Raw genomic sequence first — 115343 nt, forward strand, 5'->3', positions numbered from 1 at the left:
TCGGTCGCGAGGGCCGGGGATGCGGCCTCGCGGTCGAGATCCGCGAGACGCTGCGCGCTCGAGAGAGCCGTGCGCGCCGACTGCACCGCCGCCGGAGCGACCGCCACGACCTCGAAGACGGCCAGCGGCACCAGCGCGAGCACCCCCAGGGCGGGACCCCCGGAGCGACTCCACCGAGGGGATGCCGAGCGCCAGCGACGCCCAGACCGCGCCGCCGGAGCAGAGCGCCAGGATCGCCACGGCGAGTCCCGTCGACATCGCGCGGCGCCGGGCCGCGCGGGTGAGGGCCGCCTCCGCCTCGGCGACGTCGGCCAGCGCTCCCTCCGCCGCGTCGAAGGCGATCAGGACGTCGAGACGGGTGATCAGCAGGTTCAGCCGCTCCGCGAGCTCTCCGCGCAACGGCGCCAGCTCGCGGTCGGCGCGGGCCGAGACGAGCCCGGAGCCCAGCGCCCCCGCGACGAAGGCCACGAGCAGGAGCGCGAGCAGCACCGCTCCCGCGGCGGGGAGCAGGAGCCAGACGCCCACGACGGCGAGCGTCGACACGGTCAGCGCCACCACCAGCGGCTGCACGATCCGCAGCGGCACGTCCTGCTGAGCGTCGACGTCGGCGACCACGCGCGAGACGAGGTCGCCGCGGCGCACCCGGCCGAGCCCGTCGGGCGCCACCGGGACGAGCCGGTCGTAGACGCCGGCCCGAAGGTCCGCGAGAGCCCGGAAGGCGGCGTCGTGACCGCTCAGCCGCTCGAGGTAGCGGAAGAAGGCCCGGGCGAGGGCGAAGGCGCGGACCCCGACGACGGCCATCGAGAGGAAGAGGATCGGCGGCTGCTCCGCCGCGCGGACGATCAGCCACGCCGAGCAGGCCAGCAGGGCGACGACGGAAGCGGAGGAGAGCAGGCCGAAGGAGAGGCCGGGCAGGAAGCGCCGCGCGGGCGGCATCGCCGCGCGCAGGACGTCGGCGCGCCTCATCGGAGAACCGCCTCGGCCGGAGACAGCGCGAGGACGGCATCGGCGGCGGCGATCGTCGCCGGCCGGTGCGTCGCGACGATCACGATCGCGCCGTCATCGGCCAGGGAGCGCAGTCCGGCGAGCAGCCGGCGCTCCGACTCGTCGTCGAGCGCCGCGGTCGGCTCGTCGAGCGCCAGCACGGCGCCGTCCCGCTCGAGCAGGCGGTGCACGGCGCGCGCGACGGCCACCCTGGCGCTCTGCCCGCCCGAGAGGCCCGTCCCCTCCGCGTCCACGCGGCGCGACGGATCGACGTCCACCGCCGCGAGCCGCAGGGCCTGCTCGACGCGGTCAGCGTCCACCGACCTCGCGCCGAGGGCGGTGTTCGAGGCGACCGTGCCGGGCAGCAGATCGGCGCGCTGCCCCGCCCAGGCCAGCCAGTCGCGGCCGGACCGCGTCGCGACCGGCTCCCCGCCGAGGAGGACGGCTCCGAGGAGGGCACGAAGCCCGCGAGGACGCCGAGCAGGGTGGACTTGCCGGATCCGCTCGCTCCGACCAGCGCCGTGATCGTGCCCGGGGCGAACGTCGCGTCGACGGGAGCGAGCACGCGTCCCGCTCCGTCGTCGACCGCGACCCCCGCAGCTCGAGGGCGCCGCGCGCGCGGGGAGCAGGGGACGCCGCGGGCAGGAGCGCCGCGCGCTCGATCACCGAGAAGGCCGCGTCGGCGGCCTGCACACCGTCGGCCGCCGCGTGGAACTCGGCGCCGACCTGCCGGACGGGCAGGAACACGTCCGGCGCCAGCACGAGGACGAACAGGCCCACCGCCAGCGCGAGCGACCCGTCGACCAGCCGCAGGCCGATCGAGACCGCGACGAGCGCGACCGACAGCGACCCTGCGAGCTCCAGCACGAATCCGCTCACGAACGTCACGCGCAGCACCTTCATGGTGTGCACGCGGTACTCCTCGGTCAGAGCGCGGATCCTGGCGCTCTGGCGCTCCGCCCGCCCGAAGATCTTGAGCGTCGCGAGCCCGCCGACCGTGTCGACGAAGCCGGAGGCGAGCGCCTGCAGCCGGTCCCACTGCCGCTTCTGCACGGCCTGCGTCGCCCAGCCGATCAGGATCATGAAGACCGGGATCAGCGGGAGCGTCACGACCAGGAAGAGCGCACTGAGCGGATCGGCGAGCAGGACCACGCCGACGAGGATCGGAGTCGTCACCGCCGTCGCGATCAGCTGCGGCAGGTAGCGGGCGAAGTAGCCGTCGAGCGCGTCGAGCCCGCCGCCCAGCAGCGCGACGTCGCCCCCGGAACCGATTCCGGAGCGCCCGGACGGACCGAGCGCGACGACGGCCTCGAGGACCGCGGCGCGCAGCTGCGCCTTCGCCCCCACTCCTCCCCGGACCGCGGTGACCTCGGTCGCCCAGGCCAGCGCCGAGCGCACCGCCACCACCCCGAGCAGCCCGCCCAGCAGCGGACCGAGCGCCGATGCCGATCGGCCGTCGACCGCTCCGGCGACGAGCTGCGCGACCAGCCAGGCGAACGCGATCGCTCCCAGGGTGCGGGCGAGCGCGGAGCGCCGCCGAGCACGAGGAACGCACGCGCCGCCCGGGCGTAGCGGAGCAGACGGGGATCGAGGGGCTTCACGTCAGAGGGGCTTCCGGTCGCGGGCGTCACGTCAGTGGGCGTCCACCGGGATCTGCGTGCGGGTGATGCGCTTGCGGAAGATCCAGTAGGTCCAGGCCTGGTACCCCACGATCAGCGGGACGAACACCAGCGCCGTCCAGCTCATGACCGTCAGCGTATAGGGCGTGCTCGAGGCGTTCTCGATCGTGAGGCTGTTCGCCGCGTCGTTCGACGCGGGCATCACCGCGGGGAACAGCGTCGTGAACAGCGCGAGGACCGCGAGGGCGATCGTGCCGGCGAGGAGGCCGAAGGCGCGGCCCTCCTGACCTCGGAGGTTCGCCACCCAGGCCAGGATCAGTGCCCCGGCAGCGGCGAGCGAGAGCAGCCACGAGGGGCCGGTGCCCGACTGCAGGTTCGTCCAGGCCAGGAACACCGCCGCGACCACGATCGTGAGCAGCCCCGCCTTCGTCGCCAGCCGGCGCGCCCTCTCACGGATCTCCCCGTCCGTCTTGAGCGACACGAAGACCACTCCGTGCGTGAAGAACAGCAGGAGGGTCGTCAGACCACCCAGGAGCGCATAGGGGTTCAGCAGGTCGAAGACGGTGCCGGTGTAGCTGTGGTCGGCGTCCAGCGGCACGCCCTGCACGATGTTCGCGAAGGCGACGCCCCAGAGGAACGCCGGCAGCGCCGAGCCCACCACGATCATGCGGTCGAACCGGGTCTTCCAGGCCGCCTCCGGGCGCTGGTGGCGGTACTCGAACGAGACGCCGCGCGCGATCAGCGCGAGCAGGATCAGCAGCAGCGGCAGGTAGAAGCCGCTGAAGAGCGTCGCGTACCACTCGGGGAACGCCGCGAACATCGCCGCCCCCGCCACGATGACCCAGGTCTCGTTGAGGTCCCACACCGGGCCGATGGTGTTGATGAGGACCCGGCGGTCGGTGTCGTCGCGACCGAGGAACGGGAGCGACATGCCGACGCCGAAGTCGAAGCCGTCGAGGACGAAGTAGCCGATGAAGAACGCGGCGACGATCCAGAACCAGAGGGTGGGCAGATCCATGGTGGTGCCTCCTAGTAGACGGTGCCGACGAGCTGCGGGCGACCGCTCTCCTCGTCGATCTCGGGGGCGTCGTCCGGTCCGGCCTGGGCCGCCCGCTTGATGAGCCGGAACTCGACGACCGCGAGGGTGCCGTAGATCGCGGTGAACGCGAGGAGCGAGATCAGCACCTCGACTCCGCTGACGCCGGGAGAGACGCCGTCGGCGGTCTTCAGCAGGCCGAAGACCAGCCACGGCTGGCGGCCCATCTCGGTGAAGATCCAGCCCACGATCATCGCGAGCAGGGGCAGCGGAGCGGCCCAGATCGCGATCCGCCACATCCACTGCTTCGGCTCGCGGCCCTTGCGGGTGAACCAGAGGCCGGCGGCGGCGACGCCGATGGCGAGGACGCCGAGCGCCATCATCCAGCGGAACGACCAGTAGGTGACCCAGATGATCGGCGTGTAGTCGCCGGGGCCGTAGACCTGCTCGTACTGCGCCTGCAGGTCGTTGATGCCCTCGACCGTGCCGGTGAACGTGTGCGTCGAGAGGAACGACAGCAGGTAGGGGATGCGGATCGAGAACAGCTCGCTCGAGCCGTCGGGCGTGCCCCACGTGAAGACCGAGAACGAGGCGTCCACGCCGGTCGAGGTGCGGTACAGCGCCTCGGCCGCCGCCATCTTCATCGGCTGGGTGTCCACCATCGCGAGGCCGAGCTGGTCGCCGGTCAGAAGGGTGAGACCGCCGCTGATGATCATCATCCAGGCGCCGAACTTGAGCGCCGGGCGCATGGTCTCGAGGTGCTGGCTGCGCGAGAGGTGGTACGCGGCGACGCTGATGATGACCGCGGCCGAGACCATGAAGCAGGCGAAGACCGTGTGCGGGAACGCCGCGAGCGCCACCTTGTTGGTGAGCAGGGCCCAGATGTCGGTGAGCTCGGCCCGGCCCTTCGCCTCGTTGATCCGGAAGCCGACCGGGTTCTGCATGAAGGCGTTCGCGGCGATGATGAAGTACGCCGAGAGCGTCGTGCCCAGCGAGGTCAGCCAGATGGTGGCGAGGTGCAGCTTCTCGGGGAGCTTGTCCCAGCCGAAGATCCAGAGGCCGATGAAGGTCGCCTCGAGGAAGAAGGCGAGGAGCCCCTCGAACGCGAGCGGCGCGCCGAAGACGTCGCCGACGAATCGGAGTAGTCGCTCCAGTTCATGCCGAACTGGAACTCCTGGACGATGCCGGTGACGACGCCCATCGCGAAGTTGATCAGGAAGAGCTTCCCGAAGAACTTCGTGAGCTGCAGGTAGTGGATCTTCGAAGTCCGCACCCAGGCGGTCTGGAAGATCGCGACAGTCAGGGCCATGCCGATCGTCAGCGGCACGAAGAGGAAGTGGTAGATCGTCGTCAGACCGAACTGCCACCTCGACAGCAGGAGCGGATCCAGGAGTTCGTTCACGGCCCCGAGCCTAGGTCCGCGTCCGGTCGCCGATCGCCTCCGATCCCAGTACTGGGGCGGATGTGCGCCCCTTCCGACTCCTCCTGCGACACCCTTTCACGGGCCGCTCTCGACCGCCTCCGGAGGGCCGCGCGCAGAAGGTCTGTCGACGTCAAGGGGGAGTGTCTCGACGTCGAGGAACACCTCCGCCTGAGGACGGTCGAGAAGGACTCGGGATCGGCAGACGCGCTGCCGCGGACGTCTCGAGGACGAGCGATTCCCGCAGCGCGCAGAAGCTGAGGATCCGACGCCCCGGTTCCCGGCTTCCTCTCAGGATGAACGGATCGCACCGGCGTGTTGAACGTCCGTTCAGCGCGGGTGACCGCGGGTGACCGCGCATGCACCGCACGCCCGGCCGCGCCCCGTACGATCGATCCATGCCGAGCAAGGGGAGCTACGCCAAGGGTGTCGCCAAGCGCGAGGAGATCCTGCAGACCGCGCTCGAGGTGTTCTCGCGCCAGGGGTACCGCAAGGCCTCACTGCGCGAGATCTCGGAGGCGGTCGGACTGACGCAGGCGGGCCTGCTGCACTACTTCGATTCGAAGGAGGAGCTTCGCCGAGGTCCTCCGCAAGCGCGACGACCTCGACCGGACGGCCTACGACCTCGACCAGTCGGGCGACGCCGCGATCGAGGAGCTCGTGCGCCTCATCCGGCACAACAGCGACGTGCCCGGGCTCGTTCACCTCTACGCCACGCTGTCCGCCGACGGGACCGACCGGTCGCATCCCGCGCACCCGTTCTTCGTCGAGCGCTACGGCATGGTCATCGAGCTCCTGGCGTCCCGGGTCCGCGAGGACCAGCGCGAGGGGCTCATCGCGGCGGACGTCGATCCCGAGATCGCGGCGCGCATGATCACGGCTCTCTCCGACGGCCTGCAGATCCAGTGGCTCCTCGACGACGAGGTCGACATGGGCTCGATCGTCGAGACCTTCTGGGCGCTGCTCAAGCGCGTGCACTGAGGCGACGGTTCCGACGTGAACGACGCTCTCACCGCGATCCTGGACGTCGTCGTCTCCGTGCCGCCCGTCTGGCGCACCCTGCTCGCCGGGCTCGCGATCTTCCTCGAGACGACGATCCTCGCCGGACTGATCGTGCCGGGCGACACGGTGGTGATCGTCAGCGCGACGGGGGTCACCACTCCCTGCAGTTCTTCGCCCTCGCCCTCACGGTGATCGTGGGAGCGCTCGGCGGCGAGTCCGTCGGATTCGCACTGGGCCGCTTCTTCGGGCCCCGGATCCGCGGCTCGCGCCTCGGGCGCCGGCTCGGCGAGAAGAACTGGCTCCGCGCCGAGCGCTATCTCGCGCGCCGCGGTGGGATCGCCGTCTTCCTCTCGCGCTTCCTCCCCGTGCTCCACTCGCTCATCCCCCTCACGGTCGGGATGAGCGGGATGGGCTACCGCACGTTCATGGCGTGGACGACGCCCGCCTGCGTCATCTGGTCCTTCGCCTACGTCGGAGTCGGCACGGCGGTCGCGGGCGGCTACCGGGAGCTCTCGGACACCCTGCACGGGGCGGGGTACCTCTTCGTCGGGGTCATCGTGCTGTTCGTGCTGCTCGTGCTCGGCGGCAAGAAGCTGCTCTCACGAGCAGAGGCGCGTCACCTCGACGAGTGACGCGCCCCTGCGCAGTGCGGTCGGCCGGAGCCGACCCGGTCAGCCGATCAGGCCGGCCGAGGTGAGCCACTCGGTCGCGATGGCCGCGGCCGACTTCTGCTCGTTGACGCTCTCGGAGTTGAGCGAGACGAGGTCCTCGGCGCTCAGCTCGGCGCTGACCGCGTTCAGCACGTCCGCGGCCTCCTCGTCGACCTTCTCGGAGACGATCGGCACCACGTTGTCCGCGACGAACAGGCCGTCGGGGTCCTCGAGGGGCAGCAGCGAGTTCGACTCGATGTTGGGGTCGGCGGTGTAGATGTTCGCCAGCTGGATCTGGTCGCTGGTCAGCGCGTCGACGGTCGTCGATCCGCCGCTGTCCTCGATCGCCTGGAACGTGGTGGCGACGCCGTACTTCTCCTGCAGCGCGTCCGGCCCGTAGGGGCGGGTCTGCAGCTCGGAGTTGCCGCCGAGCACGATCGGGTCGGTGACCTTCGAGAGCGAGGCGATGTCGGTGAGGCCCCACTGGTCCGCGAAGGCCTGGGTGACCGTGTACGAGTTCTGGTCGCTGGCGTCCGCCGCGTCCAGGGCGCGCAGGCCCTCGGGCAGCGCCTCGGTCAGCGCCGAGTACACGTCGTCGGCGGAGGTCGCGGTGGTGTCGGGCTCGAGAGCCTGGAGGAGGCTTCCGCCGTACTCGGGGAAGACGTCGATCGAGCCGCTCTCGATCTCGGGGAGGTAGATCTCGCGCTGTCCGATGCGGAAGTCGCGCTGCACGGTGAAACCGCCGTCCTCCAGCGCCTGCGCGTAGATCTCGGCGATGATCTCGTTCGAGTAGTAGTCCTGGGAGCCGACGACGATCGTGTCGCCGCCCTCGGCGGCACCCGATCCCTCGTCCAGCGGATCGCTCGAGGAACACCCCGCCAGTGCCACGACGGCACCGACCGCGAGTGCGCCCAGCGCGACACGGCCCTTCGTGAAGTGTGCTGTGAACATTGCTATTTCCTCTCTTCGGTGGGGATCCCCACCACCGCGCGTCGTCGGGGCGACGAGGCGCGGATGTTCGAACGGCCGGCGGCGCTGCCGGCGAGACCGAGGACCACTCCGCGCGGGACGGCGACCCGCTGGAGGACGGCGTAGACCACCTCGCTGATCAGAGTGAGCACGATGACGATGATGGACCCGGCGAGCATCTGCGGGTAATCCCCCGCCTTCACGCCCTGGAAGATGTAGCGGCCGAGCCCCCCGGCGCCGATGAAGTCGGCGAGCGTGGCGGTGGCGATGATCTGGAGCGTCGCCGAGCGGAGGCCGCCCATCAGCAGCGGGAGCCCGAGCGGGATCTCGACCTTGGTCAGGATCTGCCACTCCGTCATGCCGACCGAGCGCGCGGCGTCGACGGTGCGACGGTCGACGGCCTCGAGACCGGAGTAGGCGCCGGCGAGGATCGAGGGGACGGCGAGGATCACCAGCGCGATGAGCGGTGCGCCCAGGCCCAGGCCCAGGCTCATGGCGGCGAGCACCAGCACGCCGAGCGTGGGGAGCGCGCGCAGACCGCCGGCGACGGGCACCGCGACGCCCTTGCCCTTGCCGGTGTGCCCGATCGCGTAGCCGATCGGGATCGCGATCGCCGCGGCGATCACGAGGACGAGGAGGCTGATGCCCAGGTGCTGGGCGACCCGGGTGGGGATGCCGTAGATCCCGGTCCAGTGCTCCGCATCGCCGATCCAGGCGAAGGCCTCGAGGATGAGGTTCACGACGTGACCGCCTTCCGGGGCGCGGAGGCTCTGCGGTCGGAGCGGACGCGGTCCGCCGCGGTCCACGGCATCAGCAGGCGTCCGAGCAGGACCAGCAGGCCGTCCAGGGCGAGGGCCAGTGCGATCGTGAGCACGATGCCGGTGACGATCTCGCCGGTGATCCCGCGCTGGAAGCCGTCGGTGAAGAGCAGGCCGAGGCTCTGGATGCCGAGCACGGCGCCGACGGTGACCAGGCTGACGGTGCTGACCGTGACCACCCGGAGGCCCGAGAGCAGGACGGGCCCGGCGAGGGGGAACTCGACCCTCCAGAAGCGCGCCCAGGCGGAGTAGCCCATCGCCGTCGCGGACTGGATGACGTCGTCCGACACCGCCGACAGCGCGTCGGCCGTCGTGCGCACCATGAGCGCGATGCCGTACAGCGTCAGGCCGATGACGACGTTGGCGGTCGAGCGCAGCGGGATGCCGAGCACGGCCGGGAGCAGGATGAACATCGCCAGCGAGGGGATCGCGTAGAGCACCCCGAGGGCGGTGAGCAGCGTGCCGCGACTCCAGCGGTACCGGTTGGCGAACCAGCCGAACGGCACCGAGAGCACGAACGAGAGCAGGATCGGCGGCACCGAGAGGGCGAGGTGCGCGAGCAGGTTCGCGACGATCGAGTCGACGTTGTTGACGACCCAGTTCACGAATCGACGCCGTCCCGGCCGCGGAGCACTCCCGTGGGGCGCCCGTCGCCGTCGATCACCAGGCGCACCCCGTCGCGCTCCTCGATGCTGAGCGTGCGCTTGCCCCGGTCGGCGCCGATGAAGCCGGCGACGAAGTCGCTGGCGGGGGCCGCGAGGATCTCGGCCGGCGAGCCCTTCTGCGCGATCCGCCCGCCCTTCTCCGAGGATCACGACCTGGTCGCCGAGCAGGAAGGCCTCGTCGATGTCGTGGGTGACGAAGACCACGGTCTTGTCGAGCTCGCGCTGCAGCCGCAGGGTCTCGCGCTGCAGATCGGCGCGCACGAGCGGGTCGACGGCGCCGAAGGGCTCGTCCATCAGCAGGATGTTGGGGTCGACGGCCAGGCCGCGCGCCACTCCGACGCGCTGCTGCTGCCCGCCCGACAGCTGGCTCGGGTACCGGGTGGCGAGGGAGCGGTCGAGGCCGACCGTGTCCATCAGCTCGAGCGCGCGCTCGTGAGCGGCCTTCTTCGCGACTCCGTTCAGCCGCGGCACCGTGGCGATGTTGTCCACGACCCTGCGCGATGCGGCAGCAGGCCCGAGTTCTGCATGACGTAGCCGATGCGGCGGCGCAGCGCCACGGCCGGGAGCGTCGAGATGTCCTCGCCGTCGATCTCGATCGTGCCGCCCGTGGGCTCGATCATGCGGTTGATCATCCGCAGGATCGTCGTCTTGCCGCAACCGGAGGAGCCGACGAAGACGGTGGTGCGCCGCGACGGCAGCACGAGCGAGAAGTCGTCGACGGCACGGGTGCCGTCCGGGTACCGCTTGCTCACTCCACGGAATTCGATCACGCCTGTGCCTGCTCTCGCTCCGCCGTACCGGGCCTGTCCCGGGTCGGGAACCTCGCGAACCCGGCTGTCAGCAAAACATCATTCGGAGACGCCCGCCAACCGGATGGCGGAGTGTTGCGCGCGGCGGCCAGGACGACTAGGACCTGCTGAACAAGATCTCGCGTGCTCCGCTCGTCCTGGTCGCACGATCTGCGGCGTCGGGATCCCTCGGTCGATGCCCGCATCGACCTTCGGCTCCCTCCTTGCAGCTCGCACGACCAGGCCGTGCTCGCGACGGCGATCTCTTGTTCAACAGGCCCTAGGCGCTGTCCCCCACCGGGCCGTAGTGCATCGAGAGGTAGTTGCGCAGCAGCGCCCGGCTCTCGTCGATGAAGCGCTGGTCGCCGTTCGGGTCGATCAGGAACGCGCGGGTGAGCAGCGAGTCGGCGACCTCGACGACGACCTCCAGGCGGAAGGACAGCTGCGCGCCGCCCGGCAGGCCGTACTCGGACGAGAGGATCTCGGCGAACCGGCGGGCGAAGAAGCCGGCCTCGAACGCCTCGCCCGCGACCTCGGGGGCGTGGACCGTGTCGACGAAGCGGATCGAGCGGAAGCCCGCCTCGGTGCGGTGCATGTCGCAGAACGCGTCCACCGCGCAGTCGACGGCACCCCACCACGTCGCGGGCTTCGTGTCCCGGATCTCGGAGATGACCTTCTTGCGGAAGCGCTCGAGCGCCCGCTCGCGCAGCGCTTGGAGCACGGCGATGCGGTCGGGGAAGTAGCGGTACACGGTGCCGATGGCGGCACCCGCGCGCTCGGCGACCATGGCGGTGGTGAGGCGGTCGAATCCGACCTCGTCGACGACGGCGGCCGCGGCGTCCAGCAGCGAGGCGAGTCGCGCGGCACTGCGCACCTGCACGGGCTCGTTGCGGACCTGAGGGGATTCGCCGAAGGGTCGATCCACGAGATTTCCTAGAGGCACGGCGGGCTCCTTCGCTGACGGTTCCTACAATCGTACGCACGCGCACACGCCGTCCGCGTCACTTCGCCGAATGTCCCTCGTGTTCCACGCCCCCCGATGGGCGACGGCCGCAGGACGAACCGCCCTCATCAGGAGGGACCCCATGTGCGGACGCTTCGTCCTCTCGCAGACCACGGCCGACCTCGTCGCCCTCTTCGACATCGACGACGTCGGCGCGGATCTGCCCGAGCCGTCCTGGAACATCGCGCCGACGCAGCGCGTGCCGATCGTCGCCGAGTCGATGAAGGGGGTCGAGGAGGGCAGCCCGCCCCGCCGCCGTCTCGCGGGTGCCCGCTGGGGCCTCGTGCCCCGCTCCGCCGCCGACCCCTCGGCCGGTGCGCCGCTGATCAACGCGCGGATCGAGACCGTCGCCGAGAAGCCCTCGTTCCGGGAGGCGTACGCCGCCCGCCGCGCGATCCTGCCCGCCTCCGGCTGGTACGAGTGGCGCACGGGCGCCGACGGCGCGAAGTCGCCCTCTTCGTCTCGCCGGGCGGGGACTCCGTCGTGCTGTTCGCGGGCCTGTACGAGTGGTGGCGGTCCGCGGAGCCGGGCGCGCCCTGGCTGCTCTCGGCGACGATCCTCACCCGCCCGTCGGCCGGGGTGCTCGCGGACGTGCACGAGCGGATGCCGGTGCTCCTGCAGCCCGAGCTGATCGAGGACTGGCTCGACCCGCTCGCGGAGCCGGACGGCTCGCTCCTGCGCGCGGCGTCGGACGGTGCCGCGGAGCTCGCCGAGGAGCTCGAGGTCCAGCGGGTCGGCGACGCCGTGGGCTCGGTCTCCAGCAGCGGGCCGGAGCTGATCCGACCGGTCTAGAGGGCTCTGCGGCCCGGGGCGCCGTCTGCCACACTGGGCGGATGCCGCTGACGCCCGCAAGCAAGCCCATGAGCGCCGGGGCGGCGGAGGTCATGCACCGCGCCGCACGCCTCGAGGACGCGATCCACCGGTTCCGGATGAGGCGGGTGAAGCGCCGGGCTACGTCGCCCGGGTGATCCCGTACACCGGCTACGGCTCCACCGGACAGCTCCGGGTCCTGGCGCGCGTGCTCTACACCCGCCCCACTCCGCCCGGCGCCGCGGAGGAGTCGCCCGTCGAGGGCGTGCGCGGCTGGCGCAGCTTCACGAGCGTGTTCGTGAGCGGAGCGGTGGTCTCCGTCGAGGTGGACGGGCAGCGGCACGACATCGTCGCCGACCGCGGCGGGGTCGTCGACTCCGACATCCCGATCACGCTGGAGCCGGGATGGCACACGATCACCTTCACCACGGCCGACGCCGCACCGGTCGAGGCCCCGGTCTTCATCGTGGACCCCGAGGCCCGGATCGGCATGGTCTCCGACATCGACGACACGGTCATGGTGACGGCGCTCCCCCGGCCCTTCATCGCCGCGTGGAACACGTTCGTGCTGAACGAGCACGCGCGGATGCCCACTCCCGGCATGGCGGTCTTCCTCGACCGCTTCGCCCGCCGGAACGAGGGCTCCCCGTCATCTACCTCTCGACCGGAGCCTGGAACGTCGCGCCGGCGCTCACGCGCTTCCTCTCGCGCCACCTCTACCCCTCCGGCGCCCTGCTGCTCACCGACTGGGGCCCCACGCACGACCGCTGGTTCCGCAGCGGCAAGCAGCACAAGGAGCAGAACCTGCGCCGCCTGGTCGCCGAGTTCCCCGACATGCGCTGGCTGCTCGTCGGCGACGACGGACAGCACGACGAGGAGATCTACTCGGACTTCGCCCACGAGCACCCCGACAGGGTCGCCGCGATCGCCATCCGGCAGCTCTCGACCGGAGAGGCGGTGCTGGCGGGTGGGCGCTCGAAAGCCGCCGACCGCTCCGAGACCAGTGGGACGCCGTGGGTCTACGCGCCCGACGGTGCGGGCATCTCGGAGCAGCTCACCGAGCTCGGCCTGCTCTAGAGGCCGCCGGAACGCGAGAGGCCGCCGTCCCCGAGGGGGCGGCGGCCTCTCGCATTCTCAGACGATCACGCCTGGTGAGCGGCCTGCAGGTCGAGCGTGATGGTGACCTTCTCGCCGATGAGGACGCCGCCGGTCTCGAGCGCGGCGTTGTAGGTGAGACCGAAGTCGGTGCGGTCGATGGTGGTCTTCGCGGTCAGTCCGGCCTTGTAGTTGCCGTACGGGTCGGTGCCGAAGCCGCCGAACTCGACCTCGAAGGTGACGGGCTTGGTGACGCCCTTGATGGTGAGGTTCCCGTCGACGAGGAAGTCGTCGCCGTTCGCGCGCACGCCGGTCGACGCGAAGTGGATCTCGGGGTACGTCTCGGCCTCGAAGAAGTCGCCGGTGCGGAGGTGGCCGTCGCGGTTGGGCTCGTTGGTGTTGATGGAGGCGACCTCGGCGGTGGCCTCGACGGTCGAGTCGAGCGGGTTCTCACCGGTGGTGAACGTCGCGGTGAAGCGCTCGAACTTGCCCTTGACCTTGCTGATCATCAGGTGGCGGACGCTGAAGGCGACCTCGCTGTGGGTGGGGTCGATGACCCAGGAGCCGGCCTTGTAACCGGGGATGGAAAGCGTGTCGGTCATGATTACTCCTCGAGAGAACGGTCGTCGCGGGGAGCACCTCCCCGTCCGATACATGCAAGCGTATCGAGGATCCGACTATTCCATGTAGCTACAACTATTTCTGGCGTGTCGCGGTCCTGGAGTCGGTCGCCGGGTTCCGGATCCCGACCAGCGAGACGAGACCGCCGAGGATCAGCAGGACGGCGGTCGCGAGCGCCGCTCGCGAGAAGCCGCCGTCGTCCAGCGTGCCGCCGACCACCAGCGTCGTGGCCGCGATGGCGACCAGGCCCGCGATGCGGGACACCGCGTTGTTCACGGCGGAGCCGACTCCGCTGTGCTCGCTCCCCACGGCGCCCAGGATCGTCGAGGTCAGCGGGGCGACCGTCAGGGCGAGCCCCAGTCCGAACAGCAGGATCCCCGGGAGCAGCTGCGTCAGGTAGTCGGCCGGCTCGCGCACGCCCACCAGGAGGAGGAAGCCGCCTCCGGCGAGGATCGGCCCGAATCCCATGAACAACCGCGGACCGAACCGGGCCGAGAGAAGCCGGCGTACTGCGAGACGAGCAGAAGCAGGATCGTCGGAGGCAGGGTCGCGAGCCCCGCGAGCGTCGCCGAGAAGCCCAGGCTCTGCTGCAGGAAGAGCCCCAGCGCGAAGAAGCCGAACGACAGGGCGCCGTAGACGAAAGCGGTCGCGATGTTCCCGACCGTGAAGTTGCGCGACGCGAAGAGCGAGAGCGGCAGCATCGGATGCGGCGCCCGCCGCTCCCAGACGACGAAGGCCACCAGCGCCGCCACCCCCACGATCAGCGCCGTCAGTACGAGGGGATGAGCGATGCCCAGCCGCTCCTGCTCGATCAGCGCGAAGACCGGGCCGCCGAGTCCGACGACGCCGAGCACGGCTCCGACGCCGTCGATCGGCACGCGCGTGCCCGCGTCCACGTGGCCGAGGCGGCGCAGCAGCACGATCGTGACGAGGATCGGCAGCACGTTCAGCGCGAAGACGTAGCGCCAGGAGCCCGCGTCCACGAGCAGCCCGCCGAGCACCGGTCCGGCGATGGTCGCGGTGCCCGTCCACGCGGTCCACGCGCCGATCGTCCTCGCCTGCGCCGCTCCGCGCACCGTCGACACGATGAGGGCGAGCGAGCTCGGCACGAGGATCGCTCCCGCGGCGCCCTGCAGCATGCGCGCGACGATGAGCACCTCGGCCGTGGGGGCGACGGCGCAGAGCAGCGAGGTGACGCCGAAGCCGACGAGGCCGATCATCATGCTGCGCGCGCGTCCGATGCGGTCGGCGAACGACCCCGCGACGAGGATCAGCGCCCCGAGGGTGATCAGGTAGCCGTCCACCACCCACTGCTGAACCGCCAGGCCGCCGCCGAGCTCGTCGGTGATCGCGGGCAGCGCGACGTTGACGACGGTGCCGTCGAGGAAGGCGACGAAGGAGGCGAGGATCGCGACGACCAGGACCGCCCGGCGACGCCGCTCCCCCTCGTCGACGGTGGGATCGGAGGCGCTCACATTCGGTTCCGGCTCATCCGCTCACGGTACTCCCGGCTCCGCCGGTGCGCGCTTGTCGGACGCGTCGCCTACTCTCGTAGCCATGTCTGCGCAAGGAACCGCCCGCGGCGGCGTGCTCGCCCGCGTTCTGGGGATCGTCGGGGCGAGTGTCGCCGGGGTCTGCTGATCACGGTCGGCGTCACCCCCGCTCTCGCCGTCACCGGCCTCGCCTCGAACAACCCGATCGGGCTGTTCGAGACCGTCCCCGAATACCTCGAGCTCGGGCAGCTGGCCCAGAAGACCGAGATCTACGCGAAGAACGCCGACGGCACCGACGGCCTGCTCGCCTCCTTCTACGCGCAGAACCGCGAGGAGGTGACGTTCGACCAGGTGGCCCAGTCGGTCAAGGACGCCACCCTCGCGACCGAGGACCCGCGGTTCTACGAGCACGGCGGAGTGGACCTGCAGGGCACCATCCGCGCCGTGGTGAGCAACGTGATCGGCGGCGACCTGCAGGGCGGCTCTCGATCACGCAGCAGTACGTCAAGAACGTGCTCATCCAGCAGGCCGAGGCGCTGAGCGATCCCGCCGCCTCGCAGGCCGCGTACGACGAGGCCACCGCCACCACTCCGGCGCGCAAGCTCAAGGAGATGAAGCTCGCCGTCGACCTCGAGAAGAAGTACAGCAAGGACGACATCCTGCTGGGCTATCTCAACATCGCCGGCTTCGGCGGGCAGGTCTACGGCATCCAGGCCGCGGCCGAGTACTACTTCTCGACCACCGCCTCCGCCCTGACGCTCGCTCAGGCCGCCAGCCTGATCGCCACCGTCAACAACCCCAACGGGCTCCGCATCGACCTGCCCGAGAACGTCGCCGCGAACAAGGAGCGCCGCGACTACGTCCTGGGCCGCATGCTCGAGGAGGGGAAGATCTCGCAGGCCGACCGCGACGCCGCCGTCGCCGAGGAGGTCGTGCCGGCCATCACGCAGACCCCGACCGGCTGCCAGACCGCTCAGGACGCCGCCTTCTTCTGCGACTACGTCACGCGCGTCGTGCAGAACGACCCCGCGTTCGGCGCCGACGAGGCCACTCGCCTCGCGAACTTCCAGCGCGGCGGCTACAAGATCTACACCACGCTGGACCGCGACCTTCAGGCCGTCGCCACGGCCGCCACGAACCAGTGGGTGCCCAAGACCCCCATCGAGGAGGTCAACATCGGCAGCTCTGACCGTCTCGATGGAGGTCGGCACCGGCCGGATCCTCGCGATGGTGCAGAACAAGGACTACGACGCCGCCGGCTCGGTCAACGGCGAGAACTTCGGCCATCAACTTCAACACCGACACCGCGTACGGCGGATCCAACGGCTTCCAGGTCGGATCGACCTACAAGGTCTTCACCCTGGCGCAGTGGATCGCCAACGGGCACACCATCTACGAGACGGTGAACGGCCGCGAGCGCACCTTCGAGGACTTCCCGGCCTCCTGCGCACCGGACGGCGAGTGGTTCGGCGACTTCCCCGTCGGCAACGACGACGACGAGACCGGCACCTTCAGCGTGCTCCAGGGCACGATGCGCTCGATCAACACCGTCTACGTCGCCATGGCCCAGCAGCTCGACCTCTGCGCGATCCGCGACCAGGCGGCCGCGTTCGGCGTGAAGACCGCGTCCGGCGCCGAGCTCCAGTACCTCCCCTCGGCGATCCTCGGCTCGGCCGACCAGATCGCGCCGCTGTCGATGGCGACCGCCTTCGCCGGCTTCGCCAACAACGGCACCGCGTGCAGCGCGATCGCGATCGACTCCATCACGGACGCCGCCGGGAACCCGGTGCAGCCGCCCGTGTCGACCTGCAACCAGGCCCTGTCCCCCGAGCTGACCGCCGTGGCGACCGACGCGCTGCAGGACGTCGTCACCGGCGGCACCGCCGCCGCCTCCGACCCGGACGACGGCATCGAGCACATCGGCAAGACCGGCACCACCGACGACGCGGTGCACACCTGGATGGACGGGGCCTCGACCGAGGTCGCGACCGTCGTCTGGGTGGGCAACATCACCGGGGACGCGTCCATGCGCAACGTCCGGGTGCGCAACGCCGAGACGGGGACGCGGGCCTACGCCTCGAACGTCCGCCACTACATCTGGAACGCGGTGATGACCCGCGCCGACGAGAAGTACGGCGGAGAGGACTTCGCCGACCCCAGCGCCGCCCTGCTGAACGGCCGCCAGGTCACGATCCCGAACGTGACCGGCCGCTCGGTCGACTCACGCGACGGACGTGCTCGAGGACCTCGGGTTCGACGTCGAGGAGGGGGCACCGTCGACTCCGCCGCCCCCGCGGGCACCGTGGCGGGAACCGATCCCGGCGCCGGCACGGCCATCGCGCGCTACTCGAGCATCACGCTGCTGATCAGCAACGGCTCCCAGGTGCCCGCCGCGGCTCCCGAGACCCAGGCTCCTGCGCCGGCCCCGACCGAGACGGCGCCCGCTCCGGCTCCCACCGAGCCGGTCGAGCCCGCGGCGCCGACCGCGACTCCCACCGCCGCTCCCACGGCCACGCCCACCGCGGACGTGACGGAGTGAGCACCGGGTTCGACCCCGCCTTCCTGGGCGCAGCGCTGATCGCGCCGGCGCCGCAGGCCGACCGGGTCGTGCGGCGACTCCCCTACACGCACTTCGAGGTGCTGCTGGATCCCCGGCGCCGGCTCGCGCTGTCGACCGCGGTGAACATCGACGGGGCATCGCTCCTGGACCTCGGTCGCGGCGACGACTGGCACCTGGACGACCGGGCGCCCGCCTCCGAGCAGACCGGTCCCGAGGTGTACTCCCGCAACGACCTCGACCGCGGCCATCTCGTGCGCCGTCGCGACCCGGTGTGGGGCGAGCCGGCCGAGGCGCGCGCGGCCAACCACGACAGCTTCTGCTACACCAACGCGGCTCCGCAGGCGAGCGGCTTCAACCAATCGAAGGAGCTGTGGCTGGGCCTGGAGGACCTCGTCCTCCAGTACGCGCAGACCTGGCGCACGCGCCTGAGCGTCTTCACCGGCCCCGTTCTGGCCGAGGGCGATCCGGTCTACCGCGGGGTCGGCGTGCCCCGCCGCTTCTGGAAGATCGCGGCGTGGAGCCCGGACGGCGAGACCCTCGCCGCCAGCGCGTACCTCCTCGACCAGTCCGACCTCGTCGAGCCGATCCGCGAGACCGCCGCCCCCGGCCTGGGCGCCTTCCGCACCTTCCAGGTGCCGGTCGCCGAGATCGGCGAGGTCACCGGCCTCGACGTCTCCTCGCTCGCCGCGGCCGACGTGCTCGTCGCGGCCGGAGCGCGCCCCGGACCCTGCGGCGCGAGCTCGCCGACGCCGACGACGTCCGCGCGGGACTCGCCGAGCACTGACGGCCCGCCCGGTCCAGGATGGGGTCATGTCCTCCCCGTCCTCGTCGAGATCGACGCCTCCGCCACGCCCGTTCTGCGTGATCCCTCGGCCGGACTCGTCGCGGTCGACGAACCCGGCTACCTCCGCGGCGACGGCGTCTTCGAGACGCTCGCGGTGATCCGCGGCCGCGCGCACGGTCTCGACGAGCACCTCGCCCGGCCCGAGGCCTCCGCTGCGGCCGTCGACCTCGTCCTTCCCGCACGATCCGCCTGGGAGGCGGCGGTCGCCCTCGCCGTGGCCGAGCACGACGACGTCCACGATCTGTCCGTGCGGCTGGTCGCGAGTCACGCGGAGCCGGCGGCCCGGTGCACCGTGCGCGCGGAGCCCACGGCCGACGCGAGCGCCCTGCGGCGCGACGGCGTCGCCGTCGTCGTGCTCGACCGGGGCTACGCACGCGGGGCGCAGGAGGCGGCCCCTGGCTCCTCGGCGGCGTCAAGTCGACCTCGGGCGCGGTCACCCGCGCGGCCCTGCGGGAGGCGCGTCGCCGCGGAGCGGACGACGTGGTCTGGCGCACGAGCGAAGGGCAGCTGCTCGAGGGCGCCACCTCCAGCCTGGTCCTGCTCCGGAAGGCGCGCTGCTGACGCCGTCCGCCGTCGGCAACGGGATCCTCGACGGCACGACCGTCGCCCGCGTGCTGGAGCTGGCCGCGCAGCAGGGACTCGCGACCGATCGGCGGGAGCTGGCGGTCGAGGCGCTGAGCGGCGCGGACGCGGCGTGGCTCGTCCCGAGCACGCGGCGCGCCGTTCCGGTCCGCTCGGTCGACGGCGCCCCGCTCCGTGTGGATCGCGAGCTCACCGACGCCTTCGAGCAGGGGCTGCTCGCGGGCTGACCCTCAGGCCGCCTCCGCGAGCCCCTGGCGGTGCAGGGCCGACTCCGCCGCCTCGGCGTCGCGCAGGTCGTCCACGGTGTCCACGTCCAGGCGCAGCGTCGAGTCGCGCGGCACGTCGAGCACGCGGCAGCCCGCGTCGCGGTGGCGGCGGAGCGAGTCGGGGCCGAACGCGGGCGCGACGCGCGCGGCCGCCGCGACGAGGAGGGCTGTGGTGCCCGTCCCCGCTCGGTCGGCGACGACGGCCGGGAGCGCCGTCGCGAGGGTCAGTGCGCCGTCGAGATCGGCCGCGGCGAGTGCGGGCAGGTCGCCGGTCAGGGCGATCACGGGAGCAGCGGGGGCGAGGCGGAGCGCCGCGTCGACGCCCGCGGTCACGGCGGAGTTCAGGAGATCCCGGGTCCTCCACGAGCACGAGGGCGGGATGCCGCCCGACGGCTCGCGCGGCGGCGGCCGCGTCGGACGTCACCAGCACGAGCAGGTCGACACCGGTCGCCGCTCCCACCGCCGCGAGCGTGTCGAGCAGGAACGCCTCGGCGAGGGCGGACCGGCCCTCGTGCTCGAGGCGGTCTTCGACGCACCCCGGCCCTTGAAGACGACGACCGCGCTCCAGCGAGTGCTCACTCCGACGCCTCGCCCCGGGCCGCGACGGCCGCCGCCCAGCCCTCCGCGTACGCCTCGTCGGCGCCGAGCCGGAACATGTCCTCGGGTCCGGTGCGCGTCAGGGTGCGCGCGCCCGGGGCGTCGAGGCCGGTCACGAACCGTCCGAGCCCGCGGACGACGGCGACAGGGCGCCCGCTCGACTTGCCCTTGACCAGGTCGCCCAGCGCCGCGATCTCGTCGGCCACGGCCGGCATGGTGACACCGAGGGTGCGCCCCAGCGCGTCGACGGCTCCGCGCAGGTCGTCGACGACGTGCAGCCCCGCCGCTCCGATGGCGGCGTCCGTCTGACCGACCCGCCACGCGCGGCCGAGGGTGTCGCTCACCACCACGCCGACCCGGGCGCCGAGGCGCTCGCGGAGACCGGCGCAGAGGGCGCGGGCGGACGCGTCGGGATCGTCGGGGAGCAGGAGCACGGTGCCCTCGGCCACGTTGCTCGCGTCGACTCCCGCGGCCGCCTGGACGATGCCGAGGCGGTTCTCGACGATGCGGGTGACGCCGTGGGCGTGGGCGCGGGTCGCGACGACCCGCACGGTCTCGGCGGTGATCGCGTCCTCGCGGTCGACCGCCGCGACGACGCGGCCCTCGGCCTTCGAGACGATCTTGCTCGTGACGACCAGCACGTCCCCGTCGACGGGGCGGTCCTCGTCGGCGGCCCCCGCGACGGCCGCGAGGATCAGCTCGAGCAGGTCGTCCCCGGGCGAGACCTCGGGGATCCCGTCGAGGGCCCAGGCCTGGACGCGTGTCGCACTCACCCGTCCATTCTCCCCTCGGCGCGCCGCCCGGCCGACGCGGCGGTGTTCAGGCAGTGAGGTACGCGGCGACCGCCGGCGGCACGTAGGGCGCCACGTCGCCGCCGAGGCTCGAGGACCTGACGCACGAGCGACGACGAGACGTGCGCGTGCGCGGGTCGGGGAGCAGGAAGACCGTCTCGACGTGGGCGAGGTTGCGGTTCACGATGGCCATCGGGGTCTCGTACGCCACGTCGACCTGCGAGCGGATGCCCTTCACCAGGATGGTCGCGCCCACGTCGACGCAGTAGTCGACCAGCAGGCCCATGCTCCAGGACGCGACGACGATCGAGCCCTCGATGCCCGCTTCCGCGATCGACTGCTCGATCAGGGCGACCCGCTGCGAGATCGGCAGAAGCGCCGTCTTCGCGGGGTTGTGCACGACCACCACGTGCAGCTCGTCGACGAGGCGCGCGGCACGCTCGATGACGTCGAGGTGACCGAGGGTGACGGGGTCGAACGAGCCGGGGACGACGGCGATGCGGGCCATGCCGACAGCGTACCGGCCGGTCCCCCGCCCCTCCGGGCGTCGGCGTCACCCGTCAGGGGCGATCAGCTCTTCGCGAGGAACTCCCGGTCGCGGTCCTGCACTCGGCGCTCGAGGGCCGCGCGGAGCCGGTCGTGGGCGGCGAGGGAGGGATCCTCCTCGAGCAGGCGCTCGGCCAGCGCGCGCGCCTCGACGATGAGGTGGGCGTCCTGCACGACCCGCAGCAGGCGCAGGGAGGAGCGTCCGCCCGACTGGGAATCGCCGAGCACGTCGCCCTCGCGGCGCAGCTCGAGGTCGACCTCCGCAAGTGCGAAGCCGTCGAGCGTCGCGGCCACGGCCTCCACCCGCTCGCGCGCGATGGTGCCCGCCTCCGCAGCCGTGACGAAGAGGCAGACCCCGGGCACGCCGCCGCGGCCGATCCGGCCCCGCAGCTGGTGCAGCTGCGAGACGCCGAAGCGCTCGGCGTCCAGGACGATCATCATCGAGGCGTTGGGGACGTCCACGCCGACCTCGATCACCGTCGTCGACACGAGGACGTCGATCTCCCCGCGGCGAAGGAGCGCATGACGGCGTCCTTCTCCGTCGTCATGCGGCCGTGCAGTGCGGCCGAGCGGCGGTGCTTGAGAAGCGCGTGCGAGCGGACGCCCTCGAGCGTCTGCGCCACGGTCGACAGCGGCGTGGCCGCCTCCTCCGGCGCGGTCGCCGCCGCCCTCTCCGCCGCCTCGCCGGGCTCGATGGCCGGGCAGACGAGGTAGATCTGGTGGCCCTTGCGGATCTCCTCCTCCGCCCGCTCCCACGCCCTCGCGATCAGGCCGGGGGTGTCGGTGAGGGACACGACGTGGCTCGTGATGCCGGGACGACCGGCGGGCAGCTCGCGGATCGTGGACGTGTCGAGGTCGCCGAACACCGTCATCGCGACCGTGCGCGGGATCGGCGTCGCGGTGAGCACGAGCACGTGCGGCGGCACGGCGCCCTTGCGCCGGAGCGCGTCGCGCTGGTCGACCCCGAACCGGTGCTGCTCGTCGATGACGACGAGTGCCAGGTCGTAGAAGGTCACCTTGTCGCCGAGCAGCGCGTGCGTGCCGACGACGATCTTGGCCGTGCCCGAGACGATGCGCAGCAGCGCCGCGCGCCGCTCGGCCGCTCCCAGCCCGCCCGTGAGGAGCGTCGGGACGAGGGCCGTCGACAGCTCCGGACCGAGGGTCCTCACGATGGAGCGCAGATGCTGGCCCGCGAGCACCTCGGTCGGCGCGAGCAGAGCGGCCTGGCCGCCGCTCTCGGCCGCGGCCAGCATGGCGCGCAGCGCGACGAGCGTCTTGCCCGACCCCACCTCGCCCTGCACCAGGCGAGACATCGGACTCTCCCCCGCGAGGTCGTCCGCGATCTCGGCGCCGACGGAGCGCTGATCGCCCGTCAGGGCGAACGGGAGAGCGGCGTCGAAGCGCTCGAGCCAGCCGCCGGGGGCCGGCACCCGGGGGTCGCAGGAGTCGCCCGGGCGGCGGCACGGCGCTCGAGCAGCGCGAGCTGCAGGAGGAACGCCTCGTGAAAGCGCAGCGTCTCGCGCGCCTGCGACTCCTCGCCCTCGCGCGCCGGCCGGTGGATCAGCTCGAGCGCCCGGCCCAGCGGCATCAACGAGCGGCCGGCGCGGACCGACTCCGGCATCGGATCGGGGACGTCGCGCAGGCCGTCGAGGATCACGCCGATGGCGGCCTGCAACTGCCAGCTCGAGATCGCGCTCGTCGCGGGGTAGATCGGGATCGGGCGCTCGGCCCAGTCCTTCGCGAGCGCGGAGCCCTTGTCGGCCTCGGCCGTCGCGGCCTCCTCGTCCTCGAAGAGCCGGTAATCGGGGTGCGTGAGCTGCACGGTCTCGCGGAACATCGACACGGTCCCGGCGAAGATCCCCCGTATTCCCCTCCGCAGCTTCGCCGCCCGCCACGGCTGCCCGAAGAAGGTCAGGGACAGCGTGCCGGTGCCGTCCGAGATGATGACCTCGAGCAGTGAGCCGCGGCGGTTCCGCATCGGCCGCTCCCGGACCTCGCGCACCTCCGCCACGATCGTCACGCTCTCGCCGACGGGGAGCCGGGAGAGCTCCGTCAGCTCGCCGCGCTGGGCGTACCGACGGGGGTAGTGGCCCAGCAGCTCGCCGACCGTGCGGTATCCGAAGGCCTTCTCGACGGCCGCGGCGGTGCGCGGGCCGACGACCGGCGCGAGCGAGGCGTCGAGGGGGTCCGGGATCACCTAGCGATCATAGGTCGACCCTCGGACGTCCGACGCGGGAGAACGCGCCGAGCGCCGAGCGCGGGAGCACCGCGGCGAAGGTGCGGCGCGGGGTGCCCGCCGCGGCGCGCAGCGCTCGCACCACCCGTGCGCCCGCGGTCCAGCCCGCGGCCTCGGCCGCGGGCACCGGGGCGTACCGCGCGCGCTCGACGGTGTCGCGGAGTCCGCCCAGCGCCCGACGAGCGTCGGAGTCGTCGCCGAGCGAGCCCCCGATCAGAGCCTCCTGAGCACGGGGCGAGTCGGTCTCCTCCACCGGCACGCCGAGATCCCGGGCACTCGCGAGCACCTCCGCCCAGGCCGCCTCCGCGGAGCCCGCCCCCGCAGCGCGTCGCCGCAGCGAGCGCTGCATTACGCGCAAAAGCCAGGGCACGAGCAGCAGGAGCAGGAGGAGGACCCAGGCGGTGACCGCCGGAGCCGAGGGGCCGACGACGGTTCCGGCGGCTCCCGGAGTCGCGGTGGCCGTCGACGCGGTGGGAGTCGGGGTCGCCTCCGCCTCGCTCTCCTCCTCCGGCGCCGCGCTCGACGAGGCGCCCGGGGTCGAACCGGTCGACGACGTCGCGCTCGGCAGGGTGTACGAGGCGGGGGCGCCGCGGCTGGGCGTGGGCTCGAAGGGCAGCCAGCCGACACCCTCGAAGTAGAGCTCCGGCCACGCGTGCAGGTCGGAGGACAGGAGCCGGTAGCTCGTCAGGTCGCTGTCGGCCGACGGCACCACGGATCCGGGCTGGTAGCCGATGGCGAGCCGCGAGGGGATCCCGAGCTCGCGGGCCATGACGGCCATCGCGGAGGCGAAGTGGACGCAGTAGCCCTCGCGCACCTCGAGGAACGACTCGAGGACACCGACGCCGTCGCCGTCGTAGCCCTCCTCGGCGGGAGTGTCCTCCGAGTAGGTGAAGGCGGAGGAGCGGAAGAAGGACTGCAGCTCCTCGCCTGGTCGTAGGCGCTGCCGGCCTCCGCGGTCACCTCGGCCGCCGTCGTGCCGACCACCGCCGGGACGTCGTCGGGCAGCTCCAGGTACCGCTCGAGACCCTGGCCCGCGGCGGGCGCGGCGAGCAGCTGCTGCGGATCCGGATCGAGGCGGAGGGCCTCGACGGCGTACTCGTCGCCGGCCCGGGTCGTCGCGTCGCCGCGGATCGACCCGTCCTGCACGTCCTGCAGCCAGCCGTCGCCGATGCCCTCGAGTGCCGCCACCGGATACGGCACCGGCAGCCACTCGCTGCGTAGCGTCTCGACCGAGACCTCGACCTCCTCGGTCTCGCGGGGCACGCTCTCGGCGAGTCCCTCCGGTGCGATGGGGGCCTCGATCGGCGCGGTCTCCTCCGTGCCGCTCGGCGCCCAGTTCTCGCCCTGGAAGTCCGAGACCGTGAGCACGCGGAGGTACACCGGCAGATCGGAGTCGGTCGCGTAGCGGAGCACGGTGACCGGGTTGGGCCGCCGCAGATCGTCGCCGAGGGCCACGACCGGGTCGATCGAACCGTTGAACAGCGTGCCCGAGACCCCGGAGGAGGACGGCGCGCGGACGTACCCGGTCGCCGAGCCCGCGAGGACCCCCGCCGCGACGACGACCGTGCCGACCACGGCCACCGCCGGGAGGGCGGCGGCGAGCGAGAGCCGTCGGGCGGGCGCTCGGCGCTCGGGGCGCGACCCGGCGACGAGGACCCCGCGTAGGCGATGGCGGTGAGCACGAGGCTCGGCCACGACACCCCGCTCGGGTCGATGATCGCGGGGACCGCGACCAGCGCGAGCAGGAACAGCCCCGAGAGCGCGGGCAGCCGCACCGAGAACGCGAAGAGGTCGGCGGCCCAGGCGAGGACGACGACCCCGCCCACGAGCAGGAACGCGATGCCGCTGTCGGCCACCGCCGGCAGCCCCTGCTGAGCGATCGACGTGAAGCCCGCCTGCGCGAGATCCTGCGCGTCGGCGATCGCCGCGGGCGTGGGAACGAGGAAGAGGAGCGCGCGGGCGGGGACGAACATCGCCGTCAGCACCACGACCGCGGTCAGCGTCCCGAGCACGGGCGGGACGACCGGGTGCGCGCGCAGAGCCCGTGCTCCGGCCGGCACGGCGAGCACCACGGCGACCGCGAGAGCGAGCTGGACGAGCCAGCCCACGCCTTCCAGGAGCCGTCCCACACCGGAGGCGGCGGCGACCAGCGAGGCCCAGAGCAGGAGCGAGAGCAGCGCGGAGCCGGCCCGCGGATCGCTCTCGGTGCGGCGGCTCATGCGATCGCCCGCAGAGCGAGCGCCTGGGACCAGGCCTCCTCGACGCTCATGCCCGCGGTGGTCGCCACGGGGTACCAGCCCAGCGACGCCAGTGCGGCCGCCTCCTGCTCCGTGCCCTCGACGAGGAACGCGACGGCGGGTCGGGCGTGCGAGGCGAGCGAGGCGAGGGCGTCGAGGTCCTCCTCCTGCAGCCGCGTCAGCACGGCGAAGACGGGGCGCGCTCCCCGGCCTCGCGCATCTCGGCCGTGATGCGCGGGACGGCGTCGCCGGAGTCGGGCGCCGGTGCCAGCTCGGCGAGTCTCAGGAGCACGTCGTGCGCGACCTCGCGCTCGTCCTCGGAGTGCTCGATGCCGGGACCGGCGCCGGTCTCGACGAGGTGGGTCTCGAAACCGCGATCGAGCAGGTGCACGGCGATCGACGCCGTCATGGAGACCGCCCACTCGAGCCGGTCGTCCCGCCGCGCGCGCCCGCCCGTCCGGTGGCGCCGAGCACCCGGCTCGCCCGCGACTCCAGCAGGATCCACGCGTGCGGATCCGTGTTCTGCTCGTCCTGGCGCACCATCAGCTCGCCCGAGCGCGCACTGGCACGCCAGTGGACACGGCGCATCGCGTCGCCCGGCCGGTAGTCGCGCGGGATCACGTCGTCGGTGCCGGAGCCCGCCGTCGCATGGGCGACGGGACTGGATCCGCCGGCGCCGAACGCGTCGAGCACGTCACTCTCGAGCGGCACGGCGCGCGGAGTGACGACGAACGGCTGCGCCGACCCGACGACGCTCTCGCGCAGCGCCATCCCGAGCGCCTCGCTCCGCACGAGCCGGAGCGGGCCGAGCCGGTGGATGCCGCGTCGCCCGGCGGGCAGGCGGTAGCGGGCCCGCACCCGGCTCGTCCGCTGACCCGCACCGGCGATCGGAGGGACGCCGAAGCCTCCCGCGCGGCGGCGCTGTCCGAGGAGGCGCCGTGCTCGAGGCGGGTCAGCCTGTCCTCGGCGCGGGCGGGCGAGCGCAGCGGCGCGCCCCGGTTCTCGAGCACGACGTCGACGTCGACGACGTCGCCGACCGCCACGACCCGCGGGGCGAAGCGGCGCTGGACCTGGAGCCGGGGTGTCTTCAGGGCCAGGGAGAGGACCGCTCCGAACGGCAGCCCGAGCAGCACGAGGCCGAGGAAGAGGAGCTCGCGGAACTCGACCAGCGGTGCCGCGACGATCGCCGCGGTGCCCAGCACCGCGAAGGTCCACCCGCGCAGGGTCAGCGCGACGCCGCCGAGCGCGGGGAGGGAGCCGATCCGCGAGGAGGGCCGTCCTGGCCGCGCCGCTCAGTCGCCACGGCCGCTGAAGGGCACCGGTGTCGACGCCAGGATCCGCTGGACGATCTCGGTGACCGAGTGGGAGGCGCTCGTCCCCGAGCGACCCGGCAGGCGCGTCGCCGGGAGCAGCCGGTGCCCGAGCACGGGGACGGCGAGGGCGTCGATGTCGTCCGGGACCACGAAGTCGCGATCGCTGATGGCCGCCAGCGCCTTCGCGGCGGCGATCAGCTGAAGGGTGGCGCGCGGGCTCCCGCCCAGCCGCAGCTCGGGGTCGATGCGGGTGGCCTGCATGATCGCGACCACGTACTCCTGCACGGGCGGCGCGACGTAGACCGTCTGGACGTAGTCGATCATCCGCTCGAGCTCGTCGCGGCTGATCACCGCGCGCAGGGCATCGAGCGGGCTCGCGGCGTCGCGCGTGCGGATCATCTCGGAGCTCGGCCCGCTCGTCCGGGTAGCCGAGCGACAGCCGCGCCATGAAGCGGTCGCGCTGCGCCTCCGGGAGGCTGTAGGTGCCCTCCATCTCGACCGGGTTCTGCGTCGCGACGACGGCGAACGGGCGCGGCAGCAGGTGGGTGATGCCGTCGACCGAGACCTGGCGCTCCTCCATGCACTCCAGCAGCGCGGACTGCGTCTTGGGCGAGGCGCGGTTGATCTCGTCGCCGATGAGGATGTTCGCGAAGACCGGTCCGGGCTTGAACTCGAAGTCCCGCGTCGCCTGGTTGTAGACCGAGACGCCGGTGACGTCCGAGGGGAGCAGATCGGGGGTGAACTGGATGCGCGCCACGCTGCCCCCGACGGACGCGGCGAGCGACTTGGCGAGGACCGTCTTGCCGGTGCCCGGCACGTCCTCCATCAGCAGGTGGCCGCCGGCGAGGAAGACGGTCAGCGCCATCGAGACCTCGGCGTCCTTGCCGTCGATGACGCTGGTGAGATTCCGGAGGATCGCACGGCAGTGGGCGGTGAACTCCTCGCGCGACATCGGCGTCGTCGCCGCGCTCGGACCGGCAGGGCGCCGACAGCGGCGAGGGTGTCATCGAGGGACGCCATGATCCTCGATTCTCTCAGTCTCGAACGGGTGACGGGCGGTCGGTCCGAGCGGTCTCCCAGCCAGGAGCCGCCGCCCTATGCTCGGGACGGTGACCAGGATCATCTCCGGCTTCGCCGGATCGCTCACCCTGAAGGTCCCGCGCGCGGGCACCCGCCCCACCAGCGACCGCGTCCGCGAGGCCGTCTTCTCGGCGCTCGAGGCCCGCGATGCACTCGACGGAGCGACCGTCCTCGACCTCTACGCCGGTTCCGGCGCGCTCGGCCTCGAGTCGGCCAGCCGCGGCGCCTCCTACGTCGTGCTGGTCGAGCGGGACGCGTCGTCCGCCCGCGTCATCGACGGCAACGCTCGCGCCCTCGCTGCCGCGGCGACCGCCAATCGGCTGCCGAAGCCGCGGATCGAGGTGGTGACGTCGTCGGTCCGCTCGTTCCTCGACCGCTCGGCCGGACTCCTCGTCGACACGGTGCTCGTCGATCCGCCGTACGACCTGAGCGAGGACGATCTGGCCGCCGACCTCCGAGCAGTGCTGCCGCTGCTGCGCGAGGACGCCGTCGTGGTCGTCGAGCGCAGCACCCGCAGCCCGGAGCCCGCCTGGCCGGTCGGGCTCGAGCGCGAGCGCCGGAAGGACTACGGCGACACGGCCGTCTGGTACGCCTCCCGGCCCGACGCCGACTGAGCGGTCAGCCCGACGCGCCGTCCCAGCCCGCGTAGGGGTCCCAGCCTCCCCGGTCCTCCAGCGACACCCCGCCCAGCCGCACCTCCGGCGCGCCCTCGCGCACCCGTCCCAGCGGAGTGAAGCCGGCCGGCAGCGCCACGTCCGGCGGGAAGCACGCGAGCATCGCGTGGTCCTCTCCCCGCCCAGGACGAGTGCCCGGGCCAGTGCCGGGTCCACGCCGTCGACCACGTCGAGCGCGGCGGCGTGAGCGTCGACCGCGGACGGGTCCAGGTCGAGGACGACTCCGCTCGCGCGCGCCATCCTCCGGGCGTCCAGCACCACGCCGTCCGAGACGTCCATCATCGCCGTGGCCGATCCTCCTGCGGCGATCCCTGCTGCGAGGGGGACGTCGGCCGCAGCTGGGCGTCGAGCAGTCGCGGGTGCCGCTCCCGGAGGAGGCGGGCGAGTCGGACCGAGGGCGCCCCGTCCTCCTGCGCGCGCTCGAAGAGGAGCCGCAGGGCGAGACCCGCCTCCCCGAGCGCACCGGCCACGGCGAGGACGTCGCCCGGGCGCGCTCCGCTGCGCAACACCGGTGCCCGCCCGTCGAGCGACCCGAAGGCGGTGATCGCGAGCGTCAGCGTCGCGGAGGCGGAGAGATCGCCTCCGACCACCGCGCAGCCCGGCGCCATCGCCGCGCAGCCGGCGGCGAGTCCGTCGGCGATGCCCTCCAGCACGTCGACGCCGAGGTCCTGCGGGGCCGCGATCGCCACCACGAGCGCTGTCGGCCGCGCGCCCATGGCGGCGACGTCCGAGAGGTTCGACGCCGCCGCCTTCCAGCCCAGATCGAACGGCGTCGACCAGGCGAGCCGGAAGTCCGGACCGTGCACCATCATGTCGGTCGTCACCACGAAGCGGCCGTCCGGTGCGCGGAGCACCGCGCAGTCGTCGCCCGGGCCGACCAGCGTCTCGGAGCCGCCGTCCGGCGCGCCCGCCGCCAGCCGGGAGAGGACCCTCGCGAGCACCTCCCCCTCGCTCAGCTCAGCCAGGGTGGGACTCTGATCCGGTGCCATGGTTCACACGCTAGCCTGGCTCGCGATGTCCCCCGCCGCCTCGCCAGCCCCCTCGCAGCCCTCTCCACCGTGCTCCTGCTCGCCGGCTGCTCCGCCCCGGTCGCGCTCGAGCCGGCCGATGACGCGACGAGCGCCGACTGCGCCGAGGTCTCGGTGCGGCTGCCCGACGTGGTCGCCGACCAGCCCGAGCGCGAGACGAACGCGCAGGGCACGGGCGCCTGGGGCACGCCCGCCGCGGTCATCCTGCACTGCGGAGTCGCGGTGCCCGGGCCGACGACGGACCTCTGCGTCTCGGTCAGCGGTGTGGACTGGATCATCGACGAGAGCCGCGCGGACGAGGACGTCTACACGCTGACCACCTACGGTCGCGATCCGGCCGTCGAGATCACCGTCGACCAGGACCGCGCCTCCGGCACCTCGGCCGTGGTCGATCTCGCCGACGCCGTCTCGTACCTGCCGAAGGTCGGCGAGTGCACGAACGTCTCCGAGACCGACACGCTCGACCCGAGCGGCACGCCGACCGGCTGAGCTCCTACCGGCAGAGCTCGGATCGGACCAGCGCCGATCGGCAAGCTTGGATCGCCAGCGCTGGAGGGCCGAGGCTCAGAGGCCGAGCGCGGTCCGCACCGTCCGCAGCGCCTCGTCCGGGGCGACTCCGAGCGCCCGGATGCGCGCCGCGAACGCGACCGCGGCGAGCTGCGCCTCGTGCTCAGCGCCCTCGATCCCCCCTGCGACGACCGTGCCCGCGCGACCGCGCGTCTCGACCACTCCCGCCGCCTCGAGCTCCTTGTAGGCGCGCGCGACCGTGCCGGGAGCGGTGCCGAGCGCCTCGGCGAGGGCGCGCACGGGCGGCAGGCGCGAGCCCACCAGCAGCTCCCCCGCCGCGATGCGCTCCGCGATCCCGTCGCGGATCTGCTCGAACGGCGCCCGTGCGCCCGGCTCGATCCGCAGCCCGAGGGCCGCGTCGCTCACGCGACCGCGACCGGACGGCGCTCGAGCGCGAGCTCGATCAGCTCGCTGATGAGGTCGGGGTAGTCGACACCGCTCGCGCCCCACATCCGCGGGAACATCGAGATCGGGGTGAAGCCCGGCATCGTGTTGATCTCGTTGACGACGAACCCGTCGGCGGTGAGGAAGAAGTCGACCCGCGCGAGGCCCTCGGCACCGATGGCGTCGAAGCCGCGCACCGCCAGCTCGCGCATCTCGTCGAGCTCGGCGTCGGTGAGGTCCGCCGGGCAGACGAGCTCGATGCCCGCGGCGCCCAGGTACTTCGCCTCGAAGTCGTAGAAGCCGCGGCCCGAGACCACGATCTCGCCCGCGACGGAGGAGCGCGCGGGCCCGCCGCGGCGACCCCCGAGCACGCCGATCTCGACCTCGCGGCCGACGATCGCGGACTCGACCAGCACCCGGTCGTCGTGCGAGAAGGCCTCGTCGAGTGCCGCGGCGAGCTGGGAGCGCGCCTCGATCTTGCTCACGCCCACGCTCGAGCCCGCCCGCGCGGGCTTCACGAACGCCGGGAGGCCCAGCTCGTCCAGCGCCGCTTCCGCGTCGCCGGGTGCGCTGCGCCACTGGGCCTCGGCCACGGTGTACCAGGGCGCAACGGCGATGCCGGCGGCCCGCAGCACCGTCTTGGTGAAGTGCTTGTCCATGCCGAGGGCGGAGGCGAGCACGCCCGAGCCCACGTAGGGCAGGCCCACGAGCTCGAGGAGCCCCTGGACCGTGCCGTCCTCGCCCCACGGTCCGTGCAGGATCGGGAACACGACGTCGACGTCGCCTAGCGACTCGACGGTGCCGTCGGCCCGGGTGACGGTCAGCTCGCGCGAGAGCGCCGACTCCGGCCAGTGCACGCGGCTGCCGTCGTCCTCCACCTGCGGCAGGGCAGCGGCGTCGAGCGCGAACTTCCCGGGGCGGTCCTCCTCGAGCACGAACGCGCCGTCGGAGGTGATCCCCACCGGGATCACCTCGAAGCGGTCACGGTCGATCGCCGTCAGCACCCCTGCCGCCGTGGCGCAGCTGATCGAGTGCTCGCTGGAGCGCCCCGAACAGAACGGCTACGCGGAGCTTGCTGGTCATCGAGGTTCCTCTCACCCTGTGGCTCGTCCGAATCCGTGGTCAGGTGCGGCGCGATGTCCTTCGGGTCGAGAGTACCGGCGAGCACCTGCGACACCTGCTGGACGATGGGCATGTCGACTCCTCGGGCCCGCGCCAGCTCGAGGACGGGCGCGACGGAGGCGAGCCCCTCGGCCGTCTGCTGCATCGACTTGACGACGTCGGTGAAGCTGTAGCCCTGGCCCAGCAGCCGCCCGGCCGTGTTGTTCCGCGAGAGCGACGAGCTCGACGTGGCGATGAGATCGCCCAGGCCCGCGAGCCCGGACATCGTCTCGGGGCGGGCCCCGTAGGCGACCGCGAAGTCGGTCATCTCGGCGAGACCGCGCGTGATGATCGACGCCTTCGTGTTCTCGCCGTAGCCCACTCCGTCGACGATGCCGATCGCGACCGCGATCAGGTTCTTCAGCACTCCGCCGAACTCCGTGCCGATCACATCGGTGTTGACGTAGGAGCGGAAATAGCGGTTGGTGGCCGCGAGGGCCACCTCCTGCGCGGTGACCAGGCTCTCGGAGGCGATGACGGCCGCCGTGGGCTGCTCCTTCGCGATCTCGAGAGCGAGGTTGGGTCCGGAGGCGACCGCGATGCGGCTCGGATCGATCGGCAGCATCTGCGCGATCACCTCGCTCATCCGCTGCCCCGTGCCCTTCTCCACGCCCTTCATCAGGCTGACCAGGATCGTGCGCTCGGTCAGGTGCGGCGTGATCGCCTCGAGGTTCTCGCGGAGCGACTGGGACGGGATCGAGAGGTACACGTGGTCCGCCCCTCCAGAGCCTCCTCGATGCGCGGAGTGGCGCGGATGTTGCGCGGCAGGTTGATGCCCGGGAGGTAGTCGCTGTTGCGCTTGGCCTCGGTGATCTCGCGCGCCAGCTCGCTCCGGCGCGCCCACATGACGACGTCCGAGCCGCCGTCGGCGAGGATCTTCGCGAAGGTCGTCCCCCAGCTGCCGGCTCCCAGGACCGCGACCCGACGGGCCACCGGGATCGGTGCGGATCTCCTACTGCTGGGAGTCAAAGCGTCCCGTCCCCTTCTGGTTGTGCTCGGACGGGTTCCAGCGGGTCGCCGGAGCGCTCTCGCCGCGCAGCTCCTCGAGCAGCGCCGTGATCGCGGCCATGACGACCGCAGAGGCCTCGTTGAGCGTCGCGGAGTCGAGGCTGCGCCCGCGGAACGCGGAGAGGTCGACCGGATCGCCGATCAGCACGTCGACGCGCTTGCGGCGGAAGAGGGTGATCTTCTTGGAGTAGCGCCCCATCAGCTGCTGGGTACCCCAGTGCGCCGCGGGGATCACGGGGAGGTCGTACTGCAGGGCCATCCGGACGGCTCCGGTCTTGCCCCGCATGGGCCAGAGCTCCGGGTCGCGGGTGAGGGTGCCCTCGGGGTAGATGATCACCGAGCGCTGCTCGTCGACGAGCGCCTTCGCGGCCTTCAAGGGCTCGCTGCCGCGCACCGATCCCGCGCGCTCGACCGGGATCTGACCCGAGGCGCGCAGGATCGCTCCGACGACCGGGACCGTGAAGAGGGACGCCTTGGCGAGGAACCGCGGAGCGCGACCGCCCTTCCAGAGGGTCCAGCCCGTGATGATCGGGTCGATCTCGCTGTAGTGGTTCGGCGCGAAGACGAACGCGCCGGTCGAGGGGATCTTGTGGGCGTCGCGGATCCGCAGATCGACCGAGGCGGTCATCACGGGGATCACCGCGGCCGCGAGGAACCAGAAGATGGACGGACGACTGCGTTCAGACACCCGCCCATCCTCTCATCGAGGCCCGCCGGAGGCGTCCGGCCACGCCCGCCCGACGAGGGACCGATCGCCCCTCAGCGAGCGTCGCGGTAGCGCCACATCGTCAGGGTGCCGAAGACCGCCACCAGTCCCGCCGCCCAGACGAGCGTCAGCACGAGGTCCGCTCCGGGATCCGCGCCGGCCATCAGCGCGCGGACGGCGGTCACCAGGTGCGAGACGGGGTTCACCTCGACGAAGGCCTGCAGCCAGCCCGGCATGGTCGAGGGGTCGACGAAGATGTTGCTGCCGAAGGTGATCGGGGTGATCACCAGCATGCTCACGCCCATCACGGAGCCGGAGGTGCGCAGCACCAGGCTGAGGAAGGTCCAGATCCAGCCGAGCGCGAAGGCGAAGACCAGCAGCAGCAGGACCCCCAGCACGACGCCGACTGCGCCTCCCCCGGGCCGGAAGCCGAGGAGCAGGCCGAGGCACACGGTGATGACGGCCGAGATCGTGAAGCGCACCGCGTCCCCCAGCAGCATGCCGACGAGCGCGGAGGGGCGCCAGATCGGCAGCGACCGGAACCGGTCGAAGACGCCGCGGTCCAGGTCGGTGCGCAGGGTCGTGCCCGTGTACATCGTGATCATGATCACGCCCTGCACGAGGATCCCCGGCAGCAGGAACTGGATGTAGTCGACGGTGCTGCCCGCGAGCGCGCCGCCGAAGAGGAAGGTGAAGAGCAGGGTGAACATGACGGGGAACACCGTCACGTCGAACAGCTGCTCCGGCACGTGCTTGATCTTCAGCAGCGCGCGCCAGCCGAAGGTGAGCGACGTCGAGAGCGGACCGGGCGGCGCGGGCCGCTCGCCCTGCACCAGCACCGAGAGCAGCGCCTCCCGATCGGGCGCCGTCGCCTCGCTCGTCCGAGTGCTCATGCCGCGGCCTCCTCGCCCGTCGCGTCCTGTGGTCGGCCGGTGAGCGCCAGGAAGACCTCGTCGAGCGAGGGCTGTCCGAGCGAGAACTGCGCCAGGTCGATGCCGGCCCCCTCGAGCGCGGTGAGGCCGCGGGTGACGTCCCGGGCGGAGCCGTCCACCCGCGCCGCCAGCGCCGCCGGGTCGGCCTCCTCCCGCACCTCGACGCCGAGCACGGCCTCCAGGAGCCGCCGCGCCTCGGAGCGGTCGGCGGGGTCGAGCACGCGGACGTGCAGCGAGCCGGAGCCGACCGACGCCTTCAGCTCCCCCGGCGTACCCTCCGCGATCACCCTGCCCGTGTCGATGACGCTGATGCGGTCGGCGAGCCGGTCGGCCTCGTCCAGGTACTGCGTGGTGAGGAGCACTGTCGTCCCGCTCGCCACCATCGCCCGCACGATGTCCCAGACCTCGTTGCGGCTGCGCGGGTCCAGCCCCGTGGTCGGCTCGTCGAGGAACAGCAGCTCGGGCGTGACGACGATGCTCGCCGCGATGTCGATGCGACGCCGCATGCCTCCGGAGAACTTCTTGACCTGGCGGTCGGCGGCGTCGCGGAGGTTGAACGCGTCGAGCAGGTCGTCGGCCCGCCGCGAGGCGCGGGCGCCCGTGTACCCGAAGAGGCGCCCGATCAGCCTCAGGTTCTCGCGGCCGGTCAGGTCCTCGTCGACGGAGGCGAACTGGCCGGTCAGGCTGACCAGACGCCTGACCTCCTTGGCCTCGCCGACGACGTCGTGGCCGAGGACCAGGGCTCGACCGGCGTCCGGGCGCAGGAGGGTCGCGAGCACGCGGATCGTCGTCGTCTTCCCCGCTCCGTTGGGCCCGAGGAAGCCGTGCACGCCGCCGCGCGGGATGGCGAGGTCGACGCCGTCGATCGCCCTCGTCGCTCCGAAGGTCTTGACCAGGCCCTCGGTCAGGATCGCGGGATCGTCCATCATCGCTCCTCGACCGCGGCGGCTCCAGCGGGTCGCCCCGCCTGAGAATGCGCACACCGTACGCCCGGACTCCTGCCCAGGACAAGACCGCCCGGGCGACTCGGCTGGGAACGACGGAGGAGCCCGACGATGCGGGCTCCTCCGGGTCGTGCTCCTCGGGTGGCCGAGGCGGTGCGGCGACTACGCGTCGAGCGAGAAGTCGGCTCCGAGCAGCTCGAGCTTCGTCAGGAAGTTCTCGTAGCCGCGGCTGATGATGCCCACGTTCGAGACGGTCGAGGTGCCCTCGGCCGAGAGCGCCGCGATCAGGTGCGAGAACCCGCCGCGCAGATCCGGCACCACGATGTCGGCACCGTGCAGCTTCGACGGGCCCGAGATGACGGCCGAGTGCATGAAGTTGCGCTGGCCGAAGCGGCACGCCTGGCCGCCGAGGCACTCGCGGTGGATCTGGATGGTCGCGCCCATCTCGACCAGCGCGTCGACGAACCCGAAGCGCTGCTCGTAGACCGTCTCGTGCACGATCGAGACGCCCTTGGCCTTGGTCAGCGCCACGACGAGCGGCTGCTGCCAGTCGGTCATGAAGCCGGGGTGCACGTCGGTCTCGATGATGACCGGCTTCAGCTCGCCGCCGGGGTGGTAGAAGCGGATGCCGTCCTCGGCGATCTCGAACGCCCCGCCGACCTTGCGGAAGACGTTGAGGAACGTCGTCATCTCCTGCTGGCGGGCGCCGCCCACGAAGATGTCGCCGTCGGTCGCGAGGGCCGCGGCCGCCCAGGAGGCGGCCTCGTTGCGGTCGAACAGAGCGCGGTGGGTGTAGCCCTCGAGGCGGTCGACGCCCTCGATGCGGATCACGCGGTCGGTGTCGACCGAGATGATGGCGCCCATCTTCTGCAGGATGTTGATGAGGTCCATGATCTCGGGCTCGATGGCCGCTCCCGAGAGCTCGGTGATGCCCGAGGCGCGGACGGCGGTGAGCAGGACCTGCTCGGTGGCGCCGACGCTGGGGTAGGGCAGCGACACCTTCGCACCGTGCAGGCCCTCGGGCGCCGACATCCGGATGCCGGACGGCAGCTTCTCGACGATCGCGCCGAAGTTGCGGAGCACCTCGAGGTGGTAGTCGATCGGGCGGTCGCCGATGCGGCAGCCGCCGAGGTCGGGGATGAAGGCCTCGCCCAGGCGGTGCAGCAGTGGTCCGCAGAAGAGGATCGGGATGCGGCTCGAGCCGGCGTGCGCGTCGATGTCGGCGAAGTGGGCCGACTCGACGTTCGAGGGGTCGAGGATGAGCTCGCCCACCTCGGGGCCCTGCTCGACCTTGACACCGTGGACCTGGAGGAGGCCCTTCACGACGCGGACGTCGCTGATGTCCGGCACGTCGCGCAGCGTCGAGGCGGTCTCGCCGAGCAGCGCGGCGACCATCGCCTTGGTGACGAGGTTCTTCGCACCCTTGAGCTCGATCCGGCCCTTCAGCGGACGGCCGCCGTTGATCGTGATGCGCTCGGTCATCATCCCCACCCGCGCTCCGGACGCCTTGGCGTCCTGGAGGGCCTTCGCATCCTGCAGAAGTGTGTTCACGCTATTTCACCGGCAATGTCTTGGGCCGCCAGCTCTCGCGACGGGTCTCGAATTCGGAAATACGCGCTTCGTCGCGCAGGGTCAGGCCGATGTCGTCCAGCCCTTCGATCAGGCGCCAACGAGTGTAGTCGTCGACCTCGAAGGGGAAGGACTCGCCACCGGCGGTGACCGTACGCGCAACCAGATCGACGGTCGGTTCTATTCCCGGCTGCTCGTCGATGAGCTCCCAGAGGCGCTCGATCGCCTCCTCGGAGACGGCCGCGGCCAGCAGGCCCTGCTTGCCCGAGTTGCCCCGGAAGATGTCGCCGAAGCGGGAGGAGAGGATGACGCGGAAGCCGAAGTCGCGCAGCGCCCAGACCGCGTGCTCGCGGCTGGAGCCGGTGCCGAAGTCGGGGCCCGCGACGAGGATCTGCGCGCCCTGGAACTGCGGCTGGTTGAGGACGAAGTCCTCCTCCTGGCGCCAGCCGTGGAACAGCGCGTCCTCGAAGCCGGTCTTGGTGACCCGCTTGAGGAACACCGCAGGGATGATCTGGTCGGTGTCGACGTTGCTGCGCTTCAGCGGCGCGGCGATGCCCGTGACCGTCTCGAACTTCTCCATGATCAGGCCTCCACCAGTTCGCGAGCGGGCTCCAGGTCGGACGGGCTCGACAGCGTGCCCCGGACGGCGGTCGCCGCGGCGACGAGCGGGGACACGAGGTGGGTGCGCCCGCCCTTGCCCTGGCGGCCCTCGAAGTTGCGGTTCGAGGTCGAGGCGCAGCGCTCACCGGGGGCGAGCTGGTCGGGGTTCATGCCGAGGCACATCGAGCAGCCGGCGAAGCGCCACTCGGCGCCGAAGTCGGTGAAGACGCGGTCCAGGCCCTCCGCCTCGGCCTCGATGCGCACGCGGGCGGAGCCGGGGACGACCATGACGCGGACGCCCTCGGCCTTCGTGCGGCCCTTGATGACGGACGCGAAGGCCCGCAGGTCCTCGATCCGGGAGTTGGTGCAGGAGCCCATGAAGACCGCGTCCACCGGGATCTCCTTCATCGGCGTGCCCGCCTCGAGATCCATGTACTCGAGGGCGCGGCGCGCGTTCGAGCGCTCGTTCGGGTCCTCGATCGCGTCCGGGTCGGGCACGGACTGCGAGAGCGAGACGCCCTGCCCGGGGTTGGTGCCCCAGGTCACGAACGGCTCGAGGGAGTCGGCGTCGAGCACGACCTCTGCGTCGTAGGAAGCGCCCTCGTCGCTGGGCAGGGTGCGCCAGTAGGCCACCGCGTCGTCCCAGTCCTGACCGGCGGGCGCGTGCGGGCGTCCCTTCAGGTACGCGAAGGTCGTCTCGTCGGGGGCGACCATGCCCGCGCGGGCTCCGGCCTCGATCGACATGTTGCAGATCGTCATCCGGCCCTCCATCGAGAGCGAGCGGATGGCGGAGCCGCGGTACTCGAGCACGTAGCCCTGGCCGCCTCCCGTGCCGATCTTCGCGATGACGGCGAGGATGATGTCCTTCGCGGTCACCCTCGCGCAGCTCGCCCTCGACCGTGATCGCCATGGTCTTGAACGGCTTGAGCGGCAGGGTCTGCGTCGCCATGACGTGCTCGACCTCGCTCGTGCCGATGCCGAACGCCATCGCGCCGAAGGCCCCGTGGGTGGAGGTGTGCGAATCGCCGCAGACGACGGTGATGCCCGGCATGGTGAGACCGAGCTGCGGTCCGACGACGTGCACGATGCCCTGCTCGATGTCGCCGAGCGAGTGCAGGCGGACGCCGAACTCCTCGGCGTTCCTGCGCAGCGTCTCGATCTGGGTGCGGCTGGTCAGATCGGCGATGGGCTTGTCGATGCCCAGCGTCGGGGTGTTGTGGTCCTCGGTCGCGATGGTGAGATCGGGACGCCGCACCGGTCGCCCGGCCATCCGCAGACCGTCGAAGGCCTGCGGGCTCGTGACCTCGTGCACCAGGTGCAGGTCGATGTAGATGAGGTCGGGCGTGCCGTCCTCGCCCTTGGCGACGAGGTGGTCGTCCCAGACCTTCTCGGCCAGCGTGCGCGGCCGGACCGCGCCTGCGATCGGGTTCGCGGACTCGATGGAACTGTCGTTCATGACGGGTTTCTCTTCCTCGGGAAAGGTGGTCAGCCCACGGGGACACCGCGACGAGGGAGGCCTGTCAGATCGAGGTCTCGTCGCGGCGGAGAAGGAGGAGCCGGCCGAACAGCATCCCCCGACACTACCACCGCGCCGGCGCCGTTCCCGGGTGCGCGACGCGCTAGGAGGTGACGAGCATGGCGATGAGGACGGCCGGGACGACGAGCAGCGCAGCGGTGCCCACAACCACTCCTCCGACGACGAAGACGGCCGCCACGGCGGCGCCCAGCATGCCGACGATGCCGCCGCGCTTCCGGGCGGGGAGGGCGTCGTGCTCGAACCACTCCGCGGACTCCTCGTTCGCCGAGTCCGCCTCGTGGCGGGAGGCCTCCAGGAGCTTCGCGGGCAGCTCGGCGAGCATTCGCGCGGCGTGCGACGACTCGCCCGCGAGCTCCCACGGCTCCACGAGAGCGCGCTCAGCCAGCTCGAACGGATCGTCGTCGGTGCGGACGAGAGCGCGCTCGAAGGCCTGCAGCTCCTCGGGCGACGCCCCCTGCTCGATGAGGTAGCCCCAGCGCCCGGCCTCGATCAGGTCCCCGGAGCGGCGGTAGAGCTCCGAGAGGAGGACCCGGGGATCGAGCCACGAGGGATCGGCTTCGACGCAGCGCTTCGAGGAGCGACACGGCTCCCCTGACGTCACCCTCGGCGAAGCGCGTCTTCGCGCGATCGAGGGCTTCGGCGGTATCCATCCCTCCAGTATGCCAACGCGGCGGCGGGGGCGGCGCCTCGAGCCCCTCCCGAGAACCACACCTGTTGGAGGGTCACGGCGGGGCGTCGCGCTCAGCGACGCGGGTCGAGGACCGCGTCGACGACGACGACCGTCACGTTGTCGCGCCCGCCGGCCTGGACGGCTGCGCGCACGAGCCGGGGGCGAGATCCGCCGAGCCGATCGCGCCGGAGTCGCGCTCGGCGAACAGCGCCGCGATGGACTCGTCGGAGAGCTCCTTGGTCAGTCCGTCGGAGCACAGCAGATAGCTCGAGCGCGGCAGGACCGGCAGCGTCCAGACATCGGTCTCGACCTCGTCGTCGGCCCCGAGAGCCCGGGTGACGATGTTGCGGTCCGGGTGCGTCTCGGCGAGCTCTCGCGTCAGAAGGCCCGCTGCGACCAGCTCCTGCACGGCCGAGTGGTCGACCGTGAGCTGCTCGAGACCGGCGCCGTCCCAGCGGTAGGCCCGGGAGTCGCCGACGTTGAAGAGCGCCCAGCGCGCCGGTCCCGTCGCGCCGGGCAGCACGAGGGTGAGCCCGGTGAGGGTCGTGCCGCAGACCTCTCCTCCGACGTCGAGGCCGCGGACCGCCGCGTTCGCCGCCTCGACGAGATCGAAGACCGCGTCCACCGGTCCGAGGGCGGAGGGGCGTTCGCCCGGAGCGCGTCGACCGCGGTCGCACTGGCGAGGTCGCCGCGGGCGTGACCGCCCATGCCGTCGGCGACCGCGAGGACGAGGTCGTCGGCGAGCAGGGCGTCCTCGTTGACGCGGCGCACGTTCCCGACGTCGGTGCTGCTGGTCACGCTCAGGTGGAGCACGCCCTGGGGCAGCTGGACCTCGAGGGGCGTCATCCGCGGGTCACTTCTCGTCGGAGGGACGCGTCGCCTCCGGGTCGTGCACGACCTCGGGGTGCCCGTCGTGCAGCTCGATGTGCGAGTGCTCGCGGCGCATCTTCACCAGGCTCGCGAGGGTCGCGACCGCCATGCTCACGATGATCACCGCGAGGGAGGTCCAGGTGTCGATGTCCCAGACCGGCACGGGCTCGCCGCCGTTGATGAAGGGGAGCTCGTTCTCGTGCAGGGCGTGCAGCACGAGCTTCACGCCGATGAAGGCGAGGATGAACGCGATGCCGTACTTGAGGTACTCGAGCTTGTCGATCAGGCCGCCCAGCAGGAAGTAGAGCTGGCGGAGCCCCATCAGGGCGAAGATGTTCGCGGTGAACACGATGAACGGGCTCTGCGTGATGCCGAAGATCGCGGGGATCGAGTCGAGCGCGAACAGCAGGTCCGTCGATCCGATCGCCAGGAAGACGATCAGCATCGGCGTGAAGAACTTCTTGCCGTCGATGACGGTGATGATCTTCGAGCCGTCGAAGCTGTCCGAGATGTTGACGCGGCGGCGGAGCAGGCGGATGAGCAGGTTGTCGGTGCCCTCGTTCTCGTCCTCCTTGCCGAACGCCTGGTTGTAGGCGGTGTAGACGAGGAACGCGCCGAAGAGGTAGAAGATCCAGCTGAAGCTCTCGATCAGCTGCGCGCCGAGCAGGATGAAGATGCCGCGCAGGATCAGCGCGATGATGATGCCCACCATCAGCACCTCCTGCTGGTACTTCGGCGGCACCGCGAAGCGCCCCATGATGATGACGAACACGAAGAGGTTGTCGATCGAGAGGCTGTACTCGGTCAGCCAGCCGGCGAGGAACTGCCCCGCGTGCTCGCCGTCGCCGAGGATCAGCATCAGCAGCGCGAAGATCAGCGCGAGGCTGACGTAGAAGGCGACCCAGAGGCTCGACTCCTTCAGGCTCGGCACGTGCGGGCGCTTGTAGACGATCAGCAGGTCGGCGGCGAGGATCAGCGTCAGGCCGATGAAGGAGCCGACGACGAACCAGACGGGCAGATCGAGCATGGGGGCCTTTCGCAGGGAGTGGGTGCGGCGGAGCAGGTCCGACGGGCGGTCCTCGCGGGGACGGCCCGGAGCCCGCCCCTCCCGGAGCGCGCGGTGCGACGTGATCGGAGGGAGCGGGAAGGCCGGAGTGCTCCCCTTCGCGGATGCGATCCTACCGTCGGCGCGGCGGGTGGGGGCGAGGACGTCGAGGCGGAGGCGGAGCACGGCCGAGCGGGGCCGCGCGAGCAAGCGCCTCCCGAGGGCCGACCGCTTCCACCGGGCCTGGACGAGGCCGTTAACGCAGAAGAACCCCGGCCTGAGCCGGGGGTTCTCCTGGTGTTGCCGTGGTGACCCCAGCGGGATTTGAACCCGCGTTACCGCCGTGAGAGGGCGACGTCCTAGGCCGCTAAACGATGGGGCCGCGTTTTTGCAACTCGAAGAGTGTTGCACACGGATCCGCATCGATGCAAATCGAGACGGTCGAGCGGGGAGCGTCCCCTCCTGAGGCGCGGAACCGCGGTGCAATCCTCCGCTGTGACAGCCCCCTCCGGGGCCGACCGCGAGGGGCGCCCGGCTCCTACGCTCGAGGTCCCCCCCACCCGCTTCCCGGCGGGCGGACGACCCCCGAGTCCCCACCCGCTCGGCGGGCGCACCACCCTGAGGAGCCGACAGATGCCGATCCGCCAGCACCTCCGATCCCGACTCCTCGCCGCCGTCCTGGCCCTCGGAGTCGTCGCCGCCGCCCTCGTCGCCGCCCCCACGGCGGCCGCTGCGGTCGCCCCCGCGTCGGTCGCCCTCTCCCCGGCGTCCGGCCCGGTCGGGACGAACGTCGTCGTCACCGGGGCAGCCTTCCCGAAGCGCTCCGCGGGCTCGCTCTCGGTGCTCGGGCGCTCCGCCGCCTTCACGACCAACGGCTCGGGCGCGTTCTCCGCGTCGATCACGATCCCCGCCGCGGCGGCCGGCCCCGCGACCGTCTCGGCGCGAGCCGGCTCGGCGACGGCGACGGCGGTCTTCACCGTCACCGCCCCTCCGGCCGCGCCCGTGATCAGCAGCGCGCGACTCCGCTTCGGGGTCACGACCCCCGGCGGAGCGTCCGCGAACGCCGAGCTCGACGCCGTCGCGACGCTGGCCGGCGAGAGCCCGTCGATCATCGTCTCGTACCAGGACTTCGGACAGCCGGCTCCGCTCGCGGACCTGCGCAGCGTCGCCGCCCGCGGGGCGACGAGCCTGATCACCTGGGAGCCCTGGCGCTGGGGCGGCGGCGTCGACCAGCCCGCGTACTCCTCCGCGCGCATCCTCGCCGGGGACCACGACGCCTACCTCACGAGCTGGGCGAGGACCTCGCCGCCTGGGGCTCGCCCGTCCTGCTCCGCTACGCGCACGAGATGAACGGCGACTGGTACCCCTGGTCGGACGGCGTGAACGGGAACGCTCCCGGCTCCTACGCGGCGGCGTGGAACCACGTGCACGCGATCTTCCAGGCGCAGGGCGCGACGAACGTGCAGTGGGTGTGGAGCCCGAACGTGCCCTACGACGGATCGGTCCCGCTCGACACGCTCTTCCCGGGTTCGGCCTCCGTCGACGTCCTCGCGCTGGACGGCTACAACTGGGGCACGGCGACGACCTGGAGCCCTGGACCTCCGCCGGCGCGCTCTTCGCCGCGGGCTGGACCAGGTGCGGTCGCTGGCCCCCGGCACACCGATCATCATCGGCGAGACGGCGTCCGCCGAGGCCGGCGGCTCGAAGGCGGCCTGGATCAGCGACCTGGTCGGGTACCTGAACGTCCAGCAGGACGTGGTCGGCCTGGTGTGGTTCCACCACGACAAGGAGGTGGACTGGCGGATCGACAGCTCGCCGTCCTCCGCCGCCGCGTTCGCCGGCGCCCTCGCCGCCCGCCGGGCCTGACGGCTCCGCCTTGCGACCGGGCGACGAGGGCGGTTAGCTCGGAGGCATGCGACTCACCAAGCTCGAGCACGCCGCCGTCCTCGTCGAGGAGGCCGGATCCCGCCTCGTGATCGATCCCGGAGGATTCACGCGTCCCGTCGAGGGCACCCCCGGGACCGTGGCCGTGGTCCTCACCCACGAGCACCCGGACCACTGGACGCCCGAGCAGCTCGAGCGCCTGCGCTCGGCGAACCCGTCGATCCGCTTCTTCGGACCGGCGGGCGTCGCGGCGGCCGCGGAGGGCTTCGCGGTCAAGACCGTCGCCGACGGCGACACCGTCGAGGTCGGTCCCTTCGAGCTGCGGTTCTTCGGCTCGCGGCACGCGGTCATCCACAGCTCGATCCCCGTGATCGACAACGTCGCGGTGCTGGTGAACGGGCGCTTCTACTACGCGGGCGACTCCTTCACCCGGCCCGACGGAGTCGACGTGGAGATCCTGGCCGCGCCCTCCGGTGCTCCCTGGATGAAGATCGCCGAGTCGATGGACCACGTGCTCGCCCTCGCACCGCGGCACGCCTTCGCGACGCACGAGGGGGTGCTGTCCGCGGCGGGCCGGAACATGGGCCACGACCGACTCGGCTGGGCGACCCGCGAGGGCGGCGGCGAGTACCACGCGCTGGAGCCCGGGGACGTGCTCGAGGTCTGAGCTCAGCGAGCGCCCGGCCAGCCGGGAGCGTCCGAGTCGGCGACGCTCGCGAGGTCCGCTGCGAAGTCGAAGCGCCAGCGCGCGCTCTCCCCGTTCCGCAGGACGCCGGGGAGCCAGAACCTCGCGTCGTCCCACATCCGCTCGAACGGGACGTCGTCCACCGCGACGAAGGATGCGGCGAGCTCGCTCGACTCCGTCACCTCACCCGAGAACCGGCGGCAGAGGAAGACGTGCGACCGCTGGCTCCACTCGGGCCGGTGCGGGAAGCGGTAGTCCAGGATCCCGTGCGCGACGAGATCACGCGGCTCGGCGTGCAGCCCGACCTCCTCGGCGAGCTCCCGCACGGCGGCCTCGACCGGCGACTCCCCCGGCTCGAGCTTCCCGCCCGGAGCGACGACGCGGCCCCGCCCCAGACCCCGGCGCTTCTCGCCGAGCAGCACCTCGACGCCTCCCGCGCGCTCGCGAAGGACGTAGACCACGCACACCTCGGGCAGTGGAGTCACCGCGCACCTCCGCTCTCGCGCGGGCCGGAGGCCGGTGACCGCCGTCGTAGGCTAGCCCGGTGACGACCACCTCCGCGCTCGAGCGCTTCCAGGCCCTGCTGCGGGTCGACACGGTGTCGCACTCCGACGAATCCGCGACCGACTGGTCGCGCTTCGAGGTCTTCGTCGAGCTGCTCGAGCAGTTCTACCCGGCCCTGCACGGCGCGCTGGAGCGCGAGATCGTCGCCGGGCACTCCCTGCTCTGGCGCTGGCGCGGCACGGTCGACGGCGATCCCGCGGTGCTGATGGCCCACTACGACGTCGTCAGCGTCACCCCGGAGGACTGGTCGAGCTCGCCGTTCGCCGCCGACACCGTCCTGCGGCCCGACGGGCGCACCTCGGTGATCGGCCGCGGCGCCCTCGACGACAAGGGCTCGCTCGTGGCCCTGCTCGAAGCGGTCGAGGCCGCGGTGCTGCGCGGCGAGCGTCCCGAGCGCGACGTCTACCTCCTCCGACGCACAACGAGGAGACGGCCGGCGACGGCGCGCCCTCGGTCGTCGCCCTGCTCGCCGCGCGCGGCGTGCGGCCCCGCTTCGTGCTGGACGAGGGCGGCAACGTCCGCCGCGGCATCCTGCCCGGCGTCACCACTCCGATCGCCGTCGTCGGAGTGACCGAGCGCGGCATCATGAACCTCGAGCTGACCTGCCGCGACGCCGGCGGCCACGCCTCCGCTCCCCCGCCCTTCCCGGGGCTCCTCGCCACGCAGCGGCTCGCGCGGGCCATCCACCGGCTGACCGAGAACCCGTTCCCGTCCACGCTGCCCGAGCCGATCGCCGAGCTCGTGCAGGCGGCTCTCCGCACGCCGATGCGGCGCACGCCGTCTGGTACGCCCGCCCGCACGAGCACCCGGACGCGGTGATCGGCGCCCTCGCCGCGCACTCCAACCGCTCGGCCGCGATGCTGCGCACCACCGTCGCCGTCACCCAGCTCCGCGGCAGCACCGGCGCGAACGTCCTCGCGTCGACCGCCAGCGCGGTCGCGAACGTGCGGATCAACCCGGGCGGCACCGTCGCGGGAGTGGTCGCCCGGATCCGCGACGTCATCGACGACCCGCAGGTCGAGGTCGAGGTGCGGGTGGCGCACGAGCCCTCCCCGGTCTCCTCGACCGGCGAGCGGGGCGACGGCGGACCCTACGACGTGCTGCGATCCGTGATCCACGAGGTCTTCCCCGAGGCGATCGTCGCGCCGTACGTGCAGACCGGCGGCAGCGACGCCCGCCACTTCCACGCGATCAGCGACGGCGTCTACCGCTTCATCCCCTTCGAGATCAGCCTGCAGCAGCAGCTCGGCATCCACGGAGCCGACGAGTCGGTCGAGGTCGACCAGTTCGAGCGCGCGATCGAGTTCTACGAGCGGCTGCTGCACCGGCTCTGAGCCGATCCGCCCTCGTTCCTCCGGTTCGCGCCGCTTGCTGGGAAAAGCGTTCGATGACGCGCCGCGCCGTGTTGGCCCCTCGTTCACCCCGCGATGATGGACTGGCGTCAGCGGGTGCAGTCCTGGATCCCGCGTCGTACCTTCGCCAGTGCCGATGCTGGAACAACCGATTCAGCTCCCGCCGATCGTGAAACCCGAGGATCATGACTGTCCGTCAGGCCGAGTACCCGCGGCCCAACCACTTCATCCTTCATCTCAGCGACACCCACTTCATCGCGGGCGACGGGGGCCTCTACGGCTCCGACGTCGACAGCGAGGCGCAGCTCCGCCGGCTCTTCGACGAGCTCGAGGAGTCCGGCGGACGGCCGGAGGCGATCGTCATCACCGGCGACCTCGCCGACAAGGGCGAGCCGGAGGCGTACGCCAAGCTCCGCGCGGTCGTCGAGCCGGCGGCCGCCCGCCTCGGCGCCGAGGTGATCTGGGTCATGGGCAACCACGACGACCGCGGTGCGCTCCGCTCGGAGCTGCTCGACCAGCTCCCGACCACGCAGCCCGTCGACCGCGTGCACGACGTGAACGGTCTGCGCATCATCGCGCTCGACTCGACCGTGCCCGGCGCCCACTACGGCGAGATCTCGGACGCGCAGCTCGACTGGCTCGCCGAGGAGCTGGCGAGCCCGGCACCCCACGGCACGATCCTGGCGCTGCACCACCCGCCGGTGCCGTCCGTGCTCGACCTCTCGGTGCTCGTGGAGCTACGCGACCAGCCGGCGCTGGCCGAGGTCCTCGAGGGGTCCGACGTCCGCAGCATCATCGCGGGCCACCTGCACTACTCCTCCACCGCCACCTTCGCGGGGATCCCCGTGTCGGTCGCCTCGGCCACCTGCTACACCCAGGACCTCAACGTCCCGGTCGGCGGCACCCGCGCGCGGAACGGCGCCCAGGCGTTCAACCTCATCCACGTCTACGACGGCACGGTGCTGCACTCGGTCGTGCCGATCGGCACCTCGACCGAGGTCTCGTACGTCTCGGCGAACGAGACCGAGCGGATCCTCGCGGCCGCCGGCGTCGAGATCGCCCCGGCCACCGCGGCACCGGTCTCGCGCGACGAGGCGCTCTACCCGCCGCTCGAGGAGCGCGTGGGCGTCAGCGCCTAGCGCACGGCTCGTCGGGCGCCCGCCGCGGGGGCGTCTTCGACGATCGTCGCTCGCTCTTCCTCCATCGCCCAGCCCGGATCGCCTCTGTCCGCCGTCCTCCGCTGATCGAACGGCAGGCACCGCGTCCGCCACTCACCTCCTCGGATCGAGCAGCACCGCACCGCACCGCGTCCGTCCGCCCTCCTCTGCTGATCGAGTAGCGCGCGCAGCGGGCGTCTCCCTCGCTGGTCGAGTAGCCCGCGCAGCGGGCGTATCGAGATCCACGTCCAGCAGCAGGTCTGCCTCCGAATCGCTCCTGGCACGTTCCGCCTCTGGACGGCGCGATCGCACTCGTGATGTCGGTGGTCGGTGGTGTCATCCTCGTATGGTTCTTCTGGATGTCGAGGCGAGGCCCGCGGGCGGCGGTCCGAGCGTGCGCGAGTGCTTCGACGACGCCCTCGTCGCCGCCGTCGGAGCCGCGTGCGCGGTCGACGCGTTCCGCGCACGAGCCGAAGCCGAGCGGGCGCAACTGATCGAGCTCGCCCGCCGCACGGCGATGACGCTCCCGGATGCGCTCGTCGATCCCCGCGTGCAGGCGCACGTCGAACGCGAGGAAGCCGCGATGCGAGCCCTGATCGCGGAGATCGCGACCGGCATGCGGGTCTCCGAATCCCTCGCTGCTGTCATCGTGGAGGAGAGCCGGATGCTCGTCAACGAGCTGCCGCAGACTCTGACGGCTCTGCGAGAAGCCGCGATCGCACCCGAGCACGCGCGCGTGATCATCCGGGTCGCACTCGATCTCCCGATCGAGGTGCGCGGCCGCTTCGACGACGCCGCAACGCCTCTCGCTCGCGAGTGCACACCTCCCCAGCTCCGGCGCCGCCTGCGGTCACTGCGCGAGCGCCTGCACCCGGAGTCGCTCACCGACCGCCACGCTCGGTGCGCCGCCCGCCGCGGCGTGTGGCTCGACGGCGACCTCGACGGCATGACCACCCTCCACCTGCACCTCCCCGCCCCCGACGCGCACGGAGCCTTCGACCGCATCGACCGCGTCGCCCGCAGCCTGAAAGACCTTCCCGACGAGGAGCGCACCCTCGGACAGCTGCGCGCCGACGTCGCCACCGCGCTCTTCCTCGACGGCGAGACCGCGCCGGGCCTGGATGGTTCCCAGCCCGCGACAGCGGTCCCACGGGGCATGCGGCCGCGGGTCTCCGTCACCGTGCCCGTCCTGACCCTGCTCGGACGCTCCGACGAACCCGGCTTCCTCGACGGCTACGGACCCATCGACCCCGCCACGGCCCGACGCCTGGCCGCCGACGCTCCCTCCTTCACCCGAATTCTGACCCACCCCGAGACCGGCGCGATCCTCTCCGTCGGACGCACCACCTACCGTGTCCCGGCAGACCTCCGCCGGGCCCTCGCCCACCGAGACGCCACCTGCCGGTTCCCCGGCTGCACCCGCTCCGCCCGCGACAGCGACGTCGACCACGGCATCGAGTGGCAGCACGACGGACCGACCGACGCCGACAACCTCGCCCACCTCTGCCGCCACCACCACCGACTCCGCCACACCACCACCTGGCAGGTCCACCACCGACCGGGCGGAATCCTCCACTGGACTAGCCCCACCGGACGACACCACACCACCGCGCCGGAGCCACCGCCGCAGCCGTTCCAGAGCACGGATTCCGGGAGACTGCCGGTCGACGGCGATCCACCTCCGTTCTGAGGAGGGACGTGAGAGCCCTTCTCCACAAGAGCGGACCGGCCACCGCGTGGTCGTTCGAAACGATCCGCCGCTCCGCCGACTCGAGGTCCGTCGCGCCGAGCCCTCTCCTGCCGGAGAGCACTCCGTCGTCAGCGCGGAGTCCGTGACGAGCGAAGGTGGGAGGCCCAGGACGAGCAGCGCCCGTCCTCAGCGCTCCGAGCGCCCCCGCGCCCGGTCGCGGGCGAACAGGTGACCGGCGAAGGCCAGCGCGGCACCGAGCGCGAGCCCGACGCCCACGCCCGCTCCGACCCCGATGCCGGGGAACACGAGCGAGCTCGCGATCCCCAGCAGCAGTCCGACGACCGCGCCGCCGACGCTCCAGAGCACGATCAGTCCTCGCGCTCCCACGGGGCGGCGATCGGGTAGTACTCCTCGAGGAACCCGATGACGGCCTTGGTGCGCGCCTCGGCCGAGATCTCGGGAAAGCTGCCGTCGTTGAGGCAGAAGAAGTCGACGCCGCGGTTCTTCAGCAGCTTCTTCATGTCCTTCAGGCCCTGGTGCATCGTCGTGTCGACGTACTTCACCTTGGCGTTCTCCTGCACGACGGCGCGCCCGGTCATCAGCGCGTAGTAGTGGTAGAGCGAGTTGGTGACCGAGACGTCGCTCGAGGAGCGGAAGCGGCTCGCGGCGGTCGCGGTGAACTCGGGCTCGAACTCGGTCTCGAGCTCGGCCATCACGCTCTTGCGCAGCGGAGTCGCCGCGTGCTCGAGGTGACGGGTGGTCATCGCACCGAAGCGCTCGCGCAGCAGGCGCCGGTTGACGCGCGCGGCGTTCTCGAAGCCGCTCCGGGAGGCGTTGGAGTCGCCCATGCCGATGCGGGTCGTCGCCTCGATGAACTTGGTGATGCCTCCGGGCGAGAAGAAGATCGACGGATCGACCGGGCGCCCGAAGAACATGTCGTCGTTGGAGTAGAGGAAGTGCTCGGCGAGCCCGGGGATGCGGTGCAGCTGGCTCTCGACGGCGTGCGAGTTGTGGGTCGGCAGCACCGAGAGATCGCGGAAGTGGTCCTCGCTGCGCACGAGGGTGACGTCCGGGTGCTCGTCGAGCCACCGGGGACGGGGCGAGTCGGTGACGATGTAGATGTGCCGGATCCAGGGCGCGTACATGTAGACGCTGCGCAGCGCGTACTTGAGCTCGTCGATCTGGCGGAAGCGGGCAGGGGCGTCGTCGCCCTCGCCGACCACGTAGCTGGCCATGCGGGCGGCGCGGGCGCGCTGGAACTCGAGATCGGTGCCGTCGACCCACGAGAAGACGATGTCGACCTCGAAGCGGATGTCGCTGACGAGCGGCTCGAACATGCCCTCGAAGGTCGGCCAGGTGCGTCCGTAGGCCTCGACGTGCGCGTCGATGGCCTCGGCGACGGGGAGGCTGTTGCGCATGAGCGCGTTCTCGGCGGGAGTGATGATCTCCTCCTCGCCCACCTTCCACAGCTCGAGACGCACCCGCTGCGGGCGCCGTAGCGGAGTGATCCGGTGGAGGAGACGCGGGGGCGGAAGAGCGAGAAGACGTAGGCGCGCGGGTAGGGCGCGATCATGCCCTCGGCGATCAGGTGCGGCGGCGTGCCGCGCTTGTCGAGGGTCTTCACGTAGAAGGGCTCGGTCGCGAAGGCGCGGGCCAGCAGGGTCGCGAGCTCGGTGCCGAGCGAGCGGTCGACCGCGAGGAACGGAGCGCCGTCGGTGCCGCGGATCAGCCGGTAGGGGAATTCCGCCTCGTCGAGCACCTCGCCGATCGCGATCAGGTCTTCCGTCCAGGCTGCTTTCGGCGTCGTACTCGAGTTCACCAGCGAGAACAGACCGGCGTGGACGACGACGTCGTCCCGGTCGAAATGGCGGGGACGCAGGAGCGGGGACGGGAGAGCACGGACGGAAGGCATGATTCACATTATCCGCCGCCTGTTTCCCGTGCGTTACCGCCGGATCAGCTTGACAGCGAGTCGAATCGCGCGAAGGCCTCGTCGGCGGCGCTCTGCGCATCCCGGGCCCGGTGCCCCTCCTCGGCGAACGCGACGCCGAGGGCCGCGGCCGGCTCGCCGAGCCGGGCGGCGCGAGCGGAGTGCTCGCCCAGTGCGCGGCGTGCGGCGAGCGCGTCGCGCTGCTCCCCCAGTGCGTCCGCGATGTCCTCCGCGACGCTCCCTCCGGTGCACGCGGGGGCCGACCGCGGAGGGGACGACCGAGCGCCACGCCTCGACGACGTAGCGCAGCCGCTTCGCCGCCTTGCGGACCTCGTGCCGATCCGGTCCGCTGCGCGCCGTCTCCAGACGCGACAGCTCCTTCTTCAGCGACCGCTTCACCAGCTTCCGAGCGCTCGAGCCCGCCTTCGCGGTCCTCGGCGGGTCGCCGATCAGCTCGTCGAGCGACGCCAGCAGGTCGAGGTACCGGCCGCCGCGCAGAGTGCGGGCGACGCGGCGGAGCGCGACACCGTGCCGGCCCTCGATGTCGACCAGGATGCTCGACTCCGACACGGCGGCCGCGGGCAGCTGCTCGGCGGCGGCGGCGAGACCGGCGCGCAGCCGGGCTCCCAGCACCTCCTCGTCCCTCGCGGCGCCGAGGACTCCGCCCAGCCAGCGCAGCTCGTCGCGGATCGGATCGGTGGCGCTGCGGTCCAGGACCGAGCGGGAGGCGGCGAGCACGCTGCGCAGCCGCCGGCAGAGCGTCCGCATCCGGTGCAGTGCGTTCTCGGCCTCGAGGCGCACGAAGGGGTCGACGGCGCGGAGCTCGGCCAGCAGCTCGACGACCGCGGCGAGCGCCGCCTCTCCCCCGTCGCGCGGGGCGGAACGGCTCACGTCGATCGGCCCCCCGGTCGCGCGGGCGAGCTTCGACGCGCTCTCGGCCGGTCGGGCGCCGCTCCGAGCAGCCGCCGCTCCACCGCCTCGAGCACCGCCTCCTCGCCCCCGGGGGCATCGACGAGCTCGACCTCCCACTCCCGCCAGCGCCGCTCGACTCCGGTGCGCTCGTCGCGGGCGACGACGAGGTCGTCGGCCACCTCGGCGAGCTGGCGGCCGTCGGCGGCGAGCACTCGGGTGATCCCCCGCGATGTCCTCGAGCAGGGCGAGGGGCTCGAGCCGCGAGCGGCCGACGTGGCCGAGCACCGCCGAGCGGATGACCGCCGGCACCGTGCTGGACTCGGTGAGCGGCGCGTGGATCTCGGTGCGCCCCGCGGAGCCGGGAAGCTTGACGTGCCAGCCCTCGTCCGCTCCGCCCGCCCGGCGCCGCAGGGTGATGCGGCCGCGCGAGAGGGCGCGCCCCGAGGTGTCGAAGTACTCGGCCCGCAGAGCGACCGGGGCCTGGCGCTCCGTGGACGCCACTGGTCCGGCTCCCGCGAGATCGGGCAGCTCGGTCTCGGCGCCGACGTCGTACTTGCGCTCGATCTCGGTCTGCGTGTGCGAGGTGCGACCCCCGGTCGCGGCGGGCTTCTTCGACTTCTTCGCACTCGGCATGGTCCATTCTGCGCACGGCGGACGCGTGCGGCACCCCGGGGCGCCCGGGTGCCGCTCCGGCTTAGGCTGAGGGGATGACTGCGCCCGTCCCGCCCGTCGCCCGCCGCGTCCCCCTGGAGCGCCGTCATCACGGCGACACGGTGGTCGATCAGTACGAGTGGCTCCGCGAGAAGGAGGACCCCGGGGTCCTCGCCCATCTCGAGGCCGAGAACGCCTACACCGACGCGGTCCTCGAGCCGCTGGCGCCGCTGCGGGAGCGGCTCTTCGAGGAGATCCGCTCGCGGACGAAGGAGACCGACCTGTCGGTGCCCGTCCGCGAGGGCGCCTGGTGGTACTTCTCGCGCTCCTTCGAGGGCCGCCAGTACGCGGTGCACCGCCGGGCTCCGATCAGCGGGCCCGACGACTGGACCCCGCCCGCCCTCGGAGAGGGCGCCGAGCTCCCCGGCGAGCAGATCGTCCTCGACGGCAACGCCGAGGCGGAGGGGCACGAGTTCTTCTCCCTCGGCAGCTTCGACATCAGCGCCGACGGCCGCTACCTGCTCTTCGGCACGGACGTCGAGGGCGACGAGCGCTACACGCTCCGCATCCGCGACCTCGCGACCGGCGAGGACCTGCCCGACGTCGTCGAGCAGACGGGCGGCGGAGCGACCTTCGGCGCCGACGCCCGCCACGTCTTCTACCCGACCGTCGACGAGTCGTGGCGGCCGGACACGATCATGCGCCACGAGGTCGGCACCGACGCCGCCGCCGACGTGGTCGTCTTCACCGAGCCTGACGAGCGCTACTGGATCGGCGTCGGCCTCACCCGCAGCCGCCGCTTCCTGGTCATCGAGATCGGCAGCAAGATCACCAGCGAGTGCCTCCTGCTCGACGCGCAGGACCCCACCGGCGAGTTCCGCTCCGTGTGGCCGCGGCGCGAGGGAGTGGAGTACGAGGTCGAGCACGCCGTCCTCGACGGGCGAGACCGCCTCCTCATCGTGCACAACGACGCGGCGCTCGACTTCGAGATCGTGGAGGAGCCGGCCGATCTCTCCCTGAGTGCCGAGGAGCGCGCGCAGCAGCGGCGCGTCGTGGTGCCCCACCTCGCCGGTCGCCGCATCGAGGGCGTCGACGCCTTCGCCCGGCACGTGGTCGTCTCCTACCGGTCGGAGGGCGCGACGCGCCTGGGCCTGCTCCGGGAGGGCGACGGCGAGGCCGCGCTCGACGAGATCGTCTTCGACGAGCCGCTCTACGATGCGGGGCTCGCCGGCAATCCGGAGTGGGAGCAGACGTCCCTCCGCCTCGCGTACACCTCGTTCGTCACCCCTCGACGGTGCTCTCGCTCGACGTCGCGACCGGCGGGCGCACCGTGCTGAAGCAGCAGCCCGTGCTCGGCGACTACGACCCCGAGCGCTACGTGCAGCGCCGGGAGTGGGCGACGGCGCAGGACGGCACGCGGATCCCGCTCTCCCTGGTCTGGCGCCGCGACGCCGCCGATCCCGACACGGCCCCGGCTCCGCTGATCCTCTACGGCTACGGCTCCTACGAGGCGAGCATCGATCCCGGCTTCTCGATCCCCCGGCTCTCACCGCTCGATCGCGGAGTCGTCTTCGCGATCGCGCATGTGCGCGGTGGCGGCGAGATGGGCCGCTCGTGGTACGAGAACGGCAGGACGCTCACCAAGAAGGCGACGTTCACCGACTTCGTCGACTCCGCCCGGCACCTCGTCGAGGCCGGGTTCACGACTCCGGAGCGGCTCGTCGCCCAGGGCGGCTCGGCCGGCGGTCTGCTGGTGGGCGCGGTCGCGAACCTCGCCCCGGAGCTGTTCGCGGGCGTCCTGGCCCAGGTGCCGTTCGTCGACGCGCTGACCTCGATCCTGGATCCGTCGCTGCCGCTGACGGTCATCGAGTGGGACGAGTGGGGCGATCCGCTGCACGACGCCGAGGTCTACGCCTACATGAAGTCCTACTCGCCCTACGAGAACGTGCGGGACGGAGTGCGGTACCCGCGGATCCTCGCGACGACCAGCCTCAACGACACCCGGGTTCTCTACGTGGAGCCGGCGAAGTGGGTCGCGCGGCTCCGCGAGGCCGGGGCGCCGGCTCTGCTCAAGATCGAGATGACGGCCGGGCACGGCGGGGTGAGCGGCCGCTACGAGCGCTGGCGCGAGGTGGCCTTCGAGTACGCGTGGATGCTGGACGTGCTCGGAGCCTCCTGAGCGTCCCGCTCCGATCCGGCGGCCCCGCCGCAAGCCCCACCCGTGTGTCACCCCCGACGCGTAGGGTTCGGGGTGCCGACGAAGGGAAGAGCATGAGCGCAGGCCTGTCGATCGACCGGATCGCCGCATGGGTGGCGGATCAGCGGTGGTACGCGAGCAAGGGGCGGCGCCCCGAGCTCGAGGTCCGCGGAGCGTGGTCGCTGCACCCCGAGGGCGGTGAGGTGGTGGACCACCTCTTCATCGACCGGGCGGGGACATCGCCCGTGCTCTACCAGGTGCCCGTGTCCGTGCACCCGGCACCCGTCGCCGGCCTCGAGGACGCGCTCGTCTACTCCGACGGCGAGCGCTGGGTCTACGACGCCCCGCGCGACCCCTTCTTCGCGCGCGCTCTGCTCGGCATGATCGCCGACGGCGGCCGCTCCGACGAGGACGGCGCCGAGGGCGGCGCCCGCGCCGAGGGGCACCGGCAGCCGGGTGCTGTGATCGGCGCGTTCGCGTCGTCGAAGGTGCTCAGCGGTGAGCAGTCGAACACCTCCGTCATCGTGTCGACCACGGCGGAGGACGGCTCCGCCGGCACCCCCGTGATCGTCAAGGTCTTCCGAGCGCTGCACCACGGCGACAACCCCGACGTGACGGTGCAGTCGGCGCTCAACGCGGCCGGCAGCGCTCTGGTCCCGCCCGTCATCGGCAACGTCACGGGCGAGTGGGACGATGAGGGCGAGCCGAGCGGGCGGGCCTTCGGGCACCTCGCCTTCGCCCAGGAGTTCCTCCCCGGTGTCCAGGACGCGTGGCGGGTCGCCCTCGAGGCGGTCGGCGCCGACTCCGACTTCACCGGCCCCGCCCGCGAGCTGGGCTCGGCGACCGCCGCGGTGCACGCCACGCTCGCCGACGTCCTCGAGACGGAGGAGGCGACTCCCGAGGTCGTCGAGCGGATCGTCGCCACCATGCGCCGTCGCCTGCGGATCGCCTCGTCGGAGGTGCCGGTCATCGCAGAGGACTCCGAGGCGATCGACGCCGTCTTCCGCGCGGCCGCGGCCGCGCCCTGGCCCCGGCTGCAGCGCATCCACGGCGACTACCACCTGGGGCAGGTGCTCCTCGTCCCCGGACGTGGCTGGGTCCTGCTCGACTTCGAGGGCGAGCCCCTGCGTCCGATGAACGAGCGGCGGATGCCCGACGTGGCCCTGCGCGACGTCGCGGGCATGCTGCGCTCCTTCGACTACGCCGCCGGAGCGCACGAGCAGAGCTCCCCCGGCTCGAGTCGCGCCGAGTGGGCCGCGGCGAGCCGCGCCGCGTTCCTCGAGGGGTACTCCGAGCGCGCGGGCGACGCCGTCGAGGCGCACCGCGCCGTGCTCGACGCGTTCGAGCTCGACAAGGCCGTCTACGAGGCGATCTACGAGGCTCGCAATCGCCCCCAGTGGCTGTCGATCCCGGTCACCGCGGTGCAGCGGCTCGTCGGACGCTCGTAGGGTGCAGGTATGAGCGAACGCGACGAGAAGTCCGACGAGAAGCCCCTGGACCCGCTGAGCGACTTCAGCATCCCGGGTGACACCGATCTGCACACCGACGGCGACGCCTCGGGGGCCGACGGAACCGAGGTCGCGGAACCGGGCTCCGCGGACGACCGGAAGTAGGACCTCGGGAGGGGCAGCCGGATCACCGGCGGCTCCTCCCGCCCTCGTTCCGGGAGAGCGCGGGCGCCGCTCCGACCGGACCCGCTGCCGCTCACCGTGTCAGAGCCAACCCCAGCGCTTGAACAGGCGGTGCAGGATCACGCTCGACGCGACCATCAGCCCCAGCGCGGCCGGGTAGCCCCACGCCACGTGCAGCTCCGGCATCACGTCGAAGTTCATGCCGTAGACGCTCGAGATCATGGTCGGCGCGAAGAAGATGGCCGCCCAGGCCGAGATGCGCTTGACCTCGTCGTTCTGCTGGTTGCCCGCCTCCGCCAGCCGCTTCATGTCCTCGTTCTGCCGCTGCGCGACGAGGGTCGCGTTCACCGCGAGGATCTCGCGGAGGGTCGTCCGGAAGCCCTCGACGCGCTCGTCGACGACGGCGACGTGATCGGCGACGTCGCGGAGGTAGCGGCGCAGCTCGACGTCCTCGCGGAACACCTCGAAGTCGGTGACGAGGCGTCCGAGCATGCCCGTGAGCGGCCGGGTGGCGCGCTGGAAGTCGAGCACCTCCTGGCTCAGCTCGTAGATGCGCCGTGACACCGCGGGGTCCCCCTCGAAGACCTGGGCCTCGATCTCGTCGATGTCGTTCTCGAGGCCGGCGACCACCGGCGAGTACTGGTCGACCACGGCGTCCAGGATCGCGTAGAGGACCGCCACCGGGCCCTTGCGCAGGAGCTCGGGGTCGGCCTCCATCCGGCGCCGCACGAGGGAGAGGTCCGGCTTCTCGGAGTGCCGGACGGTCACCACGAAGTTCGGGCCGACGAAGAGGTGCAGCTCGCCGAAGTCGACCTCCTCGCGCTGATCGGCGTAGCTCGCGGCCCGCAGGACCACGAACATGTCGCTGCCGTAGCGCTCGAGCTTCGGCCGCTGGTGGGCGCTGATCGCGTCCTCGATCGCGAGGGGTGCATCGAGAACTCGTCCTCGAGAGCCGCGAGCTCGCCCTCGGTCGGGCGGTAGAGCCCGATCCAGGCCATGGCGTCGGGGAGCCGCTGCAGCGCGGAGAGCGCCTCCGGGATGCTCCCGGGCGAGACGATCCGGCGGCCGTCCTGGTAGATCGCGTTGTCGACGGTGCTGGTGCGCGGCGGAGACCTCGACGGGGCGCAGCCGCTCGATCGGGGCGGTGTCCTCGGCGGCCGCGCGCGTACGCGAGCCGAGACCGAGGGAGGGGACGCGGGAAGCTTCACGGTCGACTCCTCTCGCCTTCGCCGACGACCCATTGTGCACCTCCCGGTGAACAGCGGGTGTCCGACGTCGATCCGCCCCGACGCGGCCGGGCGGTCGGGCGGTGTCGGAGGCCCTCAGTAGCCTGGAGCGAGTCAGGGGGCCACCCCGCACGCCAGGAGGGACGACGTCGGTGAAGCTGCTCCACACCTCCGACTGGCACATCGGCCGCACCTTCCACGGTCATTCGAGCGTGCCCGCGCTGCGCCGGGTGCTCGAGGCGCTCGTCGCGACCGTGCGCGAGGAGGCCGTCGACGTGGTGCTCGTGGCGGGCGACGTCTTCGACTCGGCGGTGCCGGCCGGCGAGCACTACGCCCTGCTCACCCGCACGCTCGAGGAGCTCCGCGGCGCCGGCGCCGAGGTCGTCCTGACCAGCGGCAACCACGACTCCCCGCGCGGCTGGGCTTCCAGGCCGGGCTCCTGCGCACCTCCGGCGTCCACGTGCTCACCGATCCCGAGGCGTACGCCGAGCCGGTCGTGCTCCGCGACGAGCACGGGGAGGTCGGCGTCTACGGCATCCCCTACCTCGAGCCGGCGCTCTACCGCCACCGGCACCCCGAGGAGTCGCTCCGCCGGCACGAGGACGTCCTCGCCTTCGCGATGCGGCGGATCCGCGCCTCGGCCGGGGCCGCCGGGCGACGCTGGGTCGTCCTCTCGCACTGCTTCGCCGTCGGCGCGCCCGCCGGCACCGTCGAGCGCGACATCACCGCCGGGGGCATCGACTACGTCTCGGTCGACCACTTCGCCGACGCCGACTACGCCGCTCTCGGGCACATCCACGGCCGGGCCGAGCTGCTGCCGAACGTCCGCTACTCCGGTGCGCCCCTGCACTACTCCTTCGGCGAGGCGGCGAAGCCCCGCGGCGGCTGGATCGTGGAGGTCGGCGCCGACGGGCTGCAGGACGTCCGCTGGTCGCCGCTTCCCGTGCCCCGCAGGCTCAGCGTGATCGAGGGGCGGCTCGACGAGCTGCTGGCCGATCCGACGCTCGCGCAGGAGGAGCAGGACTGGGTCTCGGCCGTGCTGACCGACGAGGTGCGCCCCCTCGACGCGATGGCGCGTCTGCAGTCCCGATTCCCCGGCTGCGTGACCCTGGAGCACCGGCCGCCGAGCGCGCCCGCCGGCGAGCCGACCGCCTACGCCGAGCGGATCCGCGGGCGCAGCGACGTCGAGATCGTCGACGACTTCCTCGCCCACGTGCGCGGCCGCGGCGCCTCCGACGCCGAGCGCGGGATCGTCCTCGACGCTCTCGCGGCGGTCGACGCCGAGGCCCTGCGGTGAGGATCCGGCGCCTCGCCTTCGCCGGACTCGGACCGTTCCGCGACCCTCAGGAGATCGACTTCGACCGGACTCGAGGACGTCGGCATCTACCTCATCGCGGGCCGCACCGGCGCGGGCAAGTCGACGATCCTCGACGCGATCAGCTTCGCCCTCTACGGCTCCGTGCCCCGCTTCGACGGCACGTCGGCACGACTCTGAGCGATCACAGCGCGCCCGAGGACGAGACGTTCGCCGAACTCGACTTCGAGGCCGCGGGGCGGCTCTACCGGATCCGGCGCTCGCCCGAGTACGAGCGCCCGGCCAAGCGCGGGGGCGGCACGACGCGACAGGCGGCGAAGGTCTCGCTCCTGGAGTGCGTGGGCGGCTCCTGGAGCGGCGTCTCCTCCAGCGCGAAGGAGACGGGGATCGAGATCGGCCGCATCGTCGGGCTGACGAAGGACCAGTTCCTGCAGGTGATCCTGCTGGCGCAGAACCGCTTCCACGAGTTCCTCCTCGCCAAGAACGACGAGCGGCAGAAGCTGCTGCGCACGCTCTTCGCCACCGAGCGCTACGAGCTGCTCCGGCGGCGCCTGCTCGATCAGCGGCAGGAGAGCGCCGCCGCCCTCGAGGAGGAGAGGTCGGCCGTCGCGGCCCTCGCCGACGAGGCGCGCCGCCTGGGCAGGACGGAGGAGGGCGAGGTGATCGATGCGGCGTGGTTCGCGGGTCTCGTCGCCTCCCTCGCGCCGGCGCTCCTCGAGGCGCGGTCGGACGTCGATCGGGCCGACGACGCGCAGATCGAGGCGCGGGCGGCCCTCGACGCCGCGTCGCTCCTCCGTCGCGCCCAGGATCGCCGCTCCCGAGCCCTGCGCGAGAGCGAGGAGCTCGCGGTCGCCGAGGCCGTCGTCGTCGCCCAGCGCGAGCGCGTCGAGCTCGCACGTCGGGCCGACGGAGTACTCCCGGTGCTCCGGTCGGCGGCGTCCGCCCGCACCGCGGCCGAGAGGGCGGCCGCCGAGCGAGACGGCGCGGCCGAGCTGTTCGGCGCCGTGCTCGCGGAGCCCGCCGAGCGAGCCGGGGCCGCCGACCGGTCGGAGGCTCTCGGGCGCCGCTTGGGAGCACTGGCGGAGGCCCTCGCCGAGGAGCGCCGGATCCCCGATGCCGAGAAGGCGGTGGAGCGGGCCGAGCGCGCTCGTGCGAAGGCTCTCGCCTCGCTCGAGCGGCTCGATGACGAGCTGAAGGGGCTGCCGGTCCGGCTCGACGCCCTCGCCGCGGAGGAGGAGTCGCTCACTCCCCAGGCGGCGACCGTCCCTCCCGCACCGAGGAGCTCGCCGCGCTGGAGCGACGGATCGCGGCCGCCGTCGAGCGCGAGGCCGCCGCGTCGTCGCTCGCGTCGCTCCGCACGGCCTACGCCGAGACCGGACGCCGGCACCGCGACCTCGCGGCCGAGCACTCGGCCCTCGTCTCCCGCCGGTTCGCCGGCTTCGCCGGGGAGCTCGCCACGGCCCTGGTCCCCGGGGAGCCCTGCCCCGTCTGCGGTGCTCACGAGCACCCGCGTCCGGCCGAGCACGGCGACCTCGCCCCGGTCTCGACCGAGGACCTCGACCGGGCCCGGGCAGCGGTCGACGCGGCCGCTCGGACCATGGACCGCGCCCGTGATCGCGAGAGCACCGCGGCGCTCGCGCTCGCCGCGCTCGAGGAGCGGGCGGGAGTGGACACTCCGGCCTCTCTCGACCTCGCGCTGATCGAGGGGCGCGAGCGGCTGGCCACCGCCCGCGCCGCCGCGTCGCGCTGCGAAGCCCTGCGGAGCGAGCGCGGCACGCTGCGCCGCCGGCTCGACGAGCTGACCGCGCTCCGCGAGAGCGCCCGCACCGACGACGACCGCCTGACCCGGGAGGCGACGATCGCGGCCGAGGCGCTGCGGACCCTCCTCGAGAGGGTCGAGGGCGCAGCGCGACGGCGCCGACAGCATCGCCTCCCGCGTGGCCGAGCTGACCGAGCGGCGCCGCGTCGCCGATGCCCTCGTGGCGGCGGAGGACCTCCTGGTCGTGCGCACCCGTGCCGCCGATGAGGCGCAGGAGCACCTCGCGTCGGTGCTCGCCGAGCGCGGCTTCGAGGCGCGGCCTCCGCCGAGGCGGCGGCGCTCACCGCGGGCGAGCGTGCGCGGGCCGAGGCCGTCGTCGCCGAGCACGAACGGCGCCGGGCCGCCGTCGACGCGGTACTCGCGGAGCCCGAGCTGCAGGGGCTGCCCACGACCCCCGTCGACCTCGCCGGCGCCGAGGAAGCGGCCCGGCTCGCCTCCGCCCGCCGCGACGAGGCGCGCTCGCGGCTCTCGGTGCTCGAGCACCGCGCCGCACGACTGGCCGAGCTGGCCGCCCTCGCCGAGAGCAGGCTGCTCTCGCTCGAGGGCCGGCTCCGTCGGCACGAGGAGCTGCGCGCGCTCGCCGAGACGATCGACGGGCGCGGGCAGAACACGCGTCGCATGGATCTCGAGGCGTTCGCGCTCGCGGGCCGCCTCGAGGAGATCGTGGGCGCGGCGAACCTCCGCCTCGGCGCGATGACGAGCGGCCGCTACTCGCTGCTCCACGACGACTCCCTCGCCTACCGCAACGCCTCCTCCGGCCTCGGGATCGAGGTGCTCGACGCGTTCACAGGCGTGCGCCGCCAGCCCGCCTCGCTCTCGGGAGGCGAGACGTTCCTCGCGTCACTCGCGCTCGCCCTCGGTCTCGCCGACGTCGTCACGGCCCAGTCGGGCGGCATCACGCTCGAGACGATGTTCATCGACGAGGGCTTCGGCTCGCTCGACGCCGAGACCCTCGAGACCGCGCTGGGCACGCTCGACGCGCTGCGGTCCGGCGGTCGCACGATCGGGCTCATCAGCCACGTCGACGCGATGCGCGAGCGGCTGCCGATCGGGCTCCGCGTCGTGGTGGGCGCCCGCGGCGACAGCACGCTGCGCACCGACTGAGCGCCGCTCCCTGCAGTTCTGCCCCGGCCGCGCTCCCCGCACTGCGACCCTGCACTAGGGCCTCGAGGACCGGTGCCTCGCGACCGCGTCCGTGTTGCCGCAGCGCGCGGAGCAGTAGCGCTGCCGGCCGGCGCGGGACTCGTCGACGAACACCCGGTCGCAGCCTCCTCGGGCGCAGACGCCCATCCGGAGCCCCGCCGCCGCGGACACGAAGAAGGCGAGACCTCCTGCGGTCACCGAGCGCACCCGGGTGACGACGTCACTGCCGTCGGGAACGAGGTGCAGATGCGGCGGCATCCCGTCGTGGGTGGCGACGAACAGCGATCCGGCGACCTCCGCGAGCAGGCCGTTCACCTCGCCGCAGCGCGCCTGGACCGAGCCGGCCGCGAAGACGCGCCGCAGCCGCGCCGCCCAGTCCCGCAGCGCCAGCGTGTCGGACGGAGCGAGGCCCGGCTCGCGGACGCCCTGCGCCTGCAGCAGCGGCTCGATCGGGTCGTCGGGCGCGGCGTTCACCAGCGCGGCCGCGAGTCGCGGACCGACCTGGTGCCGGTGGTCGAAGGTCATCCGCCGACTGTAATGGTTGAACGCCTCCGATCCCTTACGAGAGCATCGGTGCATGCACGAGCACCGCTGGACCCGACTCTCCCGCCACTCGACCAGCGAGGGGTCGTCGGTTATCTACTCTGCTCCTGCGGCGCACGGGAGATCGAGCTCGTCCCGCTCGCTCCTGCCGTCGTGCTCGCCGCCCGAAACTCTCCGACCAGCTGCTGGTGACCGGACGACTCGGGATCGCCGTCGCGGGCACGGCGAGATCGTGGTCGCCAGGCACTAGGGTCGTGCGCAGTGACACGGGGTGCCCGCCTGGGCTGAGAGAAGACCCGTTGAACCTGATCTAGTTCGTACTAGCGAAGGGATGTCGCGAATGAGCATTCGCACGCCTGCCCACCCGACCCTCCACGACCTCGACGGGGCCGCCGTCGGCCGCGATCTCGAGGAGCTGCGCCGCAGGGCGCCACTCGTCCAGTGCATCACCAACGCGGTGGTGACCGGATTCACCGCCAACAGCCTCCTCGCCCTGGGGGCGAGCCCCGCCATGGCCGATCTCCCGGGCGAGGCGGGCGTCTTCGCCGGGCTCGCGTCGGCGACGCTCGTGAATCTCGGGACGCCCGGGTCAGAGCAGCGCTCCGGGGCGCGGGAGGCGATCGCGACCGGGCCGCTCTGGGTGCTCGATCCGGTCGCCGTCGGGCCACTGCCGGTCCGCACCGCCTTCGCCGCCGAGATCCTCGACCAGGGGCCCTCGATCATCCGCGGCAACGCCTCCGAGATCCTCGCCCTCGCCGGTCTCGGTGCCGGCGGTCGGGGTGTCGACGCCGTCGACGGGGCCGAGGATGCGCTCGACGCCGCGAAGGAACTCGCCCGGCGCACGGGAGCCGCCGTCGCTGTCTCCGGCCCCGTCGACGTCGTCACCGACGGAGTCGCGGTCGTCCGTGTCACCGGCGGGCACCCGCTGCTGACCCGCGTCACGGGCGGAGGCTGCGCCCTCGGCGCCGTGATGGCCGCCTTCCTCGGCGCCGCCGACCCCGCCCCCGGAGCCGCCCTCCGCGCCGCCGTCGCGGGCTCGGTCGTCTGGGGGATGGCCGCCGAGCGCGCGGCGCGCACCGCGGCCGGTCCCGGCTCGTTCGCCGTGGCCCTCCTCGACGAGGTCTCCTCCCTCGACGCGTCCGTCGTCGCGCAGGGGGCGAGGATCGCGTGAGCGCCCTCGACCTCTCCCTTTACCTCGTCACCGACACGCGGCAGTGCGGAGCGCGCGGCGTGCCGGCCGTCGTGTCCGCCGCGGTCCTGGGTGGCGTCCGCACTGTCCAGATCCGCGACCACGACGCCTCGGCCGCCGAGCTGCTCGCCCTCGTCCTCGCCGTCGCCGACGTGCTCGACGAGCGCACGACCCTCGTGGTGGACGATCGCGTCGACGTCGCCCTCGCCGCCCGCCTGGCCGGAGCGCGGGTGCACGGGTCCACCTCGGGCAGTCAGACCTGCCCGTCCTCGCCGCCCGGCAGCTCCTGGGCCCGGACGCCGTCCTCGGACTGACGGCGAACACGCCCGCGCACCTCGAGGCCGTGCACGCCCTGCCCGCGGGTACCGTCGACTACCTGGGCGTCGGAGTGATCCGGCCGACCGCGACGAAGCCCGACCACCCGGTACCGCTCGGGATCGACGGGTTCGCGGATCTCGCGGCCGCGACTCCGCTCCCCTGCGTCGCCATCGGCGGCGTGGGCCTGCACGATGCGGCGGCCCTGCGCGCCGCGGGGCCGCCGGCCTCGCTGTCGTCTCGGCGATCTGCACGGCGGAGGATCCCGCAGCCGCCGCTGCGACCCTGCTCGCGGAGTGGGACCGGTGACCGCGCGCATCCCGCGCGTGCTCAGCATCGCGGGCACCGATCCGACGGGCGGTGCGGGCATCCAGGCCGACCTCAAGTCGATCGGCGTGCTCGGCGGCTACGGCATGGCGGTGGTCACGGCTCTCGTCGCGCAGAACACGCACGGGGTCCGCTCCGTGCACCTGCCTCCGGTGACGTTCCTCCGCGAGCAGCTCGACGCGGTGAGCGACGACGTCGCGATCGACGCCGTGAAGATCGGCATGATCGCGACCGCCGCGATCGGCACGGGGATAGCGGACTGGCTCGACGCGGTCCGTCCGCCGCTCGTGGTCGTCGATCCGGTCATGATCGCCACGAGCGGTCATCGTCTGCTCGACCCCGAGGCCGAGGAGAGCGTCCGCGAGCTCGTCCGCCGGGCGCATCTCGTCACCCCCAACCTCCCGGAGCTCGCCGTGCTGGCCGGCGCCGAGGAGGCCGGGGACTGGGCCGAGGCGCTCCGGCAGGGCGCGGACGTCGCCCGCACGCTCGGCACCGCCGTGCTGGTGAAGGGCGGGCATCTCGACGGCCCGTCGACTCCGGACGCGATCGTCACGCCCTCCGGCGAGACCCGCGAGACCCCGGGCGAGCGCGTCCCCACCTCGAACACGCACGGCACCGGCTGCTCGCTCTCCTCCGCCATGGCCGTGCTCCTCGTCGGCCGGACGGGTGCCGTCGACGACCTCGCGGCAGCGCTCACCGAGGCGAAGGAGTGGCTGACCGGCGCACTCCGCGGCGCCGACGCCCTCGAGGTCGGCACCGGCAACGGGCCGATCGACCACTTCCACCGGCTCCGCACGCCCGCCTTCTGCGAGGCGGTGTGGACCGAGACCGAGCCGCTGCGCCGCGAGATCGACGCCCTGCCCTTCGTCACCGCCCTCGGCGACGGCACGCTCGAGCGCGACGACTTCGAGTGGTACCTCGCGCAGGACGCGCTCTACCTCTCGGAGTACGCCCGCGTGCTCGCCGTGGCCGCCCAGCGGGCGCCGAGCGCCGAGGAGCAGGTCTTCTGGGCCGAGAGCCTCGCGCAGGCGATCGCGACGGAGGCTCAGCTGCACCGCGATCGGCTCGGCAGCCGATGGGACGAGCCCTCCGACACCACCCGGGGCTACGTCGACCATCTGGCGGCCGTCGGAGCAAGGGGCGGCTACGGCGAGCTCGTCGCCGCGCTGCTGCCGTGCTTCCAGCTCTACGCCGATATCGGCGAGCGACTGGCGGCGGCGAACCGGCCGGGGCACCCCTACGAGGACTGGCTCTCGACCTACGCCGACCCCGGATTCGCCGCCGCGACCGCGAGGGCGATCGCCGTCACCGAGGCCGCAGCCGCACGGGCCGGAGCGACGGAGCGCGCCGCCATGCGCGACGCGTTCCTGCGCTCCAGCCGCTTCGAGCGCGACTTCTTCGCGGCTCCGCTCAGCCGATCGCCTCGCGGAGGACGTGCATGAGCGCGTCCAGCTGAACCGTGTCGGCCGAGGCGGTCTCGGCGTCCGCGCCGTCGAGCGCGCGGGCGGCGAGGCCCGCCTTGGCGTCGATCAGCTCGGCGATCTTCGCGTCGATCGTGTGCGCCGCGATGATGCGCCAGGCCGTGACCGGCTCCTCCTGGCCGATGCGGTGCACCCTGTCGATCGCCTGCGTCTGCTCGGCGGAGGTCCACGAGAGCTCCGCGAGGACCACGTTCGAGGAGGCCTGCAGATTGACGCCGACTCCCGCCGCCGTCAGCGAGCAGACCGCGACCGAGACGTCGGGGTCGGTGTTGAAGGCGTCGATCTGCGACTGCCGGAACGTCGCCGTCTGGTCGCCGCGGATCGAGACGGACGCGAGCTCGCGCTTCTCGAAGGTCTCCTCGGCCTGGTCCATCACGTCGACGTGCTTGGCGAAGAACACGACCTTGCCGACCGAGCGGGCCAGCTGCGAGGCGTAGTCCGCGGCCAGCGCGGCCTTGGCCTGGCCGATGCGGCGCACCATGGTGAAGACGTTCTCGCCGGTCTTCGCCGACTTCGACTCCTCGAGCTCGCTCTGCGCGACGATGGATGAACCGCTCGCTCTCGTCCGAGTCGAGCTCGTGCGTGATCGAGGCGGTGACGGCCTTGTACCGCTGCAGCATCCGGCGCCGAGCTCGCGCTCGGCCTTCTGGATGGAGCGGCCGAGGTCGTCGTCGAGCTCGACGGGCAGGTCGACGATCCGCTTCGAGGGCAGGTCGGCGGCGACGTCGATCTTCTTCCGCCGCACGATGCCGAGGTCGATGACCGCCTCGCGCGCCTCGGGGTAGAAGCCGGTGTCGGCCGGGGTCAGACCGGTCTCCTCGAGGCTGCGCATCAGGTCGGGCCCGGGCTTGGTCTCGTCGATCCAGCCCAGGAAGCGCCAGATCGCGCGGAAGTCGTCCACGTCGTTGATGAGCGGCGTTCCCGTGAGGGCGATCATCAGCGGGTCGTGGCCGGGAGTCGTCTCGCGGATCTTCGACGCGAGCGCGAGCACGCTCTGCGACCGCTGCGAGCGCAGGTTCTTGATGAAGTGCGCCTCGTCGACGACCATGCCGCGGAAGCCGAGGCTCCCGAGCCAGCCCAGGTGGCGGTCGAGGATGTCGTAGTTGACGATGACGACGTCGGCGAACGCGTCGAGGGTGGTGCCGTCGCCGTGGATGACGGTGGCGCGGCGGTGCGGGGTCCAGTGCTCGACCTCGCGGGCCCAGTTCATCTTGACGACGTTGGGCACGACGGCGAGCAGCGGGTAGGACCCGGTGACCGAGGCGGCGAGCAGGCTCTGCGCGGTCTTGCCCAGACCCGGCTCGTCGGCGAGCAGGAAGCTGCGGTGGCCCCGCGCGCACTCCCGATGAAGCGCGCCTGGTGGGCCATGAGCTCGCGGCCGCGGGGCGAGACCCGGTCGATCGCGGGCGGCTCCGGCAGCTCCATGCTCGCGGCGCGGCCGCCCGCTCCGTACTCGAACGCCTTGAAGAGCGGACCGAGCAGCTCCCAGTCGTCGAGTCGACGTCGGGTGGGAGCCGGGGCGGCGGCGATCGAGAAGTCCGGCGGCAGGAACGGGTTGGCCAACTGGCGCGCGCGCACCGACGGCGGGACGACCTGGTTGACCGGCGCCTCCGGCTTGGGCTCCGGCTCGGTCACGATCAGCAGCTCGTCGGGGCTCAGCTCGGCACCGGCCTCGAGCAGCCAGTCGCGGCGGAGCTTCTGCGCGGCGGGGGTGTAGCCGGCCTCGGACTCCAGGAGGCTGATGAGGCTCGTGTCGCGGGCGGCGGTCTTCGCGAGGATGGTCGCGATGCCGTCCAGGCGCTTCATCTCCTCGGCGCGCTGCGAGTCGCTCAGCTCGGTGTCGACCTTGACGCGCTTGCGCTCCTCGCGCATGAGCAGGGCGATGACGAGGAACCTCGTGCGGTTGGTCGGGCCGACCTTGCCGGTCTGCGCCTTCTGCTTCCACCTCGCGGACGCGTCGCGCGAGGATCGGGATGATCCCGGCGTTGTCGCCTCCGCGGGGCCGCGACCGCGGCCTGCTCCCGGCCGCGTCTCGTACGACGCGTCTGACCACCGGACTGACGCTGGCCGCTGCGAGCCATGCTCCTCCTCGACGTTCGACGGGGCGCAGGAGGGGTTCCCGGGCTCTACCGTCGGCATTGCACTGAAAGTGTCTTGCGCTGGCCACCCGGCCTCCGAGGAGGCGGACGGCGTCAGTGCATCCGATGGCCGTCGGGAGCTCCGAGCAACGGATCTGAGACCCGGTCGCAGCATCCCCGGCGCGCGGGTGCGACCCCATCCTACCCCGAGCAGGCGCCGGGCCTACTCCGCGACGGGGACCTTGATGATCAGACCGGCGGCGACCACGACGCCCACCGCGGCGAGGTGGAGGGAGGCCCAGACCTGGTCGGGGAAGTCGAAGGGCAGGACCGGGTTCCACAGCACGAGGATCGGCACGAGTCCGACGAGCCAGAGGAGGGAGCGCGCCTGGATCGCGAACCAGCCGATCACCGCCGCGAGGATCGCGACCGGGTACCGCACGAAGTCGTAGGCGTCGCCGCCGACGAGGGCGAGCCCGGCGAGCAGCACGATCGCGGCGAGCACTCCCGGGGCCAGCGCCATCCTCGCGGTGCCGCGGGACGGATAGCGGCCGGCGGGGCCGCGGGACGTGGGAGCTGCGTTCACTCCTCGATCGTACGCGGCGCTCCGGGCCGATACCCCCGCCGGGTATGCGGTCGTCGGCGTAGGCTGGCCGGGTGATCGACGATCTGAAGAAACGGTCCCTCCACCGCGCGCGCATCCTCGAGGGGCAGATGCGCGGCCTCGCGAAGATGATCGAGAACGAGGACTACTGCGTCGACATCGTCACGCAGTCCCTCGCGATCCAGAAGTCGCTGGGTTCGCTCAACAAGCTCATCGTCGAGAACCACCTGCGCACGCACGTGACGACGATGTTCGACGAGGGCGGTGAGGCGCGCGAGGCGGCGATCGCCGAGCTCGTGAAGATCTTCGAGCTCTCCAACAACCGCTCATGACCCGCCTCGTCGCCCTCCGCGGCGACATCACCCGCGAGGACGTCGACGTGGTCGTCAACGCCGCGAACTCCTCCCTCCTGGGCGGAGGAGGGGTGGACGGAGCGATCCACCGCGCGGGCGGGCCGGAGATCCTCGAGGAGTGCCGCCGTCTGCGCGCGAGCACGCTGCGCGACGGCCTGCCGGCCGGGTCCGCGGTCGCCACGACCGCCGGGCGCCTGCCCGCGCGCTGGGTGGTGCACACCGTCGGCCCCGTCCACTCGCGGAGCGAGGACCGCACCGCCGTGCTCGCCTCCGCGTACGCCGAGTCGATCGCAGTGGCCCGGGGCCTCGGCGCGCGGACCGTCGCGTTCCCCGCGATCTCGGCCGGCGTCTACGGCTGGCCGATGGACGACGCGGCGAGGGTCGCGGTCGAGTCCGTCCGCGCGGCGACGACCGACGACGATCCGATCGTCGAGGTGCGCTTCGTGCTCTTCTCGGACGAGGCGCTCGCGGAGTTCATGCGCGCGCTCGCCCTGATCACCGGTCGCATCGAAACCCCGAGCTGCGTCCTCTCGTCCCGCACACGGAGGAGGGAGCGGGACGAGAGTGAGCGCCGCCGAGCCCCTCGGGATCCGGCAGGCGCGTGAGGGCTAGGCCGTCTTGGGCCGCGCGAACTCGTCGAACGGCAGCGTGATCGGGCGGGTGCGCGGCGGCATCCGCAGCAGCGCGTCGAGCGCCGGCCCCAGCGCCCCGCGCCAGGCGGCGTAGCCGTCCTCGTTCAGGTGCAGGCGGTCCGGGCTGTACCGGTCGTCCATCGCCCCGTCCTCCGTCGCGAAGACGGGCCAGAGGTCGAGGTACGCGGCGTGCGCCGTGGGGGCGAACTGCCAGAGGTGGCGGTTCACGTCCCGGATCTGCGGCGCGAACTCGTGCCCGCGCGGCAGGACCGAGTTGACCAGGAGCCGCACGTCCGGGAGGTCCCGGCGCAGAAGTGGCGACGATCGTCTCGATGTTCCGGACGATGTGCTCGGTGGTGCGGTGCCAGGCGAGATCGTTGGTGCCGATGAGCAGCACCACCGTGTCGGGGGCCTGCTCGACCAGTTCGGGCAGACGCGCCACTATGTCCGCGGTGGTCGCCCTCTCGCGGCCCTCGTCGACGACCGTCGACGAGGTGAGCCACTCGTCCCAGGCCCCGGCCTGGATGATGCTGTCCCCGACGAAGAGGACCTTCCCCAGCTGGAGATCGCGCCCCGCGTCCGTGTCCGACGGCTCGCTCATCGTGCTCCTCTCGTTCGGTCCGGAGGCGGTGTCGCTGCTCTCCGGAGTCTCCATTGTCACCGCTGCGCCCCGCGCCCGCCAGGGACCGCTCGTCACCGGAGTCCGGCAGATCGAGCGCTGTGGCGGTGATCCGGTTCGCCATGCCGTTGAAGACGATGCCGTGGAACGGCAGGACGGCGAGCCAGTAGAGGCGTCCCGCGAGGCCCTGAGGGAAGAAGACGGCGCGCTGCGTGTAGAGCGATCCGCCGCCCTCGGAGGGCTCCGCGCGCATCTCGAGCCACGCTCCACCCGGCACCTTCATCTCGGCGCGGAGGCGGAGCAGCGTGGGCCGCTCGATCGCCTCGACGCGCCAGAAGTCGAGCGCGTCTCCCGCGTGCAGGCGCTCGAGTCGCGGCGCCCGCGCTGCAGGCCCACTCCCCGACGAGCTTGTCCATCCACCCGCGGATCGCCCAGGCGAGCGGGAAGGAGTACCAGCCGTTGGTGCCGCCGATGCCCTCGATGACGCGCCAGAGCTTCGCCGGGTCGGCGTCGGTGCGACGCTCCTTGCGGTCGACGTAGACCGTGTGGCCCGCCCACTCGGGGTCGCTCGGCAGCGGATCGCTCGGTGCGCCGGAGACCTCGGCGTTCTGCCAGCTCGTCTCGATCTCGCCGGCCTGCATCTTGCCCAGCGCCAGCCGGACCGAGCGCCGGTAGGGCGTGAGCCCGCCCTCGGGATCGGGGATGAGCGAGCGGATGTCCTGCTCCCGCACGATGCAGTCGTACTGCAGGGAGGCGATGATCGGCACCGCCAGCGAGCGCGGGATCGGCGTCACGAGGTTGACCCACTGCGACGCGAGCCACGGGGTGAAGACGGGGAGGGAGGCGATCGGCCGCTGCGGCAGCCCGGCCTCGACCGCGTAGCCGTTCATCATCTGCCCGTAGCGGAGCACGTCCGGACCGCCGATGTCGAAGGTGCGGTTGAGCGTACGGTCCTCGAGCGACGCCGCACCGATGAGGTAGTGCAGCACGTCGCGCACGGCGATCGGCTGGATGAAGTTGCGCACCCACTGCGGGGCGGGCATGTAGGGCAGGATGTCCGTCAGATGGCGCACCATCTCGAAGGACGTCGAGCCGGAGCCGATGATCACGCCGGCCTGGAGCGCGATGGTCGGCACGCCCGACTCCATCAGGATCCGGCCGACCTCGGCCCGCGAGCGCAGGTGCTTCGACAGCTCCTGGCCCTCGGGGTGCAGACCGCCGAGGTAGACGATGCGGTCGACGCCGGCGGCGAGAGCGGCCTCGGCGACGTTCGTCGCCGCCCTGCTCTCGATCTCCTCGAACTTGGCGTGGTCGGCTCCCGAGCCCATCGAGTGGACGAGGTAGTAGAGGACCGAGACGCCCTCGAACGCGGCGGTCAGCGACTCCGCATCGCCCAGATCGCCCTGGGCGACCTCGACCTGCTCGGACCACGGCACCTCGGCGAGCTTGCGCGGATCCCGGACGAGGACCCGCACGCGGAAGCCCGCTTCCAGCAGGCGCGGGGTGAGCCGGCCGCCGATGTAGCCGGTCGCACCGGTGACGAGCGCCAGCGGGCGCGACGGATCGGAGGAGGATTCGCTCATGTCGGCCACCGTACGCCGATGCCCTGGGCGCCTCCCCCGCTGGTGCGGGCGGTCCTGCGCTGCTAGGACTTGCCGAGGACCGTGCGGACGCGGCTCACGTCGTCGTTCATCTGCCGGATGAGCGGCTCGACGCCCTCGTAGGCGACCATGCCGCGGATCCTCGAGACGAAGGCGACGTCGACGATCCGGTCGTAGAGGTCGAGCGTCTGATCGAGCACGAACGCCTCGACCTGCTTGGGCGGGACCCCGATGAAGGTGGGATTGCTCCCCACGGAGATCGCAGCGGGGTAGGTGCGCCCCTCGACGCTCAGGCGCCCGGCGTAGACGCCGTCGGCGGGGATCAGGCCCTGCGACTCCGGCGACAGGTTCGCCGTCGGGAAGCCCAGCTCCCGCCCGCGCTTGGCCCCGTGCACGACGACGCCGCGGACGACCGGCTCGTGACCGAGCAGGCGGGTGGCGTGCTCCACGTCGCCCTCGGCGAGCAGGTCGCGGATCCAGGTGGAGGAGACGCGGCGGCCGTGCTCGGGCCGCACGTCGTCGATGAGCTCGACCTCGAAGCCGTGCTCGGCGCCGAGCGCCCGGAGCAGGTCGATGCCGCCGGCACCCCGGGCGCCGAACCGGAAGTCGGAGCCGACGAGCACGACGCGCGCCTCGAGCGCGTCCACCAGGATCTGCTGCACGAACTCCTCGGGCGAGAGCGAGCGGAACTCTTCGTCGAAGGTGAGCAGCAGCGTCGCGTCCACGCCCGTGCCGGCGAGCAGCTCCAGCTTCTGCTCGTTGCCGACGAGCGCGGGCGGGCACTTCTCGGGGGCGATCACGCTCAGCGGGTTGCGATCGAAGGTCACGACGACGGCGGCGAGTCCGCGCTCGCGCGCCCGCTCGTGCAGCGTGCCGATCACGGCGCGGTGCCCGGAGTGGACACCGTCGAACTTGCCGATCGTCACCGCGGAGGGGCCGACCCCGGCGAGGTCCTGCGCTCGCGTCTCGACGCGCATCAGAGCGCGCTCCTGCGGCCCTGCACGCGCAGCCACCAGAGACCCAGGACCGGCAGGACGAGCGGGATGAGCAGGTAGCCCGCGCCGAAGGCCGACCAGACGGTCGACTGGCGGCCGAAGGGGTCGACGCTCGTCAGGCCGAGCAGCTCGGGTGCGAGGACGCTGATCGCTCCGACGACGACGACGCCGACGAGCTCGAAGGTGATGGTGACCCACGCCACCCGCTGCCAGAACGCCCCGCGCGCGACGAGCGCCACGGTCGCGACGATGTAGACGACGGCCGAGAGGGCCGAGAGCGAGAACGCGAGCGGGGCCTCGTCGAAGCGGTCGATGATCTGGAAGACCGAGCGGCCGGTCGCTGCCAGGGCGAGGATCCCGTAGACCGTGACGAGCAGGCTGCCGACCCCCTCGAGCGGGTGGAGCGGACGGGACGGGACGGCCGGTTCGGGGTGGAGGCGCCCCGATCCTCGGCCTCGCTGGAGTGTGTGGACATCGCAGAGTCAATGCTAGGCGCTCGAAGCCGGGCGCCGGCCCGGACGCCTCACGCGACCTGGACGAACCAGATCTGGTGCATGCGGTACACCATGACCGCGATCGAGAGGCAGGCGGCTCCGAGGATCACCGTGCTCCACCGCGTGCGCTCAATCAGGGCCCAGAATCCGGCCGCGAGCGGCAGCAGGAGCGCCGAGATCAGGTAGATGTAGTACTCCGGCAGACTGCCGGAGGGGTTGTTGCCGATCAGAGGCGAGACGATCGCGACGGCCAGCTGCACGATCAGCAGGAGCTCGACGATCGCGGTCGCGCCGACCGACACGTCGGACGGGCGGCGGTTCAGGAGCCCGAGGATCAGGCAGAGCAGTCCCGCCGCGACGGCGACCGCCACCTGCACGATCGTGAACCACTCGATCACGGCGCGACCGCCCGCACGTCCTCCGTCGGGAAGTTGACGACGCTCTTGAGAACCGAGCCGCGGCGCTCGGCGAGACCGATGAGCCTCTCCCCGGGGCGACGGCGGCCAGCAGCCCCGTGGAGTCGCGCAGCTCCTCCGGGACCGCGATCCGCTTGCCGTTCGCCAGGTCCGCGGAGGACTGCGCGTCCAGCCGCAGCAGCGGGAAGAGCTCGGCCGCCACGGAGGTCGGAGTGAGCAGAGCGGTCGGGACGTCCAGCTCGTCGATCTCGCCGGCCGCGGCGACCGCGAACGGGCCGACGGCCGTGCGGCGCAGCGCGGTCAGGTGCCCCCCGACTCCGAGCACGGCGCCGAGGTCGCGGGCGAGGGCGCGGATGTAGGTGCCGGACGAGCAGGTGACCCGGACGTCGAGGTCGAGGAAGCCGTCGACCTCGCGGCGGGCGAGGACGTCGAAGGCGCTCACCGTGACGGGACGCGCGGGGATCACGACCTCCTCGCCGTCGCGGGCGCGGGCGTAGGCGCGGCGTCCGTCGATCTTGATCGCGCTGACCGAGCTCGGGATCTGCTCGATCGCGCCCGTGAGCCCCGCGATCCCGGCGTCCACGGACCTCTCGCCGATCGCGGCGACCGCGGCCGGCGGCGCGCTCTCGAGCACGTAGCCCTCGCGGTCGTCCGTCGTGGTGGAGGCGCCGAGGCGGATCGTCGCCTCGTACTCCTTGTCGAGGCCCACGAGGTACGTGAGCAGTCGGGTCGACGGACCCAGGCCCAGGATCATCAGGCCGGTCGCCATCGGGTCGAGCGTGCCGGCGTGACCCACCTTGCGCGTGCCGGCGCGGCGCCGGGTCCGCGAGACGAGGTCGTGGCTGGTGATGCCACCGGGCTTGTCCAGCAGGAGGATCCCGTTCGGGGCCGTCACCGGAGGAGTGGGGGTCGCGAACACGGGTGCGAGGATACACGCGCCGGTCGGGAGCGAGCCGCGGGAGCAGGCGGCGACCGCGCCGTCCTAGGCTGGTCGGATGAGGATCGCAGTACTCGGGACGGGCGCCGTCGGCGGAACGATCGCCGCCCTCCTCGACCGGGCCGGGCACGACGTCGAGGCGACCGCCCGAGGAGCGCACCTCACCGCGATCCGGCGCTCCGGCATCCGCCTCGACGGGGCGTGGGGCGAGCACACCGCGTGGGTCAGGACGGGCGAGACGCTCGACCTGGTCCCGGACGTCGCCTTCCTCTGCACGAAGGCCCAGGACGCCGAGGACGCGCTGCGCGCGAATCGGCGCACGGTCGACGGCGCGCTGATCGTTGTCGTGCAGAACGGCCTCGACGGGCTCCAGGCAGCCGCCCGGCAGGTGCGCGACGCCTCCCTCGTGGGCGCTCTCGCCCTCTTCGCCGCCAGCCACCTCGAGCCGGGGCGCGTCACCGTGACGGCTCCCGCGACCACGACTCTCGGAGTCCCCGGCAGGCCGGCCGACGACGAGGTGCGGCGCGCAGCCGCCGTGCTCGGCGAGGCGGTGCCCGTCGCGGTCACCGACGACTTCCTCGGCGCGCAGTGGACGAAGCTCCTGATCAACGAGGTGAACGCGCTGCCCGCGATCACGGGGCTCTCGGTGCGGGAGACGATCGCCGAGCCGCGACTGCGCCGACTGCTCGCCCGCGCGATGAAGGAGGCGGCCCGCACCGGCCTCGCCTCCGGGGTCCGCTTCGGCGCTCTGCAAGGACTCTCGGAGACCGCGGTCCGCGCTCTGGCGGCCGCCCCCTCCCGGTGGTCGAGCTCCTGCCCCGGAGGATGGCGAAGGGCATGGGCGACGTGCCGAACCCCGGATCCACGCTCCAGAGCATCCGCCGCGGCGTGCCCAGCGAGATCGACCACCTCGCGGGGGCCGTCGTGCGCACCCGCGCACCGGCTCGGCCGGGAGGCCCCGGTCAACCAGCTCCTCGTCGAGCTCGTGCACGAGGTGGAGCGCTCGGGCGCGTTCCTCGCTCCCGACGAGGTGGCCCGGCGGGCCTCGGCCGTCTCGACGTCGGGCCGGCTCAGCAGGAGTCGGCGAAGACGCGGCGCGGGTGCTCCGGATCGCGGACGTCGATCAGCACCGGCGCGAGCCGGCGCGGATCCGTGCTCGCCCGGTAGGCGGGGTCGACCGGCGGCTCCTGGGTGTCGAGCCGGATGCCGAGGTTCCACGCTCCGCGCAGCTCCGGGCGCAGCGCGAACTCGCCGTCGACGAGGAGCACCGCGTCGCGGCCCGCCGTGCGCCAGCGCGGCTGCCTCGGCTCGTCCCGCACGGAGTCGAAGGCCGCGAGCACGAAGCCGGTGCTGCCGCCGAGCTTGAACGGGTCGAGCAGCACGCGGCGCAGGAGCTCGTAGTCGTAGCGCAGGCGGTAGGCGCGCTCCTCCTCCGGCACGGAGGCGTCCTCCCGCTCCGTCCGCGCCCGCTGGAAGTCGCTCAGATGCGCGACGAACGCACCGTGGCCCGCCCGGGCGAGAGCCGCAGCGAGATCGTCCGCGAAGGACGCCGAGACCACGGGATCGTCGCTGTCGATCGCGACGGCGACGCGACCCCTGGCGTAGTTGTGCAGCACCTCCACCGCGAGCGCGTCGAGCACATCGACCTTCTGCGGAGCCCACTTCGTCATCCGTCCACGATACGCGGCAGCGCCTACGCTGGTCGGATGCCCGCCGCATTCGCCCCCGCGATCGTCGAGTGGTTCCGCCGCGACGCCCGCGACCTGCCGTGGCGCCGGGAGGGCTTCCCCGCCTGGGGACCCTCGTCAGCGAGTTCATGCTCCAGCAGACGCCGGTCGTCCGCGTGATCCCCCGCCTGGACGAATGGCCCGCCGGTGGCCGACGCCCGCCGACCTCGCGGCCGTGCCCTCGGGCGAGGCCGTCCGCGCCTGGCAGTCGCTCGGCTACCCGCGCCGCGCCCTCCGTCTGCACGGGTGCGCCGTCGCGATCGCCGACGAGCACGGCAACGTCGTGCCCGAGGACGTCGACGCGCTCCTCGCCCTCCCCGGGGTCGGCGACTACACCGCGCGCGCCGTCGCCGTCTTCGCCTACGGCCGTCGCCATCCCGTCGTGGACACGAACGTGAGGCGGGTGATCGCCCGGGCCGTCGCCGGATCCGGCGAGCCCGGTCCGCCGCGCACGACTCCGGATCTCGCGGCCATGGAGGCGCTGCTGCCCGACGACGTCACCGAGTCGGCCGTCTTCAACGCCGGGATGATGGAGCTGGGCGCGATCGTCTGCACCGCACGCTCCCCGCGCTGCGACGTCTGCCCGATCCGCGACTCCTGCCGCTGGCGCGCGGAGGGCTACCCGGCCTACGACGGGCCCGTGAAGGCGCGCCAGAAGAGGTTCGAGGGGTCGGACCGGCAGGTCCGCGGCCTGGTGCTCGCGGAGCTCAGGGCGTCGCACGGTCCCGTCACCGAGGCGGAGGTGCGCTCGCTCTGGCCGGACGCCGAGCAGCTCGACCGGGCTCTCGCCGGGCTCCTCGCCGACGGTCTGGCGACGGGCACTCCCGAGGACGGCTACCTCCTCCCGCACGCGTGAGCCGAGGGCGGGCGTCGGAGGACACGGGTAGCGTGGCGCCGTGACCCGCCGCCGTCTCCGCCTCCCCCGCCCCGACTCCGACGTCGATCGCGCGCTGGCCGCCGTCCGAGCCGAGAACGACCTGCCGGGCGATTTCCCCGCGGACGCCCTGGCGGAAGCCGCGGCGGCCGACCGCACGGCCGACGACGACGGCCGGATCGATCTCACGGCGATCCCGTTCGTCACGATCGACCCGCCCGGCTCCCTCGACCTCGATCAGGCGCTCCACCTCGAGGAGTCCCCCGGCGGCGCCGTCCTCCGCTACGCGATCGCCGACGTCCCCGCCGTCGTTCGGCCCGGAGGCGCCCTCGACGCCGAGACGCGCCGCCGCACGCAGACCTACTACCTGCCCGACGGCAGGGTCCCCCTGCATCCCGCCGTGCTCTCGGAGGGAGCCGCGTCCCTGCTCCCCGAGCAGCGGCGCCGCGCCCTGGTCTGGACCGTCGAGCTCGGGCCGGACGCCGAGCCTCGCTCCGTCCGCGTCGAGCGGGCCCTGGTCGCCAGCGTCGCGCGCCTGGACTACGCGGGAGTGCAGCGCGACGCCGGGAACGGCGTCCTGTATCCCTCGATCGCCCTGCTGCCCTGGTTCGGCCGCGAGCGCCGGGCACGCGAGTCGGAGCGGGGCGGCGCGAGCCTGACGCTGCCCGAGGAGGAGATCGTCGCCGACGACGGCCGCTACCGCGTCGAGCGCCGCGCACCCCTCGAGTCCGAGGACTGGAACGCGCAGGTGTCGCTCCTGACGGGCATGGCCGCCGCGACGATGATGCTCGACGCCGGAGTCGGGATCCTCCGCACGATGCCGCCCGCGGACGCCGAGACGGTCGCCGCCTTCCGCGCCCGCACCGAGCTCCTCGGAGCCCCGTGGCCCGCCGACGAGCCCTACGGCGACTACCTGCGCCGCCTCGACACGGGCGATCCCGCACAGCTGGCCGTCATGCACGCCGCCGCGGCGCTGTTCCGCGGCGCCGGCTACACCGCCTTCGACGGCAGCCGACCGGAGCAGCCGGAGCAGGCCGCTCTCGCCGCCCCGTACGCCCACGTCACCGCGCCGTTGCGCCGCCTCGTCGACCGGTTCGGCCTGGCCGTCTGCCTCGCGGTCAGCCGCGGAGAGGAGCTGCCGGAGCGGCTGCGCGCGGCTCTCGCCCGTCGTCCCGGCGCTCATGGCCGCCGGCGACCGCCGATCGGGAGCCGCGAACCGCGCCGCGACCGCCGTCGTCGAGGCCGCGGTCCTCCGCGGCCTCGAAGGCTCCGTCTTCGTCGGCGTCGTCGTGTCGACCGCCCGGACGCGCTCCTCCGTGCAGCTCCTGGATCCCGAGATCACGGTCGACGTGCAGACCCCGCTCACGCCGGGAGCCCGTGTCGACGTCGTCCTGGAATCGGTCGATGTCGCCACGGGCTCCGCGGTCTTCCGTGCGGTGGATCAGTCCTCGTCGTCGTCCTCGCGCGGCTTGACGTAGGGATCCTCGTCGCCGGCGTAGCTCGCGCCCGCCGCCAGCGTCTGCACCTGCGAGTCCTGGTTGCGCGCCGCGGCGAGCAGGTCCTCGATGTGCTTCGCGTTCTCGGGGACCGCGTCGAGGATGAACTCGAGCGACGGGGTCAGGCGCGACGTGATGTTCTTGCCCACCTCCGTCCGCAGCATGCCGGTCGCCGCTTTCAGAGCGGCGGCCGAGTCGGTGCGCTCCTCATCGGTGCCGTAGACGGTGTAGAACACCGACGCGTGCTGGAGGTCGCCCGTCACCTGGACGTCCGTGATGGTGACGAAGCCGAGCCGCGGGTCGCGGATGCCGCGCTCGAGCCGCTTGGCGACGATCACCTTGATCCTGTCGGCGAGCTTCCTCGCCCGTGCCGGATCTGCCATAGCTGGTCCTCACCTCTCTCGACGGGCCGTCGGGCCCGTCCTCTGATTATTCTCCCGCGCCGCGAGACGGCTCCCCGCCTTGACGTCCGCCGTTCAGGCGGCTGGGGTGACGTCGCAGACGGAACGCCCTCACGACGCCTCTTCCCGCGCACCTGCGGTGCGCCCGCCAGACCCGAGCCAGGAGGCGTCGCGAGGCGTTCCGCCCGCTCCTCCGTCCGGAAGGAATACCCGTCCCGAGCTCATCCCGCCCGAGACTCTCCTCCTGGACCAGTGGAGCGTCACCCACCGGAGTGGAGGGGCGGCGGCGTCCTCTTCGCGTGCCCGGCTCGGGTCTGGCGGGCGCCCGCAGGGCGCGGGAAGGGCACGCGAAGAGGATGCCGTCGTTCCGACCGGCCCAGGAAGACGACCGGGACCGCACCCTCCAACGACGGAGGAGGCCCGGGGCGAACCCCGGGCCTCCTCTGCGTGTCGGATCAGCCTCGCGGCTTCTCCTTCATCTCGATCGTCTCGATCTCGTCGCCGATCTGGATGTCGTTGTACTTGCCGAGACCGATACCGGCCTCGAAGTCCGTACGGACCTCCGTGACGTCGTCCTTGAAGCGACGCAGCGACTCGATGGCGAGGTTGTCGCCCACCACGACGCCGTCGCGGATGACGCGCGCCTTGGAGTTGCGGGTGATCGTGCCGGAGCGGACGATGACACCCGCGATGTTGCCGAACTTCGAGGAGCGGAACACCTCGCGGATCTCGGCGACACCCGACTGGACCTCTTCGAACTCGGGCTTGAGCATGCCCTTGAGCGAGTTCTCGACCTCTTCGATCGCGTTGTAGATGACCGAGTAGAAGCGGATGTCCACTCCTTCTCGAGCAGCGCGCTCGCGGGCCTTCGGGTCGGGGCGGACGTTGAAGCCCACGATGATCGCGTTGTCGATCGTCGCGAGGTTGACGTCCGACTCCGTGATCGCACCGACACCGCGGTGGATGATGCGCAGCTGCACCGAGTCGTCGACCTCGATCTTGACGAGCGACTCCTCCAGCGCCTCGACGGCACCGGACACGTCGCCCTTGATGATGAGGTTGAGCGACTCGACCTTGCCCTCTTCGAGAGCACGGGTGAAGTCCTCGAGCGAGATGCGCTTGCGGGCCTTGGCCAGCAGGGCGTTGCGCTGAGCGGCTTCGCGCTTCTCGGCGATCTGGCGCGCGGTGCGGTCCTCCTCAGTGACGAGGAAGGTGTCACCGGCCCGGGGCACGGACGAGAGTCCCTGCACCTGGACCGGACGCGACGGCACGGCCTCGAGGACGGCGTTGCCGTTCTCGTCCGCCATCGCACGGACTCGGCCGTAGGCCGTTCCGGCGACGATCGCGTCTCCGACGCGCAGCGTTCCCGACTGGATGAGCACGGTCGCGACCGCGCCGCGTCCCTTGTCGAGCTTCGCCTCGATGGCGACGCCGCGTGCCTCCTTGTTGGGGTTGGCGCGCAGGTCGAGACCGGCGTCCGCGGTGAGCAGCACGGCGTCCAGGAGGTCCTGGATGCCGGTGCCGGCACGGGCCGACACGTCGACGAACATGACGTCTCCGCCGTACTCCTCCGCGACCAGTCCGAACTCGGTGAGCTGCTGGCGCACCTTGGCCGGGTTGGCGTCGGGCTTGTCCACCTTGTTGACCGCGACCACGATCGGCACGTTGGCCGCCTGGGCGTGGTTCAGCGCCTCGATGGTCTGCGGCATGATGCCGTCGTCCGCCGCGACCACGAGGATCGCGATGTCCGTGACCTGGGCACCGCGGGCTCGCATGGCGGTGAACGCCTCGTGACCCGGGGTGTCGATGAAGGTGATCGGGCGCTCGATGCCCTCGTGCTCCGCGACGACCTGGTACGCACCGATGTGCTGCGTGATGCCGCCCGCCTCGCCGGCGACGACGTTGGCGTTGCGGATCGCGTCGAGCAGGCGCGTCTTTCCGTGGTCGACGTGACCCATGACGGTGACGACGGGGGGACGGATCTCGAGGTCCTCGTCCGTCTCGTCGTCGAGCTCCTGCTCGAGGTCGAGACCGAAGCCCTCGAGGAGCTCCTTGTCCTCGTCCTCGGGCGAGACGACCTGGATCTTGAAGCCGAGCTCCCCGCCGAGCACCTCGAAGGTGGCCTCGTCGAGCGACTCGGTCGCCGTCGCCATCTCGCCGAGGGCGAAGAGGACGGTGACCAGGTTGCCGGGGGCACCGGCACGCCGGTCATGGCCTCGATCTTGTCGGCGAAGTCCGAGATCGACGCGCCGCGGCGCAGACGGATGACCGTCTTGCCGTCGCCGCGGGGGACGCTGACGCCGCCGAGCGACGGGGCCTCCCTGAGCTCGAACTCCTGACGCTTCGTACGCTTGGACTTCCGGGCCTTGCTCTCGCCGCCACCGCGGCCGAAGGCACCTGCGGTGCCGCCGCCGGGTCCGCGGCCACGACCGCCGCCGCCACCGGGACGCGGGGCGAAGCCGCCGCCGGCACCGGGGGCGCCGCCGCCGGGACGCTGGAAGCCGCCGCCTGCGGGGCGACCGGCTCCACCGGGACGACCGGCTCCTCCGCCGGGACCGCCCGGACGCTGGCCGAAGCCCGCGGGGCGCTGGCCCATGCCGGGTCCACCCGGGCGGGGTGCGCCGGGGCGGGGTGCGGCAGGACGGGGGATGCTGCTCGGGGTCGGGCGCGAGCCCATTCCCTGCGAGCTGGCGAAGGGGTTGTTGCCGGGGCGCGGAGGGGTGGGACGCTGTCCCATCCCCTGGTTGCTGGCGAACGGGTTGTTGCCGGGGCGGGGCGCACCGGGACGACCGGAGCCGCCCGCTGCACCACCGGCGCCACCGGGACGGGGGGGTTGGCGGCGGGAGCCGGACGAGGCGTGACGGGCTTGGGTCCACCGGCGGCGGGGGCGGCAGCGGGCTTCTCAGCGGGGGCGCTGGGAGCCTTCGCGGCGGGAGCCTCTGCGACGGGGGCCTCTGCAGGCGCGTCGGCGGCGGCCTGCGCACGGGCTGCGGCTGCAGCCTCCTGCGCGGCCTGGGCCTGGGCCTGGCGCTCGGCGACCGACATCGGAGGAGCCGGCGCCGGAGCGGCGGCTTCGCCGGACCGGGGACCGGAGCGGGACGGACGCGCGCCGGAGGGGCGCGGCGCGCCGGGGCGGGCGCTGGTGGCGGTCGGGGCCGGCGCGGCGGTCCCCGCGCTGCCCTGGAGTGCCTGGCGGAGCTTGCGGGCCACGGGGGCTCGATGCTCGAGGACGGTCCCTTGACGAACTCGCCCAGTTCTTTCAGCTTTGCAAGTGCGACCTTGCTATCGACGCCGAGTTCGGCTGCGATCTCGTGTACGCGTGGTTTTGCCACTTCTCTCCTGTCTTGGGCCTGCGCCCAAGACGGGGCAGGCCATCACAAACGGACGGATCTCATTTCGAGCCGCTCATCAGTCGTTGCTCATGATCAGTTCACGGGCCGTTCTGCCTGTTCTCTCTGCGATGCGACCGTGCCCTGCGTCGATTCCCCGTGAGGAGGAACCGGGCCGGTCGGACCGCGGGTGATGTACCGCTCCAGCTCGCTCGAATCCACGCTCTCGCGCGTCTTGAACGCTCTGGGGAACGCGTGGCGCTTCACCGCGCGTTCAGTAGCACTCGTACGTGTCGTGCAGCCACGCTCCCCGACCCGCACGAACAGCGCGCGGATCTACCGCGAGGGAGTTCGAGTGGAGGACGAGCCTCAGAAGAGAGGCCCGGGGGCGCGCAGACGGCAGCCGACGCACGTTCTGACGGGTTCCACTCTACTCCCTCGGACTCCGGGAGCGCTTGCCCGCACGGCCGATGCTCGGGGATCACTCCCCGTCCATCACCGAATCGGGCTGGATGTCGATCTTCGCGCCGGTCAGCTTCGCGGCGAGTCGGGCGTTCTGACCCTCCTTGCCGATGGCGAGCGAGAGCTGGTAGTCGGGGACGAGCGCCTGCACGGCCTTCAGGCTCTGGTCGATGACGAAGGCGCTGGTCACCTTGGCCGGCGACAGCGCGCTGGCGACGAAGGTGGGCAGATCGGAGGAGTAGTCGACGATGTCGATCTTCTCGTTGTTGAGCTCGGCGGTGACGGCGCGCACGCGCTGCCCGAGCTCGCCGATGCACGCGCCCTTGGCGTTCACTCCGGGCTCGGTCGCGCGGACCGCGATCTTGGTCCGGTGGCCGGCCTCGCGGGCGAGCGAGACGATCTCCACGACTCCGGAGGCGATCTCGGGGACCTCGAGCGCGAACAGCTTGCGCACGAGCGGGACGGGTGGGTGCGCGAGACCTGGACCGAGGGGCCCTTCGGCCCGCGGCTGACGCTGGTCACGTACACGCGGATGCGGCGGCCGTGGCTGTAGTCCTCGCCCGGCACCTGCTCCTCGGGAGCGAGGATCGCCTCGATCGAGCCGAGGTCGACGTGGATCATCCGGGGGTTGGGGCCCTGCTGGATGACGCCGGCGACGATGTCGCCCTCGCGCCCCTTGAACTCGCCCAGGACCTTCTCGTCGCCGATGTCGCGCAACCGCTGGTTGATGACCTGCTTGGCCGCGAACGCGGCGATGCGGCCGAAGTCGCGCGGCGAGTCCTCGGACTCGCCGATCACCGCTCCCTCCTCGTCGACCTCGGGCACGAAGACCGAGACGTGGCCGGTCTTGCGGTCCAGGTGCACGCGGGCGTCCACGGCGGTGGCCTTGTCGGCGTCGTCCGCCTGCCCGATGTGCTTGAGGTAGGCGGTGAGGATCGCCTGCTCGATGATCTGCACGAGTTCCTCGAAGGGGATCTCGCGCTCGCGCTCCAGGAGGCGCAGAACGCTCAGGTCGATGTCCACGGCGGGCCTTTCTCTCTATTCACTTGGCGTCGCACAGTGCGACCACGTCGAAGTCTCGCCCGACGCCGGGCGATCACCGGCCCCCGGAGGAGCCCGGCTCGCGCGTCGGGACCATTGATCCTACCGGACCGCAGCGCACAGCGCCCCGGGGTCAGGCTCCGAGACGGCCGAGCGCCTCGGCGACGGGGAGCTGCTCCCGCTCCCCGGAGCGGCGGTCCCACAGCTCGACGATCCCCTCGGCGGCGCTGCGGCCGGCGATGACGATCACCGGCACGCCGATGAGCTCGGCGTCGCCGAACTTGACGCCCGGGGAGACCTTGGGCCGGTCGTCGATCAGCACGTCGCGGCCGGCGCTCTCGAGCGAGGCCCCGACCGACTCCGCGAGCGCGAGCGCCGCCGGGTCCTTGCCCGTGGCGATCACGTGCACATCGAAGGGCGCGACGTTCCCGGGCCAGATCAGACCGCGGTCGTCGTGGTTGCTCTCGGCGATGATCGCGAGGATCCGGGTGACTCCGATGCCGTACGAGCCCATGGTGACGGCGACGAGCTTGCCGTTCTCGTCCAGGACCTTCAGCCCCAGCACCTCGGCGTACTTGCGGCCGAGCTGGAAGACGTGGCCGATCTCCATGCCGCGAGCGGTCTCGATCGGGCCGGAGCCGTCGGGTGCGGATCTCCCGCGCGGACGTCCGCGACCTCGACCACGCCGTCCGCGGTGAAATCGCGTCCGGCGACCAGGTCGAGGACGTGCTTCCCGGCCGTGTTGGCCCCGGTGATCCATGCGGTGCCGTCGATCACGCGCGGGTCGAGCAGGTAGCGGACGCCGGTGGTCGATTCCTCGCCGAGCACGGCGCCCGCGGGCGACCAGGGACCGATGTAGCCCTTGACCAGGCCCGGGTAGCTTCGCGAAGTCGGCCTCGGTGGCGGCCTCGACCTCGGCGGGGGCGAAAGCGACCTCGGCGCGCTTGAGGTCGATGTCGCGGTCGCCGGGCAGGCCGACGATGACGAGCTCGCGGGAGCCGTCGAGAGCGATCAGCGCGAGGACGACGTTCTTGAGGGTGTCGGCCGCGGTCCACGCCCGGCCGTCCGCGCGGGGCTCGCGGTCGTTCGCGAGGTCGACCAGGGTCTGGATGGTGGGGGTGTCGGGCGAGTCGAAGACCTGGGCCTCCGGCTGCCCGTCGATCGGCAGCGCCTCGGGGACGGGCGTGCGGTACGCCTCGACGTTGGCCGCGTAGCCCCCGGCCGAGCGCACGAAGGTGTCCTCGCCGACCGGGGTCGGGTGCAGGAACTCCTCGCTCCGCGAGCCGCCCATCGCGCCGGCGTCGGCCTGCACGATGACGTACTCGAGTCCGAGACGGTGGAAGATCCGCTCGTACGCGTCGCGCTGCAGCTGGTAGCTCGCCTCGAGACCGGCGTCCGTGTGATCGAACGAGTAGGCGTCCTTCATGGTGAACTCGCGACCGCGCAGGAGCCCGGCACGCGGACGCGCCTCGTCGCGGTACTTGTCCTGGATCTGGTAGATCGACAGGGGCAGGTCCTTGTAGGAGGAGTAGAGGTCCTTGACCAGGAGGGTGAAGAACTCCTCGTGGGTGGGGGCCAGCATGTAGTCCGCGTCCTTGCGGTCCTTCAGCCGGAACACGCCGTCGCCGTACTCGGTCCAGCGTCCGCTCGCCTCGTAGGGCTCGCGCGGCAGGAGCGCGGGGAAGTGCACCTCCTGGGCGCCGGCCGCCTCCATCTCCTCGTGGATGATGCGCTCGATGCGGCGCTTCACGCGCAGTCCGAGCGGGAGCCAGGCGAAGACGCCCGGGGCCTGGCGGCGGATGTAGCCCGCGCGCACGAGGAGGCGGTGGCTCGCGACCTCGGCGTCCGAGGGATCCTCTCGGAGGGTGCGGACGAACAGGTGCGAGAGACGGGTAACCACGAGGGACGATCCTATCCGCAGGCCGCGCGCGGGTGCGCGCGGTCAGTCGGGGATCCGCGAGAAGACGAGGCTGCCGCCGGTCCCCTCCAGCACGATGTCCTCGGGGGTACCGCCGATCGCGACGGGCGCCGACAGCAGTGCGAGCAGCCGGATCTCGGCGGGTCCGGGACGGTCCTCGCACTCGTCCCGCCAGGCGGGCCTCCTCGGGGACGAGCAGGGCGTCGTCGATGGTGAACGGCGCGGTCACGCTCGAGCACTCCGTGCCGACGACGAGCGTCTCGTAGCCGTCGACCCTCTCGGTGCGCAGGCGCACCCGCGCGTCCTCGACCCAGGCGGAGTAGGGCCCCTCCCCCGACGCCGCCGTCAGCACCCAGCGGTCGCAGCCGAACGGGTCGGCCGAAGTGGGGCGATCGGTGCAGCCGTCGATCCCGGCGGCCGAGGCGGGCCGGAGCGACGCGACTCCGGCCGCCGAGAGGCTGGCCGCGACGATGATCAGGGCGAAGCGGAGTGCGGGGCGGACCATCGCGATCCGCTCCCGCTCCGGCTCAGTTCGCGCCGACGGTGACGACCGGGGCGCCGGTCGAGGTGTCGTCGGCGGGCATCTCGGCGGCGAGGCGGTTGGCCTCCTCGATGAGGGTCTTGACGATCTCGGCCTCGGGCACGGTCTTGATGACCTCGCCCTTGACGAAGATCTGGCCCTTGCCGTTGCCGGAGGCGACGCCGAGGTCGGCCTCGCGGGCCTCGCCCGGTCCGTTGACGACGCAGCCCATGACCGCGACGCGCAGGGGGACGCTCATGCCCTCGAGGCCGGCGGTCACGTCGTTGGCGAGCGTGTAGACGTCGACCTGGGCGCGGCCGCAGCTCGGGCAGGACACGATCTCGAGCTTGCGCTCGCGGAGGTTCAGGGACTGCAGGATCTGCAAGCCGACCTTGACCTCCTGGGCGGGCGGGGCCGAGAGCGACACGCGGATGGTGTCGCCGATGCCCTCGCCGAGCAGGATCCCGAAGGCCGTCGCCGACTTGATGGTGCCCTGGAACTTCGGGGCCCGCCTCGGTGACGCCGAGGTGGAGCGGCCAGTCGCCGCGTGCAGCGAGCTGGCGGTAGGCCTTCACCATGACGACGGGGTCGTTGTGCTTGACCGAGATCTTGAAATCGTGGAAGTCGTGCTCCTCGAAGAGGCTGGCCTCCCACACGGCGCTCTCCACGAGGGCCTCGGCGGTCGCCTTGCCGTACTTCTGCATGAGGCTCGGCTCGAGCGAGCCGGCGTTGACGCCGATGCGGATCGAGACGCCCGCGGCCTTCGCGGCAGCGGCGATCTTGCCGACCTGGTCGTCGAACTTGCGGATGTTGCCCGGGTTCACGCGGACCGCCGCGCAGCCCGCGTCGATCGCCGCGTACACGTAGTTGGGCTGGAAGTGGATGTCGGCGATCACCGGGATCTGGCTCTTCTTGGCGATGATCGGCAGCGCCTCCGCATCGTCGCGGCTCGGCACCGCGACGCGGACGATGTCGCAGCCGGAGGCGGTGAGCTCGGCGATCTGCTGGAGCGTCGCGTTGATGTTCGTGGTCGGGGTCGTGCACATCGACTGCACGCTGACTTGGGCGTCGCCGCCGACCAGGACCTTCCCCACCTTGATCTGACGGGACTTGCGGCGGGGGGCGAGGGTCTCGGGGACCTTGGGCAAACCCAGATTCACTGCTGGCACCCGCCCATCGTACGCGCGCCGCCCGCCCCTCCGTCCGCTCGCCGCGTCTTCCCAGCCGCCGCCTCCTCCCCCGGCCCTCACCGAAGGAACCCCACCCCGTCGAGGGAGCCCGCTCCCCCTGGTTCCCCCGACCTTCCGAGGTTCCCTCGCGCCCCGGCGCGGTCGCGCCGGCCGGGACGCCGGGCAGCGACCGGCGTCACCGTCAAGGCGAACGGGTGAATCGCGTCCCAGCGATCTCGCCGCAGCCGCCCGAACCGCGCTCTGTGCATGGCAATGGCTCCCGGAGAGCCGCCCGCGGAACGCCGGGCGAGGACCGGCCCCACCTTCAAGGCGAACGGGCGAATCGCGTCCCAGCGATTCGCCCCAGCCGCTCGCACCCCGCTCTACGGAACGCAACAACCCCGAGGAGACGACCGCGGAACGCCGGGCGAGGACCGGCCCCCACCTTCAAGGCGAACGGGCGAATCGCGTCCCAGCGATTCGCCCTAGCCGCCCGCACCCCGCTCTCTGCAACGCGACAACCCCGAGAAGCCGACCGCGGAACGCCGGGCAGGGACCGGCGTTCACAACAAGCTCAGAACAGCTGGATCGGCTTCGACGATGTCGGCGTAGATGAGGAGGGCGCTCATGCCGCCCAGCAGCAGCACGACCGCGTAGGTGAGAGGGAGGAGCTTCGCGATGTCCACGGGTCCGGGGTCGCGTCGTCCGAAGAGCTTGGCGATGCGGCGGCGCAGTCCCTCCCAGAGGGCGCCGGCGATGTGGCCGCCGTCCATGGGGAGCAGCGGGACGAGGTTGAAGACGAACAGCGCGACGTTGAGCGAGGCGAGCACGCCCACCATGGTCTGCACTTTCGGACACCACCGGCAGCTGATCGGAGGCGGCGATCTCGCCCGCGATCCGGCCCACGCCGACCACGCTGATCGGCCCGTTCGCGTCGCGCTCCTCCTGCCCGAACGCGGCCTGCGCGACGTCGAGGAGTCGCTGCGGGAGGTTCAGGATCACGCCGGCGACGCTCGTGACGTTCTGCCAGACCGTCTCCGGCACCGCCGTGATCGGCTGCTGCACCAGCGCTTGCGAGGGCGAGATGCCGATGAAGCCGACGGTCTGCGTCCGGACGGCGCCGGAGTCGTCCAGGACCGCGTTCCCCGCGTCGTCCGTGACCGCGACCTCGTTCTCGGCGGGCGTGATGGTCAGGGTGAGGGGCGTGCCGTCCCGGTCGACCTCGACGGCGAGCGGCACGCCGGCCGACTCGCGGATGATCGGGGTCAGGTCGTTCCAGCTCGAGACAGCGGTGCCGTCGATCGACACGATGGTGTCGCCGGGCAGCAGCCCCGCCGCCGCGCCGGGCGCGAGCGGGTCGTCGGGCGAGCAGCTCTCGGCACTCGTGTCGGAGGCGGGCACGACGCACTGCGAGACCGAGGAGATCGTGGACGTGTTCTGCGCCACTCCGATCCCGCAGAGGAGCACGGCGAACAGCACGGTCGCGATGACGAGGTTCATGAACGGACCGCCGAACATCACGATCACGCGCTTCCAGACCGGCAGCCGGTAGAAGGCGCGGTGCTCCTCCTCGCCGATCGTCTCGGCGCTGGCGGCCCGGGCCTCGTCGATCATGGTGGAGTAGGCGCGCGGCGCGGCTCGGGAGCGGACTCGTTGCCGTTCAGGCCGTTGAAGAAGCCGGTGCTCGACTCGGCGACCCGGTCGCCGGGGTTCTTGGGCGGGTACATGCCGATCATCGCGATGTAGCCGCCGAGCGGCAGCGCCTTGATCCCGTACTCGGTCTCGCCGCGGCGCCGCGAGTAGATCGTCCGGCCGAAGCCGATCATGTACTGCGTGACCTTCACCCCGAAGAGCTTGGCGGGAACCAGGTGCCCCACCTCGTGCAGGGCGATCGAGAGGGCCACGCCCACGGCGATGATGACGACGCCGAGGACGAAGAGCAGCACGGATTCCACCGACACACTGTAAGCCGGTGCCGGTCGCCCCCGCTGGGCGGGCGCTGGAGGATCCCGATGAGTCAGGGGGCCGCCTAGGCCGACGCGATCCGCTCGTCCGCGGTGCGCCGCGCCCACGTCTCGGCGGCGGCGAGCGACTCCTGGGTCAGCGCCCCGTCGACGGAGTGGGCGTCGACGACGGCCTCCACCGTCGCGAGGATGTCGAGGTAGCCGATCCGGCCGGCGTGGAACGCCTGGACCGCCTGCTCGTTCGCGGCGTTGAACACGGCGGGGTAGGACGCTCCCGCCGCTCCCACCTTCTTCGCCAGGCGCACCGAGGGGAACGCCTCCTCGTCGAGGGGCTCGAAGGTCCAGGAGTGCGCGCGGGTCCAGTCCAGCGGCACGCCGACTCCGGCGACGCGGTGCGGCCAGTCGAGCCCGAGGGAGATCGGCAGGCGCATGTCCGGCGGCGACGCCTGGGCGATCGTGGAGCCGTCGACGTACTCGACCATCGAGTGCACGACCGACTGCGGGTGCACGGTCACGTCGATCCGCTCGTACGGGATGTCGAAGAGCAGGTGCGCCTCGATGACCTCGAGGCCCTTGTTGACGAGGGTCGACGAGTTCGTGGTGACGACCAGCCCCATGTCCCACGTGGGGTGGGCGAGCGCCTCGGCCGGACTCACGTCGCGGAGGGAGTCGCGGTCGCGCCCGCGGAAGGGCCCGCCGGACGCGGTCAGGACGAGGCGGCGCACCTCGCGGTGCTCGCCCGCGAGCAGCGCCTGGGCGATCGCGGAGTGCTCGGAGTCGACCGGCACGATCTGCCCGGGTGCCGCGAGCGAGGTGACCAGCTCGCCGCCGACGATCAGCGACTCCTTGTTGGCGAGCGCGAGGCTCCGCCCCTCCTCGAGGGCGGCGAGGGTCGGGCCGAGTCCGACCGAGCCGGTGATGCCGTTGAGGACGACGTCGGCCTCGACGCCGCGCACGAGCTGCTCCGCCTCGACCGCGCCGAACGCGGTGTGCTCCACGCCGAAGGCGCGGGCCTGCTCGGCGACCATCGCGCGGTTCGACCCGGCGGCCAGCCCCACGACCTCGAAGCGGTCGCGGTTGGCTCCGATGACGTCGAGTGCCTGCGTTCCGATGGACCCGGTCGAGCCGAGGATGATGACCCTGCGCATCCGCCCATCCTGGCACGCTGCGCAGGGCCGCTCCCGGGTCAGCTCACCGCGAGGATGTCGATCACGAAGACGAGCGTGTCGGTGCCCGAGATGCCGGCGTTCGCGTTGCCCGCCTCGCCGTAGCCCTGGGCCGGCGGGATCACGACGACGACCTGCGAGCCGACGGTCTGACCGACCAGCGCCTCCTTGAAGCCCTCGATCACGTCACCGGTGCCGAACGACGCCGGAGTGCCCGTGCCCCAGCTCTGGATCGAAGACCTCGCCGGTGCCCCACACGGTGCCCTGGTACTGCACGATCAGGCTGTCGCCGTCGGCCACGACGGCCCCGTCGCCCTTCTTCAGCACGCCCAGCTGCAGCTCGGCGGGCGGATCCGTCTCGGGGATCGTGACGGTCGGCGCACCGTCCTCGGCGAGCGCCACCGTCGGCAGCCCGTCGACGGGCGGCTGCGGCTCACCGGTGGCCGCGGTCGGCACGATCGACTCGACGTCGATGACCATGACGATGGAGTCCTCCGCCGCGATGCCGAAGTCGGCGCTGCCCGCGTCGCCGAACGCATCGGCCGGCGGCACGACGGCGACCACGCGGGAGCCGACGGTCGCGCAGTTCACGGCCTTGACCAGACCCGAGAGGTACTGCTCGGTGTCGACGGCGAACGCCGCGCGGCCGCCGGACGCGTAGGTGCTGGCCGAGAACTCGGCTCCGCTGGTCGCGTTGTAGAGCGTGGTCGACCAGGACGGTGTCGCCCTCCGCCACCTCCTCGCCCGTGCCCTCGATCACGACCGTGCGCTCGGTCTCGTCGACCTGGAGGGGGACGGGAAGACGGTGATCGGCTTCGTCGCGAAATCGCCGCTCGCCTCGACGGTCGCCGAGGCGTCGCCCTCCGAGACGCAGCTGAGCGGAGTGGGCGACGCGCTCGGCTCCGCCTCCTCTGCTCCGCCGGTGCAGGCCGTGAGGCCCAGGGTCGCGCCGACGACGGCGAGGATCGCGAATGCTCTGCGCACGGGGGTGCCTTTCCTGCCCGGTGGAGCCGGACGACGTTCGAGGGACACCCCCATGCTCCGTCACGCGCCTAGGGACGACCTGGAAGCGCGGCGCCGGACCCCTCGTGCAGGGAGCGCCGCCTAGCATGGGGGCATGCGTGAATTCTCGGTCCCCCAGTCCCGCGCGCTCGTCACCGAGCTCCCCGGCCCGCGCTCGATCGCCCTCCAGGAGCGCCGCGTCAAGAGCGTCTCGCGCGGCGCGGGCACCCTCGCGAACATCTACATGGACCACGCCTCCGGCGCCGTCCTGGTCGACGTCGACGGCAACCGCCTCATCGATCTGGGCTGCGGCATCGGGGTGACGACCATCGGCCACGCGCACCCCGCCGTCGCCGCCGCGGCCGCCGCCCAGGCCGAGAAGCTGACGCACACCCTCTTCACGGTGACGCCGTACGAGAACTACGTCCGGGTCGCGGAGAAGCTCGCCGAGATCACCCCGGGCGACTTCGAGAAGCACTCGATCCTCGTCAACTCCGGCGCCGAGGCGGTCGAGAACGCGGTCAAGATCGCCCGCAAGTACACGGGCCGCCGCGCCATCGCCTCGCTCGACCACGCCTTCCACGGCCGCACGAACCTGACCATGGCGATGACCTACCGCCCCTACCCCGAGCGCGCGGGCATGGGTCCCTTCCCGGGCGAGATCTACAGCCTCCCGATCAGCTACCCCTTCCGCGACCCCGAGGGCATGACGGGCGAGGAGGCCGCGGAGCGCTCGATCGACTACATCCGCACCCACATCGGAGCACAGGAGCTCGCGGCCCTCTTCGTCGAGCCGATCCAGGGCGACGGCGGCATCATCATCCCGGCGCCCGGCTACTTCCAGCGCCTCTCCGAGTTCTGCACGGAGAACGGCATCGTCTTCGTCGCCGACGAGATCCAGGCCGGCATCGCCCGCACCGGCACGTGGTACTCGATCGAGCACCACGGAGTCGTCCCGGACCTGATCACCACCGCGAAGGGCATCGCGGGCGGCTTCCCGCTCGCCGCCGTCACCGGCCGCGCCGAGATCATGGACGCCGTGCAGCCCGGCGGCATCGGCGGCACCTTCGGCGGCAACCCCGTCTCCACGGCCGCGGCGCTCGCCACCTTCGAGGCGATCGAGTCCGAGGGGCTCCTCGAGGAGGCGCAGCGCGTCGAGCGCGCCCTGTGGGCCCGCATCGGCGACTGGGCCGAGCGCTTCCCCGTCGTCGGCGAGGTGCGCGGCAAGGGCGCCATGTTCGGCGTCGAGCTCGTGCACCCCGGCACGAAGAAGCAGAACCCGGAGGCGCTCGCCGCGATCCTGAAGCACGCCACCGCCAACGGCGTCATCCCGCTCGATGCGGGCAGCTGGGACAGCGTCCTGCGCATCATGCCGAGCGTGGTCATCAGCGAGGAGCTGATCGACGATGCGATGTCCGTCCTCGAGGAGGCGCTCGCCCAGCTGGGCTGAGCGCTGCTGTTCCGCCGGATCGTGTCCCCGGACATGACCGGCGGGGCATGCGTCCGCCGGTAACGTCGTGCGAATGCGGACCGACGACGACCACGACGCGCCGACCCCTCCCGGCATCGGTCTCTCGGCGCGATTCGCCCGCCTCGCGATGGGCGGCATCGGCCGGATGGTCTACCGGCCCATCATCGAGGGCCGCGACAACGTCCCCCTCACCGGCCGGGTGATCCTCGCGAGCAACCACCTCTCGTTCATCGACTCCCCCGTCCTCACGCTCCTCGCGCCGCGGCCGGTGCAGTTCCTCGCGAAGGCCGACTACTTCACCGGTACCGGTGCCCTGCGGGGCGCTCTCGCGCTCCTTCTTCACCGCCGTCGGCGCCGTGGCGGTCGAGCGCGGCGCGGGTCAGGCCGCGCAGGAGGCGCTCGACCTCGGCCGCGCGATCCTCGAGCGCGACGAGGCCTTCGCCGTCTATCCCGAGGGCACGCGCTCGCGCGACGGCCGGCTGTACCGCGGGCGCACCGGAGTCGCATGGCTCGCGCTCACGACCGGCGCACCGGTCGTCCCCGTCGGCCTCATCGGCACGCAGGAGCTCCAGCCGGTGGGGTCGAGGATCCCGCGCCTGCACCGCATCACCGTGCGCTTCGGCGATCCGCTCGATCTCTCGCACCACGGATCGGCCGACTCGGGCCGTGCGCGCCGCCACGCCACCGACGAGGTGATGACGGCGATCCACGCGCTCTCGGAGCAGGAGGCGGCGGGCGTCTACAACGAGTCGCCGCCGACGACGACCGCCGAGCGCATCCGCCGCGCCCTGCCGCACGAGCGGCGCTGAGCCCGGGCGGACGCGCCTCCGTTCAGCCCGCGGCCACCGTCTCGGGCTCGTGCTCGACGGGGAAGGCGACGGAGTTGGCGATGAAGCACAGTCGCGCCGCCTCCGGGTGCAGCGACCGGGCGAGCTCGATCATCGACGGATCCGCCACCGTCACCCGGGGGCGCAGCGTCACCGAGGCGAACCGGCCGCCGTCGCCCTCCTGCACCATGCGGCCGACCGCGTCGTCGACGTAGTCGGTGACGACCACTCCGTTCTTCACGGCCACGTGCAGGTACGAGAGCAGATGGCACTGCGCGAGCGCGGCGAGGAGCAGCTGCTCCGGATTCCAGCGGTCCGGGTCCCCGCGGAAGGGCTTGTCGGCCGAGCCGAGGATCACCTCGCGCCCGTCCGCGCGCACCGTGTTCTGCCGGCCGTAGTCGCGGTACCCGCTCGTGCCGGTGCCGCGGTTCCCCTCCCAGACGACGGAAACCGCGTAGTGGTGATCGATCTGCATCGGATTCCTTCTTCCGCTCCCTGGATCGAGCCGGTCTCGTCCGTCTGGACCCCTCGCCGCGGAGGACCCGCGGGTAGGATCGCAGGACCATGACAGACACGCTCGCCCCCCAGGTTCCCACGTCGGCAGTCCCGCAGGAGAGGCTCGTCGCGACCGAGATCCCCGGGCCCCGCTCGAAGGCCCTGCACGAGCGACGTCTCGCCGTCGTGCCCACCGGCGTGGGCACCGCGCTCCCTGTGTACATCGACCGCGCGCACGGCGCGATCCTCGTCGACGTCGACGGCAACCGCTTCATCGACCTCGGCGCCGGCATCGGAGTGACCACGATCGGCCACACCGACGACGAGGTCGTCGCCGCCGCGACCGAGCAGCTCGGCCGGCTCACGCACACCCTCTTCACGGTCACGCCCTACGAGCCCTACATCCGCGTCGCGGAGCTGCTCGGCGAGCACACCCCCGGCGACTTCGCCAAGAAGACCGTCCTCGTGAACTCGGGTGCCGAGGCGGTCGAGAACGCGGTCAAGATCGCCCGCAAGCACACGGGCCGGCCCGGTGTCGCGGTCCTCGACCACGCCTACCACGGCCGCACCAACCTGACCATGGCGATGAACTTCAAGGCGCTGCCCTACGGCCTCGGCTTCGGGCCGTTCGCGAGCGACATCCACCGAGCACCGAGCTCCTACCCGTACCACGACGGGCTCTCGGGGGCCGAGGCCGCCGAGCGCACGATCTCGTACCTCGAGAAGACGGTCGGGGCGTCCGCCCTCGCCTGCCTCGTCGTCGAGCCCGTGCAGGGCGAGGGCGGCTTCATGGTGCCCGCCGACGGGTACTCTGCCCGCACTGCAGGAGTGGTGCACCGCGAACGGCATCGTCTTCGTCGCCGACGAGATCCAGTCGGGCATGGCCCGCACCGGCGCCTGGTTCGCCAGTGAGCACTTCGGTCTCGTACCCGACCTCGTCCTGTCGGCCAAGGGCATCGCGGGCGGCCTGCCGCTCGCCGGGGTCACGGGTCGCGCCGAGATCATGGACTCGGCCCAGGCCGGCGGTCTGGGCGGCACCTTCGGCGGCAACCCCGTCGCAGCCGCCGCCTCCGTGGCCGTCTTCGAGCGCATCGAGCGCGAGGGCCTGCTGGCCGAGGCCGACCGCATCGGCGCCCGACTCGGGGCCGCGCTGCGCGAGCTGCAGGAGCAGTACGACATCATCGGCGACGTCCGCGGCATCGGCGCCATGATGGCGATCGAGCTCGTCCTGCCCGGAACGGCGACGACCACGAAGATCCCGAACGCCGCCGCGGTCACCGCGATCACCGAGTACGCGGCGTCGCACGGCGTGCTCGTCCTGAGCGCCGGTACCTACGGCAACGTGGTGCGCTTCCTGCCGAGCCTCGCCCTCACCGACGACCTGCTCGACGACGCCGTGTCCGTGCTGCGGGAGGCCTTCGCCACCCTCTGACCCTCCTTCCCACCACCCGACGGCCCGGGCCCCCGCACAGGAGGCGCCGGGCCGTCGGGCAAGATGGGGGGATGTCTGCAGGAACCTTCACCGTCGCGGAGTCCGTCGAGCTCGCCGTCGTCGAGCGCTCGGGCTTCGTCGAGTCCCGCCATGCCGGCTCGGCCGTGCTGCTCGACACGGACGGCCGGGTCTCCCGCACGCTCGGCAACCCGTCCGCTCCGATCCTCCCCCGGTCGTGCCTCAAGCCCTTCCAGGCCCTCGCTGTCATGACGGCGGGCGTCGAGCTGAGCGGCGCGGAGGCGGTCATCGCGACGGCGAGCCACGCGGGGATCCCGCAGCACGTCGCCCTGGTGCAGAACCTGCTCTTCCGTGCCGGGCTCGATCACACCGCGCTGCAGTGCCCCGCCGACTGGCCGAGCGACTCGGCCACCCGCGCGCAGCTCCTGCGCGCCGGCGCGACGCAGGATCCGCTCTACATGAACTGCTCCGGCAAGCACGCGGCCATGCTGCTGGCCTGCGTCCAGAACGGCTGGAGCACGGACGACTACCTCGAGCGCTCCCACCCCCTGCAGCAGCACATCGTCGACACGATCGAGCGGCTGACGGGCGAGCGCGTCGCCGGTACCGCGATCGACGGCTGCGGTGCTCCCGTGCACGCCCTGCCGCTGACCGCGCTGGCGAAGGGGATCTCCCGCATCGTGTCGTCCTCCGCGGCGTCGCCCTTCGGCCTCTACCGCCAGGCGGGCGTCCTCACGAACGCGATCCTCGAGAACGCCTGGGCCCTCGACGGCCCCGGCCGCGACAACACCGTTGTCATCGAGCGGCTCGGCCTGGTGGCGAAGCTCGGGGCGGAGGGCGTGCTGGTCATGGCCTCGCCCGACGGCACCACGGTCGCACTGAAGATCCTCGACGGGAGCCTGCGCGCGGCGACGGTCGTCGCGCTCAAGCTCCTCGTCGAGGCCGGTGCGGTGGAGCGGGGGGCGGCGAACGAAGTCCTCGTGCGGCTGAACCCGGTCGTCACGGGCGGCGGGCGCCCGGTCGGCGCGATCCGCGCCTCCTACGTCTGACGCCCGCTCACTGCAGCCGGGCGATCCGCTTGGCCCTCGCGGCCGAGGACACCTGCGTGACGACCACGATCACGATCGCCAGGAGGAACACCGCCGACGCGATCACGTTCGCCTCGGCCGGGATCCCGCGGGCCGCCGCGATGTAGATGTACTTCGGGAACGTCGTGACGGATCCGGAGTTGAAGTTCGTGATGATGAAGTCGTCGAAGCTCAGCGCGAACGAGAGCAGGGCCGCGGCGAGGATGCCGGGCAAGCAGGAGCGGGAAGGTGATCCGCCAGAACACCTGGCCCGGCGACGCGTAGAGGTCGCGTCCCGCCTCCTCGAGCTTGGGGTCGAGGCTCGCCACGCGGGCCTTGACCGTCACCACGACGAAGCTGATGCAGAACATCGTGTGCGCCAGGATGATCGTCACGAGCCCTTCTCGGCCCCGACCGTGAGGAACTGCGCGGCGAGTCCGGCACCGAGCACGACCTCGGGGGTGGCCATGGGCAGGAACAGCAGCAGGCTGATCGCCGAGCGGAAGCGGAAGCGGAAGCGCACGAGGGCCAGGGCGATCATGGTGCCCAGGGCGGTGGCGAGCAGCGTGGCGACGGCGCCGACGAGGAGGCTGTTGCCGAACGCGGTCATGACCTCCTCGCTCGTCCACGCCGAGATCCACTTGTCGAAGGTGAATCCGCGCCAGGCGATGTTGCTCTTGCCCGAGTCGTTGAACGAGAAGACGAACGTGTAGGCGATGGGGATGAGCAGGAAGATCAGCGCGAGGGCCGTGTAGACCCCGAGCCCGAGTCCCGTGAAGCGGCGCGGACCGCGGACGGGAGCCGGTGCGGGCGCACCGAGCGCCTCCTGAGCGCTGGCGACGGGCCGGTCGGCGGTGGCGGTCACAGCAGGTCCTCCGTTCCACTTCGCTTCACGTAGAAGCCCACGATGATCAGGATCACGGCCATCAGCACGATCGAGAGGGCTGCGGCGGCCGGGTAGTTCTCGAGTGTCAGGAAGTTGGCCTCGATCGCGTTGCCGACCATCGACGTCTGCGAGGAGCCGAGGAAGTCGCGGCTGGCGTTGATGTAGTCGCCCGCCGCGGGGATGAAGGTCAGCAGCGTTCCCGACACGATCCCGGGCATCGACAGCGGCACGGTCACCTTCCAGAAGACGGACGCCGGATGCGCGTACAGGTCCGACCCCGCCTCCAGGAACCTGGTGTCGAGCCGCTCGAGCGTCGTGTAGAGCGGCAGCGTCATGAACGGGATGAAGTTGTAGGTGATCCCGAAGATGACGGCGATGGGCGTCCCGGTCAGGTGCCCGTCCGCCGGCAGGATCGCGACGGCCTTGAGCCCCTGGACCAGCGGGCTCTCGTCGGCGAGGATCTGCTTCCAGGCGAGGGTCCGCAGCAGGAAGCTGATGAAGAACGGCGCGATGACCAGCGTCAGGAGCAGGTTCTGCACCAGCGGCCACGGCCGCGCCTTGACTCCGATGAAGTAGGCGAGCGGATAGCTGATCACGAGCGCGAGGACGGTGGCGATCAGGGCGTAGCCGAACGAGCGGACGGCGTGCGGCCAGTAGTCGGCCATCACGACGAGGTAGTTCTGCCAGGCGAAGCCGGGGGCGTACTCGCCGATGTCGCCGTCCGGGATCTCGGCCTGGAACGAGGTGAGCACGAGCGAGATCAGCGGCGCCAGGAAGAAGAGCAGCATATACGCGATGCCCGGCAGCAGAAGCACCAGCGCGAGCGTCGAGCGCCTGCGGATGGGCGCGTCGAGCGGGTTCGCCGGACCGGAGGCGAACGCGGCGAAGGCCATGCCTACGCTCCCCCGGCTCGCCCGGCCAGCAGGCCGCGCTTCTGCAGCGCGATCGCCCGGGTCGAGTCGTCGGCGTCGAACCGCGGCACCGACCCCGGCTCGTCGGCGAGGCCGAAGCCGTGCTCGGTGCTCCAGCTGACCCACACCTGGGCGCCCTCGCCCACGACCGGTCCGAAGACCATGTTCTGGGCGAAGACGACCACGGGTCCGAGCCCCGGCATCTGGAGGGTGTACTGCGTGCTGACCCCGCTGAAGGAGACGTCGACGACGATACCCGGGCCCAGGACGTTCCGGATCAGGCAGATCGCCGGGCGCCTCGGTCAGCAGCAGGAGCTTCTCGGGGCGGATGCCGATGGTCACCTCACCGCTCGTGCGCGCCGAGCGGGCGGAGGGGACCGTGATCCGGTGCCCGCCGGCCTCGACGGTGAGGGCCCGGTCCGTCGAGCCGACGACCTCGCCGGTGAAGAGGTTCGACTGACCGAGGAAGTTCGCGACGAAGGCCGTGCGCGGGAGCTCGTAGAGCTCCTCCGGAGCGCCCATCTGCTCGATCCGGCCCTTGTTCATCACGGCCACGGTGTCGGCCATGGTCATGGCCTCCTCCTGGTCGTGCGTGACGTGGAGGAAGGTGAGACCCACCTCCTCCTGGATCGACTTAAGCTCGAGCTGCATCTGCCGGCGGAGCTTGAGGTCGAGCGTCTCCCAGCGGCTCGTCGAGCAGCAGGAGCGCCGGGCGGTTCACGATCGCCCGGGCGAGGGCGACGCGCTGCTGCTGCCCACCCGAGAGGGAGGAGGGACGTCGCTGCGCGAGGTGGTCGAGCTCCACGAGGCGGAGCGCCTCGTGCGCCTTGCCGACCGGGTCGTCGATCCGCCGGCGCTTGAGGCCGAAGGCGACGTTCTCGAGGATCGACATGTGCGGGAACAGCGCGTACGACTGGAAGACGGTGTTCACGGGCCGCTGGAAGGTCTTGGTGGCGGTGACGTCCTCTCCGCCGATCAGGATGCGGCCGGCCGACGGCTCCTCGAGCCCGGCCACCAGGCGCAGAGTCGTCGTCTTGCCGCAGCCCGACGGGCCGAGCAGCGCGAAGAACGATCCGGCCGGGATGGTCAGATCGAGCGAGTCGATGGCGGTGAAGCCGGGGTACTGCTTGCTGATCCCGACCAGCTGGAGGTCGGCGCCGCTCTCGGCGAAGGTTCCCGTCGCCATCAGATGCCCAGCAGCACTTTCTGGAACTCGGCCTGGTAGTCCTTCTCCTCCGAGGCGGTGAGCGTGCGGAACACGTGCGCCTGCGACAGCGTCTGCTCGTCGGGGAAGATCAGCTGGTTCTCGGCCAGCTCCGGGTCGATGCTCTCCATGGCGTCCTTCGCTCCGTCGACAGGGGTGATGTAGTTGACCCAGGCGGCCACCTCGGCGGCGACCTCCGGCTCGTAGTAGTAGTTCATGAGGGCTTCCGCGTTGGCCTTCCGCTTCGAGCCCATCGGCACGACGAACGTGTCGTTCCACAGCGTGCCGCCGGAGTCGGGGAGCGCGAACTCCCACTTGTCGCCCGCCTCCGCGTTGATCAGGGTGATGTCCCCGGACCAGCAGATGGCGGCGAGGGTGTCCTCGTTCTGCAGATCGTTGAGGTAGGCGTTGCCCTTGATGTTGCGGATCTGACCGTCGTCGACCTGCTTCCGGAAGACGTCGATCGCGTTCATGAACTCGTCGTCGCCCCAGGATCCGGCGATGTCCGTCCCCTGCGCCTGCATGATCAGGCCGATCGTGTCGCGCATCTCGCTGAGCACGCCGACGCGTCCGCGCAGCTCCGGATCCCACAGGTCCTCGACGCTCGCCAGCCCGTTCGGCAGCTTCTCCTTGTTCCAGCAGATGCCGGCGAAGCCCGCCTGCCACGGGAGCGAGAGGTGGCGGCCCGGATCGAAGTCCGGGTTCGCGAGGGACGGGCTGAGGTTGGCGAGGTTGGGGATGTTGGCGTGGTCCAGCTCCTGCACGAAGCCGCGGCGGACGAGCCGCGAGACCATCCACTCGGTCAGGCAGACGGTGTCGGCGCCGATGTACTGCCCGAGCGCCAGCTGGTCCTTGACCTTGCCGTAGTACGAGTTGTTGTCGTCGACCGCGACGTTGTAGGTGACCGAGATGCCGCTCTGCTCCTCGAAGGCGAGGAGGGTCGGGTACGCGCCCTCGTCGTCCTCGTCGAGGTAGGCGGGCCAGTTGTCCCAGACGAGCCTGGGGTCGTCGGCGGATCCGTCGGCGGCGGCCGTGGGGGCCGGACGGCTGACCGGCGCGCACGCGGCGAGCGCGAGGGCGCCCGCCCCGAGACCGAGACCGCCGAGGACCGCGCGACGCGAGAGCATCGCGCGCCGCTCGCGCTCCCGGGAGCGGGCGACGGCGATCGCCTCGCGGAGAACGGGATCCCTCGGGAGGGGACGGGTCATGGCTGCGGCTCCTGACTTCGTCGGTGCGGCGGGAGGCTCACCGGCGTGAACGTGGGGAAATACTGGCACAGCGCCGGTGGCCTGTCGACGCGCAACAGACGAAACCGGACATTCGGAAACATGATCGTCACGAATTCCGCGCTTCCGGGCCCTCCTGACCACGGATTCCTCCGGTTCGGCCGACCTCGGGCACAGTGTCGGGCCACCGCGCCCTGCGGACCTCCCCGTGCTGCTCGACGAGGAAGGATCCCTGAGCGCAGAGCGGAGGATCGGGCAGCGGTCCGAGGAGGATCCGCGCCTCCGTCGGCGGGACATCGAGCACGACCAGCCCGCTCCGACGCGCCAGGGCGAGGAGTGCGCGAGCGGACGCCCATTCCGCGGCGGTCCCGACGACGACCCCGTCCGGGAGCGCGCCGTCCGAGGCGAGCGCCTCGGGCACGCTGCTGGTCGCGCACCACTCCTGCATCCGCGACCGCAGCGCGACCGGAGCGTTCGTGACCACGACCACCGGCGCCGCGTCGAGCGGGACGGGCTCCGGCCTCCGCCGCACCCGGGCGGCGTGCGGGGTCGACGGGGCGAAGACCTGGACCCGTTCGCCGCGCCACCACCCCCTCCCGGCGGCAGCTCGGGACGGTACGGCTCCCCGTCCCCGGCGAGCAGCTGGTGCTCCTGCCTGCTCGCGGTGCGCAGCAGGAGGACGTCGTCGACTCCGTCTCGGAGCGCCGCGATCCCGTCCGTCGTCCGCCGCGCCGACAGCACGATCCTCCGTCGACCCGAGCGCACCGCAGTCTGCAGGGCCTCGAGCAGTCGTCGCCTCCCGTCGTCGGCGCAGCGGCGCAGCAGCAGGTCGAGATCGTCGATGACGACGGGCCCCTCGCCTCCCGTGACCGAGTCCCACACCTCCTCGAGGTCGTCGGGACCGAGGACCGCCTGCCCGGGGATCTGCACGGCGAGCTGCCGGAGAGCGGTGGAGCGCCCGGAGCCCGCTGCCCCGAGGACGAGGAGCGAGGACCGGGTGAGCTCGACGACGTCCTGCCTCTGCTCGCTCGGCCTGTCCACGACTCCGAGGAGCAGCCGTCCGGCCTCCGGCGCAGGAGCCGGCAGGAGGGAGGGCAGCGGATCCAGCCACGGACGATGCACCGGCACCTCCCGATCCGCGGGCAGCGCGGCCCGGACCGCATCGTCCGTGCGGGGCAGAGCCGCCTGCACGAGAGTGCTCCGTCCACCGTGCGAGACGATGCAGCGGCCCGGAGTGCGGTGCGGGATCCGGGCGGCGGCGTCGCTGCCCACCAGCGATCGCGAATCGGCGGCGTCGTGCACACGCAGAGCGATGCGGAGGCCGCAGTTGGCGGCGACCGCATCGCGCACGACGCCGACCGGCCGCTGGGTGCACAGCACGAGGTGCACTCCGAGCGACCGGCCTCGGGCGGCGATGTCGGCGAAGGCCCGGTGCAGATCGGGCGAGCGCTCGAGGACGACCGCGCACTCGTCCACGACCACGACGAGCCGCGCGAGCGCTCCCACGGGCAGTCTCGCGATGTCGGGAACCCCTCGCTCCGCCAGCAGCCGCTCACGGCGGCGCAGCTCGGCGGCGACGCTGGCGAAGGCGCGGTCGGCGCCGTGCTGATCGAGATCGGTGATGACGCCGGTCACGTGCGGCAGCGCCGCCAGCGGAGCGAAACCCGCGCCGCCCTTGAAATCGGCCAGCAGGAAGGTCACCGCCGCCGGACCGTGCCGCGCCGCGAGGGCGAGGACCCATGCGACGAGGAGCTCGCTCTTGCCGCTCCCCGTCGTCCCGCCCACGATGGCGTGGGGCCCGTCCGCGACCAGATCGATCTCGACCGCTCCCACGGGTCCCGTCCCGAGGACGACCGGCAGCCCCTTCTCGCCGCCCACCCGCTCGAGCGCACCGAGGTCCGACAGGCTCACGGACTCCGGCAGCGCTCGCTCGCCGGCCCGACCGGCCGAGCGGGCGAGGGCCTCCGCGAACCGCAGCGCCTCGCCGGCCGAGACGTAGGCCACCGTCAGCTCCTCGGCGCGGCCCGCGCTCTCGCGGCCGATGACGCGGTCCGGACCGCGTCCTCCGAGCTCCAGGACGCAGCGGCACGACGGAGGGAGTTCGGACGCGGACCTCGCGAGGACCAGCAGGCCCGCCCCTCCCGCGGGCGTCGCGTCGGCCCCCGTCTCGCACACCTGCCACTGGACGGCGGACGTCTCCCCTCGCACGTGAGGGGCGGACCGGAGGCAGTCCCACTCGCGCCCCGGGGGGAGGACGATGCCGAGCTCGTCAGGGGCCACCAGCTCCAGCGCCTGGAGCAGGAGCCCCCGCGCGACGGCCCGCGCGACGACGGGCGGCCCGACGATCCCGGTCCCGGCCGAGAACGGGACACGGAGCGGCGCGTCCGCGATCGACCGGACGTCTCCACCCTCCGCCGCGATCACCGTGCCCCGACCCAGGACCGGCTCGAACTCCCTCGCCCTCCGCCGCCAGCGGGCGTCGGCCGGAAGTCCGCCGCGCAGGACGGCCCTGGCGTCGGGAGCGGCGACCCTCATCGCCTCGAGCTCCTCCCGGGCCCGCGCCGCCTGCGCCGCGTCGTAGGCCCGCAGCTCCTGGTCGTACCGCTCCGCCTCCCGCCGCACCGTCCGGCGCCGGACCCTCGCCGCGTCCAGGGAGGAGGCGATCACCACGACCGGGCCGAGCGCGGCGAAGGCGAGCATCATCGGCGAGCGGGTGACCGCGTACAGCACGACCGCCGAGAGGACGGGGGCGAGCGCCGCGACCCAGGGGAAGGACGGGCGCGCCGGAGCGGAGGGCCGTATCGGAGGGCGGGGTGCTGCCAAGCGGATCGGGAGGGTCATCCCCCCATCAGAACGGAGGACGCCCGCGCGTGGGAGGTCAGCGGGTGATCGGGGGACGGCTGGTGCCTGTGGAGGAGCCGTCGACCCGCTCGACGGCCATCTCGACGGAGGAGAGCAGCACCCGGCTGCCGATCTTCGCCCGGTAGCGGCGCCCCGCCTCCAGCGGGAGCGGTGCCTGCGTCGGAGCAACCAGCACCGTGCCGTTCGCCGACCACCGGTCCCTCACCCACAGCCCGCCCTCGTCGAAGCCGAACTCGAGGTGGTCTTCGACAGCGACCGGGTCTCGTCGGGGATCGCGAGGATGTGGCGCACGTTCTCGCCGGGATCCGGCAGCGGCTGCCGTCCGACGAGTCCCGTGCCCGTCACGATCGCGTGATGACCGGTCCCGAAGGACAGGCGGACGAGGCCCTGGACCGGAGGGGCGAGAGGCGCGCCGGGTGCCGGTCGGCGGTGGCGCCCCGGTGCGAGCCCGGGCAGCCAGGCGCGGCGCGAGGGATCGAGCACCGTCGTGTCGCCGGACGACGTCGGGCTGGAGAGCCCGGGGGTCGCGTGCGTCGCCACCGGGCTGCCGCACTCGCCGCAGAGGATCGCGCCCGAGGCGAGGGTGGAGCCACACGCGTGCTGCAGATCACCGAGAACGCCCTTTCCGTCCTCCATGCTATCCGGCGTCCGCCGCCCACCGCCCGGACGGCGGGGATCAGCCCGGTTCGCCCGTGACGTCGAGCACGTCCACCACGATGACGGTGACGTTGTCCCGGCCGCCGTTCTCGAGCGCGGCGTCCATCAGAGCGTCGACCGCGTCCTGCGCACTCGTGGTCGAGGAGAGGAGGTGCTCGAGCCCCGCGTCCGTCAGCTCCTTCGTCAGTCCGTCGGAGCAGAGCAGGAGTCGCGAGGGGCGCGATCACCGGCACGAGCCGGTAGTCGGGGACGGGAGCCTCGTGGAAGCCGACGGCCCTCGTGATCACGTTGCTGTGCGGATGCACGTCGGCCTCGTCGCGCGAGATCAGCCCGGCGTCGACCAGTTCCTGCACGACCGAGTGGTCGACGGTCAGCTGCACCAGCGACCCCTGGACCCACAGGTACACCCGGGAGTCGCCGATGTTGAAGACCGACCAGTAGGGCTCGCCTCCGACGGCGGTCAGCGCCGCTCCGGTGACGGTCGTGCCGGTGCCGCGGTCGGCCGACTGCGACTGGCGCGCGATGTCGCTCACGGCGTCCCGCAGAGCCCGGTCGATCTCCTCGGCGCCGACCGTCGCTCCGGTCGCCGCCGTCGAGAGCCGGGGAGACGACGGCGTCGCTCGCCACCTCGCCCGCCGCGTGGCCGCCCATGCCGTCGGCGACCGCGAAGAGCGGGGACTTCGCCAGGTAGCTGTCCTCGTTGCCGCTGCGGACGTGGCCGGTGTGCGTCCTCGCGGCCCAGCCCAGCGTCACCTCCGCCGACGGCGCATCGGAGCTCCACGCCGAGACGGGGACGGTGACGGAGGCGCGGCCGCGGCCGATCTGCGTCATCGCGTCTCCTCGTCTGCGCTGCACCGCCCGCGAGCGGCGGAGGACCCTCCGATGCTACTTGCTGACGACGGGGCGGCAGAGCGCTCTCCCGGCCGAGCGCGCGGCCGGAGGCGACCGCCTCGGGAGCGGGTCGCACTGCTTCTCCGGACGACGGTGGAATCCGTGCACGGACGGGGGCCGAGCGTGCGGATTCACTTGCCGCGGTACCTCTTGACTGCCAGGATCGTCGCATGAGCCCCAACCGCCCTCCTTCACAGCGCCCCGTCCAGCTCGACGACGTGTCGAAGGCGATCATCGAGCAGCTGCAGGCCGACGGGCGCCGCTCGTACGCCGAGATCGGCAAGGCCGTCGGTCTGAGCGAGGCAGCGGTCCGCCAGCGGGTGCAGAAGCTCACCGAATCCGGCGTGATGCAGATCGTCGCCGTCACGGATCCGATGCAGCTCGGCTTCTACCGTCAGGCGATGATCGGCGTCCGTGTCACCGGTGACACGCGCGACGTCGCCGACCGCCTCGCCGCGATTCCCGCCGTCGACTACGTGGTCCTCACCGCGGGCACCTTCGACATCCTCGCCGAGGTCGTCTGCGAGAACGACGACGACCTCATCGCCCTCCTCAACCAGGAGATCCGCTCGCTGCCGGGAGTCCTCTCGACCGAGACCTTCGTCTATCTCAAGCTCCACAAGCAGTTCTACAACTGGGGAACGCGGTAAGCCATGACCGATACAGCCTTTTCCACCGACGCCCTCGAGTCGGGCGACGCCGTCAGCGGCACCGACGCACCGAGCGGGGTCGACGACGCCGCGCTCCAGAAGAAGGCGAAGGACCACCTCTGGATGCACTTCACCCGGCAGTCCGTGATGGACTCGGGCGCCGGCGTCCCCATCATCACGCGGGGCGAGGGCCACCACATCTGGGACAGCACCGGCCGCAAGTACTTCGACGGCCTGTCCGGCCTGTTCGTCGTCAACGCGGGCCACGGGCGGCGCCGCCTCGCCGAGGCCGCCGCCAAGCAGGCGTCCGAGCTGTCCTTCTTCCCCCTGTGGTCCTACGCGACCCCCTCCGCCATCGAGCTGGCGGACCGTCTGGCCGACCACGCGCCGGGCGATCTCAACCGGGTCTTCTTCTCGACCGGAGGAGGCGAGGCCGTCGAGACGGCCTTCAAGCTCGCGAAGCACTTGGAAGCTCCAGGGCAAGCCCGGCAAGCACAAGGTGATCTCGCGCTCCGTCGCCTACCACGGCACTCCGCAGGAGCTCTCGCCATCACCGGCATCCCCGCGATGAAGTCGATGTTCGAGCCGCTGGTCCCCGGAGGATTCCGCGTGCCCAACACGAACTTCTACCGGGCCCCGCAGCACGGGGACGACCTCGAGGCGTTCGGCGTGTGGGCAGCGGACAGGATCGAGGAGATGATCGAGTTCGAGGGTCCGGACACCGTCGCCGCGGTGTTCCTGGAGCCGGTGCAGAACTCGGGAGGCTGCTTCCCGCCCCCTCCCGGCTACTTCCAGAGGGTGCGCGAGATCTGCGACCGCCACGACGTCCTGCTCGTCTCGGACGAGGTGATCTGCGCCTTCGGCCGGATCGGGCACATGTTCGCGTGCGACGAGTACGGCTACGTCCCCGACATGATCACCTGCGCGAAGGGGATGACGAGCGGCTACTCCCCCATCGGAGCGACCATCGTCAGCGACCGCGTCTACGAGCCCTTCCGGCACGGCCAGGTGTCGTTCCCGCACGGCTACACCTTCGGCGGGCACCCGGTGTCGGCGGCGGTCGCGCTCGAGAACCTCGACATCTTCGAGGAGGAGAAGCTCCAACGAGCGCGTCCGCGAGAACTCGCCCGTGTTCCGCTCGACGCTCGAGAAGCTGCTCGATCTGCCGATCGTCGGAGATGTGCGCGGAGCCGGGTACTTCTTCGGCATCGAGCTCGTGAAGGACAAGGTGACGAAGGAGACCTTCGACGAGGACGAGTCCGAGCGGCTGCTCCGCGGGTTCCTGTCGAAGGCGCTCTTCGACGCGGGCCTGTACTGCCGCGCGGACGACCGGGGCGACCCGGTGGTGCAGCTCGCGCCGCCGCTCACCGTCGGCCCGAAGGAGTTCGACGAGATCGAGCAGATCCTGCGCGGCGTCCTCACGGAGGCGTGGTCGCGGCTCTGAGCGACGAGCGCGCCGCGGAGTCACGCGGCGCGCTCCTGCCCGACCAGCCACGGTGAGCGCTCGCCTCGCCCGAGTGCCGCGAGCAGTCGCCGTGCGCTCTCCTCGTGCGGATCCGTCCGTCCCGCCTCCCCTGCCACGCGCGCGGCCTCCTCGGGATCGCCGGTGGACCAGTGCAGGACGGCGAGCAGGACGAGCACCGCTGCCCGCTCGGTCCTCGGAGTGAGCTCGGCCACCGCCGCGACGAGGGTGAAGGCCGAGAGGAGCGCGGCCCGCGGCGTCACCGCACGCGGCTGGGAGACCAGCGAGAGGGCGTGGCCGACCCAACCGGGACGCTGCGCACTGACGATCAGCGCGGCCGTCAGAGCAGGTCTCGGGAGACGGCTGCCACCGTCCGCGGTCCGCCGCAGCAGCCCGTCGACACTGCCCCGGAGACGCGCGGGCAGCTCCGCTCGAGGATGACGGTCGAGCAGTGCGTCGACGTGCTCCGCGACCGACCGCGCCTGCTCCGGCGCCTCGCCGATCGCACCGGTGGAGGATCCGTCGATCGAATCGTCGTCCGCGTCGAGGACCTGGACCACGTCGACCGACAGCGCCCGGGCCCGTCCCCGGAGCGCTGCCGCGACTGCCCCGCCTCTGCGCGCGCTCGAGGTGTAGACGACGGCGACGACGGAGTCGGCCCGACCGAATCGTCCGAGCGCCCCGAGGAACGCCCCGACCGAGGGCGCAGGGTCTCCGCGGGGCAGGTCGAAGCGCAGGGCTCCGGTCGTCGACCCGTCCCGCACCGGCAGCAGGACGACGCTCTCGCGAGGACGGAAGCCGACGAGTCGCGGCACCTGCGCGAGGGCTCGTCGGTGGAGAAGGGAGGCGGTCGTGTCGTGGAGAGTCATGGCTGCACAGTGGCGGCCCGCACGCGGCGCCGCTCGCCCACTCGTCCGCCTCCGAAGACGACCGGGCCGAAGGCGCTCCTGTGGAGGAATCCCGGCCGCCCCCTGCGCCCTCTTCTCCGAAGACCGCGTGCGCCGCCACCCCGCACTCCCCTGGCTCCTCCCCACGCGCCCTCCGCCCGACCTGTGCACCGATGTCCGATTCCCGCCGGTCGCGGCGGGGACGCGTCGGTACTCTCGTGGCATGAGAACGACTCCCCTCCTCGTCCGCCGCACGACGAGCCCGCTCGGCAGGATCGAGGTGGGCGGTGACGGCGAGTCCGTCGTGTCGCTCGCGATCGCGAAAGCCGACGAGCTCCCCCACGACCACCTCCGCGAGTCGGACGATCCCGTCCTCGACGCGGCCGTGACCCAGCTCGACGAGTACTTCACCGGGACTCGCAGGACCTTCGATCTGCCTCTGAGGCTGCGCGGCACGGTCTTCCAGCTCGAGATCTGGCGGGCGCTGCAGGGTCTGGGCTGGGGGGAGATCACCTCGTACGGGGCCCTGGGCGCCGCCACCGGGCGGTTGAGCGGGGCGCCCGATCGGAGGAGCCGTCGGTCGCAATCCGATCCCGATCATCATCGGCTGCCACCGCGTGCTCGCGGGCGACGGGCGCATCACGGGCTACAGCGGCGGCGAGGGCTGCCGACGAAGGCCTGGCTGCTCGATCACGAGGGGATCCCCCACCGATGACGACGGCCGACGGCGTCCTCGTCGGCGAGGACGGCCTCGCCCGCTGCGCCTGGTCGGGCGAGGACCCGGAGTACCGCCGCTACCACGACGAGGAGTGGGGCCCTGCTCCACGGCGACCGCCCGCTCTTCGAGAAGATCTGCCTCGAAGGATTCCAGGCCGGTCTGTCGTGGATCACGATCCTCCGCAAGAGACCGAAGTTCCGACAGGTCTTCCACGACTTCGAACCGGACGCCGTGGCTCGGATGGACGGCGACGACGTCGAGAGGCTGATGGACGACACCGGCATCATCCGCAACCGCGCCAAGATCATCGCGACGATCGAGAACGCTCAGGCCGTCGTGGCGCTGCGCGAGCGCGACGGCGAGGGCGCACTCGATCGTCTGGTCTGGTCGTTCCCGGACGAGCGCAGGTCATCGGCACCGGTCTCCGTCGACCAGATCCCCACGACTACGGCGTCCTCGCTCGCTCTCGCCCGAGCGCTCCGGAAGGCCGGGTTCCGCTTCGTCGGCCCCACCACCATGTACGCGCTGCAGCAGTCGGCCGGCATCGTCGACGACCACGTGAGGGGCTGCTTCCGCGCGGTCGGCTGAGTCAGGCCTCGGGAACCACCAGATCCAGTTCGCCCGTCGACTCGTTCAGGGAGAGCTCGAATCCTCTGCCCGCCGACCACGCCGCGAGCTCCGAGAGCGAGTCGGTCTCGACGGCGTCCTCCGCGAGCGCCCGCACGAAGTGCCCTTTGCTCAACTTGTTGAAGTGGTTCAGGTTGCGGAGCACCCCGTCCGGCGCCGCGCGAGCGCACCCGGACGAAGAACCGGCCCTCACCGCTCGCCAGCGGGCCGAGGGCCGCGTAGGCCTCACTCCGGAGATCGAGCACCAGACCTTCGAGCGAGGACAGCGCCGCGCCCGCCGACCTGGCCCACCACCGCTTGAGCGGCTTCCCCGGGATCCGGGAGTCGTGCGACAACCGGTAGGCGGGAATGGGGTCCAGCGCGGCGACCGGGCCCCAGAGAGCCGACTGGATGAGCACAGTGCGCGCGAGGAACGATCGCGCCGCCCCGTCCAGGGTCTCCGCACCGAGCGAGTCGGCAGAGGACTCCGTCGAACCGGTCGATCGCCGGCATCGCCGGGGCGAGGGGAAGCTCCGCGTTGCGCTCGATCTCCCCCGCTCTGCCGCGGGCTGAGCTTCAGAGCCCGGGCCGACGCCTCGCGATCGGCCGAGAGCTCCACCAGCGCGTCGCGCAGCTCGCGTCGGAGCGACGAGAGCTCCGGGAACGCGAGCGCCTCGAGGGCGAACGCAAGAGCGCCCCCGGGGCGCTTGGTCTCGGACGGCGGCAGCAGGACGTGCACGGTGCTCCTTCGGTTGCTCGCGCCCGCGCAGCGCACGGAGGGGCCGGGCGATCGTGATGATCGCCCGGCCCCTCCGGTGCCGCGGTGAGCGGCGGTGTCTCAGACGAGCGCCGCCTCGCGGGCGACGACGGTGACGACGTCGTTCTCGACGGACAGGAATCCGTCATCGGCCTGCGCGGTGATGCGCGAACCGTCGACCGCGGTGACGCGGACCTCACCACTGGCGAGGATCGCCAGCAGCGGCTCGTGCCCGGCGAGGATTCCGATCTCGCCCTCGACGGTGCGGGCCGTGAGCTGCTTCGCCCTCTCCCGACCACACCTCCGCGTTGGCGGAGACGACGCTGACCTTCAGGGTCCCGGCCATGATCAGCCGTTCTCCTTCTGGATCTGGACCCACTTCTCCTCGACGTCCGAGATCGAGCCGACGTTGAAGAACGCCTGCTCGGCCACGTGGTCGAACTCGCCCTTGGTGATCGCGTCGAACGACTCGATGGTGTCCTTCAGCGGCACGGTCGATCCCTCGACGCCGGTGAACTTCTTCGCCATGTACGTGTTCTGCGAGAGGAACTGCTGGATGCGGCGCGCACGCGACACCGTGATCTTGTCCTCCTCGGAGAGCTCGTCGACACCGAGGATCGCGATGATCTCCTGCAGCTCCTTGTTCTTCTGCAGGATCTGCTTCACGTTCGTCGCCACGCGGTAGTGGTCGGCGCCCAGGTAGCGGGGGTCGAGGATCCGCGAGGTCGAGGTCAGCGGGTCGACGGCCGGGTACAGGCCCTTCGACGCGATCTCGCGCGAGAGCTCGGTGGTGGCGTCGAGGTGCGCGAACGTGGTTGCCGGCGCCGGGTCGGTGTAGTCGTCCGCGGGGACGTAGATCGCCTGCAGCGAGGTGATCGAGTGTCCGCGGGTCGACGTGATGCGCTCCTGGAGCACACCCATCTCGTCGGCGAGGTTCGGCTGGTAGCCCACCGCGGAGGGCATGCGGCCCAGCAGGGTCGACACCTCCGAGCCGGCCTGGCGTGAAGCGGAAGATGTTGTCGATGAAGAGCAGCACGTCCTGCTTCTGCACGTCGCGGAAGTACTCCGCCATCGTGAGCGCCGACAGGGCGACACGGAGGCGGGTTCCCGGCGGCTCGTCCATCTGGCCGAAGACGAGGGCGGTCTTGTCGAAGACGCCCGCCTCCTCCATCTCGGCGATGAGGTCGTTGCCCTCACGGGTGCGCTCGCCGACACCGGCGAACACCGACACTCCACCGTGATCCTGCGCGACGCGCTGGATCATCTCCTGGATGAGGACCGTCTTGCCGACGCCCGCTCCGCCGAACAGGCCGATCTTGCCGCCCTGCACGTACGGGGTGAGGAGGTCGATGACCTTGATGCCGGTCTCGAACAGCTCCGTCTTCGACTCGAGCTGGTCGAACGCAGGCGGCTTGCGGTGGATGGGCCAGCGCTCGGTGATCTCGAACGACTCGCCGTTGATCTTGCCATCGGCGTCGGCGTTGAGCACCTCTCCGATGACGTTGAAGACCTTGCCCTTGGTCACGTCGCCGACGGGGACCGAGATCGGCAGGCCGGTGTCGTGGACCTCCTGACCGCGGACGAGTCCGTCGGTCGGGTTGAGCGAGATGGCGCGGACGAGGTCGTCGCCCAGGCGCTGCGCGACCTCGAAGGTCAGCTTGCTCGAGACGCCCTCGACCTCGACGTGCGTGTAGAGCGCGTTGTAGACCTCGGGGATCGCGTCGTGGGGGAACTCGATGTCAACGACGGGGCCGGTGACGCGGGCGATGCGGCCGATGGCCCCGCCCGACGTCCCGGTCGCCGCCTCAGGTGCGGTCAGTGTCATTGCTTCTTCCTTCTTGGTCTCACCGCACCCGGGGCGCGGAGTTTCGTGTCTGGGGAGGAGAGCCGTCTACTTGGCGGACGACAGGGCGTCCGCGCCGCCGACGATCTCCGCGATCTGCTGCGTGATCTCGGTCTGGCGGGCGTTGTTGGCGAGACGCGTGTAGGTCTTGATCAGCGTGTCGGCGTTGTCGCTCGCCGACTTCATCGCCTTCGACGCGCTGCGTGCTCCGACGCCGCCGACTGCAGCATCGCGTTGAAGATCCGGCTCTCGACGTAGACCGGGAGGAGGCGGTCGAGGACCGTCTCGGGGTCCGGCTCGAACTCGTACAGCGGGTAGAGGTCGCTGTTCTGGTCCTCCGCGCCCTCGACGACCTCGAGCGGCAGCAGACGGACGACCGTCGGCTGCTGGGTGACCATGCTGACGAAGCGGTTGTACACGAGGTGGATCTCGTCCACGCCGCCCTCTTCGTCATCGAGGTTGTACGACTCGACGACCGCGTCGGCGATCTCCTTCGCCGTCTCGAACACGGGCTGGTCGGTGCCTCCGGTCCAGACGCGCACGCTGGGGCGCTTCCGGAACGAGAAGTACGCGTTCGCCTTGCGGCCGACCAGATAGAAGACGACCTCCTTGCCCTCGCTGCGCAGCAGCGAGGCCAGCTCCTCCGCCTCCTTGAGCACGCTCGAGGAGAAGGCTCCTGCGAGTCCGCGGTCGGAGGTGAAGATCACGATCGCGGCCGTGTCCAGCTTCTCGCGCTCGGTCGTGAGCGGGTGCTCGACGTTCGAGTAGGTCGCGACGGCCGACACGGCCCGCGTGATCGCGTTCGAGTACGGAGCCGCGGCGGCGACGCGGTTCTGCGCCTTCTGGATGCGCGAGGCCGAGATCAGCTCCATGGCCCGAGTGATCTTCTTGGTCGTCTGGGCCGAACGGATCTTCGACCGGTAGACCCGAAGTTGCGCTCCCATGTGTCTCCTGTAGTCCTTGTGTGACGAATCGCCGGGGTGCCGCTGTTAGCGACGGACCTTGACGATCTTCTCCTGGCCGACCTCGTCGGCCGAGATCGCCTGGTGCTCTTCGCGCCCGACCGAGGCGAGGGGCTTGCCCTCACCGGTCTGGAACTCGAGCTTGAAGCCGTCGACGGCACGTGACAGCTCGGCGACGACGTCGTCCGAGAGCACGTTGGTGTCGCGCAGCGTGGAGAGGACCTGCGTGTTGCGGCCCAGGTAGTCGAGCAGCTCGCGCTCGAAGCGCAGCACGTCGGGGACGGGCACCTCGTCGAGCTTGCCGTTCGTGCCGGCCCAGATCGAGACGACCTGCTCCTCCACGGGGTACGGCGAGTACTGCGGCTGCTTGAGCAGCTCGGTCAGGCGTGCACCGCGGGCGAGCTGACGACGGGACGCCGCGTCGAGGTCGGACGCGAACATCGCGAAGGCCTCGAGCGAGCGGTACTGGGCGAGCCTCGAGCTTGAGCGTTCCCGAGACCTTCTTGATCGACTTGACCTGAGCGTCACCGCCGACTCGCGAGACCGAGATGCCCACGTCGACCGCGGGACGCTGGTTCGCGTTGAAGAGGTCGGACTGCAGGAAGATCTGGCCGTCGGTGATCGAGATCACGTTGGTCGGGATGTACGCCGAGACGTCGTTCGCCTTGGTCTCGATGATCGGGAGGCCCGTCATCGATCCGGCGCCGAGCTCGTCGGACAGCTTCGCGCAGCGCTCCAGCAGACGGGAGTGCAGGTAGAAGACGTCACCCGGTACGCCTCGCGCCCCGGCGGGCGGCGCAGGAGGAGCGACACGGCGCGGTACGCCTCGGCCTGCTTCGACAGGTCGTCGAAGATGATCAGGACGTGCTTGCCGCCGTACATCCAGTGCTGGCCGATGGCCGAGCCGGTGTAGGGGGCGAGGTACTTGAAGCCGGCGGGGTCGGAGGCCGGGGACGCGACGATCGTCGTGCACTCCATGGCTCCGGCGTCCTCGAGCGCGCCCTTCACCGAGGCGATGGTCGAGCCCTTCTGGCCGATGGCGACGTAGATGCAGCGGACCTGCTTGTCGGTGTCGCCCGACTCCCAGTTGGCCTTCTGGTTGATGATCGTGTCGATCGCGATGGCCGTCTTGCCGGTCTGGCGGTCGCCGATGATCAGCTGACGCTGACCGCGGCCGACGGGGATCATCGCGTCGATGGCCTTGATGCCGGTCTGCAGCGGCTCGTGGACCGACTTGCGCGACATGACGCCGGGAGCCTGGAGCCCGGAGAGCGCGGCGGCCCTCGGAGGCGATCTCGCCGAGTCCGTCGATCGGGTTGCCGAGCGGGTCGACCACGCGGCCGAGGTAGCCGTCGCCGACGGGGACGGAGAGGACCTCGCCGGTGCGGGTGACCTCCATGCCCTCCTCGATGCCGGAGAACTCGCCGAGGACGACGACGCCGATCTCGTTCTCGTCGAGGTTCTGGGCGAGGCCCAGGACGCCGTTCGAGAAGCGGATGAGCTCGTTGGCCATGACGCCGGGGAGTCCCTCGACGTGGGCGATGCCGTCGGCGGCGTCGATGACGTAGCCGACCTCGGTCGTGGAGGCCTTGCCCGGCTCGTACGACGAGACGAAGTCCTTCAGCGCGTCGCGGATCTCATCCGGGCTGATGGTGATATCTGCCATGGGAATTCCTATTCGTTGGGTCCGTGCGAGCCGAAGAGGTCGTCGGGGCCTGACCTGGATGGTGCGGGGAGCGGAGTGGCGCGAGCCGCCCCTGGAGGATACGTGCGCCCGTCAGGACGCGAGCTGGAGCTTCAGGTCGGAGAGCCGTGCGGACACGGTCCCGTCGATGACCTCGTCGCCGACCTGCAGCCTCATCCCGCCCAGGAGGGAGGGGTCGACGAGCATGTTGACGGAGACCGGACGGTCGTACTGCGAGAGGGCGGTCCGCAGCCGGTCGAGCTGGTGCGGGGCGAGCGGCGAGGCGACCGAGACCGTG

The 115343-nt window shown here is 72.0% G+C and carries 82 protein-coding genes, 1 tRNA gene, 46 pseudogenes and 1 riboswitch (2 of these 130 running past the window's edge); of the genes and pseudogenes, 48 read left to right on the forward strand and 81 right to left on the reverse strand.

Features of this window, described 5'->3' with window-relative positions; translation table 11 throughout:
• From AC0CII_RS07110 to AC0CII_RS07135, 6 genes and pseudogenes are all read right to left on the reverse strand, one after another.
• Window positions 1-143, reverse strand: a pseudogene (locus AC0CII_RS07110) (thiol reductant ABC exporter subunit CydC); its annotated part reaches 160 nt to the left of the window's first position; the annotation flags it as partial.
• Between the two features lie 819 nt (window positions 144-962).
• Complete coding sequence (locus AC0CII_RS07115) at window positions 963-1484, reverse strand: ATP-binding cassette domain-containing protein (RefSeq protein ID WP_465229088.1); 522 nt, start codon at window positions 1482-1484, stop codon at window positions 963-965.
• A pseudogene (locus AC0CII_RS07120) lies at window positions 1484-1549 on the reverse strand (hypothetical protein); the annotation flags it as partial. The gene AC0CII_RS07115 and the pseudogene AC0CII_RS07120, both read right to left, overlap by 1 nt.
• A 257-nt stretch (window positions 1550-1806) precedes the next feature.
• A pseudogene (locus AC0CII_RS07125) lies at window positions 1807-2496 on the reverse strand (ABC transporter transmembrane domain-containing protein); the annotation flags it as partial.
• A gap of 120 nt (window positions 2497-2616) precedes the next feature.
• A complete protein-coding gene (cydB, locus tag AC0CII_RS07130; protein ID WP_465228962.1) occupies window positions 2617-3621 on the reverse strand; it encodes a cytochrome d ubiquinol oxidase subunit II in 1005 nt (334 codons plus the stop codon).
• Window positions 3622-3632: 11 nt separating this feature from the next.
• Window positions 3633-5041 (reverse strand): annotated as a pseudogene (locus tag AC0CII_RS07135) (cytochrome ubiquinol oxidase subunit I).
• A gap of 416 nt (window positions 5042-5457) precedes the next feature.
• On the opposite strand from AC0CII_RS07135, the pseudogene AC0CII_RS07140 reads away from it, so the two are divergent.
• The 3 genes and pseudogenes from AC0CII_RS07140 to AC0CII_RS07150 form a co-directional block, all read left to right on the forward strand.
• Window positions 5458-5574 (forward strand): annotated as a pseudogene (locus AC0CII_RS07140) (TetR family transcriptional regulator); the annotation flags it as partial.
• Window positions 5575-5719: 145 nt separating this feature from the next.
• Entirely contained in the window at window positions 5720-6040 is a 321-nt protein-coding gene (locus tag AC0CII_RS07145) for a TetR family transcriptional regulator C-terminal domain-containing protein (protein WP_465228963.1), read from the forward strand.
• 15 nt (window positions 6041-6055) lie between these two features.
• Window positions 6056-6693: pseudogene (locus AC0CII_RS07150) on the forward strand (DedA family protein).
• A gap of 39 nt (window positions 6694-6732) precedes the next feature.
• On the opposite strand, the gene AC0CII_RS07155 reads toward AC0CII_RS07150, so the two are convergent.
• From AC0CII_RS07155 to AC0CII_RS07175, 5 genes and pseudogenes are all read right to left on the reverse strand, one after another.
• Window positions 6733-7662, reverse strand: a complete 930-nt coding sequence (locus AC0CII_RS07155; RefSeq protein ID WP_207402475.1) for an ABC transporter substrate-binding protein — start codon at window positions 7660-7662, stop codon at window positions 6733-6735.
• 2 nt (window positions 7663-7664) lie between these two features.
• Window positions 7665-8420, reverse strand: coding sequence for an ABC transporter permease (locus AC0CII_RS07160; protein ID WP_465225634.1), 756 nt, complete (start codon window positions 8418-8420; stop codon window positions 7665-7667).
• Window positions 8417-9103 carry an ABC transporter permease gene (locus tag AC0CII_RS07165; RefSeq protein ID WP_465225633.1) on the reverse strand — a complete coding sequence of 229 codons (687 nt, stop codon included), beginning with the start codon at window positions 9101-9103 and terminating at the stop codon, window positions 8417-8419. The genes AC0CII_RS07160 and AC0CII_RS07165 overlap by 4 nt, the downstream gene beginning before the upstream one ends.
• Window positions 9100-9933, reverse strand: a pseudogene (locus tag AC0CII_RS07170) (ABC transporter ATP-binding protein). Before AC0CII_RS07170 ends, AC0CII_RS07165 begins: the two are co-directional and overlap by 4 nt.
• Before the next feature lie 298 nt (window positions 9934-10231).
• Window positions 10232-10831, reverse strand: a complete 600-nt coding sequence (locus AC0CII_RS07175) for a TetR/AcrR family transcriptional regulator (protein WP_465228964.1) — start codon at window positions 10829-10831, stop codon at window positions 10232-10234.
• Window positions 10832-11036: 205 nt separating this feature from the next.
• Here AC0CII_RS07175 and AC0CII_RS07180 point away from each other — a divergent pair.
• Window positions 11037-11746 (forward strand): annotated as a pseudogene (locus AC0CII_RS07180) (SOS response-associated peptidase).
• Between the two features lie 41 nt (window positions 11747-11787).
• Window positions 11788-12841 (forward strand): annotated as a pseudogene (locus AC0CII_RS07185) (App1 family protein).
• A gap of 65 nt (window positions 12842-12906) precedes the next feature.
• Here AC0CII_RS07185 and AC0CII_RS07190 read toward each other — a convergent pair.
• Window positions 12907-13461, reverse strand: coding sequence for a YceI family protein (locus AC0CII_RS07190; protein ID WP_055792972.1), 555 nt, complete (start codon window positions 13459-13461; stop codon window positions 12907-12909).
• Window positions 13462-13555: 94 nt separating this feature from the next.
• Window positions 13556-14955: pseudogene (locus AC0CII_RS07195) on the reverse strand (MFS transporter).
• A 369-nt stretch (window positions 14956-15324) separates the two neighbouring features.
• Between AC0CII_RS07195 and AC0CII_RS07200 the strand changes: the two are divergent.
• The 5 genes and pseudogenes from AC0CII_RS07200 (at window position 15325) to AC0CII_RS07220 (ending at window position 19186) form a co-directional block, all read left to right on the forward strand.
• Window positions 15325-16379, forward strand: a pseudogene (locus tag AC0CII_RS07200) (transglycosylase domain-containing protein).
• The gene (locus tag AC0CII_RS07205) at window positions 16346-17512 is read left to right on the forward strand and encodes a penicillin-binding transpeptidase domain-containing protein (protein WP_465229089.1); all 1167 of its coding nucleotides are present in this window, start codon (window positions 16346-16348) and stop codon (window positions 17510-17512) included. The pseudogene AC0CII_RS07200 and the gene AC0CII_RS07205 overlap by 34 nt, the downstream one beginning before the upstream one ends.
• A gap of 98 nt (window positions 17513-17610) precedes the next feature.
• Window positions 17611-18153, forward strand: a pseudogene (locus AC0CII_RS07210) (DNA/RNA non-specific endonuclease); the annotation flags it as partial.
• Window positions 18154-18662: 509 nt separating this feature from the next.
• Window positions 18663-18938 carry an aminotransferase class IV gene (locus AC0CII_RS07215; protein ID WP_465229090.1) on the forward strand — a complete coding sequence of 92 codons (276 nt, stop codon included), beginning with the start codon at window positions 18663-18665 and terminating at the stop codon, window positions 18936-18938.
• A 23-nt stretch (window positions 18939-18961) separates the two neighbouring features.
• Window positions 18962-19186, forward strand: coding sequence for an aminotransferase class IV (locus tag AC0CII_RS07220; RefSeq protein WP_465229091.1), 225 nt, complete (start codon window positions 18962-18964; stop codon window positions 19184-19186).
• Window positions 19187-19800: 614 nt separating this feature from the next.
• Here the strand turns inward: AC0CII_RS07220 and AC0CII_RS07225 are convergent.
• The 9 genes and pseudogenes from AC0CII_RS07225 to AC0CII_RS07265 form a co-directional block, all read right to left on the reverse strand.
• Entirely contained in the window at window positions 19801-20595 is a 795-nt protein-coding gene (locus tag AC0CII_RS07225; RefSeq protein ID WP_465225625.1) for a coenzyme F420-0:L-glutamate ligase, read from the reverse strand.
• Window positions 20596-20641: 46 nt separating this feature from the next.
• On the reverse strand, window positions 20642-21121 hold the full coding sequence (gene coaD / locus AC0CII_RS07230) for a pantetheine-phosphate adenylyltransferase (RefSeq protein ID WP_465228965.1): 480 nt from the start codon (window positions 21119-21121) through the stop codon (window positions 20642-20644).
• 62 nt (window positions 21122-21183) lie between these two features.
• Window positions 21184-23353: pseudogene (locus tag AC0CII_RS07235) on the reverse strand (ATP-dependent DNA helicase RecG).
• A 10-nt stretch (window positions 23354-23363) separates the two neighbouring features.
• On the reverse strand, window positions 23364-24605 hold the full coding sequence (locus AC0CII_RS07240; RefSeq protein ID WP_465228966.1) for a transglutaminase-like domain-containing protein: 1242 nt from the start codon (window positions 24603-24605) through the stop codon (window positions 23364-23366).
• A pseudogene (locus AC0CII_RS07245) lies at window positions 24518-25614 on the reverse strand (TgpA N-terminal domain-containing protein); the annotation flags it as partial. The gene AC0CII_RS07240 and the pseudogene AC0CII_RS07245, both read right to left, overlap by 88 nt.
• Window positions 25611-25817, reverse strand: coding sequence for a hypothetical protein (locus AC0CII_RS07250; RefSeq protein ID WP_465225622.1), 207 nt, complete (start codon window positions 25815-25817; stop codon window positions 25611-25613). The pseudogene AC0CII_RS07245 and the gene AC0CII_RS07250, both read right to left, overlap by 4 nt.
• Window positions 25811-26041, reverse strand: coding sequence for a hypothetical protein (locus tag AC0CII_RS07255; protein ID WP_465228967.1), 231 nt, complete (start codon window positions 26039-26041; stop codon window positions 25811-25813). Before AC0CII_RS07255 ends, AC0CII_RS07250 begins: the two co-directional genes overlap by 7 nt.
• Window positions 26038-26403 carry a DUF58 domain-containing protein gene (locus AC0CII_RS07260; protein ID WP_465229092.1) on the reverse strand — a complete coding sequence of 122 codons (366 nt, stop codon included), beginning with the start codon at window positions 26401-26403 and terminating at the stop codon, window positions 26038-26040. Before AC0CII_RS07260 ends, AC0CII_RS07255 begins: the two co-directional genes overlap by 4 nt.
• A 521-nt stretch (window positions 26404-26924) precedes the next feature.
• A pseudogene (locus tag AC0CII_RS07265) lies at window positions 26925-27897 on the reverse strand (AAA family ATPase).
• A gap of 157 nt (window positions 27898-28054) precedes the next feature.
• On the opposite strand from AC0CII_RS07265, the gene rsmD reads away from it, so the two are divergent.
• A complete protein-coding gene (rsmD, locus tag AC0CII_RS07270; protein ID WP_465225620.1) occupies window positions 28055-28639 on the forward strand; it encodes a 16S rRNA (guanine(966)-N(2))-methyltransferase RsmD in 585 nt (194 codons plus the stop codon).
• A 4-nt stretch (window positions 28640-28643) separates the two neighbouring features.
• Here rsmD and AC0CII_RS07275 read toward each other — a convergent pair whose 3' ends face one another.
• Complete coding sequence (locus AC0CII_RS07275) at window positions 28644-28802, reverse strand: hypothetical protein (RefSeq protein ID WP_465228968.1); 159 nt, start codon at window positions 28800-28802, stop codon at window positions 28644-28646.
• Window positions 28803-28977: 175 nt separating this feature from the next.
• Window positions 28978-29640, reverse strand: coding sequence for a thiamine-phosphate kinase (locus AC0CII_RS07280; protein WP_465228969.1), 663 nt, complete (start codon window positions 29638-29640; stop codon window positions 28978-28980).
• A 117-nt stretch (window positions 29641-29757) separates the two neighbouring features.
• Between AC0CII_RS07280 and AC0CII_RS07285 the strand changes: the two genes are divergently transcribed.
• The gene (locus tag AC0CII_RS07285) at window positions 29758-30216 is read left to right on the forward strand and encodes a DUF3515 family protein (RefSeq protein ID WP_465228970.1); all 459 of its coding nucleotides are present in this window, start codon (window positions 29758-29760) and stop codon (window positions 30214-30216) included.
• A gap of 75 nt (window positions 30217-30291) precedes the next feature.
• Here AC0CII_RS07285 and AC0CII_RS07290 read toward each other — a convergent pair whose 3' ends face one another.
• The 13 genes and pseudogenes from AC0CII_RS07290 to AC0CII_RS07350 all read right to left on the reverse strand — a co-directional run bounded on the left by AC0CII_RS07290 (window position 30292) and on the right by AC0CII_RS07350 (window position 42102).
• Window positions 30292-30660 carry a GntR family transcriptional regulator gene (locus AC0CII_RS07290; RefSeq protein WP_207402492.1) on the reverse strand — a complete coding sequence of 123 codons (369 nt, stop codon included), beginning with the start codon at window positions 30658-30660 and terminating at the stop codon, window positions 30292-30294.
• Window positions 30657-31682: a D-alanine--D-alanine ligase family protein gene (locus tag AC0CII_RS07295; RefSeq protein ID WP_465228971.1), complete on the reverse strand. Its 1026-nt coding sequence runs from the start codon at window positions 31680-31682 to the stop codon at window positions 30657-30659. The genes AC0CII_RS07290 and AC0CII_RS07295 overlap by 4 nt, the downstream gene beginning before the upstream one ends.
• A pseudogene (locus AC0CII_RS07300) lies at window positions 31660-32808 on the reverse strand (NAD(P)H-dependent glycerol-3-phosphate dehydrogenase). Before AC0CII_RS07300 ends, AC0CII_RS07295 begins: the two are co-directional and overlap by 23 nt.
• Window positions 32792-33475, reverse strand: coding sequence for a lysophospholipid acyltransferase family protein (locus tag AC0CII_RS07305; RefSeq protein ID WP_465228030.1), 684 nt, complete (start codon window positions 33473-33475; stop codon window positions 32792-32794). Before AC0CII_RS07305 ends, AC0CII_RS07300 begins: the two are co-directional and overlap by 17 nt.
• A gap of 131 nt (window positions 33476-33606) precedes the next feature.
• A complete protein-coding gene (locus AC0CII_RS07310) occupies window positions 33607-34446 on the reverse strand; it encodes an ABC transporter permease (RefSeq protein WP_465225616.1) in 840 nt (279 codons plus the stop codon).
• The gene (locus AC0CII_RS07315; RefSeq protein ID WP_465225615.1) at window positions 34443-35414 is read right to left on the reverse strand and encodes an ATP-binding cassette domain-containing protein; all 972 of its coding nucleotides are present in this window, start codon (window positions 35412-35414) and stop codon (window positions 34443-34445) included. Before AC0CII_RS07315 ends, AC0CII_RS07310 begins: the two co-directional genes overlap by 4 nt.
• 177 nt (window positions 35415-35591) lie before the next feature.
• Window positions 35592-36911, reverse strand: a complete 1320-nt coding sequence (gene murA / locus AC0CII_RS07320) for a UDP-N-acetylglucosamine 1-carboxyvinyltransferase (protein ID WP_207402548.1) — start codon at window positions 36909-36911, stop codon at window positions 35592-35594.
• A gap of 70 nt (window positions 36912-36981) precedes the next feature.
• Window positions 36982-37578 carry a 3-isopropylmalate dehydratase small subunit gene (leuD, locus tag AC0CII_RS07325; RefSeq protein ID WP_465225614.1) on the reverse strand — a complete coding sequence of 199 codons (597 nt, stop codon included), beginning with the start codon at window positions 37576-37578 and terminating at the stop codon, window positions 36982-36984.
• Between the two features lie 2 nt (window positions 37579-37580).
• A pseudogene (leuC, locus tag AC0CII_RS07330) lies at window positions 37581-39054 on the reverse strand (3-isopropylmalate dehydratase large subunit).
• Window positions 39055-39217: 163 nt separating this feature from the next.
• Window positions 39218-39736, reverse strand: a complete 519-nt coding sequence (locus tag AC0CII_RS07335) for a DUF6584 family protein (protein ID WP_465228972.1) — start codon at window positions 39734-39736, stop codon at window positions 39218-39220.
• 181 nt (window positions 39737-39917) lie between these two features.
• Window positions 39918-40430 (reverse strand): PP2C family protein-serine/threonine phosphatase, encoded by a 513-nt coding sequence (locus tag AC0CII_RS07340; protein WP_465228973.1) that lies wholly within the window; start codon window positions 40428-40430, stop codon window positions 39918-39920.
• A gap of 228 nt (window positions 40431-40658) precedes the next feature.
• Window positions 40659-41702 carry a TerC family protein gene (locus tag AC0CII_RS07345; RefSeq protein ID WP_465225610.1) on the reverse strand — a complete coding sequence of 348 codons (1044 nt, stop codon included), beginning with the start codon at window positions 41700-41702 and terminating at the stop codon, window positions 40659-40661.
• Between the two features lie 324 nt (window positions 41703-42026).
• Window positions 42027-42102 (reverse strand) — tRNA-Glu (locus AC0CII_RS07350).
• A 251-nt stretch (window positions 42103-42353) separates the two neighbouring features.
• On the opposite strand from AC0CII_RS07350, the gene AC0CII_RS07355 reads away from it, so the two are divergent.
• The 4 genes and pseudogenes from AC0CII_RS07355 (at window position 42354) to AC0CII_RS07370 (ending at window position 44271) form a co-directional block, all read left to right on the forward strand.
• The gene (locus AC0CII_RS07355; RefSeq protein ID WP_465228974.1) at window positions 42354-43070 is read left to right on the forward strand and encodes a hypothetical protein; all 717 of its coding nucleotides are present in this window, start codon (window positions 42354-42356) and stop codon (window positions 43068-43070) included.
• Window positions 43067-43228: pseudogene (locus AC0CII_RS07360) on the forward strand (beta-mannanase); the annotation flags it as partial. The gene AC0CII_RS07355 and the pseudogene AC0CII_RS07360, both read left to right, overlap by 4 nt.
• A 127-nt stretch (window positions 43229-43355) precedes the next feature.
• Window positions 43356-43586, forward strand: a complete 231-nt coding sequence (locus tag AC0CII_RS07365; RefSeq protein WP_465229108.1) for a hypothetical protein — start codon at window positions 43356-43358, stop codon at window positions 43584-43586.
• A gap of 46 nt (window positions 43587-43632) precedes the next feature.
• Entirely contained in the window at window positions 43633-44271 is a 639-nt protein-coding gene (locus AC0CII_RS07370; RefSeq protein ID WP_465225608.1) for an MBL fold metallo-hydrolase, read from the forward strand.
• Window positions 44272-44273: 2 nt separating this feature from the next.
• Here AC0CII_RS07370 and AC0CII_RS07375 read toward each other — a convergent pair whose 3' ends face one another.
• Complete coding sequence (locus AC0CII_RS07375) at window positions 44274-44750, reverse strand: 8-oxo-dGTP diphosphatase (RefSeq protein WP_465228975.1); 477 nt, start codon at window positions 44748-44750, stop codon at window positions 44274-44276.
• An 83-nt stretch (window positions 44751-44833) separates the two neighbouring features.
• Between AC0CII_RS07375 and AC0CII_RS07380 the strand changes: the two genes are divergently transcribed.
• The 5 genes from AC0CII_RS07380 (at window position 44834) to AC0CII_RS07400 (ending at window position 49052) form a co-directional block, all read left to right on the forward strand.
• Window positions 44834-45424: a M20/M25/M40 family metallo-hydrolase gene (locus tag AC0CII_RS07380; protein WP_465228976.1), complete on the forward strand. Its 591-nt coding sequence runs from the start codon at window positions 44834-44836 to the stop codon at window positions 45422-45424.
• Window positions 45421-45672, forward strand: coding sequence for a hypothetical protein (locus AC0CII_RS07385; protein ID WP_465228977.1), 252 nt, complete (start codon window positions 45421-45423; stop codon window positions 45670-45672). Before AC0CII_RS07380 ends, AC0CII_RS07385 begins: the two co-directional genes overlap by 4 nt.
• On the forward strand, window positions 45669-46187 hold the full coding sequence (locus AC0CII_RS07390) for a M20/M25/M40 family metallo-hydrolase (protein WP_465228978.1): 519 nt from the start codon (window positions 45669-45671) through the stop codon (window positions 46185-46187). Before AC0CII_RS07385 ends, AC0CII_RS07390 begins: the two co-directional genes overlap by 4 nt.
• Before the next feature lie 203 nt (window positions 46188-46390).
• Window positions 46391-47344 (forward strand): phosphodiesterase, encoded by a 954-nt coding sequence (locus tag AC0CII_RS07395; RefSeq protein WP_465225606.1) that lies wholly within the window; start codon window positions 46391-46393, stop codon window positions 47342-47344.
• 412 nt (window positions 47345-47756) lie between these two features.
• Complete coding sequence (locus AC0CII_RS07400) at window positions 47757-49052, forward strand: HNH endonuclease signature motif containing protein (protein ID WP_465228979.1); 1296 nt, start codon at window positions 47757-47759, stop codon at window positions 49050-49052.
• Window positions 49053-49238: 186 nt separating this feature from the next.
• On the opposite strand, the gene AC0CII_RS07405 is transcribed toward AC0CII_RS07400, so the two are convergent.
• Genes AC0CII_RS07405 through AC0CII_RS07415 form a run of 3 tightly spaced genes read right to left on the reverse strand, consistent with a single transcriptional unit; the run spans window position 49239 to window position 52527 of the window.
• Complete coding sequence (locus AC0CII_RS07405; protein ID WP_465225605.1) at window positions 49239-49418, reverse strand: hypothetical protein; 180 nt, start codon at window positions 49416-49418, stop codon at window positions 49239-49241.
• A gap of 2 nt (window positions 49419-49420) precedes the next feature.
• Complete coding sequence (locus AC0CII_RS07410; RefSeq protein WP_465228980.1) at window positions 49421-50971, reverse strand: stealth family protein; 1551 nt, start codon at window positions 50969-50971, stop codon at window positions 49421-49423.
• 26 nt (window positions 50972-50997) lie between these two features.
• Complete coding sequence (locus tag AC0CII_RS07415) at window positions 50998-52527, reverse strand: CYTH and CHAD domain-containing protein (RefSeq protein ID WP_465228981.1); 1530 nt, start codon at window positions 52525-52527, stop codon at window positions 50998-51000.
• A 74-nt stretch (window positions 52528-52601) separates the two neighbouring features.
• Between AC0CII_RS07415 and AC0CII_RS07420 the strand changes: the two are divergent.
• The 3 genes and pseudogenes from AC0CII_RS07420 to AC0CII_RS07430 all read left to right on the forward strand — a co-directional run bounded on the left by AC0CII_RS07420 (window position 52602) and on the right by AC0CII_RS07430 (window position 56355).
• Window positions 52602-54724 (forward strand): annotated as a pseudogene (locus AC0CII_RS07420) (S9 family peptidase).
• A gap of 92 nt (window positions 54725-54816) precedes the next feature.
• The gene (locus AC0CII_RS07425; protein ID WP_465225601.1) at window positions 54817-56190 is read left to right on the forward strand and encodes a maltokinase N-terminal cap-like domain-containing protein; all 1374 of its coding nucleotides are present in this window, start codon (window positions 54817-54819) and stop codon (window positions 56188-56190) included.
• 9 nt (window positions 56191-56199) lie between these two features.
• Window positions 56200-56355: a hypothetical protein gene (locus AC0CII_RS07430; protein WP_465225600.1), complete on the forward strand. Its 156-nt coding sequence runs from the start codon at window positions 56200-56202 to the stop codon at window positions 56353-56355.
• A gap of 99 nt (window positions 56356-56454) precedes the next feature.
• Here AC0CII_RS07430 and AC0CII_RS07435 read toward each other — a convergent pair.
• A pseudogene (locus tag AC0CII_RS07435) lies at window positions 56455-57614 on the reverse strand (magnesium and cobalt transport protein CorA).
• A 197-nt stretch (window positions 57615-57811) separates the two neighbouring features.
• Between AC0CII_RS07435 and AC0CII_RS07440 the strand changes: the two are divergent.
• The 5 genes and pseudogenes from AC0CII_RS07440 to AC0CII_RS07460 form a co-directional block, all read left to right on the forward strand.
• Window positions 57812-57952, forward strand: a pseudogene (locus AC0CII_RS07440) (exonuclease sbcCD subunit D); the annotation flags it as partial.
• A 107-nt stretch (window positions 57953-58059) separates the two neighbouring features.
• A complete protein-coding gene (locus AC0CII_RS07445; RefSeq protein WP_465228982.1) occupies window positions 58060-58896 on the forward strand; it encodes an exonuclease SbcCD subunit D in 837 nt (278 codons plus the stop codon).
• Window positions 58893-60614 (forward strand): sbcc family protein, encoded by a 1722-nt coding sequence (locus tag AC0CII_RS07450; protein ID WP_465228983.1) that lies wholly within the window; start codon window positions 58893-58895, stop codon window positions 60612-60614. The genes AC0CII_RS07445 and AC0CII_RS07450 overlap by 4 nt, the downstream gene beginning before the upstream one ends.
• The gene (locus AC0CII_RS07455) at window positions 60581-60940 is read left to right on the forward strand and encodes a hypothetical protein (protein WP_465228984.1); all 360 of its coding nucleotides are present in this window, start codon (window positions 60581-60583) and stop codon (window positions 60938-60940) included. Before AC0CII_RS07450 ends, AC0CII_RS07455 begins: the two co-directional genes overlap by 34 nt.
• 264 nt (window positions 60941-61204) lie before the next feature.
• Window positions 61205-61837: an SbcC/MukB-like Walker B domain-containing protein gene (locus AC0CII_RS07460; RefSeq protein WP_465228985.1), complete on the forward strand. Its 633-nt coding sequence runs from the start codon at window positions 61205-61207 to the stop codon at window positions 61835-61837.
• 54 nt (window positions 61838-61891) lie between these two features.
• Here the strand turns inward: AC0CII_RS07460 and AC0CII_RS07465 are convergent, their stop codons facing one another.
• Window positions 61892-62401, reverse strand: coding sequence for a CGNR zinc finger domain-containing protein (locus tag AC0CII_RS07465; protein ID WP_465225597.1), 510 nt, complete (start codon window positions 62399-62401; stop codon window positions 61892-61894).
• Between the two features lie 275 nt (window positions 62402-62676).
• A riboswitch (TPP riboswitch) is annotated at window positions 62677-62768 on the forward strand.
• Between AC0CII_RS07465 and thiM the strand changes: the two genes are divergently transcribed.
• The 4 genes and pseudogenes from thiM to thiD all read left to right on the forward strand — a co-directional run bounded on the left by thiM (window position 62760) and on the right by thiD (window position 65692).
• Window positions 62760-63590, forward strand: coding sequence for a hydroxyethylthiazole kinase (gene thiM / locus AC0CII_RS07470; RefSeq protein WP_207402517.1), 831 nt, complete (start codon window positions 62760-62762; stop codon window positions 63588-63590). It overlaps the preceding riboswitch by 9 nt.
• Window positions 63587-63922 carry a thiamine phosphate synthase gene (locus AC0CII_RS07475; protein ID WP_465228986.1) on the forward strand — a complete coding sequence of 112 codons (336 nt, stop codon included), beginning with the start codon at window positions 63587-63589 and terminating at the stop codon, window positions 63920-63922. Before thiM ends, AC0CII_RS07475 begins: the two co-directional genes overlap by 4 nt.
• A pseudogene (locus tag AC0CII_RS07480) lies at window positions 63895-64083 on the forward strand (thiamine phosphate synthase); the annotation flags it as partial. The gene AC0CII_RS07475 and the pseudogene AC0CII_RS07480, both read left to right, overlap by 28 nt.
• A 145-nt stretch (window positions 64084-64228) precedes the next feature.
• Window positions 64229-65692: a bifunctional hydroxymethylpyrimidine kinase/phosphomethylpyrimidine kinase gene (gene thiD, locus AC0CII_RS07485; protein WP_465228987.1), complete on the forward strand. Its 1464-nt coding sequence runs from the start codon at window positions 64229-64231 to the stop codon at window positions 65690-65692.
• On the opposite strand, the gene AC0CII_RS07490 is transcribed toward thiD, so the two are convergent.
• From AC0CII_RS07490 to AC0CII_RS07500, 3 genes are all read right to left on the reverse strand, one after another.
• Window positions 65661-67046: a DEAD/DEAH box helicase gene (locus AC0CII_RS07490; RefSeq protein ID WP_465229093.1), complete on the reverse strand. Its 1386-nt coding sequence runs from the start codon at window positions 67044-67046 to the stop codon at window positions 65661-65663. The two genes, thiD and AC0CII_RS07490, sit on opposite strands and share 32 nt — an antisense overlap.
• A complete protein-coding gene (locus AC0CII_RS07495; protein WP_465229109.1) occupies window positions 66938-67870 on the reverse strand; it encodes a hypothetical protein in 933 nt (310 codons plus the stop codon). The genes AC0CII_RS07490 and AC0CII_RS07495 overlap by 109 nt, the downstream gene beginning before the upstream one ends.
• Window positions 67871-68032: 162 nt before the next feature.
• Complete coding sequence (locus AC0CII_RS07500) at window positions 68033-68395, reverse strand: DUF6804 family protein (RefSeq protein ID WP_307786013.1); 363 nt, start codon at window positions 68393-68395, stop codon at window positions 68033-68035.
• 71 nt (window positions 68396-68466) lie between these two features.
• Between AC0CII_RS07500 and AC0CII_RS07505 the strand changes: the two genes are divergently transcribed.
• Window positions 68467-68745 carry a metal-sensitive transcriptional regulator gene (locus AC0CII_RS07505; RefSeq protein WP_055794622.1) on the forward strand — a complete coding sequence of 93 codons (279 nt, stop codon included), beginning with the start codon at window positions 68467-68469 and terminating at the stop codon, window positions 68743-68745.
• Window positions 68742-69254: pseudogene (locus AC0CII_RS07510) on the forward strand (O-acetyl-ADP-ribose deacetylase); the annotation flags it as partial. The gene AC0CII_RS07505 and the pseudogene AC0CII_RS07510, both read left to right, overlap by 4 nt.
• A 120-nt stretch (window positions 69255-69374) precedes the next feature.
• Here AC0CII_RS07510 and AC0CII_RS07515 read toward each other — a convergent pair.
• The 7 genes and pseudogenes from AC0CII_RS07515 to truB all read right to left on the reverse strand — a co-directional run.
• Complete coding sequence (locus tag AC0CII_RS07515; protein ID WP_465228988.1) at window positions 69375-69689, reverse strand: GDSL-type esterase/lipase family protein; 315 nt, start codon at window positions 69687-69689, stop codon at window positions 69375-69377.
• A 79-nt stretch (window positions 69690-69768) separates the two neighbouring features.
• Window positions 69769-70053, reverse strand: a pseudogene (locus tag AC0CII_RS07520) (SGNH/GDSL hydrolase family protein); the annotation flags it as partial.
• Window positions 70054-70198: 145 nt separating this feature from the next.
• Window positions 70199-71600: pseudogene (locus AC0CII_RS07525) on the reverse strand (SDR family oxidoreductase); the annotation flags it as partial.
• A gap of 62 nt (window positions 71601-71662) precedes the next feature.
• Complete coding sequence (locus tag AC0CII_RS07530) at window positions 71663-72595, reverse strand: bifunctional riboflavin kinase/FAD synthetase (protein ID WP_465225592.1); 933 nt, start codon at window positions 72593-72595, stop codon at window positions 71663-71665.
• Window positions 72595-72990, reverse strand: a complete 396-nt coding sequence (locus AC0CII_RS07535) for a hypothetical protein (protein ID WP_465228028.1) — start codon at window positions 72988-72990, stop codon at window positions 72595-72597. Before AC0CII_RS07535 ends, AC0CII_RS07530 begins: the two co-directional genes overlap by 1 nt.
• Window positions 72991-73136: 146 nt before the next feature.
• Window positions 73137-73505 (reverse strand): hypothetical protein, encoded by a 369-nt coding sequence (locus tag AC0CII_RS07540; protein WP_207402524.1) that lies wholly within the window; start codon window positions 73503-73505, stop codon window positions 73137-73139.
• A gap of 307 nt (window positions 73506-73812) precedes the next feature.
• Window positions 73813-74442: pseudogene (truB, locus tag AC0CII_RS07545) on the reverse strand (tRNA pseudouridine(55) synthase TruB); the annotation flags it as partial.
• A 76-nt stretch (window positions 74443-74518) separates the two neighbouring features.
• On the opposite strand from truB, the pseudogene AC0CII_RS07550 reads away from it, so the two are divergent.
• Window positions 74519-75202: pseudogene (locus AC0CII_RS07550) on the forward strand (ketopantoate reductase family protein); the annotation flags it as partial.
• 328 nt (window positions 75203-75530) lie between these two features.
• Here the strand turns inward: AC0CII_RS07550 and AC0CII_RS07555 are convergent.
• Window positions 75531-76130, reverse strand: a complete 600-nt coding sequence (locus tag AC0CII_RS07555; protein WP_465225589.1) for a nucleoside/nucleotide kinase family protein — start codon at window positions 76128-76130, stop codon at window positions 75531-75533.
• Window positions 76131-76166: 36 nt separating this feature from the next.
• Between AC0CII_RS07555 and AC0CII_RS07560 the strand changes: the two are divergent.
• The 3 genes and pseudogenes from AC0CII_RS07560 (at window position 76167) to AC0CII_RS07570 (ending at window position 78539) form a co-directional block, all read left to right on the forward strand.
• Window positions 76167-77043: pseudogene (locus AC0CII_RS07560) on the forward strand (HhH-GPD family protein).
• Window positions 77044-77083: 40 nt separating this feature from the next.
• Window positions 77084-78091, forward strand: a pseudogene (locus AC0CII_RS07565) (RNB domain-containing ribonuclease); the annotation flags it as partial.
• Window positions 78092-78242: 151 nt separating this feature from the next.
• A complete protein-coding gene (locus AC0CII_RS07570; protein ID WP_465228989.1) occupies window positions 78243-78539 on the forward strand; it encodes a hypothetical protein in 297 nt (98 codons plus the stop codon).
• Here AC0CII_RS07570 and rbfA read toward each other — a convergent pair.
• The 11 genes and pseudogenes from rbfA to AC0CII_RS07625 form a co-directional block, all read right to left on the reverse strand.
• Window positions 78503-78940, reverse strand: coding sequence for a 30S ribosome-binding factor RbfA (rbfA, locus tag AC0CII_RS07575; protein ID WP_055794638.1), 438 nt, complete (start codon window positions 78938-78940; stop codon window positions 78503-78505). The two genes, AC0CII_RS07570 and rbfA, sit on opposite strands and share 37 nt — an antisense overlap.
• A gap of 473 nt (window positions 78941-79413) precedes the next feature.
• Window positions 79414-82290, reverse strand: a pseudogene (gene infB / locus AC0CII_RS07580) (translation initiation factor IF-2).
• 271 nt (window positions 82291-82561) lie between these two features.
• Complete coding sequence (locus tag AC0CII_RS07585; protein ID WP_465228990.1) at window positions 82562-82699, reverse strand: DUF448 domain-containing protein; 138 nt, start codon at window positions 82697-82699, stop codon at window positions 82562-82564.
• Window positions 82700-82768: 69 nt separating this feature from the next.
• A pseudogene (gene nusA, locus AC0CII_RS07590) lies at window positions 82769-83772 on the reverse strand (transcription termination factor NusA).
• Window positions 83773-83923: 151 nt separating this feature from the next.
• Window positions 83924-85690: a proline--tRNA ligase gene (locus AC0CII_RS07595; protein WP_465228991.1), complete on the reverse strand. Its 1767-nt coding sequence runs from the start codon at window positions 85688-85690 to the stop codon at window positions 83924-83926.
• Window positions 85691-86235: 545 nt separating this feature from the next.
• Window positions 86236-87397 (reverse strand): annotated as a pseudogene (gene ispG / locus AC0CII_RS07600) (flavodoxin-dependent (E)-4-hydroxy-3-methylbut-2-enyl-diphosphate synthase).
• A gap of 574 nt (window positions 87398-87971) precedes the next feature.
• Window positions 87972-89352, reverse strand: a pseudogene (locus AC0CII_RS07605) (M50 family metallopeptidase).
• A 74-nt stretch (window positions 89353-89426) separates the two neighbouring features.
• Window positions 89427-90509 (reverse strand): 1-deoxy-D-xylulose-5-phosphate reductoisomerase, encoded by a 1083-nt coding sequence (locus tag AC0CII_RS07610; protein WP_465228992.1) that lies wholly within the window; start codon window positions 90507-90509, stop codon window positions 89427-89429.
• 38 nt (window positions 90510-90547) lie between these two features.
• Complete coding sequence (locus tag AC0CII_RS07615; RefSeq protein WP_465228993.1) at window positions 90548-90712, reverse strand: FKBP-type peptidyl-prolyl cis-trans isomerase; 165 nt, start codon at window positions 90710-90712, stop codon at window positions 90548-90550.
• Window position 90713: 1 nt separating this feature from the next.
• Window positions 90714-91151 (reverse strand): annotated as a pseudogene (locus AC0CII_RS07620) (FKBP-type peptidyl-prolyl cis-trans isomerase); the annotation flags it as partial.
• Window positions 91152-91283: 132 nt separating this feature from the next.
• Window positions 91284-91511, reverse strand: a complete 228-nt coding sequence (locus AC0CII_RS07625) for a hypothetical protein (RefSeq protein WP_465228994.1) — start codon at window positions 91509-91511, stop codon at window positions 91284-91286.
• Window positions 91512-91644: 133 nt separating this feature from the next.
• On the opposite strand from AC0CII_RS07625, the gene gabT (AC0CII_RS07630) reads away from it, so the two are divergent.
• The gene (gene gabT / locus AC0CII_RS07630) at window positions 91645-92979 is read left to right on the forward strand and encodes a 4-aminobutyrate--2-oxoglutarate transaminase (RefSeq protein WP_465225580.1); all 1335 of its coding nucleotides are present in this window, start codon (window positions 91645-91647) and stop codon (window positions 92977-92979) included.
• Window positions 92980-93127: 148 nt separating this feature from the next.
• Window positions 93128-93809 (forward strand): annotated as a pseudogene (locus AC0CII_RS07635) (lysophospholipid acyltransferase family protein).
• Between the two features lie 22 nt (window positions 93810-93831).
• Here AC0CII_RS07635 and AC0CII_RS07640 read toward each other — a convergent pair.
• The gene (locus AC0CII_RS07640) at window positions 93832-94302 is read right to left on the reverse strand and encodes an OsmC family protein (protein ID WP_465225579.1); all 471 of its coding nucleotides are present in this window, start codon (window positions 94300-94302) and stop codon (window positions 93832-93834) included.
• Between the two features lie 89 nt (window positions 94303-94391).
• Between AC0CII_RS07640 and gabT (AC0CII_RS07645) the strand changes: the two are divergent.
• A pseudogene (gene gabT, locus AC0CII_RS07645) lies at window positions 94392-95754 on the forward strand (4-aminobutyrate--2-oxoglutarate transaminase).
• A 71-nt stretch (window positions 95755-95825) separates the two neighbouring features.
• Window positions 95826-96821 carry an asparaginase gene (locus tag AC0CII_RS07650; protein WP_465225578.1) on the forward strand — a complete coding sequence of 332 codons (996 nt, stop codon included), beginning with the start codon at window positions 95826-95828 and terminating at the stop codon, window positions 96819-96821.
• A 7-nt stretch (window positions 96822-96828) separates the two neighbouring features.
• Here AC0CII_RS07650 and AC0CII_RS07655 read toward each other — a convergent pair.
• The 7 genes and pseudogenes from AC0CII_RS07655 to AC0CII_RS07685 form a co-directional block, all read right to left on the reverse strand.
• Window positions 96829-97578: pseudogene (locus AC0CII_RS07655) on the reverse strand (ABC transporter permease).
• 122 nt (window positions 97579-97700) lie between these two features.
• Window positions 97701-98618, reverse strand: a complete 918-nt coding sequence (locus tag AC0CII_RS07660; RefSeq protein ID WP_465225577.1) for an ABC transporter permease — start codon at window positions 98616-98618, stop codon at window positions 97701-97703.
• Between the two features lie 2 nt (window positions 98619-98620).
• Window positions 98621-99822, reverse strand: a pseudogene (locus AC0CII_RS07665) (ABC transporter ATP-binding protein).
• Window positions 99822-103907 (reverse strand): extracellular solute-binding protein, encoded by a 4086-nt coding sequence (locus AC0CII_RS07670; protein WP_465228995.1) that lies wholly within the window; start codon window positions 103905-103907, stop codon window positions 99822-99824. The pseudogene AC0CII_RS07665 and the gene AC0CII_RS07670 overlap by 1 nt, the downstream one beginning before the upstream one ends.
• 37 nt (window positions 103908-103944) lie before the next feature.
• The gene (locus tag AC0CII_RS07675) at window positions 103945-104133 is read right to left on the reverse strand and encodes a hypothetical protein (protein ID WP_465228996.1); all 189 of its coding nucleotides are present in this window, start codon (window positions 104131-104133) and stop codon (window positions 103945-103947) included.
• A complete protein-coding gene (locus AC0CII_RS07680; protein WP_465228997.1) occupies window positions 104130-104564 on the reverse strand; it encodes a hypothetical protein in 435 nt (144 codons plus the stop codon). Before AC0CII_RS07680 ends, AC0CII_RS07675 begins: the two co-directional genes overlap by 4 nt.
• Window positions 104565-104768: 204 nt before the next feature.
• Complete coding sequence (locus AC0CII_RS07685; RefSeq protein ID WP_465228998.1) at window positions 104769-105416, reverse strand: PP2C family protein-serine/threonine phosphatase; 648 nt, start codon at window positions 105414-105416, stop codon at window positions 104769-104771.
• Window positions 105417-105646: 230 nt separating this feature from the next.
• Between AC0CII_RS07685 and AC0CII_RS07690 the strand changes: the two genes are divergently transcribed.
• The 3 genes and pseudogenes from AC0CII_RS07690 (at window position 105647) to AC0CII_RS07700 (ending at window position 107570) form a co-directional block, all read left to right on the forward strand.
• Complete coding sequence (locus AC0CII_RS07690; RefSeq protein WP_207402950.1) at window positions 105647-106126, forward strand: Lrp/AsnC family transcriptional regulator; 480 nt, start codon at window positions 105647-105649, stop codon at window positions 106124-106126.
• A gap of 147 nt (window positions 106127-106273) precedes the next feature.
• Window positions 106274-107170, forward strand: a pseudogene (locus AC0CII_RS07695) (aminotransferase class III-fold pyridoxal phosphate-dependent enzyme); the annotation flags it as partial.
• Between the two features lie 85 nt (window positions 107171-107255).
• On the forward strand, window positions 107256-107570 hold the full coding sequence (locus AC0CII_RS07700) for an aminotransferase class III-fold pyridoxal phosphate-dependent enzyme (protein ID WP_465229094.1): 315 nt from the start codon (window positions 107256-107258) through the stop codon (window positions 107568-107570).
• Between the two features lie 20 nt (window positions 107571-107590).
• Here AC0CII_RS07700 and AC0CII_RS07705 read toward each other — a convergent pair whose 3' ends face one another.
• Entirely contained in the window at window positions 107591-108457 is an 867-nt protein-coding gene (locus AC0CII_RS07705; protein ID WP_465225573.1) for a DUF4192 family protein, read from the reverse strand.
• Window positions 108458-108698: 241 nt separating this feature from the next.
• Here AC0CII_RS07705 and AC0CII_RS07710 point away from each other — a divergent pair.
• Window positions 108699-108863, forward strand: a pseudogene (locus AC0CII_RS07710) (hypothetical protein); the annotation flags it as partial.
• A 323-nt stretch (window positions 108864-109186) separates the two neighbouring features.
• Window positions 109187-109781: pseudogene (locus AC0CII_RS07715) on the forward strand (DNA-3-methyladenine glycosylase I).
• A gap of 1 nt (window position 109782) precedes the next feature.
• Here the strand turns inward: AC0CII_RS07715 and AC0CII_RS07720 are convergent.
• From AC0CII_RS07720 to AC0CII_RS07750, 7 genes and pseudogenes are all read right to left on the reverse strand, one after another.
• Window positions 109783-109965: a hypothetical protein gene (locus AC0CII_RS07720; RefSeq protein ID WP_465229110.1), complete on the reverse strand. Its 183-nt coding sequence runs from the start codon at window positions 109963-109965 to the stop codon at window positions 109783-109785.
• A 124-nt stretch (window positions 109966-110089) separates the two neighbouring features.
• Window positions 110090-110218, reverse strand: a pseudogene (locus tag AC0CII_RS07725) (peroxide stress protein YaaA); the annotation flags it as partial.
• Between the two features lie 419 nt (window positions 110219-110637).
• A pseudogene (locus AC0CII_RS07730) lies at window positions 110638-110902 on the reverse strand (F0F1 ATP synthase subunit epsilon).
• A 2-nt stretch (window positions 110903-110904) separates the two neighbouring features.
• Window positions 110905-112381 (reverse strand): annotated as a pseudogene (gene atpD / locus AC0CII_RS07735) (F0F1 ATP synthase subunit beta).
• 66 nt (window positions 112382-112447) lie between these two features.
• Window positions 112448-113343: pseudogene (locus AC0CII_RS07740) on the reverse strand (F0F1 ATP synthase subunit gamma).
• A gap of 45 nt (window positions 113344-113388) precedes the next feature.
• Window positions 113389-115027: pseudogene (gene atpA / locus AC0CII_RS07745) on the reverse strand (F0F1 ATP synthase subunit alpha).
• 111 nt (window positions 115028-115138) lie between these two features.
• Window positions 115139-115343, reverse strand: the 3' end of a protein-coding gene (locus AC0CII_RS07750) for a F0F1 ATP synthase subunit delta (RefSeq protein WP_465228999.1). 587 nt of this gene lie beyond the right edge of the window; only the last 205 of its 792 coding nucleotides appear in the window; its start codon lies off the right edge, out of view; the stop codon is at window positions 115139-115141.

It is taken from the genome of Rathayibacter sp. AC182 (genome assembly GCF_979253875.1).

What these genes read in the sequence shown, in the direction of transcription:
- cydB (WP_465228962.1), bottom strand. Translation starts at nt 3,621, where the DNA reads ATGGATCTGCCCACCCTCTGGTTCTGGATCGTCGCCGCGTTCTTCATC.
- AC0CII_RS07155 (WP_207402475.1), bottom strand. Translation starts at nt 7,662, where the DNA reads ATGTTCACAGCACACTTCACGAAGGGCCGTGTCGCGCTGGGCGCACTC.
- AC0CII_RS07190 (WP_055792972.1), bottom strand. Translation starts at nt 13,461, where the DNA reads ATGACCGACACGCTTTCCATCCCCGGTTACAAGGCCGGCTCCTGGGTC.
- coaD (WP_465228965.1), bottom strand. Translation starts at nt 21,121, where the DNA reads ATGGCCCGCATCGCCGTCGTCCCCGGCTCGTTCGACCCCGTCACCCTC.
- AC0CII_RS07255 (WP_465228967.1), bottom strand. Translation starts at nt 26,041, where the DNA reads ATGACGGCGTCGATCGCCGTGCACCTGCTCGATCGCGGTTTCGAGACC.
- AC0CII_RS07260 (WP_465229092.1), bottom strand. Translation starts at nt 26,403, where the DNA reads ATGGCGCTGCGCGAGAGCGTCGTCGGGTCGGCGCAGCCGTTCGTCGTC.
- AC0CII_RS07275 (WP_465228968.1), bottom strand. Translation starts at nt 28,802, where the DNA reads ATGCTCGCGTGCTTCCCGCCGGACGTGGCGCTGCCGGCCGGCTTCACT.
- AC0CII_RS07305 (WP_465228030.1), bottom strand. Translation starts at nt 33,475, where the DNA reads ATGACCGCCTCGGTCGATCTGCGGATCCGCGACGCCCACAAGATCCCC.
- AC0CII_RS07310 (WP_465225616.1), bottom strand. Translation starts at nt 34,446, where the DNA reads ATGAGCACTCGGACGAGCGAGGCGACGGCGCCCGATCGGGAGGCGCTG.
- AC0CII_RS07315 (WP_465225615.1), bottom strand. Translation starts at nt 35,414, where the DNA reads ATGATGGACGATCCCGCGATCCTGACCGAGGGCCTGGTCAAGACCTTC.
- murA (WP_207402548.1), bottom strand. Translation starts at nt 36,911, where the DNA reads ATGACCGAGCGCATCACGATCAACGGCGGCCGTCCGCTGAAGGGCCGG.
- leuD (WP_465225614.1), bottom strand. Translation starts at nt 37,578, where the DNA reads ATGGAGAAGTTCGAGACGGTCACGGGCATCGCCGCGCCGCTGAAGCGC.
- AC0CII_RS07345 (WP_465225610.1), bottom strand. Translation starts at nt 41,702, where the DNA reads ATGCTCGATCTGCCCGTCTGGTTCGTCGTCGGCTCCTTCATCGGCCTG.
- AC0CII_RS07355 (WP_465228974.1), top strand. Translation starts at nt 42,354, where the DNA reads ATGCCGATCCGCCAGCACCTCCGATCCCGACTCCTCGCCGCCGTCCTG.
- AC0CII_RS07370 (WP_465225608.1), top strand. Translation starts at nt 43,633, where the DNA reads ATGCGACTCACCAAGCTCGAGCACGCCGCCGTCCTCGTCGAGGAGGCC.
- AC0CII_RS07395 (WP_465225606.1), top strand. Translation starts at nt 46,391, where the DNA reads ATGACTGTCCGTCAGGCCGAGTACCCGCGGCCCAACCACTTCATCCTT.
- AC0CII_RS07415 (WP_465228981.1), bottom strand. Translation starts at nt 52,527, where the DNA reads ATGCCGAGTGCGAAGAAGTCGAAGAAGCCCGCCGCGACCGGGGGTCGC.
- AC0CII_RS07425 (WP_465225601.1), top strand. Translation starts at nt 54,817, where the DNA reads ATGAGCGCAGGCCTGTCGATCGACCGGATCGCCGCATGGGTGGCGGAT.
- AC0CII_RS07430 (WP_465225600.1), top strand. Translation starts at nt 56,200, where the DNA reads ATGAGCGAACGCGACGAGAAGTCCGACGAGAAGCCCCTGGACCCGCTG.
- AC0CII_RS07465 (WP_465225597.1), bottom strand. Translation starts at nt 62,401, where the DNA reads ATGACCTTCGACCACCGGCACCAGGTCGGTCCGCGACTCGCGGCCGCG.
- thiM (WP_207402517.1), top strand. Translation starts at nt 62,760, where the DNA reads ATGAGCATTCGCACGCCTGCCCACCCGACCCTCCACGACCTCGACGGG.
- AC0CII_RS07495 (WP_465229109.1), bottom strand. Translation starts at nt 67,870, where the DNA reads ATGCCGACGGTAGAGCCCGGGAACCCCTCCTGCGCCCCGTCGAACGTC.
- AC0CII_RS07530 (WP_465225592.1), bottom strand. Translation starts at nt 72,595, where the DNA reads ATGCGCGTCGAGACGCGAGCGCAGGACCTCGCCGGGGTCGGCCCCTCC.
- AC0CII_RS07555 (WP_465225589.1), bottom strand. Translation starts at nt 76,130, where the DNA reads ATGACGAAGTGGGCTCCGCAGAAGGTCGATGTGCTCGACGCGCTCGCG.
- AC0CII_RS07570 (WP_465228989.1), top strand. Translation starts at nt 78,243, where the DNA reads ATGGCCGCCGGCGACCGCCGATCGGGAGCCGCGAACCGCGCCGCGACC.
- rbfA (WP_055794638.1), bottom strand. Translation starts at nt 78,940, where the DNA reads ATGGCAGATCCGGCACGGGCGAGGAAGCTCGCCGACAGGATCAAGGTG.
- AC0CII_RS07610 (WP_465228992.1), bottom strand. Translation starts at nt 90,509, where the DNA reads ATGCGCAGGGTCATCATCCTCGGCTCGACCGGGTCCATCGGAACGCAG.
- gabT (WP_465225580.1), top strand. Translation starts at nt 91,645, where the DNA reads ATGCGTGAATTCTCGGTCCCCCAGTCCCGCGCGCTCGTCACCGAGCTC.
- AC0CII_RS07640 (WP_465225579.1), bottom strand. Translation starts at nt 94,302, where the DNA reads ATGCAGATCGATCACCACTACGCGGTTTCCGTCGTCTGGGAGGGGAAC.
- AC0CII_RS07650 (WP_465225578.1), top strand. Translation starts at nt 95,826, where the DNA reads ATGTCTGCAGGAACCTTCACCGTCGCGGAGTCCGTCGAGCTCGCCGTC.
- AC0CII_RS07660 (WP_465225577.1), bottom strand. Translation starts at nt 98,618, where the DNA reads ATGGCCTTCGCCGCGTTCGCCTCCGGTCCGGCGAACCCGCTCGACGCG.
- AC0CII_RS07670 (WP_465228995.1), bottom strand. Translation starts at nt 103,907, where the DNA reads ATGACCCTCCCGATCCGCTTGGCAGCACCCCGCCCTCCGATACGGCCC.
- AC0CII_RS07680 (WP_465228997.1), bottom strand. Translation starts at nt 104,564, where the DNA reads ATGGAGGACGGAAAGGGCGTTCTCGGTGATCTGCAGCACGCGTGTGGC.
- AC0CII_RS07685 (WP_465228998.1), bottom strand. Translation starts at nt 105,416, where the DNA reads ATGACGCAGATCGGCCGCGGCCGCGCCTCCGTCACCGTCCCCGTCTCG.
- AC0CII_RS07690 (WP_207402950.1), top strand. Translation starts at nt 105,647, where the DNA reads ATGAGCCCCAACCGCCCTCCTTCACAGCGCCCCGTCCAGCTCGACGAC.
- AC0CII_RS07705 (WP_465225573.1), bottom strand. Translation starts at nt 108,457, where the DNA reads ATGACTCTCCACGACACGACCGCCTCCCTTCTCCACCGACGAGCCCTC.